Below are 99,505 nucleotides of genomic sequence, written 5' to 3' on the forward strand. Positions count from 1 at the left end.
TAGAGTAATGATTTTTTCGAAGTCGTACTCTTTCAACAGTTTGTGCATGTGATTTATAAAGGCTTTAGAACCGATATTCGTGGCATCAAGATAAAACAGTTTTTCTCGAATACCCGTGGCATAACCGATTCCCGCCATCTTTTGCAGTTCTGCGCGAATTGCGGGTGAGGGTAGGTCATCACGATCTAGTGACGGTGATGTCTCTAGGCAAGAGATCGTCGACCGTGTGCTGTCGTAGATCCACTCTAACTGCAATTCTTGGGCAATGGTTTCCAAGAGGCGCGCGAGCTTCATGGGCTTGACCAAATAGGTGAAGTCGGCCGGTGCAAATTCGGCTCGCGGTCGCTGCTCCCGAGCGTTGGCCGAGATCATAATGATGGGGGAGTTGATCGCGCGCGTACGAATGTTCTCCGCCAGCGCCCAACCGCTCATACCAGGCATCGATATGTCCAGTAAAAACAGGTCAGGAGGAATACACTGGCTTAGGATTTCAAGGCACGTCGGGCCGTCTTGTGCTTCAAACATCACAAACCCCAGGGGACTCAGCGTGTCGTTCACCAAACCCCGGTGCGCCGCGTCGTCATCGACGACCATAATCGCACGTCGGTCGCCGACATACCCTTGAATCTGCTGTTCTGCGACTGGCGGATTGGTGTCAGAGAGAAGATGCGAGAGCATCAGTGAGAGCTTCAAGCGACTGCCTTGTCCCGGGTGGCTGATGACTTGAATGTCTCCCCCAAGAATTTCCACTAACAGCCGGGTTATGGTTAATCCGAGGCCGGTACCGGGCGCATTGGGGAGCCCGGGTCGTCGGATGCGTTCGAATGGGCGGAAAATCCGTTCCAAGTCGTCTTCATCAATGCCCACCCCTGTATCGGACACGGCGATTTCCGCCACCTGTCCGCGATAGATCAGTTCCAGCGTCACCGTCCCTTGTTCGGTATATTTTATGGCATTCGACAGCAGATTGATCAGGACTTGTCGGAATCGCTGCTCGTCCGTTTTAACGAACTCCGGCAAGCGGTGCGGGCAGACATAGCGAAATTCGATCCCTTTTTCTTGCGCCTGCATTCGAAACATGTTGGCGATCTGGTCCATGACCGTGGGCAGGCGCATCTTGCCCATGTTGAGCTGTAAGCGACCCGCTTCAATCTTTGAGATGTCCAACAGCCCTTCAATCAGATCCGCTAAGTGTTCCCCGCTGCGACGAATCAGACGAATATTCTCGCGGCGATTTTCGGGGATTTGTGAGTCTCGTTCCAACAGTTGGGCGTAGCCGAGTACCGCGTTTAGGGGCGTGCGCAACTCATGGCTGATGCCTGTGACATAACGGCTCTTAGCAAGGTTAGCCGCCTCGGCGACTTCTTTAGCGCGTTGCGGTTCGCGATCGGTTTTTTCGTGAGCTTCAATTTCTTCCAACAGCAGTTGTGTCTGGTGGACAGATTCCTCGCGCGCGACTTGGCGGCTGTCTTTGACGAGGATAAACATCCACGCTAGAACACCGCATATTAACATCAGAATAAAAGAGATTTTCCCTAATGCCGTAAACACGGTGGTGTCATTGAAATTGGTTTCGACCTGCAATTGTAGGTATATGATCGCCAGTAGTATGGCAATCATTCCGGCCACGACCAGCAACAGACCCAGATAGCGAGCCAGCTGACTGTAGATTCCCGTCGCCCAGCTGGCGGGAAGAAAGCTGGCAGTGAGCTGGTGTAGCTGATCAGAAAGGCGCGAGTCTTTTTTGCAGACGTCCTCACAGCGGGCATCGAGCGTACAGCAGAGAGAACAGATGGGGCCGTTGTAGGCTGGGCAATTGGCCATGTCTTCCGATTCAAAGGCGAATTGACACACCACGCAGGTGACACGCTCATCCTCTTTTGGCATTGGTTCTGCGTCTCTGGCGAGGTAGTAACGCCCCTGAGTCCACCAGGCGAGAAAGGGAGAGATGACCAGAGTCGTCGCCAGAGCGAGGAATGACGCCAGCGCCTTTGCGGCCTCACCCCAAAGACCGGTATAGGCGCACAATCCGAGGATCGTCGCACACAGCATCGAACCGACACCCACCGGATTAACGTCGTAGAGATAGGCTCGTTTGAATTCAATGCCGGGTGGACGCAGCCCCAACGCTCTATTGATGACCAGATCAGCGACCAATGACCCGACCCAGGCTAAAGCAACAATACCGAATGCCGAAAGAATCCGTTCGAGGGCTTGGTAGATGCCGAGCTCCATCAACATCAGTGCAATTGCGACATTGAAGACCAGCCAGACCACTCTGCCCGGGTGGTTGTGAGTCAGGCGAGAAAAGAAATTAGACCAGGCGATAGATCCGGCATAGGCATTGGTCACATTAATTTTTATTTGGGACAAAACGACGAAAACTCCGGCGAGTAGCAGTGCAGCGTTCGATGACTCAGTGATATACCCAAAAGCGACCAAATACATCTGCGTGGGATCGGCGGCGTCTAGGATGGAGAGGCCGTGATGCAGTGCCAACAGCGCCAGAAATGAGCCGACGATAACCTTGAACATACCGATCACCGACCAGCCTGGCCCTGACGCCATCACGGAAAGCAGCCAGCGCCGCTTGCGCCCATTTGGCTCCGGCATAAAGCGGAGAAAGTCGACCTGCTCGCCAATCTGCGCGATTAAAGAAAAGAGCACCGAAGCTGCTGCGCCGAACAGCAGTAGATTAAACCTTGGAGCGCGATCAGACGTCGGTTCGTAGTGCATCCAGTTTTCGACTGCACCAAAGTCCGTCCAGACGATCACCGCCAGCGGCAAGAGCTGCAAAGTTAACCAAAGGGGTTGTGTCCACAATTGGAAGCGGCTGATCAGGGTGATTCCGTGAGTAACAAGGGGAATAACCACCAGCGCACTGATCACGTAACCGATTGACGGTGGAATGCCGAGGGTGAGCTGCAACGCCATCGCCATGATCGCTGCTTCGATGGCAAAAAAAATAAAGGTGAAGGACGCGTAAATCAGCGAAGTAATGGTCGAGCCGATATAGCCGAAACTGGCCCCACGGGTCAGGAGGTCGATGTCGATGCCGTAGCGGGCAGCATTAACGCTGATAGGAATGGCGGTCAGGAACAAAATTAACCCGACCACACAAACCGCGAGCATTGAATTGCTAAAGCCGTATTTGAGCGTAATGGAGGCGCCTATCGCTTCCAGCGCCAAGAAGGAAATCGCCCCTAGACAGGTATTCGTAACTCGGGCAGATGACCAGCGACGTGCTGATTTGGAAGTGAAGCGAAGGGCGTAATCCTCCAGCGTCTGATTGGCGACCCAGGTGTTGTAATTACGACGGACGCGAAAGACATTCTGGCGGGGAATCGAAGTCAACCTTTGTGGCATCGTAACAGCGAACAGCAGAGTTTCATGTGTGTTATTCCCTAAGATCTTATCACCGGATGGCGTCGCCTGCGTGGCTAAATCCGATGGGTTTCCGTGTTTATCTCCACATTACCTGTGGTAAAGATCATTATCTTATCGTTACTGCTCAAGGCACTCTGAGAATACGATGGTGCCGCAGGTGATTGAATAAGTAAAACCACGTAGGCTCTGCCGCGATTTCGCGAATTGTCGTCGCAGCGATCACTCACGATGATAAACCTCGACCTGCAGCCGTTTGTTCCGATTCGTTTGTCGGTGACAGGCGCAACGTCCCCTGCGATTGAATGGAATTCAATCGACTTGAGGTCGGCGGCATAAGCATCACCATGCCGCTTGGAAGCTGTGAGGAAACACCGGTATGAGTGAACGAGGAATCCACACCATGAAGTCCAGAGCCCCTGTAACGCAAGTCAGTAACAAACGCGGTCAGAGCCCGAGCGGGCCCAACCGCCGCACATTGTTAAAGACCCTAGCCGCCGTCCCGCTGGCGCTGATGTTTAATCATTCCCTTTTTGCACAGTCGACCAATGAGGTAAACACCACCGGACTGGCCGTGACTGACGATGCGGTTACCGTCGGTATTTTGCATTCCACGACCGGCACTATGGCGATCAGTGAAACCGGTTCTGTCCAGGCAGAAAAACTCGCCATTCAACAGATCAACGAGAGCGGTGGTGTGCTGGGACGGAAGATCAAGGTTGTTCAGGAAGATGGTGCCAGTGATTGGCCCACATTCGCCGAGAAGTCCCGTAAGTTGCTGGTGAATGATAAGGTCGCTGCGGTTTTTGGCTGCTGGACGTCTGCCTCGAGAAAAGCGGTGCTTCCGGTCTTTGAACAGCACAACGGGATGTTGTACTACCCGACGTTTTACGAAGGGTTAGAGCAGTCTCCCAACGTGATCTATACCGGTCAGGAGGCCACTCAGCAAATCATTGCCGGCATCGACTGGGTCGTCAAGGAGAAGGGCGCCAAGTCCTTTTTTCTCTTGGGGTCTGACTACATTTGGCCGCGCACGTCCAACAAAATTGCCCGCAAGCACATCGAGAAGCTTGGTCTTAAGGTTGTAGGCGAGGAGTACTACCCGTTGGGCCACACACAGTTCAATTCTGTGATCAATAAAATGAAGCTCAAGAGACCCGACGTTATCTACGCCATTGTTGTCGGCGGATCAAACGTCGCCTTCTACAAGCAGCTGAAAGCGGCGGGTATCGACATGACGAAAGAGAAACCGTTGCTGCTGACCATCTCGGTGACCGAGGATGAGATCTTGGGGATTGGCGGTGAAAATATCGAAGGTGCTTACGCTGCGATGAAATATTTTCAGAGCCTCGATAATCCGAATAGCGAAGCCTTCGTTGAGGCGTTTAAAGCACGCTGGGGTAGCGATATTGTCGTTGGCGATGTGACACAGGCTGCTTATTTGGGGCCTTGGTTGTGGAAAGCGGCCGTGGAGAAAGCCGGCTCTTTCGACATTGATAAGGTTAGGGATGCGTCTCCTTCCATCGAGTTGGACACAGCACCGGAAGGCTATGTCCGCATCCATGAAAACCATCACCTGTGGTCCAAGACTCGCGTAGGTCATGCCAAAGATGACGGCCAGTATGAAGTGGTCTACGAATCCGAGGAGCTGATCGAGCCAGATCCATTCCCTGAAGGGTATCAATAGTCCGTCCACTAGGAGTCAGTTGCAATTGGGTAACTGGCTCTGAGTTGCTCCGGATTATTTGAACGAAAACGGGAGAATCACAGATGTTCGCGGATTACAGTGCTTCAGAATTGACGGCGATTTTTGCGATGCAGGGATTTGCTGGATTGATACTCTTTTCGGTGCTGGTACTCATGGCACTGGGGCTGGCCATCATCTTCGGACAGATGGGCGTTATCAACATGGCTCATGGGGAATTTATGATCCTCGGAGCTTATATTACCTATTTCACCTCCAACTTTTTTTCTTCTCACTTGCCGGGTCTTTTTGGCATCTACTTTTTTGTGGCGATGATTCTGGCATTCATTGGTGCGTTCTTGATGGGGATATTGGTGGAATGGGGACTCATTCGCCATCTCTACAAGCGCCCACTCGACACCTTGCTGGCGACGCGGGGGCTTAGCCTGATACTCCAGCAGACCTATCGCTCCATTTTCGGCGCCCGGGAAGTGGGTGTCTCCATTCCCGATTGGATGATGGGGTCTTACGCTCTGACCGACATGATCGAGATTCCCATTAACGGCATTTTCGTCATGGTTCTCACCGTCATCATTGCTGCCTCGGTCTATTACTTGATGTTTCGTTCGCGTTGGGGACAACAGGTTCGCGCGGTGGTACAAAACCGCCCGATGGCCGGTGCGGTAGGAATCAATAAACAGAAAATTGATCGCTACACGTTCGGCATTGGTTGTGGGGTTGCAGGGATTGCTGGCAGTGCCTTTACGATGATTGGTTCCACAGGGCCCACCGCAGGACAGCTCTATATTGTTGATACCTTTTTAGTGGTGGTGTTTGGTGGTGCAGGCAGTTTGCTGGGAACAATTGCCTCCGCGTTTACGATCTCGCAAGCCCAATCGACCATGGAATTCTTCCTAAGCGGATCAATGGCTAAGGTTCTGACACTGCTCACGGTTGTCGTCATCCTGATGTTGCGACCTCAGGGTTTGTTCACTCTGAAGATGCGTAAATAGGGGAGACACGATGTTTGAACACACCAAAAATACGTTTATGAAGCGCGAGGACCTCATCAGTTTTGGTCTGCTAGCGCTGCTACTGCTGGTGATCTTCCCGCTCTTTCTGGACGGCTTTAGACTCAATTTGATGGGCAAATATCTGACCTACGCCTTTGTCGCTTTGGGCCTGGTTCTCTGCTGGGGGCTGGGTGGCATTCTCAGTCTTGGACAGGGGGGTTTCTTTGGCCTTGGCGGTTATTGTATGGCCATGTTCCTTAAGCTCGAAGCGTCGACTCCAGAAGCCACCAAGATCCAGTCGACGCCGGGGATACCTGACTTTATGGATTGGAACCAATTGACTGCCTTGCCTGGGTGGTGGGAACCCTTTCATAGCTTTGGCTTTACGCTGATTGCGGTCGTGGCGGTACCGGTGATCTTTGCATACATCATCAGTGCTGCCATGTTTAAGCGGCGCGTCGGCGGGGTTTACTTTGCGATCATCACCCAGGCGGTCGCATCGATTCTCACCATTTTGATCATTGGTCAACAAGGGTATACCGGAGGCGTTAACGGAATAACGGATCTGCGCACGTTAATGGGGTGGGACATTCGACCCGATAGGGCGAAGACTATCCTGTATATTGTTTGTTGCGTGCTGTTGATCGTTTGCTTGCTGATTTCCCAATACATACGTCGCAATAAAGTCGGACGCATACTCGTCGCGATGAGAGATAAAGAAGACCGTGTTCGGTTTTCAGGCTATGACGTCGCCAATTTTAAAATCTTTGTCTTTTGCCTGGCAGCGGCGTTCTCAGCGATTGGCGGTGCCATGTTCACCTTGCAAGTGGGATTTATGTCACCGTCTTTTGTCGGGATTGTACCGTCCATTGAAATGGTGATCTTTTGTGCAGTGGGAGGGCGTCTGTCCATCCTCGGCGCGGTTTACGGCACCCTCTTGGTCAACTGGGTGAAGACAACCGTCTCTGAGAGTTTTCCTGAACTCTGGCTGTTTGCGATGGGGACCTTGTTTATCGGTGTGGTTCTCGCGTTTCCCGATGGGTTGGCCGGCCTGTTTAAAAAATATGTCGAGCCACGTATGCCTCAGTGGTATCGCGGCACCCCGCCGCCGAATTCTCCACCGCCTGCAGAGAAACTCGATTCGGAGGTGGAACCGTCCGAGGGGCATCCATCGCCGACAGCACAAGGAGAAGCCGCATGAGTATCCATAACGATTTTGTGTTAGCGGTGGAAGGTCTTACCGTTTCCTTCGACGGCTTTAAAGCGGTAAACGACCTTTCGTTTTACGTCGAAGAAGGTGAGATCCGTGTGATCATTGGGCCCAATGGTGCGGGTAAGACCACTGTGCTCGATCTCATTTGCGGTCGTACCAAAGCCACGCAAGGATCGATTCGTTTTCGTGGTCGGGAGCTTACCAAAATGAAAGAACATCAAATCGTTCAGGCGGGCGTTGGACGCAAGTTCCAAAACCCCTCCATCTATGAAGATCTGACCGTTTTTGAAAATCTAGAGCTGTCTTTTCCCAGAGGGCATAGCGTATTTGGATCTCTCGCATTTAAACGCGATGCCGAAGTAGTAGAGGAAGTGGTTACAACGTCGGAAATGATTTTTTTAGATGATCAACTGGATCGGCAGGCGGGGCTACTCAGTCACGGCCAGAAACAATGGTTAGAGATCGGTATGCTCTTGATCCAGAAACCCGATCTGTTGATGCTCGATGAGCCTGTAGCGGGTATGTCGGTGGCCGAGCGTAAGAAAACCGCTGAGTTACTCAACCGTATTACGGACGGTCGGAGTGTGATTGTCATCGAACATGATATGCAGTTCGTTGAAGACATTGCTCATCGAGTGACCGTCATGCATCAAGGTAAGGTTCTTTCGGAAGGGTCCATGGAAAAAGTCCAGAAGGATCCAAAAGTCATTGAAGTCTATCTGGGTCATTAACAGGCTACTGTCAAAGGATCTCCGTTGTGTTAAATATTTCTGATTACCACGTTGCTTATGGCCAAAGTGAAGTGCTTCACGGGTTGGATTTTTCCTTGGCTGATAATGAAATTGTCGCCCTGATGGGATGCAATGGTATGGGTAAATCCACGCTGATGAAATCGCTTATCGGTATGCTGCCAACCCAGAGAGGCAGTGCAGCATTGAATGGTGTCGAACTCAGTAATTTACCCAGTCATGAACGGGTGGCCAGTGGTTTGGGGTTTGTTCCTCAGGGCCGCATGATATTTTCGACTATGACGGTGAAAGAGAACATCTCCACGGGCTTAACAAGCACAGGAGAAAAAGTCATACCTACCGACCTTTATGAACTCTTTCCTGTTCTTGAAGAAATGAAGAACCGACGCGGGGGCAACCTATCTGGTGGTCAGCAACAACAACTTGCCATTGCCAGGGCACTGGCATCTAAACCAAAAGTGTTGCTATTAGATGAGCCGACCGAAGGCATTCAGCCTTCGATCATTCGTGAGATGGCCCGCACACTTAAAAAAATTCGCGATACCAAAGGCATATCCATCCTCGTTTCAGAGCAGGTTCTGAGCTTCGCGCTGGAGGCCGCGGATCGCATTTTGGTGATTGAGAAAGGGCGGATAGTCGCTGAGGAAACGGGTAAAAGTGCAGTTCATGATCGCATCGCCACTTATCTGTCTGTATGACGTAGTGGTGCCACCTACCACCTCGAAGAGGTTAATAAATCCCAGGGTAGGACGGAATGTCCTACCGATGTTAATGCTTGCTATATCCAGCTTCATAAGTCATTACGACTTCCCAACAAGGAGATAACACCATGGCTGAAACCATTATCAAAGTAGACCTCTCTCAATCTGCCTATGAGAACGAGATGATTCACAACCGTTGGCACCCGGACATTCCGATGGCGGCTATGGTAAAACCCGGCGATGATTTTATCGTTGAGTGTGTTGACTGGACCGGTGGCCAAATTAAAAACGATGACTCTGCCGATGATGTGCGTGACGTGGACTTGACGAAAGTCCACTTTCTTTCAGGCCCGGTTGGCGTCGAGGGGGCAGAGCCAGGCGATCTACTGGTGGTAGACATACTCGATATCGGCGCCTTTGACGACAGTCAATGGGGCTTTAATGGCTTTTTCTCCAAGCAAAACGGAGGCGGCTTTTTAACCGAACATTTTCCAGAAGCACAGAAGTCTATTTGGGACTTCAACGGCATGTTTACCAAATCTCGCCATGTGCCAGGCGTCGAGTTTGCAGGAATGATTCATCCCGGCTTGATCGGTTGTCTGCCTTCAAAAGAGATGCTGGATGAATGGAACTCTCGGGAAAAAGCGCTCTTTGATACCGACCCAGAGCGAGTACCGGCGCTCGCAACCCTGCCGTACGCCGATACTGCGCACATGGGCAAGATGTCCCCAGACGAGGCAAAGATAGCGGCGGCGGAAGCTGCTCGTACCGTCCCACCACGGGAGCATGGCGGCAACTGTGATATTAAAGATCTCTCTCGAGGATCAAAGGTCTACTTTCCGGTCTATGTCAAAGGCGGAGGATTGAGTGTTGGCGATCTTCATTTCAGTCAGGGGGACGGTGAAATTACGTTCTGTGGCGCCATCGAGATGGCAGGATGGATCCATATGCGCGTCAGCCTGATCAAAGATGGGATGGCGAAGTATGCGATTAAAAATCCGATTTTTAAACCGAGCCCGATAACCCCAAAATATAACGACTACCTAATCTTTGAAGGTATCTCCGTCGATGAGCAAGGCAAGCAACACTACTTGGATGTGCACATTGCCTATCGTCAAGCGTGTCTTAATGCCATCGAGTATCTGGCGAAATTTGGGTATACCAGAGCCCAGTCATACGCGATTCTCGGTGTTGCACCTGTGCAGGGCCACATCAGTGGCGTCGTTGATATTCCTAATGCGTGTGCAACACTTTGGCTACCGACAGAGATCTTCGACTACGACATCAAACCGGGTGCGGATGGGCCTACAGAATATCTTGATGGCTCAATCGATGTTCCCCTGTCACCCGATCAATAAGGAGAGTTTGCGATGCCGGTCTACGACTACAAATGCCGTGAGCACGGGATTTTTCATGATCTTGGCGCTATGGCTCAGGCGGGTCAGCCGAAGCCTTGCCCACAATGTCGGCAGCTAAGTGCACAAGTGATTCTAATTCCACCCGCGCTGCTCGATATGGCACCGTCGGCCCGTAAGGCGATTGCGCGTAATGAAGAGGCGGCACACGTGCCAAAAATCTATACACCGGAATCGCACCAGGACGCTGACGAAAGGAAACCATCGCGCTGTGGTTGTTCTTCCGATCACAAACCGCTGAGTAAAACCGCGAGCCTGAGTCAGAAAGCTTTGCTAACGGCTGATGGCAATAAAATCTTTCCCTCTCAGCGACCGTGGATGATTAGCCACTGAATCTTTCGACCGAGATATTATTCGAAAGCAATGGTCAGGTATCTAGTGACGTTGAGATCATCTAATTTCCGTAGCAAGCCAGAAAATTTCAAGAAAAGAAGGGTAGTGGAGTAAAAAGTATATCGCTTTTCAGTGACTCCCTGAAACTGCACCGGTAAAACTGGATGCGTTTCGGGGCTACTAGCCTCGATGACATTTCTTGTTCAAATGACTTATTGGTCATAAGTGCGGGATCAAGCGCGGTATTCCCATCAAGAACTGCAGACGGTCATCAATATGCCAACAAGGCGACTCTCGACTGCTGTGAGAATGCTACGGAGATACCGACTATCCTGGTGATTTCTGTCCTCTCTGGTTTGAAACAACTTAGAATGAACGAGAGAGAGAGCGAAGCCACAGAACGTGGCGCCAAAATTTTTATTTTGTGATTTTGAGTAACAAGTACGAGCTCTAATAGTCTGATAAAACAATAGGTTATAAAAATTTTTCTGCCCATATTTACCTGTATCTTATCCAGCCTACTTCTTTGATTCGAAGGGTTTTCATCTAAATCTATATGTTATAACATAACGTTAGGTGGCGTGAGGATCTATCTCTCTAGGAGTTATTGATTCACCTAGCGCAGTACTCGTTTTATCCGTTTAAGTACATATTCGTAATAGTATGAGTCAATAAAGTATGCTGGGTAACTAAATCCTTTCCTGCATTGCGATTGACTGCAATTTGTCGCGTAGCGTTAACTCGTGGAGTTACAGCAATAGATCCAGATGCGCGAGTAAATTCAATGTAAGAAATGTTCAAGGAAGAGTTATTGGAAAGGCTTAACGATAAATATGTGGTCTCTTGAATTGGCGGCGTAGCAATTCATTCGTGGTATTACACTACAAATGAGAGAGTTAATTATCCTAAAAGTCAGAGAATTTGACGTAAAAATTAAATTGCTCGATTTTGATAAAACAGATGAATTCGAATGGCCACTTACAATTATAGGTTATGTGGTTTTCATGTCCGAATTCACGTAAATTTTGTATTGCCTCTTATTGCTGGTCAGTTTCGCTACGCTCTGGACTTGAATGAATCAAGCACCTCGCTCTTTCATAATATTTAGCCGCACACATTCAGCTATAGGTTGCCATGTACAGTTGCTGATTCTTGTGCTACGAGGTGACGAACTTCACAGGTTATTGTGTCGCTAGGTTGGTAAGCCGCAAGAGTTGAGTGTTCTCGGTCTGATGTGCGCAGGGCCCCGCGACTTCGGTAATGACGTTGTTGATATTGATTCTCATTTATGACAATATTCTCTTTAATTCGCTCTTTCGTGCTTTTGTGACGTATGTTAAAGAGAATTTGATTCCAGTCAGTAAGATTTGTAGTGTCATTTATGAAGCGGTATGCACTCTCGACAGATGAAATATTCTCGGCTTCAATGGAAAGCTTAAGCCGAAACGTGGGGGATTATCTTTTTGACAGTAATGCGTGGAAATTCACGACACCAAGTTGTCAAGGAAGCCTATTAAACCTGCGTTTAGCTGATGGGCTCGCGATCAAAATTACGGATTTGTTCACCGATAAACCGGTCTCCTTCACAAATGAACTGATTATGCCCCATGTTATTGAACTGGGGTTTGTTTCCTCAGGTGTGGTCCAGATGGATGTTCATGGCCGGCGGCGAGATTGTGATGCAATAGCCGGACAAAACTACCTGCAGGCGATGGAGGGGGATCTTAAAGTCAAAACAAATCTGCCCGCAGGACAGCATTTGCGATCAATCGACATACGTTTCACTCCAGAGGCGCTAGATCGCTGCTGCCAACAAATTGGCGCCTCATTGCCTTCCTGTCTGAAGAAGTCCTGCTCAGCTGCACACAAAGCGCCATTTAAGCGAGCTAGCGTCTTAACAGCCGAAGCAGATACCCTAGTAAAAGAAATATTTAACCATTGCAGAACAGAGATATTTTGTCCTCTTTTCTTGGAAAGCAAGACTTTCGATTTGGTTACGCGCTACTTGGCTACGGTAAATCAACAGTCCCCTATTACGACGACGACTCTTTCTCCGCGTGATATTGAATGTGTTCGAGAAGCTCGCAATATTTTAATCGAGCGCATGGCTGATCCACCCTCGTTAATGGAATTGGCGCGCTTAGTTAATCTCAATGATTTCAAATTAAAACTCGGTTTTCGGCAAGCCTTCGGAACGACCGCTTACCGTTATTTAAAAGAAATTCGTCTTCAGACAGCCAAAGCTCTATTACGAGAACAAAATATATCCGTTACTGAAACCGCTCTCTCTGTCGGTTACTGCAATATCGGTGACTTTGGTATCGCCTTTAAGCGCCGCTTTGGTGCTTCTCCAAAATCTATTCTCAAACGTTAATAATCCGTAATACGGTAGTTTTAACCCCTCAAAAAGCTAGTCTGTACGACATGGCTTCAGCTGCTAAGTCTGAGCTGGGGCTTAGAAACAGTGCGCTGAATTTGATCAGACTAAGTCTCTGTTTGTTAGATGATTTAAGTGCCAAACAAGATAGCTGCGTAAAATATTTAGCGAAGACAAATGGAATATTTGCTAAGAACATTGAGCAAGATCGGCTTTAGGGTGTCGTGGGGAAATAGATTGTAATCGCACTTAATTTTACCCGTTCTTATCTTTAATCGTGGACATAAAGGGGTGATTCTATGCTAGAGAAATTTTCTTGCATGGGGACAGAAATAAAATTCTGACGGTAAATCGAATAATCCGTTATTCGGTAGTTTTGTTATCTCTAGGTTAGGTAGGCTGCTCGGTGTTTGTTTTTCTACCGGTATTCGATTGATGGGGCGGGAATAGATCCGACTCTGTAAAGAATGCTACCGGAGAAAGCGCTACTCAAAGCGAGTTGAAGCTTTAGCTCGTCCAGATTCACTTACTACCTACAGACTTTAATTACATGAAGAAGGGAACTCTTAAATATCAACGTTTTATACGTATTCTGCCTGGCCTTGTGCCACTTATATGCACGTCGGTTCAGGCGGCAACATCCAGTTCAAACGAGCAAGACTATATTGAAACGGTTACGGTGACTGGAAACAAGATTGAACAAAATTTCATTGATATCCCCCAAAGTATGACAGTCATTGGTAGCGATAAGATCGACGAAAATGGGATGAAAAATGTGTCCGATTTACTCGATGCTGTTCCAGATCTAGAATTTTCACCGACTAGCCCAGCTCGCTCCACGGTCAACATTCGCGGTCTGAATTCATCTCTTTTTACCAACAATAATCCAGCGGTTATCTATGTAGACGGCGTCCCTTACAGCGACTCCTACGGTTTTGATGTATTTCTCGCGAATGTGGAGCGTGTCGAAGTTCTGCGTGGTCCGCAAGGCACGCTATACGGCAAAGATGCCATCGGTGGGGTGATCAACGTCGTCACTAAAGAGCCCTCAAACCGCTGGGGCGGAAAAGTTGAAGTTGAGTATGGGCGTTTCAACTACAGAGATATTCAGTTCAATACCGGAGGAGCTCTCAAGGATGACGTACTCTATCTCGATATCAGTGGGCAGTATCGCGCCGATGATGGCTGGGTCACGAACCATACGCCGGGAAATGAAAGCGATTCTAACAAGTCTGAAATGCAGCACTTGTCGGCTTCACTAATCTACCGACCAACCGATGATTTCAAGGTTAAGTTTGCTGTTTCTAATGACGATACTGACAGCTATGGCATTGGTGGCTATGGGCTTCTTTTCACTGATCAAGGTTCCACCAGCGAACCGCTTTCTTTTTCAGACGACTTTAGTCGTGATCTTGCAAAGGACATTGATACTGAATTTGAAACTCGAGAGCAGCTGGAAATCAGTTCTCAAGCATTACAACTGACTTACGAGCTGGATAAATTCACGATTAATTCAGTGACAACGCATCGGGATCAAAATTTGGATAGCCTTTACGATTACGATGAGAGCGACAATGCCTATTTGGCCGATGCAGTTTCGTTCGATAATCAAGATCGTGAAACCTGGACTCAGGAGTTAATTTTAAGAAGCAATAATGACGATGAAGGGGGGCGCTATGTTGCTGGCGTCTATTTCGATACAGAAGAGCGAGAGCAGGGCCCTTACGGGCAGCGTCTTTTTGGTACGACTTACAATGCAGAGTCGGCCACGGATTCTTCCACCGCGGCAATTTTTGGGCAGTTCATATATCCGCTGTCGGAGAAATTAGAACTCACTCTGGGAGGTCGCTACCAAAATATCAAAAAGGAAACCAATTTGGATTTCATTGTAGAGAACCTTCCATTAACGGCCGACTATACGTCATTTTTCAGCGGCGTTGCCTATACCATGGACGCTGACAAGGACTGGTCAGTATTTCTTCCTAGGGCAGCGGTGACCTATAAGCTCGGTGAAAATTTTAATATCTACGGCAGTGTTGCTGAAGGTTATATGCCAGGGGGATTCAATTACTTCGCGACAACTGGCACTGCGGATGACAATAGTTTCGATCCACAACGTTCTACGAACTTCGAAATTGGATTAAAGGCACAAACGGAGCGAATGGCTCTAGCCGCCGCGTTGTTCTATATGGATATAAAAGATATCCATGTGTGGAGACAGGATGATCTGGGAAATTTATATACCGGCAATGCCGATAAAGCGCATTCTCAAGGAATCGAAGTAGAGGTTTCCTTTAATGTAACCAGAGAATTCGAGCTGAGCGCCTCTGTTGGTCTAATTGATGCTAAATACGACGACTATTTTACAAGCGCTTACGATTATAGTGGCGAACGTATTGAGCAAACCCCCGAATATACCTTCAATTTTAGTGCTGCCTATTACCATCCCCAGGGGTTCTATGCTCGTGTGGACTTAAGTGCGGCTGGTAATACCGCGTTTTACGACAGTGGCAGACCCTCACCCCAAACCGCATTTCCTGAGCGGGATGCCTACGAAGTGGTTGACGCGCGCCTTGGCTATCTGTTCGGTGATTGGGAGCTTTTTGGATATGCAAATAATGTAACCGATGAAGCCTACGTGACGTCCTTAAGATCATCTGATCTCGGGGGAGCAATTTCTTCAATCGTTACCTACAACGATCCACGTTCATTCGGCGCCGGTGCGCGATATCGTTTTTAGACATAAGTTCTGGAGTTTTCGTGAGACTTGAAATTAGTAACCTATCCAAAACCTATAGTAATGGCGTGCACGCCTTGAAGGGTATAGATCTGTCAATTGGAAAAGGAATGTTTGGTCTGCTAGGGCAGAACGGTGCGGGTAAGTCGAGTCTTATGCGTACGATAGCTACACTCCAGGATGCTGATGCAGGCAGCATAGTCTTCGACGATATTGACGTTTTTAGAGAGCCGGGAGAGCTCCGAAAGGTATTGGGCTACTTGCCTCAGGAGTTTGGGCTTTATCCTGCGGCAACGGCTGAGGAAATGTTGTTGCACCTTGCTGATCTCAAGGGAATTAAGAGTAAAAAAGAACGTAATGATCAAGTTGATATTTTGCTACATAAGGTCAATCTCCATCAAAAGCGTCGCCACCGTTTAGGAACCTATTCTGGAGGAATGAAACAGCGTTTTGGCATTGCTCAGGCGATGTTAGGAGATCCAAAAATAATTATTGTAGACGAGCCCACAGCAGGGCTTGATCCGACAGAACGCAATCGTTTCTATAATTTGCTTTCCGAGATTGGCGCGAACACCACGGTTATTTTATCGACGCACATCGTTGAGGATGTGCACACACTTTGCCAAGACATGGCGATTATTGGTGACGGGGAGGTTTTGCTTTCTGGTGCTCCTCAACAAGTTGAGCTGAGCCTGAAAGGCAGGTGCTGGATTAAGGCCATAGAAAAAGAAGAGCTGGATCGTCATTGCAAGGAGTATGACGTTATTGCCAATCATTTTCATCTCGGCCAGATGAACATCACTATCATCAGGGATGAAGAGCCGGGCGATGGTTTTGAACCCAAGAATCCAACTTTGGAAGATGCCTACTTCTATACGTTAGCCCAGCGTAAATCACTAAAACACGGAAGTTAAACATGTTTTCGATGTTGCGACAGGTTATTCCATTCGAGCTAAGATATCGTTTTACGACTCCTATTGCTTATCTTATGTTGGCGATGCTCGCGTTTCAGGCGTGCTGGTTTTCTTTCGGACTACACGATTTTTACGGGAATGGATCAACGTTTTTGAATGCCGCCGGAATGGCCTATCTTTGTCTCTCTGCTGGAGGCATGATCCTTATCATTGTAATCGCAATGATAACTGCGAGCACGCTGTATCGGGATATCGAGCAGCGTAGCGCTGGTTTCATCTACGCGTATCCGATTCAGGAAAAATCATTTTTTATTGCCCACTTTATCAGCGCATGGCTGATCAATATCATTATGATTGCGGGATACGTTGTGGGTTTGGTGGCCCTGAAGTTCGTTGGATCAAAGGAGTTTGTCGGTCCGGTTCCTTGGGGGCCGATCACCCATGGGTTCGTTTTTTTTGCGATACCCAATATGCTCACCTATACAGCAGTAGCCTTCTTCGCACTCGTCATGACTCGGCGGATAACAGTAGTCTATGGGACAATAATAACCATTGTTCTTATCTTTGTAGTGGGTGAAAGCTCGAGTGACAATTCACCTCATGTAAATGCACTTAGCATTATTGATCCCTTTGGTTATATCTATGCAAAGTATCAACTCGATCTAATGAGTGTTGCGGATAAAAACACAGCTATGATGCCGCTAAATGCAATTTATTGGACTAACCGCATGCTTTGGGTTGGGATCAGTCTGACTTTGACCATGCTCGCTTATAAGCGCTTTACTTTTAAAAGATTTTTGGAAGCGCCGAGTAATAAAAACACTTTCGGCATCATAGATAATGATACACCGAAAGGGCGCGTCGAATATGATCTTAAAATTCCCAGTGTCCGTTTTGCTAATGATGCTTGGCATTCGTTTTTTAAAACGTTTCGTCTAACTTGGCTCGAGTTCAAAAATGTAACACGCCCCGCCGGCTTTAGGCTAATTCTTGGTATGCTCGTTGTGATTGTTCTTGCACAAAATCTTGTGTGGAACTCTACCTACTATGTTGGGCATCAATATCCTATTACGTCAGGGATGACTTCTGGTCGCCTGATCAACAGCTTTATGTTCATCATTTTTCTGATGATACTTTCCTGCGAACTATTTTTTAAAGAACGTAAGGCAAACCTTTGGCAAATTTCGGGTGCAACTTCAGCCAAGGTTTGGGAACTACAATTACCAAAACTCTTTGCGATGTTTGGCGTTGCCTTTCTGTTTAGCTCTACCATTTTTTTGGGGGGAGTTTTCTCACAGCTGGTCCAAGGTTTTACAGACATTGATTGGGGGCTTTACCTTCAGGATATCTACGGATATATGTGGGGCTGGGTGAATTACACCTTTTACATTTGTTTAGTCTTTGCCATAGCCAGCATAACGGGCCATAGATTCCTTACTCACTGCCTCGCTATTGGTTATTACTTTTTTGTCATTATCAGTTTTGACCTGGGATTAGTTGAAAACATTCGCGTTATCTACGGAGGCGTGCCTGGCTTAGATGACTATTCTGAAGTAAATGGGTACGGCATCTTTGCGGAAGCAGGGCGTTGGTTCTTCTTGCTTTGGTTTTCCATGGCGAGCTTCCTTGTCTTTATTGGTTTGCATTTTTGGCGTCGCGGAGTCTCTCAATCCTTTTTTCAACGTTTACTGGGTCGTGGAGGGGAAATCCCACGAATCGCTAAGCTGGCTGCTTTAGTTCCACTTGCTGGCTTCCTGGCGGTACAATGGGTTATTCAAAGCGAGGTTTATAACAAACGAAATTATATTCCAACCGCTCAGGCCGATGCTGAGTCTGCTGCTTATGAAAAGACGTATCGAACGCTTCTTTCAGGATACGATATACGAGCTGCTATCGATGCCCTCCAGGTCGATTTATATCCGTCTGAGCGTCGAGCAGTTACTACCGCGTCGCTCGAACTCAGCAACGCAGGAAAAACGTCTGTTGAGAACATTTACGTAAACTTGGATGCTTTTTCCAGAATTACCACCTTCGATATGGTTGGCCGTTCAGTTGAGTTGTTAGAGAGAAATACCCAACTCGGTATGGAGGTATACTCAGTCTCACCCGCCATAGCGCCAGCCGAAAAAGTAGACGTAGAGCTCGTAACGCAACGTCAATACACTGGTTTTAGCCAAAGTGGTGACTTTCCTCAAGGGGATCTCGCTTTCAACGGGTTGCTTTATAATAACGTCCTCCCTGTCTTCGGATATGATGAAGATAAAGCGCTTATTGCAGATAGAAAACGTCAAGTTTTTGGCTTGCCAACTCATTCTAAAGCTGAAACCAACGAACTAAGCAAAAATTTTCTTACAGATTATTCGCTCGGTAATAAATTTTTAAATTATGTTGTTACTACTGAAGCTGGACAAATTCCCGTTGGACCGGGCGAAATTATCAAACGCATTCAAGAAGAAGGGAGAGAGAAAGTTACTTTCCGTCGATCGAAAACGGAAGCACTACAAACCTTCGTTGGCTCAGGGCATTACGCTGAGCGCGAGGTAGAAATCGAAGGCATTCGTGTAACTTATCAATACCTACCCAGCCACGCTTTCAATCTAAAGAGTTTTGATAGATGTATCGCTCGTGCATTGAAATATATCCGAAGAAATCTCGGAGTCTATCCCTACGACAGTCTCCGAGTTATCGAAATTCCGTTCTATCAAGATATCTCTTACACGAGCGCTAACGTCATCGCTCTCTCTGAAAAAGAAGGTTGGTTTGCCGATTATTCAGTGGACGAGGTGCAAGCGTTTGTCCAATACACGTTTGGCCGGGAGATTATACGCCAGTGGCTCGACCACCAGGGACAAATTGCCGATGTTCCGGGTGCTGGTATTTTGTGGAGTTCGTTACCCTCTGCTCTAGCGATGCAAATCGTAGAAGAAAACAGCAACGCGAAATCGCTTCAAGCTCTTATTGATAAAATTCGTACGAAATACAACAAAGAGCGTTACAACGAAGAAAACACTGAGACCAGTCTTATCGATGCAGATGACCAAGAATTTCTTGAAGAAACAAAAGGGACTCTCGCACTCTATCGTCTTTCAAAATCAATTAGCTTTAACACGATGAACTCATCAATACGAGAATGGCTCGAAAGCCGACATAATGCGCCTCTGGTCTTTAGGGATCTCTATGGTGATCTTAAATCCCGTCATCTGATCGATGAATCATTCATAAAATTATTCGAGTCTGTTGAAGTAAGGCCCAATCTCTAGCCGAACAAACCAACTGCACTTTGAATCTTGGTGTCAAGTGTGACCCATTAAAAAGGATCATTTCATGGAGAAAGTGTTCGAAAACCTAATCCGGTACCGTTGGGTAAGTCTAATATTTGTAGTAATAATCACGGGACTAGCCGCGACTCAGTTGTCGAATCTAGAGGTAGATAACTCGAATGAGGCCTTTTTCGTAACGGGGGACTCTACCAAGAAGCAGTTAGATGATTTTAAGAGCACCTTCGGAAACGACGACTTCGTGTTTATTCTCGTCGATGTAGCTGACGCGTTTGATCCTAAGACACTCCACCGTATCGCAGAATTTGCAGATCGGTTAAAGGATGAAACACCTCATCTCCTTGATCTAACTTGGATTGGGAATGTTGAATGGATAGAAGGGGTTCCTGGTGGGATTCTGATTGATGATCTTATTCCGGACTTAAACCTTGACGCCCAAGCGCTCGAGCGCCTAAGAACCAAAGTCGTCAACGATCCTCTTTATCGTGATCGTCTTGTATCCGAAGATGCCCATAGTGTTGGGATTCTTATGGAGTTTGAAAACTATCCAGATATTGGTATAGATCCCCGTAAGGATGTTCCACCGGTAATACTCCGATTGGTCGATGAGTTTGGTGACCTTGAAACGCATGTCGTCGGTGGACCGGTGATGGACTACGCCATGGACGAAAAAACCGCAATAGAGGCTCCCAGATGGCTAGGTGCGGCGCTGCTCGGAATGGTTGTCATGCTGGTGGTTACAACTCGTAGTTTTATCGGAGTGTTAGTACCGGCTGCTACCGTTGTTCTAAGTGTGATTTGGGTAATGGGTGCAGTCGCTGTTCTGAATTATCGACTCAATCTGTTTGTGATTCTTGTACCGACATTGATGTTGTGTGTCGGTATTGGAGACACCATGCACGTCGTTGCAGAATTGAAACAAAATATGAAAACTGGCATGAATCGCCGAGTCGCGCTTTTACATACTCTCGATGTAGTTAGTAAACCCGTTTTACTCACCACTATAACAACTGCGATCGGCTTTCTATCTTTTACCATCGTTGACTTAGTGCCTTTGATAGAGCTGGGAATTCAAGCGGCAATCGGTGTAATCGTCGCCTTCATTCTAACGTTTTTGTTTGCAGTACCAGTATTGTCGTTTGGCAAAAACGTGATGAAAGTGAGCACAGAAAAGAAAACCGATATTTTCGACAAATTCTTAGAAACGTGTGCAAATAGCGTGGCTAATCACAAACTACCGTACGGTATTGCTTTTGCTGTTGTAACGACCATTGCATTAACCGGTGTCACGAAATTACAGATCGAAACGAACACCATACAAGATTTACCAAAAAACGATGAGTTGCGCCAATCCTTCGATTATGTCGATAACAATATGGGGGGGTCTATGTCGCTGGAATTTGTTATCGACACGGGGGTAGAAAATGGCATTAAAAATGAGGAATTGTTGAAATCTGTCGAAAAACTGCAAGCGTTTTTAGATGACCACCCACTGGTTACTCAGACCTCTAGTGTACTCGATCAGATAAAACAGATGAATCGAGCAGTACATGAAAACAATCCCGCGTACTACGTCTTACCTTCAGATACCAATCAGATTGCAGAATACTTGCTTTTGTATGAAAGTGGTGGCGGCGGCCAATTAGAAAAGTACGTGAGTTTCACCTATGACAAAATGCGAGTTCAGGCCAGAACGAGATCTTTAGCACTTGGAGACACTCGTATATTGAGTTCTGATGTAGAGAAATTCGTGAAAGCGGAGTTTGGTGATGATCTCAAAGTGTATGCGACAGGGACGTTAGCTACTTTGGATCGGATTGCTGAACTCGTTAAAGTGGGGCAAGGAAAGAGCTTTATGTTTTCTTTTATCGCGATCTCTCTCATTATGATATTTATCCTGCGTTCGGTGAAACTGGGCTTGATTGCAATGATACCGAATGTTCTACCAGTAATAATCGCTCTAGGTGCTATGGGCTGGGTTGGTGCACAACTCAACATAGTCTGTTTGGTGCTGGCTCCCATGATTATTGGCGTCGCTGTTGATGATACGGTGCACTTCTTTGTTAGATATCGACGTTACTTTAATGATGTTCGAAACTATGATGTTGCCCATAAAAAAACCATTCGAACGGTTGGACGTCCTCTGCTTTTTACTACCATCGTGCTGATGGTCGGTTTTGGCGGCTTCGCAATATCGGAGTTTGCTGGACCGAGAACTTTCTCGTGGGCGTCGATCACAGCATTTGCTTCAGCCATCTTAGCAGATATCCTACTGGTGCCGGTTTTGCTTGCGTGGCTCAAGCCTTTGGGGGAGGAAACATCACTCAACCAAAATAATATTCATCAAAAGAACACAATTGAAGGTGGTCAACATGCTTAAGTCTATCGTCGCTTTCTTTCCGCTCTCGATAGCCCTGTCTGTCAATGCTATGACTGGACACGAAATCGCGCAGCGAATGGATGACGTTGATAACTCTGTGGACGGGAGCCGTAAAGCAACGATGTTGATCGAGCGGGGCAGTCAAAAATTAGTGCGTAAGATGCAAATGTACGACAAAGCCTATGGTGAAAATGACCGATCGCTGATTAAGTTTATTGAACCTGCTGATGTACGAGACACGCAGTATTTGTCGTGGACCTATGAAGACCCATCCCGAGATGATGATATGTGGGTGTTCTTTCCGTCTGAAAACCTCATACGTCGTATCAGTGGTGGCGGTAAAAAAGGCTCGTTTATGCGTAGTGACTTTGCCAACGAAGATATGGAAGCACGCGCTATCGATGACGATGTGCACAAACTAATCGAGGAATCTCAACTCAACGGTGTCGAGGTATATGTTGTCGAGTCTACGCCAATAGCAAAAAAGGCTAAAGACTCAAATTACGCGAAAAGACGCCTTTGGGTTGATAAAAATAAATGGATTGCTCTGAAAATTGAATACTACGATGAACGCAACCGCTTGGTAAAACGACTTACACAAGGTGGTTTCAAAGAGATCGATGGAATATGGACTGCTACAAAATTAATAATGGAAACACCTCGAAAGAAGTCTCGTACTCTAATGCAGTATGACGATGTTGAATACAATGTTGGTATTGATGAAAGTACTTTTGAACAAAGTGCGCTCAAGCGCTAATTTACTTCTATGGACGCTAACAGCAGTTGTGTCTTCAACCCTAGCTCAAGATCCCTTTGATTTTGATCTGTCCGAGACATCCGCTCAACCGCCCTGGAATATCTCTGGCTATTTGGAATCCCGTAATCAGTATTTTGTCGTTGGCAACGATTGGGCTTCTAATAGAGCCGCAGGTTTTTTAGAACTTAAATGGTCAGGAGATCAAAACGAAGACAGTCAATGGCGTGCTTACGGTAGCACTTTGATTGAGTACGATGAGCAAACACATGATTACCGGGATCCCGAGAGAGCAGAGCTGAAAGAACTTTATTTTATTCGTGATAGTACCTCATTTGACTTTACAATTGGCAAGCAACGCGTTCCTTGGGGTACGGCAGATGGAGTAAGTACGATTGACCGAGTGAATGCTGTGGATTATAGGGATCCAATCGGAAATGCCAGAACCGCATCACGTCGCCCTTCTTGGGTAGTAAGAAACGAATTTAACCTTTCTGGCGGCTTGTTAGAGCTGGTTTGGTTGCCGCGCGGAAGAGACCGAAAATTACCAGAATTCGGTAGTCCTTGGGAGCCAGATTATTTGCATGAACTTCGTACGCAACGTAATTCTGGTTTAATCAATTTACGAATTGATGATCCACATAAGGACGAAGGCGGTCTCCGGTATCGCGTTTATGGAGAAGGTTTCGATTGGAGCCTGGCTTATTTTAATGGTTATACCGATGGACCTGTACGCCAAACCGTAATAGCAAACGATGTTCTACTTGAACATGTAAGGTATGAAACATTTAATATTTCTGGTGCTTTAGGTTTGTCAGAAAGTACTTGGCGCGCCGAATTTGCATATACACCAAACAATATCATGTCTGGGGTAGTTACAGATTTATGGCAAGTCGTTATTGGTTGGGAACGCACATTTATTACAGATTTTAAAACGAGTATACAAATATTCTACGACGAGGCTCCCGATGGTCCAACGAACTACGGTACGACTTTTTCCTTTTCAAACTCAGCATTCGATGATGCCGCAATCTACGGAGTACGAGGTCAATTGGGTTCCGATGAACAGCTATCAGCAGAAACCTATTTTGATTATGAGTTCGGAGACAATCTTACGTTAACTATGAAATACATGGTCTTTGATGGCGCTGAGGGATCAGATAATTACGACTACCGAGACAATGATTTTTTCGAAACAACACTTCGTTGGGATTTTTAAAATTGATAATTATCCTATCAGTTTACTTCCGGGTCATTATAAACATCTAGGAAAATAGTAGGCATGAATTTAAAAAGAAAAATAGAAATATCGGAGGAAAAAAGGCGATACTGGACTTTACAGAGAGCTAAATACAAATATCCAAGATGTATTAACGTATAATGTGAAACTTGAATTATGAATGATCGTCAACAACAACGCTTTATTTTGCACGAAAATTTGTGGAAGGTGATGTTTACGCTATCTTGGCCAGCTGTTGTTGGCATGGTGCTATATGGTCTAAACGTAATTGTTGACGCTATTATTGTTGGGCGATACGTTGGAGAATCTGCGTTCGCTGGTATATCTCTCGCGTTTCCATTAACTCAAATTCCTCTTGGTATAGGGCAGCTTATCGGTGGCGGTGCCGGCGCTGTTTTAAGTATCGCTATTGGTTCAAAGTGTCTAGAAACACAAAAAAAAATATTGGGTAATGTAAATATTCTTACCATCACACTCAGTCTAGTGTTTATGGTAGTCGGGCTAATTTTTAGTACTTTGCTTATAAAAATGATGGGCGGAGAAGGAAGAGAGTTGGAGTATGGTGACGCCTACTTTCGATCATGTCTTTACGGTTCAATTTTTTGGGTCGCCGGACTTGCAGGAAATTTAATCGTAAGAGCTGAAGGAAAAATGAAAACGGCAGCCGTAATGATGGGAATAGGGCTTATCGTTAACATTGTTGTCACCTATTTTCTTATAGTGATAGGTAATTGGGGGGTAGAAGGCGCTGCTTTTGGTACTAACGTTGGCATGGCTGTCTATAGCCTTACATTCATAATATATGTGTTAAGAAAAAAGACTTCATTTAATGCTGTACCATTTTCGTTTACTACGGATACATCCATCTTAAAGAGTATATTTTCGAATGGATTTCCGTTATTTATTATGTCAGTCATGATGGTAATACAGGGAATCGTCGTACTGAATGCACTTACTAACTATGGTACAACGGCAGATGTAACATTTTACGGCACGGTATTTAGAATTATGTCTTTTATGATGATGCCGATAATAGGACTGATGCGTTCATTTCAACCTGTAGTTGGAATTAATTATGGCGCCGGATATCACGAACGAGTCGTTCAAAGCCTAAAAATATGGGTAGCTACCGCAACATTATGTATTTTTCCCTTTTGGTTTGTATTAATGGCGTATCCGGAAGTAAGTCTAACGTTGATCATGCCTGATCGACAGTTTTCAAATACTGATATCAGTAATTATAGATACTTCATAGCACCGCTCATTGTTCTCCCGGTCGTATTCATGGGGATGACGTTTTTTCCAGCCATTAATAAAGGCAGGTCTGCCGCCATAATTGGATTGGCAAGACAAGTCATTTTCTTTGTTCCGATAATGTTATTTTTGCCAAAAATATTCGGTGTGGCGTGGGTATATATTGGATCTTGCGGTATAGATATAGTTATTACTCTATGGATGATACTTCTAATCAGTAAAGAAATTAAGAGGTTTAAAGAAACCTCAACTGATGAAGTCCTAGCATAGTAGCGCAGATAAGGAATAGGGTTATGAACTCAATTCACGAAAAGCTTGGGTGATTCACCTTTTTGTTATGCTGAAGAACGAATTTAAAATCTGCTTCTTCGAAGTCCAGGTTTGCGCCGCAATAAGATAATTTTGATGCCAATCTACCAGGGCAGGCCAACGCTAAGGATCTCTCTAAGGGGAACACCATCACTGCGCTAACAAATAAACCTTCTAATATTAATGATAATGATTTACATTGGCGCATATGCAACATGGACAGTTATGGAGAAGAACAGTTTTGAAATCAGCCCCTATTTTACTGCTTACCGCCTTGCCAGGACTCGTTGTGTTACCCGCATGGTCACAAGACGAGGAGCCAATTCAGCTGCCGCTTCTAAAAATTAAGGGAGAGATCCTCTCTAAAACGATTGAAGAAAGTGGCCAGAGTGTGGTTATTTTCGACGAAGAAGAACTTGAAAAGCATACGGAGATTAAATCGGTTAAAGATGCTTTGTCGAAAGCAAACAATGTCACCGATGTAACTGGTACAGGTAAAGCGCCAACCATTAGGGGCGTAGATGGCACCGGCCCTGCCGAAAATGCTAACGCGTTTCTAGCCGGCAGCCGACAACGGATCAATTGGGAGATTGACGGCCGCTCCGCCAATTACAACGAAGTGGTCTTCGGCGATTTTGGGGTTTGGGATTTGGAGAGAATTGAGGTTCTGAGAGGGCCTCAGAGCACGCTTTCAGGTCGTAATTCCATTGCTGGCACCGTCATTGTTGAAACTCGTGACCCAGAACCTGTACGCCAGGCATCGCTGCGCGTGGAAGGCGGCAATAACGAGCACCACCGAGTGTCCGCAATGGTTAACCAACCACTTTCCGATGCATTTTCGTTGCGTGTTACTGGCGATAAATTCGGGCGAGAATCTGAGGTGAGTTATGATGGCTACCCTGAGGCGAAGCATCCTGGCGACATAACGGGCCAGAACGTCCGCGGAAAATTATTGTACGCGCCTCTCTCCAGCAGCACACGTGCTCGCTTGATTGTGACTCGCCATGAATACGAAGGGCCAAACGGCGAGATTGTCGTGTATCCGTTCGATGAAAAGCGTTCAAACGTGCCGGAACAACCTGTTCATGCAACCACCACGCGTACCATCTCAGGGGATTTGACGACCGATCTGACACGGGATCTGGCGTTAGAAATAAACCTGTCGCAGACCGATTCGGAGTTTGAACGCACCCACACCAGTGATGGATCGCCAGCTGGCGTAGAAACCGATGAGAGCGTGTTTGAATCGCGGCTTCGATATCAAATGGCCGGGGGCGGTGAGTGGGTTGCTGGGGCCAGGCTGTACAATGCTGATCAGGACGAATGGATTAATTTCGTTATGAGAAGCACCTTTGAAGATCGGTCGGTAAGCCGAGCATTCTACACTGAGGGCTCAATTCCTATCGGTGACGATTTTGAACTTTCGATGGGAATAAGATACCAGCGAGAACGTCATAAACGCGATGGGGGCAATGACGATCGTTCGTTCATCAATATTACCTCGAAAGAAACCTATCAAACGTGGCTGCCGAAATTCGGTATCAATTATAAATTGGACGAATCACAAATTTATGGTTTTCAGGTCTCTCGAGGATTTAATGCTGGCGGGGCAGGACTGGTATCGGGCGTTCCTGTCGTCAACTACGAGTACGATTCTGAATATGTAACATCGTATGAATTGTACGGCAGACAACAATGGTTTGATGGTGACTTGAGCGTTAGCGAAAATATATTCTATTCTCGCTACAAAGATATGCAGTTGCCCTTTGACCTGACACCAGAGGATAACCGAGATGAAGCGTTTGTCGTTCGAAATGCTGAGGGCGTTGTCACGCAAGGTGTTGAAGTGGATTTGCGCTGGCAACTGAACAACTCTATTGCTCTCAACGGTGGTATCGGTCTGCTGGATACAGAAATTACAGACTATTCTGATTCCGGCCTGGAAGGTAACGAATTGTTTATGGCTCCGAAGGCAACAATGAGTCTCGGCACGGACATTACGTTTAACAAACTTGTGTTTAACGCCAATGCTCGCTATAGCGATGGTTGGTATACCAGCATTAATAATCGACCTGACGGTAAGACTGACGCCAGAGTGATCGTCGATACCAGCGCAACTTATCAAATTCGCCCTGAAATTAAAGTATATATTGGGGTAAGCAACTTATTTGACGACGATAATGAAGTCGCGATTTATCCTGGAGCCACCAGCTCGGTCGACGATGATACGGCGGTATTGACTCAGCCTCGCACAGTGCTTGGTGGTGTGACGCTCGAGTTCTAGTTCTATGGTCGTCTGGAACTTATATTTACCCAACGGCTTAATCGGTCGTATGAATCCAGCGGATGATTGGTTTGACGCTCTATCGTGTCGTTATTTTCGAAGTAAATCTACAGGGGGTTAAGCATGTCGGTCATCCATCACGAAGATTCTCTCTGGCCGATAGCGATGATTCTCGCATCGGGCGAGCCGACCTTGGAACACCACCTAAAGTCTCTTGAACACTGGGATGAGTGGTTTTCCCGGCCAACCCAATTTCATGTCATTCGATATTTTCACGACAGCGATTCTCTTCATAATCCTAAAAAAGTGGGAAAGATCACCCGGGAATGGATGGAAAAGGGGGCGGGGCAGGCGATCAAAGATAGAGTTCTCTCTATGCATATCATCGTGCCTGAGTCCGATTTTCCGAGAATGAAAAAAATGAGTGTGCAAGCGGCTTTCGGTATTCCTGGAGGGATCGTTTCTTCCATCGACGCCGCTTTACAGGCGCTGAGCCAGTGCGCCAATCAGCAGAGCAAGAAGCCGGTCAACAATGTGATGGCAGTACGCGATTTCTTGCAGGGCTTTCAGTAGTTCGGTCTGCTAGTTACGAGCATCGTTATGTCTTGGATGAACAACCAAGACATAACGATGATATTTAACGTTTGCTCATTTTCGTCTTGCAATGATTTCCGTGTTTCCTACTATCAACGCATCGCGCTCTACCAAGAGCTTCAAGCATTCATCAATCAACTGATCAACGTCGTTTCCAAGAATACGAGTTTGTGCCGCAAAGGCAGCGGAGCGGAGTGCGCGCTTTAATTTTTCAGGTGTTTCTCCTCCAGAAACCATCATATGCTCTTGTGCGGATAAAATTTCGTAACCACAGTTTTCAAGCAGAGCTCTAACATTCTCCACTGGATGCTGATGCATTGCCAGAGGTGCAGACTTTAGGCGCTCTGACCAGTGGGGACGGTCAAAAACTTCCTGAATCGTGTCTTTTAAACGAAAACCTGCAAGTTCGGGTTGGCCGCAACTCCATTGCAAAACCAGATGTCCTCCCGGTTTTACGGCATTTGCCATTTGAGTCAAGAGTGGCGCGGCATCGCTCAACCAGTGAATCATCCAAAAACTAGTAACTAAATCAAATGTCTCTAATGGCAATTGTAATGTCGCCGCATCTCCTGCATGGGCTTCGACCGTTAATCCTTTACAGCGATCACGAGTCGCCTCAATCATGGATTCTGAAACATCCTGGGCATAAACCTGCCAGCCCTGCAAAGCCATGGCTTCCGCCATTTTACCACTGCCGCAACCGATGTCGGCTGACCGTCCACCAGCAGGCGGCTGCCATAAATTCGCAGAAGTCAGCGCAGCGCTTGCCGCTGTAAACTGGCCATCGTTGCCTGCATCATATTCATCTGCCGACCAATGAGGAGGCGACTTGGTTTGTTCTTGGTTTACGTTCTCTCTGAAAGCTGAATTACTCATATACGCTATGCTCCTGCAAGTAAGTGATTGGAACGATGTTGTTGTATCTGCCGGATCAACTGTTGACGGGCTACCTTACCCACGGCCGTCAGGGGAATTTGGTCCACTATTTCAATGGTGTCTGGCAACATGAAGCGAGCCACTTCCAGCTCCATTAAAAATGTGCGCAGCTTCATTAAATCTGGAGGACACGTTCCTGGTGTTTTTTTGACGACAATTGCGGCGCACGTCTGCTCTCCTAACGATTCACTAGGGAGGCCAACTATGGCAACGTCGTCTACGTCTGGGTGCGTAATAATCAGAGATTCTAGCGTTTCGACTGGAACAGTTTCGGCGCCTCGTCGGATCACCTCTTTGACGCGCCCCTCTACGACTAAATGGCCGCTACGAAGTTGTCGTACTTGATCGCCGCTGCGATAAAATCCATCGTCACTGAAGGACTTTCTATTGGCGGCATCTTCTCTATAGTATCCGCGCAACGTATAGGGACCGCGTGTCCACAGTTCACCGCGTTGCCCTTGGGGAACGGGATGACCATCATCTCCGACAACCAGGATTTCATCCCTCTGGCATAGGGGGCGACCCTGAGAGCTATGCACGAGAAGTGTAGGGTCGTTAGCGCGAGTGAAATTCAGTAATCCTTCAGCCATCCCAAACACTTGTTGCAATTCACAGCCAAGCTCAGGTTTCACGCGCTTGGCGGAATGTGACGCAAGTTTAGCCCCTCCCGCTTGTAACAGTCGTAAACTGCTGGGCGGCGGAGTGACCAAATCTGCGTATTCCAGCCAGGCTGAGACAAGTGGCGGCACCAGGGCTGTAACCGTTGCGCCACTGCGTTCGATACACTGAAACGCCGTTTCAGGACTGGGAGAAGGGCACATAACGATTTTGGAACCGGCAGCGAGCGCCCCCAAAATACCTGGGCACGCGAGTGGAAAGTTATGGGCAGCCGGTAACGCCACGAGATAGCCGTCATTTTTGCTGAGTTCACAAACCTCTGCGCTCGATTTAGCATTAAATATGTAATCTCGATGGGTGCGCGGAATTAACTTGGGAATTCCTGTAGATCCTCCGGAACAAAGCAATAATGCAATGCCTGCCGGATCGATATCGCACCCAGGCATAGGAGATGACGAATCGAGTACACTTTGAGAAGCCAGTAAAGATTGTAAACTGAGGTGAGAGCGTGTTTGTGTTACATCAATGATTCTATGCGAAACTTCAGGCAGATGTTCTTGGAGATAATCTGCCATTGACACTATGTCTGTACCTCCGTCGGCGGAGCTAGCGAACCACGCTTTAGCCTTCGTTAATTTAGCAAATCGCGCGATCTCTCTACGACCGTGGGCCGGTAGCGCCATCACAGGAATGACACCAATCTGTATAAGCGCAAAAAATACCAGTAAAAACCCCAAGTCATTTCCCATCTGCATGATGGCTTTGTCTCCAGAGCAAAGCCCCAGCGACAGAAAGCTCATGGCAAGACGGCGACTTTGTGAATCTATCTCTAAGCCCGACAGTGTTAGCCAGTGTTGTCCGTTTATTCCCGGGCCTTCAAATAACTCGATATCATTGGTTTCTTGAAGTTGCGTTGCTATCCATTCTGCGAGATTTTGATCACCCCAGAGGCCCTCATCGACGTATTGTTTGGCGATCTCTTCTGGCCAGGGGGTAAGACCGTCAAAGTGAGGATGTGAGTCTTTCATGCTTGTGTTTCCTCTAAGCTGGCTAAAAGGGTCTCGTCATCCATGGATAAAATCTCACAGTAAATTTCCGCTGTTTGATTCAGCTCCACCGGATCGCCAGAGTCTTCAATCGACGCTGCCAGTCCGGCGATACTCGGCGCACTGAACAGATCTTTCATGTCTAAAGCATCAACCCCAAAGACCTCTCGCAATTGGGTGACCAGATTGCCAGCTAAGACGGAGTCACCGCCTGCCGCAAATATATTTCTGTTCACATTGTTTGAATGGTCACCTGTAACTTCCGCCCAGATTGACGCTACGACAGTTTCGATGGCACTGTTGGGGCTCCGAATCGTCTCGCAATCGGCGCGTTGGGTGGACATATCATGAAGCGGGACTTCTCGCGTCGAGAAAGTCCGATTTTCAGGCAATCGATCTGCGAGTGCCTGGTGCCATAGCTCGTCATCAGCTGCCAATTCTTGAACGGTGTTTTTAAAATAGAGGAACATTTCATCGAGTACGCCATCGATGAAGGCATCCTCTCGGCAATCCCAGTTCATGAGAATGCCACCATTGAGTTCTGTTACCTGGGTATCCAATAAAACCTGGGGGCCTTGAGAGATTATCCATATGGGATCGCCGAAAACTCTTCGAACACTGTCATGGAATAATTCGCCCAGATTTAACGCGCTGGTAAACACAATCGGAGCAATGACTTGACGACCTTTTAATCGACCGAGATCACGCAATACCTGTACGCCGTTGTAGTCAGCGTGGGCAGCACACTCGTGCAGTTCTGCTTGAATGATTTTTGCTCGGCGAACAAATGGAAGAGCGACAGTCATATCGACTGGCAGCATTACAGAACTGCTAAAGTCTCCCACAATATTGGATAAATTCTGAGATCCTTGTGGCCGCAAAAAGAGGGGAACGTTGATTAAAAATTCTGGTTGCTTGCTCCAACCCGCCAGTGTTTCTGCGAGGACTGTTGCCAGTACTGATGCTGGCGTGAGTCCATGTCGGCGGGCTTTGTCGTAGAGTGCATCTTTTAGCGAGTCTACAAACTGAAAGTGTCGACGCTGGGTTACGGGATGATCTCCGAAGGTGGATTTCAACGGCAGTTCAGGTCCCTCGGGAAGTGATTCCAAACGCTGTTGCCACCAAACACCAGAGGATTGCTCTACGGATTTCCAGCGTCGATCCATATGTATCCGGCAGTCGCGGTAGCTGATAGGCAGTTCAGGCAGGGGATATTCAGGGTCTTCGCAAAGCTGAGCGAGCTCCTTCAGGAGAGTGCGGTAGCTGACGGCATCTGCGGCCATCATATCAATATCCAAATGAAGTCGATGATGATCATTGGGCATCAGGCTGATGGCTATCGTCATCACGGTGCCGTTATCGACATCCAGAATTTGTGTCGACCAGTCCCTTCGCAATTCGGAAAGATTTTCCTGTAAAGCATCATCGCTAATTTTTCGCCAATCATTAACGATCAGCTTAGTCACTACGGGCGATTCTAGGTGCTGCTGTTTACCATCCGCATTAACGGTAAGCCGTAGTGACGCGTGACGTTGTAGAAGCTGAGATAACGCTTTGGATAGGCGTTCGGACTGCAGCGGTGTCGCTGTCGCTGAGGACGATTGAAATTCACAGTAGAGATGGGCTGAAACACCTCCTAAAGGTTGTCTGGCATCTCTTCCTAGCCAATAGGCATATTGCATGGGCGCTAATGGAAAAGGAGCAGATTGTTTTGCCAATGGGGCTGCAACAATCTCTTCCTTTGACCGAAGAGTCGACACAATTTTCGCATTACCATTGTTCAGTAGTGCGGCCCAATCATTCGCAGTAGGTGTTTTTGCTAAGCTGGAAAAATTAACCTCGTGTCCTAGGCTCTGCCAGTATGCGACCAAAGCCATTAGGGTAATGGAATCCAATCCGGCGGCGAATAAATCAGTATCTGCTTCAAGCTGATCACAGGGTGTGCCTGTTTTATTGCTTACCAACTCTAAGATGTGACTGATCAGAGAGGTTTTTGGGGTGGTGCGGTCCGTCATTCCAGATTCTCCTTATTAATTGGTGCGATCTGTGCAGGAAGTGAGCCTAGGTGCGGCAACCTTGCTCTTTTTGGCCTTTAAACGCGCTTTAAATAATTCGGTGCGTCTTTGATTCACATGACTGTTTAAACGTTCTTGCCATTGCCTTAGAAGAGTTGCTTGGTCTAATTTCCCATTTACCGTCAACGGAAGAGTGTCAATATACAGACTGTCTGAAGGCAAGCATTGAGGGGGAAGTTGTTGGGCTAAGAACAGTCTAAGTTCCGCAGTTGTAAGAAGGGGACTTGAACATGCCTGCTCAGCTATTAGAAACGCCAGTAATCCCGTTTTAATCATTCCAGGTTGTTCTGGAGTAGCAATCACAACGCATTGTGCTATCGAAGGATGACGGGAGATTGTCGCTTCGATTTCGCTTGGATCAATACGGAAGCCGCGTATTTTAAGTTGGCGGTCGGCTCTCCCCAGGTAAAACAAGTGACCATTTTTCCTGACAGCAAGGTCGCCAGAGCGGTACATGCGGCGGCCTTTATCAAAAGGATTGGCGACAAAACGACTGGCAGTCAAATCTGGTCGGTTTAAATAGCCCACCGCTAATTGTTCGCCAGATACATACATCTCACCAACGACACCATCATTTACTGGTTTCAAACTGTCGTTAAGGAGGTGTAGCTGGAGGCTTGTCAGCGGTTCACCAATTGGGCTACCTGCCAGATTCAAATAGTCCGGCGTCAATTCGAGCCAGGTGACATGAACGGTAGTTTCTGTAATACCGTACATATTGATGAGTCGAGGTGTGTTGAAGGGATAACACGACCTCCATCGCTTTATTTCTTCTAGATTGAGCGCTTCACCGCCAAAAATTACGGCCTTCACGGGAAGCTTTTCTGGAAAATTATTCTCCAGCTCCCAGTGACTCAGACGATAGAATGCTGATGGTGTTTGATTGAGAATGGTTACCCCTTCCTGGCGTAAAAGTCTTGCAAAGTGTTCGACAGACCAAGCGGTGTCTTTTGGAATCAAGCAAAGCTTTGCGCCGGTGGTAAGTGCCCCCCATAGCTCCCATACGGAAAAATCGAACGCGAGTGAATGGAATAAACTCCATACATCACTGTGATCTACTTGCAGTTGAGGAATGACCGCGTCCAGCAACTCACAAACCTGTCGATGACCGACCATGACACCTTTAGGCTTGCCGGTCGATCCTGAAGTAAAAATAATATACGCGCTGTTGGTGGCAGTCGCCGAGGGCAGACTCGCTGGTTTGGCTGTACCAGAGCTGCAAAGAGCTTCTCTGGTTACAGGATCATCCATTAATAGCACATTTGGTAATGGCGAAATTGCCGTTGCTGTATCAAATAGACTTTTATATTTTTCTCTATGGCTAATGAGAATTGCCGCTTGACTGGCTTCTAATAACCACAAAATACGTTCTCGAGGATAGTCCGTATCGATAGGTAGATAACATCCGCCGACTTTTGTAACGGCAATAATCTGTGCAACGACCTCGATGCCCCTAGGTAACAATAACGCAACGACCTGGCCGGATTTTACGCCTCTGCGCAAAAGCAATTGTGCATATTGGTTTGCCAGTTCGTCAAGTTGTAGGTATGTAAGCTGGCGACTTTCGTACGATATAGCAACGCGGTGTGGGTGCGCTTTTGCTTGTCGTTCAAAGCGTCCATGAAGTGAGCTCTGCTCAGATAAACAGTGTTTTAGAGCCATTACGACGCTTCCCCGTGAGGAACATCAACCATTTGTTCTGCATCCAACAGTGACGCTGGTCGCAGATCTAACCAGTTTTCCTGAAGCCATTCCATACATTTGTGTCGCGGCATCGCTTCGATTTTTACATCCCAACCCTGGGGAACGGCAAGCGCTTGCGGCCAGATAGAATATTGTCGATCTTCGTTCTGTAGAATGAGAAAGTAAGCGGACTCGTTATCGAACAGGTTGTTGCTCATGAAAAGCCTCCTCTGTCATTTTGGTTGGTTCGCGTGGATATAAGTTGTGTGGGTTGCTGGGTTCCGTCAAGATTGCAGTTACTTGGGACAAAATTTCCGTAAACTTTATAAGGTACTGTTCCGCCTGCGCTCGGGTGAAACACCCAGGGTCATAACAGAGCCGTAGAAAGGGATACTGGTCAGATTGATCCGGGTATACAAATAACCCAACAGACTGCGCTATGGAATCTTGCCAGTTTTTGCTAAGAATTTTAGGGGTTTTAGGTTCCGCATCCAGATCTCCAGCAAGCCCATTCTCGATAACCAGCAAGCTGTCTGATAGATCTCCAAATTCTCGCACCTTGTCCAGATTTTGCCATTGAACTGGCGGAAGTGATTGCCATTCAAGTTGAGCGTCTTGAAGCGTGCGAACTTGTCGAAGTAGTTGTACCCGGTTTTCTTGGGCCACGGATACGGGTGACAGCCGTATAGGAACCAACTGGGTAACCAGGCCAACGGCAGACTCTATTGCCGGTATCAGCAGGGACCTACCGGATTCAAACATACCAAAGACAACATCCTGCTGGTGACTGATGTCCCGAATGGTTGCCCCCCAAGCCCATTGATACAGTGCTGCCGGCATAATATTGTGTTTTTTTAACGTGTGTATTAACGCATCTATATCCTGTTTGGAAATGTCGCCCGTTAGATCGAGTGTTGGTGTGGGGACGGTTCTTTTAGGAGCCAGAATCGTGGGGCTTCTTAAACTTTCTAAAACGTTATTCCAGTAGGCTGCTATTGGTTTGCTGGGCTGATTTTGGAGCCACGTTAGATATTGAATCCACCCTGAGTGGGAGGCAGTCTCTATTTTCGGAACACCTTTCCCCGCGGGTAAGAGCCAGTCTTTCATGATAATTGGGACCGACCAGCCATCGAGGAGTAGGTGATGGCAGTTAATTAATAAACACCAGCGATGCGTTTGCAAACGAATGGCCATAAATCGCAACAGATTTGGTTTGCTAATATCGAAAGGCTGATTGAACCAACGCTGTTTAATCTCAGTTAGTTTTAAAGACTGTTCCGGCACAGTCAGGAAGGACAAGTCGGCGTCTTGCCAATCCGCGGTCACGTGATTTTGGTTTTTAGGCGACAAAAAATAGCTCAGATCGTATTCGGCCAAAAAGCCGCTTCTTAAGACTGGGTGTTTGCGGATGAGTGCATCAGCACTATGCTTTAAATAATCTGCGGTGAGCGGAGAATCTTCTGTTGATTCCACCCACATCTCAAGTTGACTGGTCCAGGGATCTGCCGAACCTTTATCTGGTTTACCACTGTGCTTGAGCATTTGGTGTTGCAGTGGCGTCACGCGCCGAATGAAACGCTCTTCACAAAAGCGCGTTATTTTTTCTAGTAAGGTCGCCAAGTTACTAAAAAGTATCTTGAGATGTTCCTCTGAGTCTTGACTTGCGGGTGAAATCGCTTCAAAAATCAGCTGCCGATTCTGTCCTGCCGATAGGATATAGGCGTTGATATTTATGTCATGTAACAGCGGCCAGTGTGTACTACAGGCGTGCGGTATCAAATCTAGGCGAGGAGTCATATGCCAGTCCGCCGTATTCGAGCCGTCGTGGATTTCCCCCAGAAAATTAAAATTAATGCTCCTAACCTGATCTTCAAATTGAAAATTTAGATCAGTACCTGCCTGCGCTATTTGCCCTTGGATATCATTATGAGCGCTGATCAGTTCATCGATCAGTGCTGGTAACACCTCGTCATCAAATTTTCCGTCAATAGCGCGATATATTTCTCTTGCGAACCAGCCAATGGTACGAGAGAGGTCCTGTTCATTTGCTTTAGCGTCACGTCCATGGTGTTCGATCGTTATCAATACCGGCGTTGATTTTTGACAAGGATCAGATTTACTAAGCGCGATACCAGCTAACACCGGTAATATTGTACCCATTGGAACTCCAATGGTTTCTTGAAGCTGTAGAGTCTGTCGGCTGAGTCCTTCTGCGATCGGGTACTGACAGAGAGTGATATTTGCCAATGTGCCTTTCACGGAATGATTAAACGATCTATCCAATGCATTCTCATTGATTTTTTGCGTTTCTCTAGCCCAGGTAGACCACGCGGTTGGAATAGGGGGCAGCGTTATCTGGCATTGGTTCTGCCACGCCTGCCAAGCCATTGCGAGATCCCCAACCAGTATGTGCCAGGAGCTGGCATCAATCGCCAAATGATGGATCGCAAGCCTAAGATTCCCTCCGCTAGTAGCTTTATCTTCAAAATTTGGCTTAATCCATGCCGCCGACAGCATAGATCCTTGCTCAGGAGAGAGTTTTTGACAAAGTGTTTTCGCTAAGCTTTGCGCCTCGATTAGATCATCTTTTTCGGGCGGCTCTACGCACAAGATATCGATGGATGAATTCAACTCCGTCGGAATCAGTTGGTATTGATCGGAATCGCCCTTCTGTAATCGACAGGTTAGAATTGAGTGACGTTCAATAACGGCATTAAGTATCGTCTCCAGTGCGGCTAGATCGATACCCGAGGGCAATTTGACGTCAGTTATTTGGGCAAAACGCTGCAAAGGTGTCTCTGCACAAAGATAATGGTTCATCATCTCTGTGACCGGCGCGCAGAGCCTATCACCGACGTCATGCATTTTTGAAGAGCGGGGCGATGTTGTCTGCGTTTCAAGTAACTCAGCAAGTCTCGATACGGTCCGATGATCAAATACTTGCCGAGCAGAGAGGACGATTTCTTCACGACGGGCACGGCTGACAAGTTTAACCACAGAAATACTGTCGCCACCGAGATCAAAGAATTCATCGTCTATGGTTATGGTTTCGACCCCAAGAACCTCGCTCATTAAGCGACAAAGGCGTTTCTGTAACGGGGTAGTTGGCTCTCTTCCTTTCCGTTTACTAAGCTCGTCCGGTACCTGGAGTGCCTGTCGATTAATTTTTCCGTTGGGTAGTCTGGGTAAGGTTTTTACAGGTATGAACGCTTGCGGTTGCATGTGTGCTGGCAAATTTGAGCGACAGACCTGCCTCCATGAATCTTGTTCGAGTTGATGTGACTCGACAAAACAGAATAATTGCGTTCCTGTTTCCATTGTCTGAGCGATGACCGCACAGGGAAGTCTGATTAATTTTTCGATGTTTGCCTCGACATCGAGGGGCTCAACTCTAAACCCACGAATTTTAACTTGATCGTCCATTCGGCCAAGATACTGCATCATTCCATTGGCAAGCCATTTAACTCTATCCCCAGTCCGGTATAGTCGTGTTCCTGGCTTACCATGGGGATTGGCAACAAATTGGCTAGCGGTAAGATCACCGCGCTTTAGGTAACCTCTGGCAAGACCTCTACCGGCGATTGCGAGTTCGCCGGCGACCCCGGGCGCGGCCATTTGTAAGCAATGGTCTAAAACCAGTGCTTGCGCTCCAGCGACAGGGCGTCCAATGTTTGCAGGATCCTCTGCGTGTGCTTTAGCGATCATGGCATCTACGGTGGCTTCAGTTGGTCCGTACAGATTAAAGCAAGCTGTTGATGGGAGCTCGGTGAGTTCCTTCCATAGCAACGGTTTGACGGACTCGCCGCCAAAACCCAAAAGCGCAGGAATGTGTGGTGGTAAAAATCTGCCTTGATCGTCGGTTAGTCCAGATTTCAGCCAAGGAAGAACTTCGTTGAGTAAACCAGGCGTTAATTCGATAAAGTCGAGACGGCGTTTTAAAATCTCTACGGCCAAGGCGATTGGATCTTGCATCACTTCCGTGCTAAAAAGATGAATTTGATGACCTTCAAACAACCAGAGTGTTGGCTGCCAGGCCGCATCAAACGCTAATGACCAAGCATGGCCAACATTAAACTGTCGATCCTCCGTGTTGTTGAGCACCTCTTGGTATAGGTCTTGGCGGTGACTCGCGAGAAGGTTTACCATTGCTTTGTGAGTAACGACGACACCTTTAGGTTGGCCACTGGAGCCAGAGGTAAAAACAATACAAATAGGGTGATAGGAACGCAAAAACGCGACTCTGTCCTTTTGTTGTAAATTTCTAGAGATCAGGCCTTTTTCTTGCGCAGAGATTTCAGCTTCTTGCAAAATTGTGAGCGGGATATCTCTACTGAGATTATCAAATATCCCAGAGGATGAACCATCGACGAAAAGCAGTTCTGGCTTTGCCAGATCAAGTACTCTTTGGATATAGTCAACGGGATAATCTGGATCAATTGGGATAAATGCGGCTCCGCACTTTAGTGTCGCTAGCATAGCTACGTACCAATCTGTAGTTCTTGGCAGAGCAATGGCGACTTTATTCTCAGGCCCTAAATGTTGTGAACACAGCCAATGGGCAAGACGGTTTGCACGTGAATTGAGTTGGTCAAAAGTGGGCGGCTTGTATGATTTAAAATCTGCCGTGCTATTTTCTGGCGCGTTTACAAGCGCTATTCGATCCGGATATCGAGAAACGGTGTCTTCAAACCAATCTGTCAGGTTATTCGCTGTTGCTGGCAGAGGGTCTCTAGTTCCCCACTGATGGAGTAAAGGCGTTTCTTCTGGTAAAAGCAGACTTAATTGCGCCAACGGACGATCCGGAAACTGCAGGCAGTCCGATAGGATCCGTTTTAAACGTCTAACATGAGCAGGAATGGTCTCTGGCCGGTAAAGAGACGTTCGCCAAGTCGCCTGGAGTTGAAGATGTCCGTCTTTCAACAGAGCATCAAAAGATAGGTCAGTTTGCGATGTACCGTTGAAGAACTTTTCCCAGGATACATCCAGGCCATCCATCGTTGGGGCATCCATTCCCTGGCTCAAAAACGTAACCATTGTATCCAGTAGTGGATTTTTATCCGCGCCTCGAGGAATCTGTAGATGCTCTAGCAAGTGCTCAAAAGGAACCTCGGCATTTGCTAGTGCTGATCGACAACGCTCTGCGCAATGGGTTAAAAGATGATTAAAACTCTGGCGATTATCGACGAAAATCCGCAAAGGGATAACATTTCCAAAGTTACCAATGAGTTGATTAAGTTCAGGGAGCATTCTGTGGGATGCCACCGTACCGATAGTCACTTCATCCGCGTGACTTAATCGGGTCATCAGTACTGCTATCGCCGCAATAACGACTTCGAAAACAGTGAGTTGATGTCTTTCTGCAAGAGTAATGAGGGAAGCCGTTGTTGCTTCATTCAATTGGTCGCTGTACCAACTACCGGACTCGCTAAGCGGTACTGGACGTTCGAAATCCGCAGGGAAATCTAAAGCTTCCGGTAGTGGGGTCAATACCTTTTCCCAAAAAGCCAGTTGCTCTTCGCGTTTTTCTGAGGGGGCATTCCAATATTTACGATGCCAATTAGCGAAATCCTGGTACTGGGTCGGTAGTGGAGCGCGTGTATCTCTCTCGCCCCGGACTTGTTGGTTGTAAACTTCCGCCAGCTCCTTGGCAAATATGCCGAACGAAGGACCGTCCCATACAATATGTTGTCCAACCATGATTAGGGCATGATGATCCTGTTGTAGCTTTACGAGCTGTAAACGTAGGGTGGTACAACGACTGAGATCGAACGCATCAGTACTGGCCTTAAGTGCTAGCTGTTCAAATCGATGTTTTTTCTCTGCATCGATATGGCTTGATAAGTCTGCTGTCGACCATTCTGGAGGAAGCTCTTCTGACAACTTTTGTCTGGCATGACCATGTTCGTTGATACTGTATAGGACATGGAAAATATGGTGTCTTTGGCAGAGCTTATGTGCGCTGAACTGTAACGCAGCCGCGTTGATAAATCCTTTTAAATGCCAGATAACACAGACATTGTAGGCTGATGCCGCTGGATCTAGCTGGTGTAAAAACCACATGCGTTCTTGAGCATAGGAAAGCGGAAAATCCTTTGAATGAGCGTCTACAGATTGCTCAAGTAGGATGGGCGCAGCATTCGTATGTGTAGACGTTTTGATTCCCCTACGAGAGGCAATCTGCGCCAACATCTTTCGCTTCATTTCTGCTGACATTCAAAAATCCCTTTTTTTCCAAATAAGAATAATTTACATTAGCATTATCAATATTATGTAACAAGCCTTAAAACCATTAGAACATTCGACGATCAAAATAATGGAGTACGAAACATGACGACTGAGACAGTAGAGCCGGAAGTTACTTATCCGACCCATTACCCAGCAGATCAACAGCTTGCTTACTATCGTGCAGCCGCGTTAGCTGAAAGCAAAATCTTCAACAGCTATATGGTTTACGAAAAAGAGGGAGAGTGTTGGTTTGGAGGCGGCACTATTCGCTCGCTGACAGTATTTAATGATCGCTTAGAGGTTTACGAAGGCGGCAACGTTACCGTAAAAGCACTGCATGGTCGTGATTTATGTTTGGCCATTGCGACGGAGCTTCAGTCTTGGAGCGGCCGCTGGCAGGTCTGTGGATGGGCATGTTTCGAATTTGCTCAAGCATTGCAATCGCCAGAGCTTCTCACTGAATCTGAAAAAGCAGGGCAGACTCCATTAATGTTTTTGAGCCAGCCAGAATTATCCGTTTCTTTGAATGCAGAGACCTTTATGATGGAAACGACCGATGTGGCTTTGCAAAAACAAGTATCGGACGTTTTATCGCAGGTGCCTGATTATTCGAATTTTTCATCTGCGGGCGTAACGATTTCTGGAAGTGAAGACTATAAGCATGCTGTTATTGAGTCGGTTAGTGCAATCAACTCTGGGGAATTGGACAAGGTTATATTGTCACGAAAATTGCCTTTAGATTTTACTCCCGATTTTGTTTCAACATGGCTATATGGACGCCAAAACAATGATCCTTCACGATCGTTTTTACTCAACTTAGGTGGATGGGAAACCGTTGGGTTTAGTCCGGAAATCGTACTTTCTGTCGATGAGAGAGGGCAGGTTACGACTGAACCTCTGGCAGGAACACGCCGTCGAGATGGACTTCCAGAAGAAGATCTGACCCGTTTTAATGAATTATATAGCGACGCGAAAGAAACCCATGAACACGCAATATCAGTGAGGTTATCCTTCAATGAAATGGCTGCGGTCTGTGAACCCTCGACGATTTCCGTGCGACAGTTTATGGAGCGTAAGGAACGTGGTTCAGTTCAACATCTAGCCTCTACCGTATGTGGTGAATTAAGACAGGATAAAACTCCGTGGGACGCATTTGCAGCCCTTTTTCCTTCTGTTACGGCGTCGGGTATTCCAAAGACTGCCGCCTTTACGGAAATTCGGAAACGCGAATTGAGCAGCCGAGGGATATATGCCGGTGCGATTCTACGATTAGATCATTCTGGTGCAATGGATGCTGCATTGGTTCTTAGGAGTATGTATGGCAAGGATGGTGCTTATTGGTTGCAAGCAGGTGCAGGCATAGTAGGGGAGTCGATAGCAGAGCGTGAACTGACCGAGACCGTAGAAAAGCTCAGCAGCATAGCACCTTGGGTCGTCAAAAAAAAATAACCGTCGGATAGCGAGTAGTGTGTTAATCCTCTTATATCGCTGCGTATATTCTTTTAACGTCGTAATGAATCCCCTTGTTACTTTAGGAGTCTCCCATGAAAGCAATGGTTGGTCAGAGAAGTTTTGACCTACTCGGAGTCGGCTGTGGTCCTTCGAATCTGGCGCTAGCCATAGCGCTTGAAGAGCAACAAAAAGAAAACGGAATACTACAGACTTGCTTTTTTGAAAAGCAGGCTAAATACCGGTGGCACGGCAATACGATTACGCCTCAAAGTGAGCTTCAGGTATCCTTTCTAAAAGATCTGGTAACCTTACGTAATCCGACCAGCCCGTACTCCTTTATTAATTTTTTGCACCAGCACAAGCGGCTATCGGATTTTATTAATCTCAGTACGTTTTATCCCAGCCGACAAGAATTCAATCAGTATCTCTCTTGGGTTGCCGAGTCATTTTCTCAACGGATTCGTTACGGCACAGAAGTTACAGATGTTGAACCTATAAAGGGGCCGGATGGCATCCGTACGTTGGCCGTTCATACGAAACACACCGACGGCACAAGCAGTATCACTGAAACTCGTTCTTTGGTTGTCGCAGCCGGCGGAACTCCTAACATTCCAGAGTTGTTCAAGCCATATCGACACGATCAAAGAATTTTTCATCACAGTCAATATCTTGAGTCTTTGGATCAGGTATCTGAGCATATAAAGGGAAATGCTCGCATTGCAATTGTCGGAGGAGGGCAGAGTGCTGCAGAAGCCTTTGTAGATCTAAATGATCGGTTCCCCGGATGCCACCTCGATTTGATCGTACGCAGTTTTGCAATCAAGCCAGCGGATTCTAGTGCGTTTGTTAATACGATATTTGATCCCCAGGTGATCGACGTAATGTTTGCAAAAACAGCTGGAGAGCGATCGGACCTACTTTCTGAATATCGCCATACCAACTATGCGGCAGTAGACGAAATACTGATTGAACAAATTAATAACATTCTCTATCAGCAAAAGGTATCGGGGATAGCGCGTCATCAGTATCGATCTTCTACGGAAATACAGGAGATTTCAGCCGGAGACGGCGGTATAGATCTACTGTTGCACAATTCGGCAACAGGGAGTGTAGATAAACAGACCTATGATCTTGTGATTCTTGCTACCGGTTATCAAAGAAACGCCCATCGAAAACTACTGAGCTCTTTGAATGGATATCTTGGGAAATATGAAGTCGATCGTCGCTACCGTGTAAAGGCTGACCCGGAGTTCCAGGTTCCCATTTACTTACAGGGATACTGTGAGGACAGCCATGGTTTGAGTGATACGCTACTGTCGATGCTGGCCATTCGGTCGGAAGAAATTGTCACGGACTTGCACAGGAGTCTGTCGCTATTGAAAGCAATTAATTAATGGCATTCGGCAATTCCACGACGGTTTTTTTCCGAGATAATTTTCAGGCGAGTAGCTCCGACTCATTGTGGCCAGAGACTCAATTATCGACAGTGCAATTTACTACGTCACTGGAAGAGGATTTGAATTTATCCGGATATGGCATTGATATACCTCCAATACTCGATACAGCCGTTGTAAAACGTCGAGCCGAATTCGTCGCCGGTCGGATTTGCGCTCGTCATGCGTTGTATCAATTACTGTCGATTGATACTGTGCCTGAAATCGGGGCATCTGGCCAACCAGTGTGGCCTTTAAATGTCACGGGATCCATCAGCCACTGCGCCGGAATTGCAGTCGCGGCGGTATCAAGTCTACGTGACTATCAATCTCTTGGAATAGACATAGAAAATGTTCTCGACGTGCAGAATGCTGACAATTTGATGGATCTTGTGATGACGCGGGGTGAGCAGCAAAGGTGGTTGCCCTCGAATGATTTCCATCCTGCTTTGGTAGCGTCTCTGATTTTTTCTTTGAAAGAAAGCGTTTTCAAGGCTTTATTTCCAATAACTGAAACTCATTTCTATTTTAATGATGCAGAGGTTATTCACTTGGATCCAAACGGACAAGCAACAATTTGCCTAACGGTTGATTTAAGTGGCAATTGGATTAAAGGCAGTCTACTAACAGGTCGATTCTCTTTTTTCAGGCATAGAATACTGACAATGGTTGCTGTTGAGGCTTAAAAAAAGTAATGGTACTCCTACATTTAGAATCTCACCGGACAACTGAATAGCGATGCGGTTTATCGAGCCTCGGGAGGCTCGATAAACTATAGATTTCGAGCATTGATAGCTTCATAGCGTCGGATTTAGCTTTTCAGTAAAGCAATCCTACTCATAAACATCGTTCCAACCATACCGTATTTCGCCTCTTGGATACGAATCGATATAGTCTAGCCGGTGGTCAGTACCTTTTCCGTTTCCTCCCAGCTCCGATGACCGGTCCATTGGCTTTTCAAGTAAGCCGTCTGTTCTGGATACAGTTTATGCCCTGAAAGGTAGAAGTACTCAAATCGATTCGGAACGAAGGGTACCGCAATCAGAGACATTCCAGCCTGCTCAGGAGTACGTCCACCTTTCACGTTGTTGCATCGCCGGCAGGCGGTAGCAACATTCATCCAGTGGTCTTCTCCACCTTGAACCTTTGGCACAATATGATCTCTGGTCAGGTGTGCCTTCATAAATACCTGTCCACAATACAGACACTGATTACCGTCTCGGCGGAATAGAGTCCGATTCGTCAAACAAGGTACGAATTGCTTTTCCCGACAGACGCCTCTCGTTGCAATAATCGCAGGTACATCTAGCAACGAGCGTTTTCCCGAACGAGAAACACCTCCGCGCAGGGTTGTAGCGACGTTGCCCAATGACCAGGAGACTTGTCCCTTAACGATCAGTGTGGCGGCTGCCGTGTAGCTGAGCCATGCTGATGGATTTCCTTGAGCGGATAATTGCAACACGGTCATTTTTTCACTCCTTAATTAGTGGGGATAGCGGATATCGAAGTTGCCGCTAATGGCGTTAAAATCCGTTGCTCTATCCAGTTGAGCGATATCCCCAAACGATCGATAAGCTTATTGAGGTCGTTTGATCTCTTTTTTCAAATTCACTGAGTCGGCAGCCGGATATACCCGCGCTGATCCAGTGTTTTAAAGCCGTGCTTAACCAACAAACGTCCCATCGCTCGCGATGCGAGAATATTGGTTTCCACAACGGTGATTCTGCTTGGTAGACGACCTCTCTTTAAAGCCCAATTCAGTACGTCCAAGCCATTGGATCGTCCCTCCAATTGAAAGGCGATCAGCAGCTCCGTGACACACTCTTCATTGAGAATCCGCTTTACTTGGCGGGCATTGCTGCACGTGATACTCCCTGGAGAATGTATGCCATTTTTTACGGCGAAAACACGCATGGTATTTGTCCTGTCGCGTCACTTGTATCAACGAAAATAACCAAAGAGCGATACTCCTTTGGAATCGTATTCAGTAAACGGTTGCAGTTATGAATGAAAGGGCGTCGAGTTTGGTCGGAGGCAGGGGAGTCGAACCCCTCTATGCCGGATTAAAAGTCCGGTGCTCAACCGCTAAGCCAGCCTCCGTAAAATTGTTCTGGTCTTTAAAAACTCTTGGTTTTTGGCAGGGGTGGAGGGATTCGAAACCTCGTCAACCGGGATCAAAGCCCGGTGCCCGACCACTTGGCTACACCCCAATTTAATATGGTTGAACGGCTGAGATTACACCGAACGGTATCGATACCTTTGTGGTTTTACCCTGAGCCTTGCGAGCTAGGTTGACCACGTATCCACACGACCTGCTGATGCACGATCGTGTCTATCGACATAGCTGCCTTTTTTGAGGTGAGGCGATACACCTGTCGTATGTCGCTATTCCGCCATTCCGTTACCGTCAGCCTTGCGAGCTATAAAGGGTTGCTACCCACCGTGCACTTTCTGACAAATAATCTTCAGGCTTGCGGCCTTCCGATCAGCACCTGTTCTGCCGAAGCAGCAGGGCATTAAGCTATTTTCACAACATACCGAGTACGTCTTTGCGTTTCCGTTGCGGACTGGATTCGAACCAGCGACCACTTGCTTGAAAGGCAAGGGCTCTACCATTGAGCTACCATGTATCTGCTGCGACGAGCGTACTCAGTGGTTTCACCAGCTTTTGGCCGGCAATATGCCACTCGCCACCTGTTCATCCCATGCTGGGGATAGAACGACTTTTCCAGTTTTGGTCATCATCGATACCCAACACTGTCAAGCTGCACAAGGCCGTTCCCTGCCGGGTCCAACTCAGGTGCTACCCTTTGCACTTCGAGAGTCAACACGTTGGTCACACGCTATCCAGCTCCACCTGTTGATTCGCGAGCCTGCATTCCCGGTAAACCGGTGCGTCAGCTCGCTCTGTCGTGTCATGTCGTTCTCACTATCCCTCGCTGCATATGCGAACGAAGGACGAGAGCGCTCGGCTTGCATGGAGTGACCAGTCATTCAGACGATGCTAAATACTGGCGGGGAGGTGCAGAATCTTCCCCTTTCGGCAACTCACGCTGCCTTATCGCGGCCATGCCCGCAATTCATTTTATTTGGTCATTTTCATCAGCCATGCCTTTCCTAATGATGTTCTTCATATCTACGACTGATAAGCAATTTGATGAGCTCTTTTCCAGAGGACAGCATCACCTTCCTTCAAGACAACCAGCAACAACTGCATTTCACGCAGAAAGATTTGCGCGAAGTGTTTGTCGTATTTCACAATCGAGTGACCGTTACTGATTAAATCCGCGAGCTTGATCGTTTTTGCCTTTGAACTCGCTCTGGCCAAATGTTGTCGATCAATTTCTTTGCGTGCCGCACGATTACCATCTATGGGCAGACTAACGTCTGTTAGCATATCCACGAGTCGCGCAACATCCCGGCCAAACGTTGCTAGAATTTCTTCTGAGTCTGTTTGAGTATCCTCAATAACATCGTGAAGATAGGCCGCACACAACATCGCTTTGGTGTGTGGAACCGTTGAAGCAATTTGTGCAACTTCGCGAGGATGAACGATATACGGTTCATTAGTGTAACGTCGGCGCTGATTAATGGCGCCATGCCGTTCTGCGGCGAACCGATAGGCCTTAGCAACGATATCCATAACTTCTCCTCGTAAAAAAGTCATAGGGCTTATTGGCGTTGCCTACACTGCAAACTTGGCATGCCAGGGAAGAGTCGAACTTCCATCTTTCGGTTTTGGAGACCGATGATCTACCGATTGATCTACTGGCATAGTAAAGTGGTGTTCCTGACGAGATTCGAACTCGTGTTACTGGCTTGAAAGGCCAGGGTCTTAACCGCTGGACCACAGGAACATGCTTTAAGGGACCACGGGCCTCTGCCTGAGCAACCGTGGTCGTTTTTCACTGCAACCATTTTGTAAAAAAACTGCACCGTGTTGGTGGGTGCGCACCTTTTTCCAGCCACAAAAAAACCCCAGCTGGATCTCCAACTGGGGTTTTGGAAAAACTAAATCCAGTCGGCCGCAGCCAACCGGTTTTCGGTTGGCTACATCAAATTTTTCTCATTGCTAAAGTCACAGATCTGCGAAGCGAGACAATACAGAGCAGGTGTCTCGACACGCATCTGTGCGCCAAGAAAGGACAAACTCTGTACAGAGATTTGCCATTTTTTTAGAACTAGTTGTTGTCTATCTAAGGGTTTCATAAGGTTTCCAACATTAACTGTTTGCAGGCTTGATGACCTGCGATTGGCGAAAATAATAACGTTTGAATATTTTTCGTCAAGCTTTGTAGGTCTCTGTAATTATTGATATTTACATCGTCATTCTGTTTTTTTAACGCGAAGAAATACCTTTCGCACGCAATCGGCAAAATAAAATCAAAAGGGCTCTGTCACGCAGAAATTGGAGATCCTTTCTGCATGGAACGGTTATTTGCAACAATATTTCTTATTCCAAAATGTTCTTCATTTTTGTCATTTCCTTTCTCAAAAAAACGTCTTCCTGTGCAATTAGTGACCCCGTGAGAGATTAGAATCTCTGACCAACCTTCAACAAGAAACACGTTCGAACCATTGAATAACGCGCTCCAAAATCGGGGCACAAAAAAACCCGGTTAGCGTTAGCCTTCCGGGTTCTTGAGCGTTGTATTCTCAGAGGAAGGCTTGCGCCTTCCTGAAGAGAGGCGCGTTAGCGAGTGCGGGTCTCAAATATCCAGACAATAGAAACCCATCCCGCACTTTGAGCTGGCTTTCTCTGCTGTAGGTCTGAACAAATGGACATCACGTGTCATCTCCGATAAATCAGTGGGCAGTGTATCGATTTTTCAGCGGTCTGGCCAAGATAAATTCAATCTGGTCGTCCGTAGTGAATAGCAATGCATTTACGATAGCGGGTACAGACCTCACATCAAATGTGTTCTCTGCGAAGGTCATTGACGCGGAAGTGGTAGGGCATTGTTGGTCAAGATACGAACTGCCTAATATTCAAATACCGTCAGAATAACCAGCCTTATTGTCTGGATTCTTCCGTGAAAACGTGAAAATGTCATAGAGTAGAGGCGCTAGCAGTAGCAAAATAGGGGTTGGCGTCGCGCTGAAGATGGAATATCCCCCATTTAGGGGAGGAAAGCCGAAATGGATTGTGGGACGCTGTTCGCAAAGAATAATCTTCATTGCAGCACGACAGAGTCAGGAAGACCAACGATTCATCTCGCCGGAGTCCAGTGGACGCCAGCTTGAGGAGGCATTGACCATGAAGCTATCGTCACCCATGACGTCTACAGTATCTCTATTTTTTGTCGGAGTGCTGGCCGCAGCCACTGTTCTGGATTACCAGGACAGTGAGGCGATCTCGGAACAGCTCACAGAATCGCAAAAGCTAATGGCATCCATGCAAGAGAGTGTTACTGCGTTTAATGAAACGATGGGGGAGTTTCAACAACTCGATCAAGCTGTTCATGTCCTGCAGCAGGAGCTTCAGGCAGTCAAAGCTGACCGAAATACCTCTCTGGGCAGGCAGCAGACGGCTGGGGCGACAGACATCAATGCGCCAGAAGACTCAATTTCTGTCCATGTTGATTCAACAGAGGAGGTCGCTCGCGACAATACCAATGAGCAAATCGCCGCCTGTCGCGCTGAGGCGTCGAACGACTTTTTGACCGATGAACGCGACGATCACTGGGCTGTAGAACACGAGAATCTGCTCAGCACTGATGGGTTTGAACTCGATAGCGCCGACAGTGAAGGTGTTGCGGTGCAGGACGTCGAGTGTCGCAGTCATACCTGTCGTGTGGTGATGTCATTAGAAAAGTCGGCGATGCCTGACCCTGAAAGGATCGTCTCCAGCCGGATTAGTGCATCTTTGCCAAACGCAGTATGGGATGCGCCGCGTGGTGATACGGTTACCGTGTATTTGAGTGCTGATAGAAGTTAGGGAACCTCTGATTCATTACCTGCGTTGCCATTATGTTCTGGTGGTTTTTTAACCGGCACCTTCTGCCCCAGTGCCCCAGTGCCCCTGTGTGATACAACCTGTCACTCATATCACGAAGAATTCAGATCAGACGCCAACTCCCCCCTAAATGATCGCTTTGATATAACACGGCCGATTTTGAACATCCGCCAATTTATAGCGACCGCAGCGATCATTCTCATTCAACCCAGATAGACGACGTCTGCTCACAGAAAATATCCGTAAAATCCGCGCAGTGCGGGTTGGGTGAATGACGGCTAAACATGGTGAATTCTCGAGGCGATGGTAGCATGTTAGGCTATATTTGCGATTACCCGCAGAGCGGCCCAATCTCTCTGCGACCAACACAATAGATCCAGCGACAGAATGCTGACCAACCCAAAGGATTTACAATGACGGATGCTTTACTCCCTTATGTCGAGGTGGATACTGGTGCCAACCCTCAAGCCTGTGTGGTTTGGCTGCATGGATTGGGAGACTCTGGTCATGGTTTTGCTCCCATTGTTCCCGAGCTGAAAGTGCAACCGACGCTGCCGATTAAGTTTCTCTTTCCCCATGCACCTGAACGGCCGGTGACGGTGAACGGCGGTATGCGGATGCGTGCCTGGTATGACATCAAAAGCTTTGATCTGGATAACCGTGCCGATGAGACAGGGGTTATTGAATCTGCAACGGCCGTAGAACAGCTACTCAACTACCAAATAGAAAAGGGGATTCCAGCTAATAAAATCGTTCTGGCAGGATTTTCTCAAGGTGGGGTCATTGCGTTGCATTTAGGCACGCGCATTGAAAAAGAGCTTGCGGGGATTATGGCGCTTTCAACCTATATGTGTGTTCCGCAAAAGTTGAGCAGCGAAGCCTCCGATACCAATAAAAAAACGCCCATTCTTATGGCACACGGTACTCACGATAACGTAGTACCCATTTCTCTCGGAAAAATGGCATGCGATGCTCTGATTGCCAACGGTTTTGCTGTGACCTGGTCAGATTATCCGATGGAGCATAACATCTGTATGGAAGAAATTGAGGCCATTCGCCAATGGCTGCAACAGGTGCTGGGATAGCTGCACGAGCAATTTCTACCATCGAAGTTAGCGACAGTTCGCTCTTATTTTCTTCTTCGATTTCACGCTGCGTAAATTCCTCTAAACGGGGGATGCGTAATATTGAATCATAAGTTAGTTTTCTCTACGAAAACGGAAAGATTGATAAACATAAGATCTATAACTTTATGGTTCTTCGAACGCGCATTCCTTGCTGGTATCGCGTTCATTAAACCTGTCTTACTTTTACACTTAAAAACCCGGAGGTTGGAGATGAGCGAAAGTAAGTATATTGTCTTGAAAGCAAATCAGCGGTTAGTTCCCACCATGGATAATCTCGGCGTGAGAAGAGGGCCGTTTATGTCTTCTTCCTCATCACCGATGGGGGAGGAATTTGAACTCGATGAAGTCGAGCTGACGCCAAAAGAGAGCCGGGATTTACGAAGAGATCCTCGGGTTCGCGCCATCGCACCACCGATGCCTCTCACCTTGATTGAACCGGTCGATTTTGAAGCCTCGGATGTCGATACTAGCGCAACAGCAACCTGGGGTATCAATGCCGTTAAAGCCAATGAAAGTAGTTTCGATGGCTCGGGTATTACTGTCGCGGTTTTAGACACAGGAATTGATCCGTCTCATCCTGCGTTTGCTGGCGTGTCGTTAATGCAGAGAAATTTTACGACTGAGGCAGATAACGATCTCCACGGGCATGGTACTCACTGTGCCGGTACGATTTTCGGTCGCGATGTGGAAGGCACGAGAATCGGCGTTGCGCGAGGTATTGAGCGCGCGCTGATCGGCAAAGTACTCGGTGAAGGTGGCGGTTCTTCCGCCACGATTGCGCAAGCGATTCAATGGGCGATTTCAGAAGGGGCCAACGTTATTTCCATGTCCCTAGGCATTGATTTCCCCGGCTATGTGAATTTTATGGTTGAGAATTATGGTTACGAGATTCAACCAGCCACATCCATCGCGCTAGAAGGCTATCGTCAAAACATTAATTTGTTTACAGAGCTGGCGAGTTATGTGGAGGCCCAAGGTGCCTTTGGTGAAGGCTGTATTCTGGTGGCGGCGGCTGGCAATGAAAGCAACCGCCCGGATTATGAAATCGCCGTCGCGCCACCCGCCGCAGGAACTGGCGTAATTTCGGTAGGTGCAGTGCGAGAGATTGGCGGAGGCTTCGAAGTCGCCTACTTCTCCAACAATCAGGTGGACATTTCTGCCCCCGGTGTCGGTATCGTTTCCGCGGCGGCAGGCGGTGGTCTGACTGCAATGTCGGGCACCAGTATGGCGACGCCGCATGTTGCTGGAGTGGCGGCCCTGTGGGCACAACGTCAGCGTCAGATGACGGGTAATATTGAGAGTCCTTCTCTGATATCACAGATTATTGCGAGTGGCCGCCTGGATGGCTTCCATTCAGAAACTGAAGAGGAGGACGTCGGTACGGGTATGGTTCAGTCGCCGATGATCTAAGGATACAGAAAGACTCGATGTGGTGTCTTGAGAACTGCTGTCCTGTGGTGGGAGGGTTGGACAGCAGTTCCCATTCATGAAGAATATGAACTGACGAAGAAAACTGAGTCAGTTAGGCGACGACGACCTCAATTGGGCCATGATCATCGCAGTGATCACCGTGGGGATGATGTAAATGGCCATTCACCAGGTAGTCGATATGGTCGCCGTGGGGGACTGCCTCATGGCCACAGCCTGGACCGTGTACGTGACCGTCTTCATGGCCACCGCATTGATGTGATGGCGTACAGGCATCGGGATTTTCAGTGCTGACGCTAATAACGTGCTCATCAATATGGTCGTCGTGTGGGTGGTGCAAGTGGCCATCGTGCAAATAGTCGATATGCCCCTCGTGTTTGATGGCGGTATGGCCACAGTTGGAGCCGTGTTCGTGTGGATGTTCCCCGTGATGTGTTGCTGTGCAATTGGTCATTTTTGAAACCTCTCTGTTCATTTGTCTATATATGTTCGTTGGCATGCTCAAGTGCATTGGCGATGAGCTGGAGCACGTGATCATCGGCGATTGAGTAAATCACTGATTGCCCCTGGCGCCGACGTGTTACTAAGCGCGCTTGCAACAATACTTTTAAACGTGCTGATACTGTGCCTGTGCGTTCGTCTAACCGTTCAGTTAAATCCCCCACGCTATTGGGGCCTTGTGCCAGTGTTACCAAGATTTTCAATCGAGGGGCATCGGCAAGCGCCTGGAAGATTGTGGCAGCTTCTGTCAGCTGTAAAGTGTCGTATTGGTAATCCATATTTACAAAGGCTGCTAGTCCCTCATCCAATTTTCTAACGAACTATAGAATATTAGATCTATGGAAGATCGTCGTCAAGAGGGAATTTATCTTTTGTCGATACTGAAGGGATATATTCTTATCGCTTTTAGGAAGCGCGCTTTCAGCCAACTGGGTTGGTTGGACAAAAAGAGTGACACCGGTTTTCTTAAGCGTTGGCGGGGATTCAGCCCGAGCACAAAGTACAGGAGGAGCTTGGTTTTCCCTATGAAATGCTGTGCCTCACCGAGAGCTAAGCTGCTGAGCCGCTTCCTTGGCAAAATACGTTAATATGCCGCTGGCACCGGCGCGCTTGATACAGTACAGCGATTCCAGGATCACGGCGTTGCTCACAATACCTTGGTCGATTGCCATTTTGTGCATACTGTATTCGCCGCTCACCTGATAGACAAAAGTCGGCACTCCAAAGTTATCCTTGACTCTACGGACAATATCCAGATAGGGCAGGCCGGGCTTGACCATGACCATATCGGCACCTTCCGACAAATCCAATGCAATTTCGTGTAACGCCTCGTCACTGTTTGCCGGGTCCATTTGATAATTCAGTTTATTGCTCTTGCCCAAGTTCGTAGCGGATCCAACCGCGTCTCGAAACGGGCCATAATAAGCAGAGGCGTATTTGGCAGAATAAGCCAGGATCTGGACATTGGAGAGATCAGCCTTGTCCAATTCTCTGCGAATGGTTCCTACGCGGCCATCCATCATGTCGGAGGGCGCAATGACGTCGGCACCCGCTTCGGCGTTGGCAAGCGCTTGTCGGCAGAGCGCTGTTACAGTTTCATCGTTCAACACATTACCGGTATCGTCGATGATGCCGTCTTGCCCATGTTTGGTATAGGGATCGAGTGCTCCGTCACATATGATCCCCATTTCGGGGAATCGCTCTTTGATCGCTTTGACGGAGCGGGGCACCAGCCCTGTAGGATTCCATGCCTCATCGCCGTTAGGTGTTTTTAATTGGTTTTCAACGTTAGGAAATAGAGCAATAGCAGGTACACCTAAGGTTAGCAGTTCTTCTACCTCTCTCAGCAGTAAGTCAATTGATAATCGATTGATGCCTGGCATGGTGGCAACCGAATGGCATTGATTTTTACCATCAACCACAAAGACCGGCAGTATGAGATCACCAGGTGTCAACTCGTTCTCACGAACCAGCCTTCGTGAAAAGTCACTGTAACGATTGCGCCGCATCCGAGTCGTTGGAAACTGCCGATTAACAAATACTGTTTGCATAGCGCTTATGTCCCTTCTGTTGTCACTGCATACTCACTGGCATGTAAGCTGCAATGGTAACACGGTGTATTCCTTTGTTTCAGCTGGATGGTTTGTAATGACTGCCGCTCAAACGATCGGAAGCTTCCGCCAAATAAAACCATTCTTGATTAACTTGCGCAGTAGGGTTGGGAAAGACAATCCAGCCATCTTTTTCTGCAGTTATCTCAGTGCCATCCCGGCGGTAGGCAATGATTTGGCCTCGCTGAACCTTTGCAAAGCTTTCCCAGTCGCCGTTAAAGCGATCTTCTTCATGCAACCGATCTATCACTCGATATAAGCGAATTACTTCGGCAAGTTCACTGGGTGGCGGTGGTGAAAGGGCAACCATTTTTAAATGCGCCAATGTCCGTTTGACGGCTGAGTATGCAACCTCGGAGGCTTGAGGTTCTTGGTGCTGGCCACATTCGAGAGTTATACCGATACCGCCGTAGCGGCGCATGGTTTCCGTGGTTCCTACACCATAGTCGACGCTGGCATCTGCGCCCCGTGCCTGGCGATCTTTAACGCCCTGCGCGTAGGTTTCCAACCAGCCTTCGACAAAGCGTTGCACACCCAAGCACATCGCCAATGCTTCTTCTGCTTCCGCTTTTGCAAAGGGCTCGATAACGTCAATATTGTTGCAGGGACCAAACAGGGCGAAGGGTTTTCCGGAGGTATGAAAAGAGTGTAAATCGAGCAATACATCGTGCTGTTCAAGCAACGGGCAGAGAACATTGGCAATCTTATCCTCGAAATCATGTGGAATCTCCGTCACGCGCATATTACGATTAAGATTACGATCGCCCTGGCGACGTTGCAGTTGATACGCCAGTGGATTGGTAATTGGAATGAGCGTCAGAGTGCCGCACATTAACGTGAGAGAGCCGGCTTCAAGTTCCTCTATGATCCGTCGTAGTGCGTGAGTGCCACAGGTTTCATTCCCGTGTACTGCCCCTAAAATGAGTAGTTTGGGACCGGGCGTTAAGCCAATAAATTGATGAATGTTCAAAGAACTGATGACATCAGTAGTAGGCATATCAACCTCAAAAAAATGGCTCGGTCATATTGCAAGAAATTTGCGATTGGTCTGTTCCAACAGCTGTTTTTCGAAACATTTGTATCACAATTAAAGTGTACGTGGTATTTGCGATGAATGGTGATGGACGATGGGTTTGGGACTACCCATATCCATAACATAGCTAAAACGGGCTTCGAAATTCAGCAATTCTCCGTCGACACCGAAGCGCCAATTGTAGATACCCGCCAAGCTAAAAATCTGTGGAGTGAGTTCTTGAATTATCACCGTCTTTTCATGCAGAGCGATACTCAACTCTGGACGACTTCCCAGCGTTTCAAAATAGTTGCGCAGTTTCTCAGGTGTATTCAGTATCCGGTTTGAAAAAGTGGGAATCAAGACAGCGTGAGAATCGTAAAGATCAAGTATTCTATCCGCATCAGCGTCATTTACAGCTGACATCCATTTGTCCAGAACTTCGCGAGGGTTATGTTGAGCCATTGGATTTGCCTTTATACGTCATTCGATGTTTTAAAAAGTACACTGACTGTCCACCAGAGCGCTGGCGTGAACGCATTATTAAGAGGAGCAGCTATAGTGTGATACGCCACCGGCAGTAAAGTACTTTTCCGGTTTTAGTCGATAATATTTTTCCTCGACATCTTCAGATTGTTCGTCGTAAGGACGACTGAGCACGTTTTGTAGCTCTTTGGTGAGGGTGTAGTCGCCGCACCTCGCTTGCTGATAGGCAGGGACAACTAACCATTCACGCCATGAGTATTTTGGGTTCGTTCGCTTCATTTTGTTGGAAACCGTCGATAGATCGTCGCTGGTCGTTGTTACAAGGTCACGCCATTGATTAAGCCAAGATCGCCACCGCTCATCCAGCTCCAGGGTTGTCATCACGTAAAAGCTCTTTTTTATTGCAGATATGTCATCGGGTATATGAGACAGCTCACGAAAAAATATCGTGTAATCAACCCCTGAGACAGTCATCAGCTCTTGCAATTGTTGGAATAATCTTGGCTCAAAGAATTCCAAGCCAAGTTTTGCAGCCCACATGGTTTCTGTTTGATTTTGCATCTCAGCTGCGAAATCGATACGTACTTGATCGAACTGCTCCAAGGCGCCAGTGTTGATATCTTTATCATTCAGCAGAAGTGGTCGCAGGGCGGTCCAAAACATATGAAAGTTTGCTTCTGCTGCGGTAGGTTGATTCAAAAAAGAAAAATGTTTACCGCCGCCTGTCCATGGTTGAAACTCAGTATCGAAGATTTCACAAAAACCGAAGGGCCCATAATCCAGTGTAAAACCTCCTGCTGCACAGTTATCACTGTTAAAGTTCCCTTGGCAATACCCTACACGAAGCCAATTGGCCACTAAAGAGATCAACCGTTGACGAAACAGAGTCGCCAAGGCAATCAGTTGGTCCGCAAAGGAAGTTTGTTGATCAATATCGTTTTTGTATTCCCTTTCAATCACATGCGCGACGATCATGCGTAGCTCGTTAAACGCTTGATCGTGAGTATTGTTGCGTACGCGGCGTGCAAATAATTCCAATTGCCCAACCCGCAAAAAAGAGGGCGCTACGCGGGTAGAGATCGCCACCGGATTGTCGATCATAATATCGGGATTAATAGAACAGGTGTCTTGGGAATACCAAGGGCGGCTTGCGGTTTCCGTTTTTGAGACAAATAACGTAAAAGACCGTGAGGTAGGTATCCCCAAGGCATGCATGTGCTCTTGGGCAAGAAACTCGCGCACACTGGAACGCAGCACAGCGCGTCCATCAGCTCCACGGCAATAAGGTGTTTGGCCGCCGCCTTTTAACTGTATCTCCCACCGCTGACCATTGACCACGACTTCAGCCACAGAAATTGCACGACCATCGCCATACCCGTTGCCCGTACCAAACGGGCACTGTAGAGTGTATTCAGTCCCATAAATTGAAAGGGCGTAACCCGTCGCCCATCCCACTGGTCGCATAGGAGATCGAGTATCCGTAAGATCACCACAAAAAATTCGACGAAAATTGTCGTCGCAGACCAGAGCATCATTCATCCCCAGTTCTTTAAAAAAAGTATGGCTATGCGTGATGTATTCTGGATCCGGCAACGCGGTGGGTCTTACTGGCACATAGTGGCCAGAATTTACTTGGCGGGGTAGGTGATCAACACCTTGGTCATTTGCGTCAGGATCAGCTTTTAAGTGATCCATAAGAGAATAGTCTGCCAAACCTACAAAATCATCAAAGGTATTGATGGACGCTTCGGGATTAGATGGAGATGGAAGAGTCATGGCTAAAACCTATTTCCCTTGGGCGCTCAATAGGGCTTCGATGTCATCCATCACGGCGTCCATGCGATCAATGACAGCATTGTAAGGGGCCGGGGTGGTCATATCGAGCCCGGCGTTTTTTAAAATGTCGACCGGGTAATCGGATCCACCGGCTTTAAGGAAATTAAGATAGTTTTCACGAGCGGCATCGCCCCCGGTTTTTATCTGATCGACAAAATAGGCAGCACCGGCGATGGAGGTCGCATATTGGTAGACGTAAAAATTGTAATAAAAATGTGGGATATAGGCCCATTCGATCATATCGCGCTCAGTAATGGTCATCACGCCTTGATCATGACCGTGATAGCGCTTAAGTATCTCACCATAGATTTCTGTCATGCGAGCACCGGTTAACGCTTTGCCTTGCTCCACTTCTTCATGGATGGCCAACTCAAATTCAGAAAACATGACTTGGCGAAAAAACGTTCCACGCATTTGCTCCAGGGTATAGCCGAGATAAAACAAGCGTTCATTGATATCGGTAGCTTGTTCCAACATATGTTCTTGCAAGAGCAGTTCATTCGCAATAGCGGCGATTTCGGTTGTGAAAATTGAGAAATCGGCAAGTTCAAATGGCTGGTTTCCATTGGTCAGAATCTGATGCATCCCATGGCCCCACTCGTGAGCATAGGTTGACGCATCATTGTAAGTATCCTGGTGATTTAGCAGAATAAGCGGGTGTACATCGTATGCAGATCCAGACATATAGGCGCCTGAACGCTTTCCCGGTTGGGGATAGACATGCATCCAACGCTCAAGCGTTGCTTTTGAAAAAATGTCTGAATATTCTTCCCCCAAAATTTGGGTTGCAGCTAATACATGCTGTCGAGTTTTGTCGATGGGAAAGGTGAGGTCTGTCTCGACCAAATGCGGGTAGATGTCGTGATAACCGAGATCCTCAATGCCCAGCATCCGTGCGCGTAACTTGAAATATCGGTGCAGTACATCAATTCGATCATTGGTCACTTGTACCAGGGTTCGATAGACTTTCTCGGGAATGTTATCCTCAGATAAGAAGTACTGCAGTGTATTATCGTAATGGCGAGCTGTTGCGGCAGCGACATTTGCCTGAACTTCACCGTTTAAGGTCGCTCCAAAGGTTCCCTCAAAATCTTTATATCTACCCCAAAAAGCATCAAAAACGGCAATCCTATCCTCACGGTTCGGGTCTGCGCGATGCAGAGCGTAACCCGCATTCGTGAGGTGAACCTCGCTTCCATCACTCAAGGTAATTCGAGGCCAGTCGATTTCCGCATTGGCTAAAAGGTCACGGGCTCCCTGCGATGCTGATAATGCCGACCCCATAAGGGAAAGAGCTTTTTCTGTTTCCGGCGAAAGAACATGATCGCCTTGTCGTAACGTATTCCTGAGATATAGAGCGTGTTTGGCAAGCCCCGGATCTTCATTAATGTATTTTTCGATGCGGCGCTCACCCAAGGCAACCAACTCAGGTGCCAAATAACTTTGCGCTGCACTTGCCTCTTGCGATAGCGCTTGAAGTCGCCCAACCATGGCTTGTCCTTCAGCATCACCCAAATTGGTATTGCGAATGTTAGATGCGTAAGTCCATGCCCGCATTAGATCTTTGGAAAACGCAGACTGGGAGTCCAGTGCCTTCAAGAGAGTTTCAGCATTGCGGCCAAGTTGACCTTCGTACTTTTTGAGGCTTTCAATATCGCCACGCAGGCGCTCAAGCTCTGCCTCCCAATCGGATTTTGTAGGGTAGAAGGGGGTCAAATCCCAAATGTATGCTTTATCAATGGTGGGTTCTGCCTCCTGTGCCAGAGCTGGCCCAACGAAAATAAGCATCGCCAGTAGGCTGCACCACAATAGATTTGTAGCGCTATAGGTAACATTGTCTTTTGTCATCATATTCTCTATGTAAAAGGGCAGGGTGCAAATCTATGCCATTGTGTTTTACGTCGCTGACGTTCGATCACTATTTGCAGGGTCTTTACTATAAAATTGTTGGGTTCGGTGAATCGCCATAAACGATCTTGGGATCGAAGGTTTTTTCAGTCTCCACATAACCAATTTCGCCTGTTTTTATCTCAATACTGCGGTAAAAGCAGCTGCGATAGCCCACATGGCAACTGGCTGGATCACTGTGAGTGCCAGCTGCCAATGCAACGCGCAGCCACACCGCGTCTTGGTCGTCATCGATGCGCATCTCGACCACCCGCTGAATCAAGCCGCTGGTTGCTCCTTTGTGCCACAGTACTTGGCGGCTGCGACTCCAATAGTGAGCTTCACCGGTCAGGATGGTTTTTGCCAAGGCGTCGCGGTTCATATAACCCAGCATCAACACGTCGCCGTTCGAAGCGTCGGTTGTAACACACGCTATTAGCCCATCTTGATCGAATTTGGGTGCTAAATCCTGCCCCTCTTCAACCTGTTCTATGGAAGTGCGCTGCGCGAAGGTAATTTTTTCCGTGATAGCGGACGTTGGTGTCTTAGCGCCGTTGTTCATCGAATGTCTCCGTATTGATCAATCCAGTGTGTTTTATATTCCATCTGGTTAATAAGTTAATGGCAGGGGGTTTCCAAAAAGTGAATCGCTTTACCTTGCGGCTGTCCTATCAAGACTTCATCCCGGACCACAGTTTGGCCCCGAACGACAGTGTGTATTGGCCAACCGGTAACGCTCATACCGTCGTAAGGGGTCCACCCACTGCGGCTTGCAATCCAATCATTGAGAATGATTCGCCTGGCAGAAAGATCGACGAGGGTGATGTCGGCGTCATACCCCAATGCAAGGCGTCCCTTGCCTTCAATTCCGAAAATGCGCGCTGGGCCAGAGCTGGTAAGATCGACTAAACGCTGCAAACTCAACCTGCCAGAGTGAATATGATTTAGCATAATCGGCAGCAACGTCTGCACGCCGGTCATGCCACTCGGAGACTTGGGATAGGGATTGGCTTTTTCTTCACGTGTGTGAGGCGCGTGGTCACTGCCGATAACATCTACAACACCCTCGCGAATCGCTTTCCATAGGGCTTCTTGATGGGGCAGTTCCCGGATTGGTGGATTCATTTGAGCAAAGCTGCCAAGCCGTTCATAACAGTCTGGAGCGTGTAGCGTTAAGTGATGAGGTGTAGTTTCTACGGTGACTCGTCGTTTGTGCAGAGCCAAAAACGCCATTTCTTCTGCAGATGTTACGTGCAAAACATGTATCCGTCGGCCAGCTTCTGCAGCCAAAGCAAGTATTCGGCGAGTGGCTTTAAAGGCGCTTTCAACGTCGCGCCAATGTGGGTGGTCGCAGACGTTTCCGCTTCTATCGACCAGTGCTTTGCGCCCTCTTAGACGAGCTTCGTCTTCAGCGTGTACTGCCAAGCGCCGATGACCATTGCGTAAGATGCGTCGTAAAACATCGTCTTCTTCAGCCAGTAAATCGCCAAAAGAGCTTCCCATAAAGACTTTAACACCGGCGCAACCAGGCAAGGTTTCTAGGGTTTGCAAGTGATCAACGTTGGCCTTGGAACCGCCAATATAAAACGCATAATCGCACCAGGCGCGCCCCTTGGCTGCATCCATTTTGGACTGCAAATCTGTTTCCCACAGCGTGAGTGGATTGGTGTTAGGCATCTCAAAGACAGTCGTGACGCCCCCCAATACGGCGCCTCTCGTTCCCGCTTCTATGTCTTCCTTGTGGGTTAAACCTGGCTCTCGAAAATGAACCTGACTATCAATCACCCCGGGTAATATATGTAAACCGCTAGCCCTAAGCGTGTGCGTTGCATGCCATGTATTGCGTAGATTGCCAAGCGCCGAGATGACTCCATCGGTACAGGCAATATCAATAACCTCTGTACCATTAGGCGTGACAACACTTCCACCGCAAATCAAAAGATCTGCGTGGCGATGCTCGTGGGCGGTTGGGGCTGAGTGACTCATCGGGTGTTACTGTGGAGGCGTTTCTGCAGTGCGGACTGGGCCTTGTGACGGGCGACTGCATCCGGCGTTTGCACACCGCCCAAGAGTTTTTCCACGACTTTCTCCAAAGGCAATGCACCCAAGTCCTCGCCCTCTCGGCTACGCAGGGTGACAGTCCCCTGGCTTTTTTCTCGAGATCCGACCACGAGTAAAAAGGGAACTTTCGACAAGGTATGCTCACGAATTTTGTAACCGATTTTTTCATTGCGAAGATCAGTCTCTACACGTATTCCAACGCCGCTAAGCAACCGTGCAACGTCCTGAGCGTAGATTGTCTGATCATCGGTAATGGTCAGTACGACAGCCTGTACCGGCGTCAACCAGGCGGGCAGTTTACCGGCATAATGCTCAATTAAAATGCCGGTAAATCGTTCGAGGGAACCAAACAGAGCACGATGCAGCAATACTGGGCGCTTGCGCTGCCCATCTTCGTCGATATACTCAATGCCAAAGCGTTCAGGCAAATTCATATCCACTTGCAACGTTCCACACTGCCAATCTCGGCCAATAGTGTCGCGCAGTACAAACTCCAGTTTCGGACCGTAAAACGCTCCTTCACCTGGATTGAGTTGGTATTCCAGCGTTAACTCTTCAAGAGATCGAGTCAGTGCGCTCTCCAGTAGATCCCAGGTCGCGTCATCGCCTATACGGTTTTCAGGGCGCGTCGAAAGCTTAATGTGGACGTCCTCAAATCCAAACTGTCGGTAGATGTCCAGGACAAGCGCAATCACCTCGCGGCATTCGCCGTTCATCTCTTGCGGGGTGCAATAGATGTGAGCATCATCCTGTGTAAAGTGTCGCACGCGCATCAATCCGTGCAACGCGCCGGAAGGTTCGTAGCGGTGTACTTTACCGAACTCCGCCATACGAATAGGCAGGTCGCGATAACTCTTCAGGCCGTGGCGGTATAACAGTACACTGCCGGGGCAGCTCATTGGTTTTAACGCCAGGTGACGATCATCTTCTGTTACCGTAGTAAACATATTGTCTCGATAATTTTGCCAGTGCCCTGATATTTCCCACAAACTACGATCCATGACATCGGGTGTATTAACTTCAATATAACCGGTCTCTTGTTGCCGTCGACGCATATAGCTGATGAGTTCCTGAAGCAGCGTCCAGCCCTTGGGGTGCCAGAATACAGCACCGGGTGCCTGGTCGTGGAAGTGAAAGAGGTCTAGCACGCGACCAATTTTACGATGATCTCTTTTTTCGGCTTCTTCAATTAGTTTCAGATAAGCCTTTAACCCCTTTTTGTCCGCCCAGGCCGTTCCATAGATACGCTGTAACTGTTCGTTACTGGCGTCACCACGCCAATAAGCGCCGGCAATTTTGGTTAGCGTAAAGTGTTTAAGAAATCGTGTATTCGGAACATGAGGGCCGCGACACATATCCACATATTCTTCGTGGAAGTAAACACCCAACTCCTGTTGTTCGGGCATATCATCGATCAGTCGTAATTTGTACTCTTCGTTACGACTTCGGAAAATGGCGATCACTTGGTCACGGGACATAACACGCTTGGTAACATCGTAGTGTTTGGCGATGAGTTCATGCATACGCTGTTCTATTGCCTTCATGTCGTCAAGCGTGAAGGGGCGTTCGTAGGCGATATCGTAGTAAAAGCCGTTTTCAATGACGGGACCAATAACCATTTTAGCGGCAGGGTAGAGCTGTTTAACCGCATGCCCCACCAAATGTGCACAAGAGTGTCGGATAATTTCCAAACCTTCCGGGCTTTTGGGCGTGATAACCTCGACAGTTGCATCCTGAGAAATGGGATCTACGGCATCCACCAACTTACCGTTCACATTTCCTGCCAGGGTATTTTTTGCTAAGCCTGGCCCGATTTGATTGGCAATTTCGTAAACGGATGTCGGACGTGAAAAATATCGACGCGACCCATCGGGAAGTGTCACAGTAATTTTGGAAGGATTTTGTGCTTTAGATGGCGTTGTCATATTCGTGATATTCGTTTGACGATTAGATATTTAAACAGAAAGGCATCTCTCAAAATTAACATTTTGAGATCTTCTCGCGTCATTGGTGAAATCATTCAGTTCCGCCTCGTCATGATCGGAAAATCACAATCTTTAGAGGTTTATCGTTGTCGATAAACGTCTTTTGACATTACACAGTCGATTTTGCTTGCTCAAACCAACGCAGCGTTTTTAATCTTTGTTGATCACCGTAGAGTTCAACAAATTTTCGCGTCATATAATCTCGTGAGTCGTTGAGTGCTGCGATACGAGCCTCAATGTAGTCCAGAGTTAATGGCTGCTCACACTGAACGGTAATGCAATGGTGCCATTGATCATAGGTTTCTGGTATGAACAACGTTTGCATCGTTTTAATATCCTTTTTTGTTGATTGTGATTCACCCTGTTCACTCATCCGGCAGGTATATCAGTTCGCGCGGAACAGGTCTTTAATGGGTTCTATAAGGTGTTTACCACCGTTGGCGTTAAGCGCATAAACCCCTCGGCATACTCAATATTTCGTGATGCAGTAATACCGATATTGCGCTTAGCTTGCACGCCGCGTTGCTGGGCGACGCGGGTGTAGTAATGCCACAAATGCTCCTGTCCTGCCATGCATTCAATGGCGCGACGTTTTGTTTCCCATACGTCTGTAATGTCAAGGAATGTGTTAGGTTCCCAACCACATTGCTCTGTTTGGTGCGGCTCAAACGCGTAAACGGGAGGTGCCCCTAGAATTTTTTGTCCCGGATTGTGGCCTTCTGCCTGCGCAATAATGCGAGCCTCTTGTGTTATATGCATCGCGAGAGGGTGGTCAAAGTTATATGGGTCTTTTAAAGAATGACTTAACACAAATTCCGGCTGCACAGCACGGTACAAATCCACCAGTCGCATCAATGTGTCGTCGTTTACGCGCATAGGATAGTCACCTATATCCCAGAACTCGACATCGGCTCCAAGGATATCGGCAGCACGCTGTGCTTCTTCACGACGGCCTGCTTTTACTTTTTCAAGAGTCATTCCGGATTGGCGCCAAAGTTTGGCTGACTCACCGCGTTCGCCGTAGGACAGACACACAATTTTTACGTGCCAGCCCATACTGGCATGGTGTGCGATTGCACCGCCGGCTCGCCAAACGAAGTCTGCAGAATGAGCACTGACGACGAGGGCGGATCGAGCTTGTGACATGAAAATCTCCTTGAAACTTATTAGGCTGTAAACACTATTGGTCTTTGTAAGAGGGGAACTGCTCAACCGGTTTGAACATCGGCACTTTTTGCCCGCTTGTACTGGCGACAAAGATTGCCTGCACGGCTTGGCCGATGTATACCGACTTTGTATCGCACATGGTTATATTACTGAGCACCGTGGGGCCTTCTTCTAGTGTGATGTAGGCAATGCAGTGTGTAACCGTTTGACGGGTCAAAATGCTGAACGAATACACAATTCCAGCACCGCTTGCTTCTATCCAATCTGTTTCCGAAAGTCCGGTGAACGGGCTATGGGTACGAGGAGGAAAAAAAGCTTTGCCCGTGCGTAAACAGCGCTTTAATAGCAACCGGTTTTCGTTGGCTGCGTCCCAAAAGGCTTTGGTTTCTGTGTTGACTTCTGGGGCAGTGATACGGTGTGGGTCAGTCATGTCATATTCTCTCCAGTATCATAGTGGCGCTTCCATGCCGAGCTCCGAGCTGGCCACCGGTACCGTGAACGAGCGCTAGCCCACAGTTGTGAATCTGCACCTCAGGGCGAGCTTCGCCACGGAGCTGCCGCACCGCTTCAATCATTTTGGTCATGCCGCCACGATTCCCAGGGTGGTTGCTGCAAAGGCCTCCGCCGTCAGTGTTAATTGGCAGGCGCCCATTACCGGCAATCAAATTTCCATCCGCAACAAACTTACCGCCCTGGCCGCGATCACAGAAGCCAAGGTTTTCCAATTGAATTAGAACGGTGATTGTGAAGCTGTCATAGAGAGAGGCGTATTGAATGTCCGCAGGTGTTACCCCTGCTTGTGTAAAGGCTTCTGCGCCAGATTTCATCGCACCGGATTCGAGGATATCGAAATAGCCACCGTTGAGATGTTTGACGGTGTATCCTGCGCCTGTGGGTGAGATTAGTGGACGCTTCAGTGACCGCGCTATCTCCGGATGCGCTACGATTAGTGCCCCGCCGCCGTCGCTGATCACACAGCAATCCAGGCGGTGTAGCGGAGTGGACACGATCGGTGAATCCAGAACATCCTGTACGCTAACCCGTTTGCGCAATACGGCATTCGGATTGTGCTGGGCATGGTGTGATGCCGCGACCTTTATCCAGGCAAGCTGTTCGGATGTGGTACCGTGTTCGTACATATGTCTCATCGCACACATGCCGTACATGTTGGTAACTACCGGACCATAGGGAAGTTCGAAAGGTGACTCTGGTGCCGTTTGAAGCTGATTGCGGTGGCTACTTTCGGGAGTTTGCTTCTCAGCCCGGGGGCGCCCGGCCTGAGTGATCAATGCAACCCGGCATTTTCCCGCCTCGATGGCCTGAACTGCATGACCGACTTGGTTTATGTAGGCCGAACCCCAGCTCTCGGTCGTGTCTAGGTGCCGTAAATTGAGGCCGAGGTATTCTATGATCGAGAAGGGACCGACCCCCGGTGCTTCCCAACCAGGGACGTCGCCCGCACAAAAATATCCGTCCACGTCAGAGAGTGATAGCCCTGAGTCTGCCAGTGCGCCTGCAGCAACATCTGCATGTAACTGGGCGAGAGGTATGTCGATAGCATGTCGAGTTGGGTGCTCATAGGCGCCAACGATAAAGGCTTTTCCTTTAAGACTATCCATTAAGCTTCCCCAATTTTATCTTTATATAATTGATATCAATGATTTAGTCTTTGCACTGCGTTAATAGATGGCAGCAAGCTGTCGTGATTATATTTAGAGCAAAGGATTACCTTTATCGGGCAGGCACTGCCCAGGCCACTGCATCGTGAGCATGGAGGCTTTCTAGGTGCCTAACGTGAACACACGAGTTGCTATAATCGCTTTCTAACGCAGCTTGTAGCCGACGCGTCGCATCTTCTACGAACATGAGATTTTGACCGTTCAGTGCCGCGAAAGCCTGCTCATCGGCGCGCTTAACGGCGGTTTGAACCGGTGTTCCAACGGCCTGCTCTATGCGTTCAATCAATGCCAGCATGCCTAAAGAGAGGGCATTGCTGTCGACATCAACAGCAATATCTGCCTCACTGCGTTGGCTGTGTGGCGTGGCCAAAGTAGCGTGTTGGCGTAACCAATCCGCGACCTCGTTAGCATCAATTTGCTCCTGACCCGCGAACGACTGCAAAAAGCCTTGTTCAACAAGTTGTCGAGTCAAAGCTGCGGAGCAAGGGCAGGTGGAAGAGTAGGGCACGGTGATTGTTAGTCGCAGGGAAAATGTTTCTTGAATCAATGCAGCATCTAGTCTCACGGAGTAAGATTTCCAACCGGCGAGGCTTTCACTCACAAGAGCAGGCCGTTGCGCGAGCAAGTCGAAGTACAATTTAATTCTGGCGTTGCGACTGTCACAATCTTGGTGGCTAGCGACCATAGCTTGAAGGGCGTGCTTCAGTCGCCTTGGAGACAGGGAATGTTCTTCGTCTATTTCATCTAACAGACGGTGAAGACGGGACATATGAATGCCTTTCACATTCGGTGCCGGTAGATCGACCTGGACATCGGCACGTGCATGCAACTGACGTTGATACCCCGGTTCTTGGATCTTTATTGGTAGGTCGATACCTTGCATTCCGACCCACTCCAGGGGGCTCGACGCCGGTACAACTTCGGTGGTGGAAACATCAGGTAAAACGGCATTCATGACGCAGAGAATCCTTAATTGTATTGGGGATTGGTGTATGTGGGCATGTCAGTGTCGACGCAAGTGTTTTTCGAACGTCTCCTGTCGCTCTTTCGCTTCGAAGCTGAGTGTGGCTGTCGGTCGTAAGAGCAATCGCGCCAGACCTATAGGCTCGCCGGTCTCCTCACACCAACCATATTCACCACGTATCAATAGATCGAGAGCATAATCAATTTTATCCAGCAGTCTTTTTTCGCGCTCCAAAAGACGCAAATGTGCCTGTCGCTGTTCTTCCGTACTACCAGCATCTGCAAGGTCACTGCTGCGTTCATATTTGCGAAGCTCGTCAAATTCCTCATCGATACGAGCTTGCAATTCAAGTCGTTGTCGCAAGAGGCGTTCGTGAAAGAACGCTCTCTGCTGATCGTTCATGTATGCATCTGTCGGCTGCTGAAGCAGTTCTTCCTCAGTCATAGGAGCGCACCTCTGGACGTTGACAAATGATCAGTTCCAACCAGGGAACGGGTTGTTCCAGACTGTCCATCCCTCTGGGCCCAACGCCATTTCGCTATCGGTCAGTAAACAGGCGTCAAACCGCGCACTCAGAGCATCTTCATCCATATCCATTCCGATCAGGACCAATTCTTGTCGAGCATCGCCGACATCATCATCCCATTTTGAAAGTATGTAAGTGACGGATTCCTGATCCTTTGGCCATCGGTGCGTTGGCACTGATGCCCACCAATAACCTCCCGGTCCATGCCGCGCGACCGCACCTGCCTGAGACCAGGAACCGGCCAGGGTAGGGTTGGTTGCGAGCCAGAAATACCCTTTGGATCGGACCACGCCGGGCCATTCGCTTTCAACCAAGTCGAAAAACCGCTGCGGATGAAACGGGCGGCGGGCCTTGTAGACAAAATTGCTGATACCGTATTCCTCGGTCTCAGGCGTGTGCGTTCCACGCAGCTCTTGCAACCAACCTGGGGCGCGTGACGCTTCGTCAAAATCAAACAAACCAGTCCCCATGACTCGATCAAAGGGCACCTTACCGAATTCGGCGATCTCAATACGCGCTCGGGGGTTGAGACTTTTGAGAATCGCCATGAGTCGATCCCGCTCTTCATCAGTAATCAAGTCTGTCTTATTAAGAACGATCACATCACAGAATTCGATTTGTTCAATCAGTAGATCAACGACAGTGCGCTGATCCTCTTCTCCTAACGATTCACCACGAGCCTGTAAACTGTCTCGTGAGCTGTAGTCGCGCAAAAAATTAAAGGAATCGACCACGGTAACCATCGTGTCGAGCTGCGCAATTTCATTCAGACTGCGGCCGTCTTCCCCCTCAAACGTAAAGGTCTCAGCAACCGGCAGTGGTTCCGAGATGCCCGTAGATTCGATGACGAGTTGATCAAATTTTCCATCCTGAGCGAGGCGGTTAACTTCGATCAGCAAGTCTTCACGTAACGTGCAACATATACAGCCATTACTCATTTCAACCAATTTTTCGTCGGTGCGCGACAACTCGGCACCACCTTCACGAACAAGATCGGCGTCGATGTTGATTTCTGACATATCGTTGACAATAACGGCGACTCGACGACCTTCCCGATTGTTGAGGATATGGTTGAGTAGTGTCGTCTTGCCCGCACCAAGAAAACCGGATAAGACGGTGACGGGTAAACTCTTGACCTGATGTTGATGTGTAACGGAAGCCTTGGTATTCATAGTCAAACTCTTGATATGTTTGAAGTTATTGTTTGTTCTCAGCGTCGGTTTGCTGAGTGCAGTTACAACACTGGCCATGGATCTCAATCACAGCACTTTCTACTACAAACGCATTTTGTTCAGCCCATCGCCTTAAGCCGAGGTCGTCGACCGGAAACTCATCGGTATGACCACAGGAGTCACATATGGCAAAAGCCGAGAAACCCGCTTTACAGTCACCGGGGTGTGAACACGTTACATAGGCGTTCAATGTCTCCACCCGATGCACTAGGCCTCGCTCCATCAATCTGTCTAAAGCACGATAAACCTGTGCGGGAGCGGAAAACCCCGGCTTACGCAACTTTTCCAGCAGTGCATAGGCACTGAGAGGACTATCCGCCTGTTGCATTGCCGCGAGAACGTATTGCTGGTTAACAGTCAATTCCATTGGAATACCTGTCGTTACTTTGGGCTAGACGACTTAATGTTATGTTATAATATAACATTAAAGGTTTACGCATCAACACTTCTTTATTCGACACGAGGCTACTGCGGAGACTGCAGACGTCTCCTAGAACTCGGAGACCTGATCCTCTGGTATATGTTTTTCGAAGTCAGCTCGAATAGGATAATGACGGTAGAGGATTAGACACCCAAGCGAACAGGAGTGGATATATCAGGATGCTACCCATGTATTTCGCAGTATGTTCGACTATCCGGACTATCGTCGCTGAGGCATTAATTTACATGGCAGCGTGAAGTAAGAGTTTTACCGCCTTAATATCAAGCGGTTCTATCGATCCCAAAACATGGGCGATGACTAAACGCGAGATATTCAAGTGAGGTGTCGCGAGACAATAAAAGAAAAGATCGTATCTCTAAATACGATGAATGCTCGACTTGAGTTTATTCAACCTTATCCGAGGATTTTATTGCACTCGAGTAGATCCTTGTTTCTCCAACGTCGAACGCGATAATGAAATCCGGTGGAAGATTCTTTTCTTTCAGCGCCTCATTAAGCTCAATCAAGGGTTACCCAAAACCAACCGATGAATTTTGAAAAGTCTCGAAATGCATAGCGATACTGAGTTTTGCACCTAAATCCTGGTGGGCAACAACGGCTTCCGCAGGGCTCATATGTATTGCTTTCATAAACCATCTGGGCAGGTAATCTCCAATGCCTAACCAGGCGACATCGGGTGAACCTAATCGATGTTGTATATCGCTATAGTGTGTAGAATAACCTGCATCACCACCGAAAAAGACTTTGTGCTCTCCGCTTTGGATGTAAAAGCTTCCCCAGAGACTTTTGTCCAGATCGAATAATCCGCGGCGAGATGAGTGCTGAGTAGGTGTAAAAGTAATCTGGGTATCGGGATTAATTGTAGAAATTCAGACCAGATCTGAGCTACTACATCCTAAAGACTCCCGATGCCAGTGGACAATCTCGTGATGAAAACAGAGGTGGATGGGTACTGCGCGGTTATATGGCAACTGTCCGTTGGAGTCTTTGCCATCGTAAAACGACGATCGCTAGCGCCATTGTTTTTCTAATGGGGTCCTTTGCGTTAGTGCCATTGATACCCACCGGGTTTATCCCCGCCGCCGACGGTAACGTTACAACGCTGAGTATCGAATTACCGCCTGCCAGCTCCCTGCAAGATACCTTGGATGCTACAGAGACCGCCAGGGACGCCATTGGCTACGTATCGGGCATCGATCATATTTTTGCTTCGGTCGGAGCCGGGCAACAAACCGGGGCGGGTAACAGTCAAGCTGGCGAAGTGCGCAAAGCGTCTCTCACGTTAGTGTTGGCTCCACGAGGTGAACGCAAGTCCCAGCAGGCGATTGAAAGCGAGATTCGCCGCCGTCTTCTGCACATCCCTGGCGTTCGCTTTTCCCTCGGCGGCGGCGGACCTAGCGAGAAATTACAGATTATTCTGGCCAGTGATAATTCTGCGGCGTTAAACGCCAGTGCACAGGCAGTGGAGCGCGATTTACGTCGTATAAAAGGCCTCTGGAATATCAACTCAACCGCCAGCCTTGAACGCCCGGAAATCACCATTCGACCAGATTTAGAACGGGCCGCCGAGCGAGGTGTGACTACGGCGGCGATCAGCGAGGTGATTCGTGTAGCAACCAGCGGTGATTTTGATGCTCAGGTGGCTCGCCTTAACCTCGATAATCGTCAGGTACACATCCGCACCCGTCTTCCGGATACCGCTCGCGAAGAGCTATCAACACTGGCCAGCTTGAGGGTACCCGGGCGCGAGGGCTCGGTGCCTCTATCCAGCATCGCAACCCTGTCTGTAGAAAGTGGTCCCGCCCAAATTGATCGATTTGACCGGCGCCGTAACGTGACGATATCCGCAGATCTTGCTGGCACCGCTCTGGGTACCGCTCAATCCGCCGCGGCTGAATTGCCAGCAATGACATCATTGCCGTCCAGCGTACAGGCCATAAAGGCTGGGGATTCGGAAGTGGCTGCCGAGCTTCTCTATGGATTTGCTCTGGCAATGTTGGCGGGCATACTCTGCGTTTATTGTGTGCTGGTCTTATTGTTCGGCGATTTTCTTCAGCCCATCACGATACTCTCTGCAATTCCTTTCTGCGTGGGTGGCGCTTTCCTGGGCTTACTTATGGGGCGTAGTGAGCTTGGTGCCCCGGCAATGATTGGCTTGGTCATGCTGATGGGAATCGTCACCAAGAATTCCATTTTGTTGGTTGATTACGCCATTATCGGGCGCAATAAAGAAGGGCTGTCTCTACACGAGGCATTACTTGATGCTTGCAGCAAAAGAGCTCGTTCCATTGTGATGACTACGGTCGCAATGGTCGCTGGCATGATGCCAATTGCTCTTGGTTTCGGCGCAGATGCAAGTTTCCGGCAGCCAATGGCATTTGCTGTAATTGGGGGCTTAATTACATCTACAGCACTTAGCCTACTGGTCGTGCCGGTGGTCTTTATCTATGTTGATAATGTAAAACGCTGCATGGAAAATACCCTGCGTCGTTTGACCCGGTTCACCGTTCATTCATCGTAGAGTGCTGCTGGGAATTGCGTAGAACGAAGCAAACCGAAATAAAGGGCATCAAAGCAATAAGCACCCAACTGCAACCCTCTGATCATCGCATCCCGGAATATTGGAGACGCGCTCCATTCTGACCGAACGACATTGAAGAGCTCGTCTGCATGTTGAATGTCCAGCTCTTTATGCAAACAGTAGTGAGTCAGTTCGCTCTCTGTCATCCATCCATTGTTTACAACGGCTTGTGCGATGGCAGAGGAAATGTTGGAGAACATTCGTTCAATCATACCTAACATACACACAGCGACACGATAGTCTTCATAAAGGCAGGTCCCCATTAACGTTGCGTTAAAAGTCGTTACCGGGGCCGCGGCCGATAAAGGTGCCGGACCGTCCGTCTGTTTCTGTGAGAGCTTTTCCAGAAACCGAATGAAGGTCGCGGTATGAAATGCCTCTGGCTTACCTTGGCCGTGCTCATCCCAAAGATTTTCAATAATCGATAGCCGTTCGCAATGCTTAGGAATGCGCGATGCTAAGATGGCTAAAACTCGCGGAAAATAATCTACCGCGTAATAAAATTGCTGCTGACTCTCAAGGAACTTTTCCCGAGTGAGAGCGCCATTAGCTAACGCAATAAAGTAAGGGTTTTTGCGGTAGTCGTAGTCTTCTAAAAGGATCGCAATGGTTTGTCTCATGCCTTTTTACCTGCTGAATTAAATTTCATTGGTGCCAATCCACAAAGGGAGATCGCCAAAATGTTTCGCCTGCCAAGACAGGGAATAGACACGCGCGCGGCCCGTTGGGTAGATATCAACAGCATTCAATGCGTTGTTAACTGATCGTATTCTGGTATCCACTGAAAAGCAGAGTTGGTCGTCATCGTTTAGCTTGCTAAAGCAGTTACCAAGTTGCCCCAAGGTATTCTTCATAAATTCACCGGAAACTGCGGCGTGTTTTATGGGGGAGGGGAGTCCGTCTATAATGATGTCCTTAATTCCGCCAAGGTCGATCACCTCGGTTTCTGACGTTTTTGGCAGCGTCAAACTGATGGTTTTCAGTGAGTCGAAATTATCGTTACCAAGCCTAATGAGGCGGTCGGCTTTCGCAAAAAATATATTTGACTCTGCGACGGCAGAGAAGGCATAGCGCAGAAATGGGATTTTGCTGTTGACAAGAAAATCACCTTGATCACCCTGCATTGCGACGAAGTAGCATATCGGCCATGACGACAGTGCGTAGGTTTTCAGAATCCACTGAAAAGCTTTCAAAAAAATCTTCTTGGAGACGTTTTTGCCTCGATAATCCCGCCTTATCTTTAAATCGCAAAAATAAAGAGCGGGTCTTAGCCCCCCGTCAAGCTCAACCTGCTTTTCGACAACCACCATCGAACCAATAACCGTCTTCTTTTCAATGGCGAGAAAAAATCTAGGACTACCGATCTTTTCAAAGAAAAATGGATAACGACGTCCATGGCTGATTTTGAAGGTATTATCGGTACCAGCAAGAGGATAGGTTTCGTGTTCTTCTAACGCCTGTAAATCTGATGTATAAGGCGCAAGCTCTGCGCTCCCTCGAACGATAATTTTTGTCATAGCGCAATCCTCACGGCCACATTGAATTTTGAGTAAAACAAACTACGATCTTGTTTCAGTAGGCTCTCAGAGAATTCCGAGTTAATTTCAAAGTAGGGACGAACGTTAGATGATAAATCTTTGTCGTTATTGAGCTGGCGAATCAAAACGACAGCTCCCGTCCTCAAGGTTGATAACGTGCTGACCGTAGATAGCACCTCTTCATCGGACATCCAATCAAAAACATTAGACAGAGATACCAGATCATAGGAAGATAAATCTGATATGTTTTCCAAACTACCAGTAACGAGCTCTAACTTAGGGAATTTGGGTGGGTTTTTAAGATAGAAAGGTAAGATGCCTGCTTCAATCAGGTAGCTCCCCAGTAGCAGGTGATGCAGAAAGTAATTCTGCGCTCGTCTCTCAGAGGAAAGTTCACGCTCAAGAATTCCTTGAAAGTAGCGGGAATAGGGTAGAGGCGAAGCATTCTGTATTGCGGCGGTTCCAAATATGGCCTCGAGATAGCGATCATGAAAGAACAGATCAAAAGCAACGGGCCAATATGTATTTTTAATTAGCGAATTGACGAGAGCGTCATCCCCCTGACATGCTGCCAACAGTTCTGGCTGTGGCAAGATATGGCTATATATAAACTGTCTAAAATGATGAAATAATCGCTCGAATTTTCCAGATTCATTCAGTGTGAGGACAGCGTTCAGGGGCGCCGCCTTTAAACATTCGCTATTTTCGATCAGTTTAAGCTTTTGTTGAATATGATGTATTTGAGCAGGATTTCGATCAAATGCGGTTATCTCTAAATCCGGCTTATAGCTAGCAAGAGAAAGTGCGGTACATCCACCGGAGCCAATAAGAAGTATTTTTTTAGGCCGATACTGTTTGATCACCTCTAATTCGATTAGCGGGTCTTCTCGCACGACGCCGAAATTTAAACCATTGTCTCTAGTCATAACTGAGACCCCATCCTTCCGCACACAGCATTTTCATCGAAATGTTTGTCGTCCATTGCCTGTTATTCTCCTCGCGTCGTTTGCAAAGAGAATATTCAACGGGACACGCGCTACAACGAGAGCAAGCGATGTCGCGACATACGAACCTCTTGGTATCGCTATGTGCTACCAGGATGATGAACGTGAACGAGTGGCAGTATTTGCTCGTGATCAATTTAAAAAAGGAGGGAGCAGAAGAGGGGGGTATGAATTTCGATATTTTTTCTTCAATTGCAAATCCAAACGCCAACCCTTGGTCCAAGGTAGTGTTTTATTATGCGTTTTTGTGATTCTTTTTTGCCCAATCAGATTGTTATTTGTTCTCTTCGTGTTTTATGTTCCTATAAATCCTATTGTGCGACCCACTGCCAACAGTGACTTGCTGTTAGATTCCACAAAGCTCACTGCAATCGCTCTATGACCCACAAACAAACTGCTCCATGGCTAAACGCTAAAAGCCCTTTAGACGCAGGATATTTTTTAAATAAACAGCCTGCTGCCTGCGACGCTCTTTGTCAGATGGTTTAAACAGTTGATTTCGAATGAATAAGGTCTAAGGACCTTCTAAATTAATTTCGCATGTGAACCAAAATGATAGAAATTGATTGGTTCTGCTTGAGTAAGCGGATTAAATTTACTAGCGTACGCACCATAATGAATTCATTCATCTTATGGAGATGAGGCTAGAGATGACACCCATAATAAAAAATGTTGTTGCTCAATCCAGAAAATCTGTAATCAGCACCTGCATCGCCAGTGCCTTATTTAGTAGTACTGCCTATACACAAGACGACAGCACTCCGGTGAATGAACGTCGAGGAGGCAATTCTCAGTCAGGTATTTTTCTCGAAAATCTTGATAGAGGATTGGTCGTTATTCCGACAGATGGGGGAAACGCCATTAGCTGGCGTATGCTGGGTACTGATTCGGACAGAGTATCCTTCGATGTCTACCGCAATGGTCGGAAAATTAATGGCCGAAGCATTCGTGATAAAACCTTTTTGTTCGATAGACGCGGAGGTCCCACTGACAAATATGAATTAAAAGTCACCGGACAATCCAATGGCCGCAGAAATGATGAGAAAACGTCAGCGGCGAGACCTTGGTCCGATGTCATGTTGCGAATCCCCTTAAATACTCCGAAAGATGGCTGGGTGAAAGGCGCAACGTATAGCTATTCGGCCAATGATGGCGCCGTGGCCGATTTAACCGGCGACGGTCGTTACGAGTTGATTGTTAAATGGTATCCATCGAACGCGAAAGATAATTCTCAATCCGGCTTTACCGGGCCAACCTATCTAGATGCCTACACACTCGAAGGCAAACAGCTTTGGCGAATCGACCTGGGCAACAATATCCGTTCAGGTGCCCACTATACTCAGTTTGTCGCCTATGACTTTGATCAGGATGGTCGCGCGGAAGTCGCCATGAAAACGGCTGATGGGAGTATGGATAGTGAAGGCAGCATCATTGGCGATGAATTTGCGGACTACCGAAATAGCCAGGGCTATGTATTGGATGGTCCAGAGTATCTCACGATGTTCGACGGCTTAAGTGGAAAGGCGCTGGACACCATCGATTACATTCCTCAGCGGGGCAACGTAGACAGCTGGGGGGATGGGTACGGCAATCGGGTTGATCGGTTCCTCGCCGGGGTCGGCTATTTCAATGGCGAAACCCCAAGTGTGTTTTTTGCCAGAGGTTACTACACCAGAGCCGTGGTGAGTGCTTTTGACTGGGTAAACAAGTCCTTCGTCGAGCGCTGGGTCTATGACAGCGACAACGGTGGTGAGGATGCTGGCGGTTTCGGGCAGGGGGCTCATAGTGTGAGCGTTGGCGATGCCGATAATGACGGCAAGGATGAAATCATCTATGGCTCTGCAACCATTGATGATGATGGTCATTTGCTCTATTCAACAGAGTTGGGGCACGGCGATGCACTGCATATGACCGATATTAATCCTTATCGACCCGGTCAAGAAATCTTCATGGTTCACGAAGACGCTGAAAATTATATTAAGGATGGCGTGGACTACGCGGTTGAATTACATGATGCTGCGACAGGTGAAATCCTCTGGTCTCGCCCCGGCAACGGTGATGACGTCGGTCGAGGCGTTAGTGGAGACATTGATCCCGGTTTCGCTGGTAATGAAAACTGGGGGACGCGGGGCGGACTGGTCGCCGCCGATGGCACGCTTATTTCCGATGTCCGACCCTCGCAGGTCAATTTTATGTCCTGGTGGGATGGCGACCTAACCCGTGAATTGCTCGACGATGTTCGTATTTTGAAGTGGCAACCGGCTACAGGATCGTCAGAGGTCATACTGGATGGCAGTCTTTGGGATGCGGTTTCAAACAACGGAACGAAAGCCACACCGGTGTTATCGGCAGATATTGTCGGTGATTGGCGCGAAGAGGTTATTTGGGCAAATTCAGACAGCAGCGAGCTGCTGTTATTTTCCACAACGGAAGACACCGAGTGGCGTATTCCCACGTTGATGCATGACACTCAGTATCGCACCGCCATTGCCTGGCAAAATGTGGGCTACAATCAACCGCCTCATCCGTCATTTTATCTTGGCAGTGACATGGCGCAGGTGCCGAATTATGCCATGCATACGGCTGCATCGGCACTTTGGATACAACCGGTTGCCAGAGGCAAAGCGGATAGCGTAGAGATCACGGTGCATGACAATGGCTATCCGTATCGATCTCTAGCCATGTATAAAAGCACCGAACCATCGCCTGAATCCAGCCAATTCATCACGACTTTGTCGAAAGGCAGGCCAACGTATATCGATTCTAACGTGGAACCGGATACGACTTACTATTATTGGGGCAGCGTTAACTCTCGGCGGGGTAATCCCATATATTTGCCGGTAACAAAAACTCAACTGACCACCAGTGAGATTCCCAATATTCGCACGTTTCACGAAAGCTCGAATGAACCGGTTCAGCTCTCTTGGTTCATTGAAAATGTTGAAGTGAGCAGCATTACCGTTTATCGAGCCGACGTTATTGAAGGGCAACCGCTACCCGAATCTTCCCAGAGTACGCCCGTGGCGGAATTAACCGGAGACTTAGTCGAATGGACGGATGAATCAACGCAGCCTGGCTCCAGCTATTACTACTGGCTGTCGATCGCAATCGTGGACGCCAATGAGCCTATTTTGACGAATTCCATTTCTGCAGAGCACCTATTAACGCCCAAAACACATCTAACCACGGCGCAAGTTGACGGTGGAATACAAGTAAGCTGGGAGTTGGAAGATTTTCCGCAAGCGATTCGCGGCATCGAGCTATACCGAAATACCAGAGAGGAATTAAATGGCCGGACACGCATCAATCCATCGGCGGCGGCCAGCGGCACTTTGACCGATACACTGGATCTGGTTGCAGGCACCACTTATTGGTATATGTTTAAGCTAGCGATGGAAGATGGAACGACATATAACACGGATCCGGAGGCGGCAATTACGTTTTCAGAATAATTAACTGGCAGTACGCGGTGCGCTGAACGAGAGCGGCGTGACCTTGTCCTAAAAGCCGCCTCGTTCAGCAGCCTTTGAAAGCGGCGCAAGCTTGCTGCCATAGTTTTGCCAATGGGCCACAGACGTTTTATAAATCGGCTGCCTGACTTGCCATCGACTTGGTGTCTGCACCGCCCGTTGATTCTGATAGAAACGTAATACCGTCTCATCCCAGGAGAGGTCGAGGAAGTTAAGTAATTTTCTAGCGCTTGCGTCTGGGTTAGCGACGGTATCTTCATAGTCCAGTTCAACAATACGCAATCCACAAACGTTAATCCAATGTTGCATTAACCGCCGATATCCCTGCCAATAATAAGCGATATCGTTCAAGTCAGTGGCCCACGTCTGTTGAGGATTGAAATTATGAGAGAAGATGGACAGACCGCAATCACGAATATCTCTACGGCAATGAATGATACGCGCATTGGGTAATGCCAGGGCGACGAGACCGAGGTGCCAGAAGTTCAGTGGTTGCTTGTCCACAATACGCAGGCAGTGCTGCGGCGCTCGCATCATTGAGCGCGCCAGGTATTCCTGACCCAATTGCTCAATGTGTTCGCGAGTTAAGTCGACGACGCAGTCTGGCCAAGCGGTGTGAGCTTGGTCGAGTCGGTCTGGCGTTCCTGTGGCAAGATCGGTCAAGGTACTTTGTTCACCCGCGCCGAAACAGTCGGGATGAGAGGCAACAATCTGCTCGGTTAGCGTTGTACCTGAACGCGGCAAGCCTACAATAAAAACGGCCTGTTCTGAGTCTTGGCCCCAATCACGACGCGCAACAAATAATTCCTTGGAAAATAACGCGATCATTTTCTGAATTCGCGCATCGAAAAGGTCGCGATGAAAGGGCTCTGTTTCCGATCGGCGGGATGAGTTGGCGGTCTCATACGCAGAAAATGCGGCTGCATACTGCTTCTCACGCTCAAGTGCCTTGCCAAGTCCGTAAGCAACCAAGGCCTTTTCTCGTTTTTGTAACCTCGGCAAAATATCCTGTGCCAGTTTTACTTCTACAGAGACATCCTCATGTTGGCTAAGCATGAGCAATCGGGCAAGAGCGTTGAAGTGCTGAGGCGCTACCGTTCGGGCGTGTCGATAGGCCTTGACCGCGCAATGGGGCTGCCCCATGTCTTCAAGCAATTGACCAAGACCAAAAAAGCCCTCTGGTGACATAGGATTCAGTGACACCACCTTATCGAATTCTTTTTTGGCATCGTCGATGTATCCCAACTGTCGGTGAGCATTGGCCAAATGCAACCGGGCAATATAAGACTTTGGTTCGGCGGCAGAAGCCCTGATCAAACACTCCCGCGCCTCTTCAAATTGGCTGTTCGCCTCTAAAAGCTGTGCGATTGCAATCCAAGGCGCTGCAACACCTGAGTTGAGTTTTAAGGATTGACGAAAGCAATGTAACGCATTGGAGGGTTCGCTCCGTTGTTGGTGCTGTCTTCCTTTTTCGAACCAGTCCCTCGCGGATGGACATCTATCGCCTAAATTCATGAGCACTTCAACATAGGCCGCTTAGAAACTCACTTGTAATGTCAGCACCGCCGTTCGTGGTGGTCCGAGTACAGAGCCGCCATTTAAGTTCTGTGCAAAACTGGCGGCATTTTCCAGATAAAACTCGTCCGTGACATTGAGCACATCCAGAGATAGCTCCATGTCTTCTTTAATGGGATAGGACATATTGATATCCGCGATGGTGTAGCTGTCATACTCAATGACGGCGCCTTCTCGCTCGCCAACATAACGCGCGCCGCCTCCGAGCGTCAGCCCCTGTAGCACGCCAGACGATAATTCGTAGGTCAAATAAGCGCTGCCGGTTACCTCCGGAAAGGTAGGAGTATCGACTTCATCAAATTCACCAGACTCAGTGACATCAATATCCATTAAGCCGAGGTTCAATGACAGGTTAAGTCCCGCGTCGATATTGAGATTTCCAGAAAACTCAAAGCCTTTGAGTTCAACCTCGCCGACGGTTACGACGAAAGCTTCTCCCGCCGCGCGGTCGTTGCTGGGGTCGGTAACGGCCACATCTTGTCGAGTGGTCAGAAACACTCCGGCTTCGAAGGCAAGTTTTCCGTCCAATACCAAGCCTTTAAAGCCCGCCTCAAAACCCTCGGAGGTCTCTGCAGCGACAGGTTCTCCACCGCGTTTTAGCCCAAATTGCGGTACAAACGCCTCTGCATAACTCAAGTACGCGTTGAGATCGGTCGAAACTTTCGTTGATGCGCCAAGCCGAAAGGTGAGTTCGTCGTCTTCAAAGGGCGATTCATAAGCGATACCGCGACGGTAATTGATGGAGAGTTGCTCCAAGTCATCGTATCGAAGACCGCCATTGATCGTTAGCCAATCGGTCGGGCGAATCGCCGCTTCGGCAAATACGGAGTTGAGTTCACTGTCCATACTGGTGAAAGGCGACAAAGGTCCGTAATCGCTGGGACCATAACGACGTTCATCGAGATCATCCAATGAAATGGGGCCAATTAAGGGATAGTCACTGAAGAGCCTGTCCAAGCTGTTCTTATCGTAAGTGGCACCAATGACAACATCCTGTTGCTGTCCCCAAGCCTGCTGATGATACGCCAATTGAGCGTCGAAATAGGTGTTTTCTGTCTCGATGATACCGCCACCCGAATAGGTATAGACGTAGGGGTCGTTCAATCCCATGCCGGGTCCACCATCGGCGTAATTATAATTGTAAAGGCCAGACGTGTTGTTGTAGTCAAAATCAGATTCTTGTCGACTACCACGCAAGGTCAGCTTCAGGTTGTCGAGAAATTCGTGATTTAACTCCGCATCGTACATCACATCTTCGGATTCTCCCTCGCCGTTCGCCAAACCGGTGAAGGTATCGGTATCGATTTGAGAGGGAATATCACCATTTGAATACAACGGGAAACCGGAATTCGGATTAACGGTGTGTTCGGTGTAGGCAATGCTCGCTCTGAGTGACGTTGCCTCACCCAGATTCGCGATCATTACCGGTCGTATCGCAAAGGTTTCACGCACGGTTTCATCGGCATCAAACTGAAAATCTCGATAGGCGCCGTTGATCCTGAGAGACAGGTGTTCACCGAGTTGCCCGATATTGGCATCCACTTCGCCACTGAGACTGCCAAATTGATCCGTACGCATTTTTAAGCCAACAAAAGGCTCTGCTTCCGGCACCTTCGTCACGGAATTAATCACACCACCTGCGCCCACGGGTCCCAGAGAAATCGACGCGGGCCCCTTTAGGACTTCATAGCGTTGCACAAAGGTATCGTCTCTGGCACCTGAACCACGAATGCCACCTTGTGGGCGGTTATCCACCAGTATCGGAGCTTCAAAACCTCTAGAGAGAAAAAACGCCGTCCCGGTTCCTTTGCGGTCTTCTGCTCGAGTGACGTTAGGTAGCGTAGTGAGCGCTTCAATGGGACGTGCAAAGTTGCGAGCATCCAGGAAATCACGATCAAGAATGTTCAGTGTGAAAGGTAGCTCCTGGAGAGAAATCGGAATTCGATTGACCAGTGATTGTTGAAACTGTCCGACCACTAAAATCTCTTCCAGCCGTTGATCGGCTTGTTGAGATTGTGGGGGTTGATTATCACTCTCCTGAGCGTTCGCTTGCATTGCGCCCCATACGGCAAGGGTCAAGGCCGATTTCTTGAACCCGGCAATACGCTGTCTTTCCATAACTCCGCAACCTCTTGAGGAAAATTCTCAACCGTTAATAAGAATTATCCTCATTTGATGCGTGCTGTCATGGACATTTACAATTGTTACACTCTCTGCGTCTCCGGGCCGGCTATTGAATGGGATATCAACGGCCGTAGGGTAGGGTGATCGTCATAAGCAAGCCCCCAGGTACCAGATTGCTTGCTACGACATTGCCGCCAATGGCAGACAGTTGTCGCTTTGCCAAGGCCAATCCAAGCCCGAATCCCTGATTGTCACTGCCCCGTGCAGCGTCGACGCGAAAGAATGGCAGAAATATCTTTTCCAAATAGCCGTCCGGTACGCCGGGCCCTTGATCGGTAATCGCGATACTATAACCCGTTGCAAGGGCAATTAAGGAGACTCTCACAGTTGCTCCTGGTGGCGAATGCCGCATCGCATTACGAATGATATTTTCCAATGCCTGACCGAGTGAACGATGGTTGCTGCGTGATAGCGGCGCTGAATTGGGCAAGTCTGCTGCGATTCGTCGATCGGGAAATTCAAAACGTGCGTCTTCCATCAAGACATCCAACAGGTCGACGAGATCCAGATCTTCTTCGGGTAGAGCAGGGCGCTCATTTTCCAACCACGCCAGGCTCAAGGTGTCCTCAACGAGCTTTCTCAGCTGGCCGGATTCACGTTCCACTCTTGCCACTTTCGCTTGGGAGATCTCGCTGCCGGATTCCTTCAAGGTTTCGACAGCGATATCCAATCGTGCGAGCGGGGTCCGTAGTTCATGGGACAAATCAGCGATAAGCTGTCGTTGACTGGCAATCAACTCACTGATTCTGGTTGCCATGGTATCGAAGGTGCTTGCGAGTTGTGCGAGCTCATCCTTTCGGTTCCCCATCATTTCACCGACACGGACGTCAAAACGCCCTTCACTGAAGTCGCGAGTGGCCTTCTGGAGCTGCCTGAGGGGAGAATTGATGTGTCGATACAGCAAAACTGAAATGGCCGTAAGAACAATCAATGGAAAAATAATTTGCATGGCCAGCTGAGCAACCCCCAGGTACTGAAATAAATTTGGCCGCATTCGCTCGGGAAGCTGAATCAAGAAGTGGGTTTGTCGATCGACAAAGTCGAGCTCCATCATCGGATCTTTCAACCAAGGATGCAGTATCAAGTCGACACCCCGACCGATACCGTAATAATAATCGAAATAGTCGCCCAACTGGCTTCCCGCAATCGGTTGTAGTTCCGCCTTCAAAATAACCGCCCAGGTGTTCTCCTTACGCTGGATAAATTCCATCCACCGATTTAAGCCCGCCATATCATCCGCGAGATAGAGTTGCTCTGCCTTTTTCGCATAGTCGAGCAGTTCTCGCTGATGTTCGTGAGTTAAATAACTTAATTGCTCCTCGGTATGCGTGGCAGCCCAACTGAAAATGTAAAACAGTAAGACCGTACCAACTCCAACGATCAGGCAGAGTTTCGCTAAGAGACTTTGCTTCATGCGAGAACGTAGCCTTTGCCATGGACGGTTTGCAGACGTCCGCCTTCCCAACCGGCTTCCGTGAGTTTGCGTCTGACACGGCTGAGGTGCATATCCAGACTGCGATCATAGTTGCTAAAGGATCGGTTAAGAACGGTCTGGTAGAGGTAGGCTTTCGTCAGCACGCTCCCTTTTTGCGTAGCGAGAACCCAGAGCAACTTAAATTGTATCGGCGTCAATTCAATGGAAAAGCCGTTCACCGAGACAGTTTGCCTAATTCGGTCGATCTCCAATCCGTTTAAATTCAGCTGTTGATGAGAATCTCCATTCGCATCCGCGTGGGTACGACGCAACACGGCTTCAATGCGCAACAGCAACTCAGTGCGGTTAAAAGGCTTAGTGATGTAATCGTCGGCACCCTGGCTTAACCCAACAATTCGATCCTCTTCGGCACCTTTGGCCGACACCAAAATCACCGGTGTACGCGGCAGTTTACGGGCGCGATTTAGCAGAGACAGACCATCTCGACCAGGCAGCATAATGTCCAACAGAATCAAGTGATAGCGTCGTTTTTCAATCCATTCAAACGCCGTATCTCCGTCAGCACACTGTTCGACGTAAAAGTTGGCCTGAGTCAACATATTACCGAGCTGTTCATTAAGTACGGGATCATCTTCTACAAGTAGAATCTTAAATAACGTCATTGTCTTTGCCCGTTCGGTTACGTCAATGTAACGGTCGTCTTTAACAGGTTTTATCTGGCAAACAACGATAAAAGAAAACTGATCAACAGTCGATGAAAGGGTGGTATACCCGTAGAGTTAGCTGCGGTTAGCGTGCGGATTGCCTGAAGAGAATTATGCAGAAAGTATATTGTGAGGATATTCCGGCGCAGGCGCCGGAATATCTCTTTCCTCTTTAACCAGGCCGTCGATTAACGGCTGCTCAACAAGCTCGATTTCCCACTGTATGCCGCTTCGGCATCCATCATCATCGCGCGCCCCCGTGTAACCATTTGTTCGCCTTGCTGGTTTTCAGTTCGACCTTTCGCTAATTTTTCCTGGCCTTCTTTTACCAGTTTTTGCCCGCGTAAGACGTCCTCTTCAGCATCGGACCAGTGACCGGCAATACCTTTTAAAGCGGTGACTTCGGTTTTTACTTGAGTGGCGTTAATCGCTAAGCCCATTTTGGCAGAGGCGTTGATGTAGGCTTGTTTTTGCAATGCCAAATGCTGGTTGCCCTCGTCGATCATCGCTTCGCCACGCAACACCAACTTTTGACCGTCACGGATGCGTTTTTCCGCGGCGCGAATTTTGTCTTCTCCATCGTTCACTAACTCCTGGCCTTCTTCCCAGTTTGCAGCAAGTTCAGCGGCACGAGCGCCTTCGGATTGCAGCTGTTCAGCGAAGCTTGGGCTTTTACCCATGCTGGCACAGCCGGAGGTTAGGGCAATCATAAAAGCAATAAGAGAAAAAGTTGGAAGATGCTTATTCATTGTTAAATCCTCAATGTCACAGGATTGAAGGCCGTCCTTCAATCTGGCGGGCATCCTAACCCTTGATTTAAAATCGATAAAGCGAATATTATTGCTACTTAATATCGAAATATGTGAATTAAATAGCCGTGGACGTCACTCAAGCCAAAACCTTTCTGGCCATCATTGATGGGGGTAGCTTTTCAACGGCCGCCGCCAGACTGCATGTCACCCAATCGACCGTCAGCGCACGCGTCAAAACCCTCGAAGACCAACTGGGGAAGCCATTATTTCGGCGCAGTCGGGGCGGGTGTGAGCTCACCCACGCTGGCAACCAATTCCAGCGCTTTGCCCGATCCATGGTGAGGGTCTGGGAAGACGCCAAGGTTCAAGTCGCTTTACCGGAAGGCTTTACAGAGGTTCTGGTTATTGGGGGCCAGTACAGCTTGTGGAAAGGTCTGCTGCTGAGCTGGGTAACGGCTTTCCGAAGCCAGTATCCGCACATTGCCCTACGCGGAGAGGTCGGTATGCCGGATGAACTGATGCGGGAAATGAGCGACGGCATTCTGGATATTGCCGTCTTGTACAATCCCAGAGTCAAAGCGGGCACATCCATCGAAAAATTGCTGGATGACCAATTGATTATGGTGACAGCGGCACCGAATACCGCTTTAGAAGCGAACTATGTTTTTATCGATTGGGGGGAGGGGTTTCGAGCCTTCCATGCCGAGCGTTTTCCTCACTTGCAAACCGGCGGAATGGTTTTGGACATAGGTTCGCTGGCAGCGGATCTCATCATTCGCCAGGGTGGATCGGCCTATCTACCGGAGCGTATTGCAAAACCTCATTTGGAAGCAGGGCAGTTGCACAAGGTCGCCAATGCACCCGCGTTCGAATATCCCGCCTATGTCACCTATGCTCAAGAAACGGCAGACTCTGAGGCCATGATTGACGCACTGGCAAGTCTGCGCCAGGCAGCGTCTAAAAGCCTTTAAGAATCGGATTCCAGCTTTTCGCGAATGGCGCCGATCTCGCCCAGAGGGTCGGTTTCACCCATCACTTCACAGAGGGTTAAAAAGAGATCTGCGCTCAGTGTTCCGTTGTTAATCTTGCTGCGTAAATTGACCTCACTGATTTCAATCTGGGCATCAGCTTGGAGTTTATCGGGCAGGTCACGAAATCTTAGCCCCTGGCGGGCCATCGCAGCACGAAAGAAGCGGGTGATCGCTTTACGCTGATTCTCCAGGCGCTTTTTGTTGAGAGCGGAGGCGGTAATGTTGAAATCAGACATAAAATAGCCGCGTTGAAGTTCAAAGCTCGATTATGACATATGTTTTAAATAGATTTCCAATGTAATAAATAAATTACATTTATGATTGACTACATTCAAAATTGGTCGTAACTTACGGCCATCGAAAGTGACTGAATCACCTTTTGACTCTAACTCAACCAAGGAGTGCTCGATGGCATTATCCATTAGCGACATCGGTGTGCTGATCAATAATCAGCCAGACTTAAACGCATCCGTCGAGGAGCGCTGTCTGGCGATCACCAACGATGAAGGTCTGGAAGCCTTTTTAACCATCGGTGAACAGCAAATACTGGTCGAAGCCTTGCTGTTCCCCAAGAGCGCCGTCAAAGACGACGGCGCTCTGAACGATAAAATTCTGCGAACCATGTTTTTGGTTCCCCTGTCTTCCGTCGCCATTAAGCAGATCGGCGGGGACGAGTACTATGTCGCCTTTGGCGCTCTGTCAGTCGACAGCAAAGAGAGCGTCATCGTCGAAGAGGTCACGACACTGTTCGCCAATGTTGATGACTTTATCGAACTCTATTCCGACAACCTTGTGGAGGTTAGCTAATGTCTTTGAGTAAATTATGGACGGCGTTAAAAGGCGGCGTAAACGAGGCGGCGGAAGCTGCGGCCGACTCCCAAGCGTTACGAATTCTGGATCAAGAGTTGCGAGAAGCGAAGAACGAATTGGTCGCCTGCGATCAAAATCTGACCAAAATCATGGCAAAGCGTAAACTGTCTGAAAACAAAGTGACGTCTTTGCAGAGCGATATTGAAACCTACTCCAACCATGCGGTTGCCGCCGCAGAAAAAGGTGATGAGGCGCTGGCCATTGAATGCGCTGAACGGGTTGCGGAGCTGGAAACCCAGGTCCAAAGTGAAGAGGCGATCCTGGCAGGTTTTAAACAATCTGAAGAGGCGTTGAAAGTGAATATCGCCAAAGCCAAGGTCAATGTGCGTCGAATGGAGCAGCAGATCGATCAGATCAAGGCAACGGAGAGCGTTCAGAAAGCGCAAATCGCCGTCAGTACGCGACACATGGGCGCCAACAGCAAGGTAAAAACCGCGCTGGACAGCATGGAGCGGATCAAGGCGCGCCAAGCTCAGCGGGGAGCGGAATTGGAAGCTGCAGAGGAGTTGGCCAGCACCGAATCTGGCTCCAGCCTGGATGAAAAACTGAAACGCGCGGGCATTAGCCCTGGCGGAACCGTAAGCGGAAACGATAAACTGGCGCAAATATTAGCAGCTAAAAAATCCCAGGATTAATCAGGAATGTTGTGGAAGTTGCGTCGGCTGATGTCGGCGCTTTTTTTTCGCGTCGGTCCGCTCGGCGCGTTGTTGGCCGTTCTTGGCTATGTCGTGATCAGTTATATCGGCCTGCGTTTGTGCGGAGAAACCGAATTAACGTCTCCGCCGGTGTTTGTCTACTGGTTGGTCGTCACCGCATCGACCGTAGGGTATGGCGATTATTCCCCGGTTACGGCGGCAGGGCGGTGGTTTGCGCTGCTGTGGGTTATCCCCATCGGGCTCAGTGTCTTTGCACTCACCATTGCCCGCATTGGTTTTTTTCTTTCCGAATTGGTGGTCAGAGGACGCAAAGGGTTGAGGAGCGTTATGCACACAGGTCACACCGTAATCATCGGCTGGAATGGTCAGCGCACGACGCGACTGATTCAGATTTTGAAACACAAAGATAATCGGGAAAATGCCTCGATTGTCTTGTGTGTGGCCGAGGACATGGAAAACCCCTTGCCAGGCGAAGTCGACTTTGTACGGGTAGAAAATTTTTCCGATGAGGCCACCATGGTTAGGGCCAATCTCGCGAAGGCGGCTCGCATCATTATTGACACGCCCCAAGATGACATTACCATGACCACCGCATTATTCTGCGACAGTCAAAGCCCTTCTGCTCACAAAACCGTGTACTTCAAAAATGAAGGCTTGGCGAAGATTCTTACCAGCCACTGTCCGACGGTTGAAGTTGTCCCGTCTGTTGATGTTGAAATGCTGGTGAAAAGTGCAATTGACCCGGGCAGTAGTGGCTTACACAAAGAGTTGCTGGATGGTGCCGATGGCATGACCCAGTACAGCATTACCCACACCGGTAAAACCATTTCTGTGAAAGAAGCCTTTTACGGATTACGCGAGCATTATGACGCAACCTTGCTCGCCCTAAAAAAATCCGAGGCTTCCCAACTGGTGGTAAACCCGTCTTTTGAATTGCAGATAGAAGAGGGCGATGTGATTCACTATGTCGCAGATGCCCGTATCGAATCCCGACTGCAATTTCCGCAACCGACTGTTTGAGGTGCGCCGTGTTCGATTTTTTTAAGAAAAAGACCGCCGCCAAGCCAATATCCCCCGGTCCCTCCATTCTCGGACTGCGCATTGGTTGCAGTTTTGAGGTAGACAGCCTGCTGTTAAGGTTGGTTGAGCAACACTATACCGTAGAAGGTGTCGCGCCCACGCAGATCATTCAGGCGGCCGGCCATGTCAATATGGGCTCCACCCAATTGTTCCGTTTTTATACGGACGATGAGGCGTTTTTGCAGGTGGTCACCGAGGGTGGTTCAGAAGATCATCATGTGGTCGACGTCAAACTCTTCCATTATTTCGACACGCTCGATGTGTCTTCCCAGGCAGACTGGGATTCGCTGCTGTCAGAGAAGATCGGGCAGGCCACCTATGCCTTGAATGAGGCGCGCTATGAGCGTGTGTGGACAGCTGAAGGCGCCTTCCATAAACCGGTATTTATGTGTGAGACCACCACCGATGCGGATGGCGACCAATCCACCACTGATCAATTCACCATGCTCTACGAACGCCCTGTGGGCCCGGATGGTGACATGGAATCCCTGTTTGTCAGCGCGGAAGAATCCGTTGACGAACAACAGCAAATGACTCGCTGTCTGGTGTTGAGCACCGGCATGACGCTGTCACCCAGCAATATCGTCATTCATGGTTAAAAGGACGTTGTATGTTTGAAACTCTGCTCGCCACTCTGGGTAACTTTGTTGCCTATTTCGTTTTGGCTTTGGTGTATCTGTCCATTTTTAAATTTGTGTACACCAAAATCACGCCTCACGATGAATGGGATCTGATAAAAGAAGGTAAAAATACCACCGCGGCCATTGCCTTTGGCGGGGCGATTCTCGGTTTTTCCATCGCCATTGCCGGTGTCATTAAACACTCGTTAAGCCTGGTCGATTTTGCAGTTTGGGCCCTTGTCGCGCTGATTGCGCAACTGCTTGCCTTCGGTTTGGTTCGATTTGTTTATATGCCAAAGATTGTCTCTCGCATCCAAGAGAATGAAATCAGTGCTGGCATCATGGTCGCGGTTATCTCAATTGCGATCGGGTTATTAAATGCAGCTTGCATGAGCTACTAAGGAGGGGGCATGGCTAAACGCGGAAAACTCGCAAACCCCCTTCATTTTCGGAAAGGGTGGGCTCGCAGCCCTCTGGCGATTGCCATTGCCGGACTGGCACTCACCGGGTGTGATGATGGCCGGGAGGAAGTCAAAGTCGTTAAAGACCCCCAGGACTGTGCGGCCAATACAGAAATGACCTTGGCTCAGTGTGAACTGGCGTATCAACAAGCCCAGGAAGAGGCCGAACAGACAGCGCCTCGCTATTCTCGCCTGGAAGATTGCATCGCCGAGTTTGGCGCCGACATGTGTCATCGCTCCAGCGATGGCAGTTTCTTTATGCCGTTTATGGCGGGATGGATGGTCAGCTCCGCGCTCAACAACATCGGCAATCGCAATTACTACAACCCGGTGTTTCGCTACAACGATCGGGATCGCGGTACAGGTTACTACACCGCTGGCGGCTCCCGGTTAATTTTTGACAATGGCAGTATGCGTGCACCCAAAGGTGCCGCTACGACAAAGCAGGCAACGCCAAAAGTCATGAAAACCGCCAGTCGTGGTGGTTGGGGATCCACCGCATCGGCAAAATCCAGTTGGGGCGGTGGCAAGAAATCTGGCAGCTGGGGAGGCTAACCGATGCTGCGTATGCCGATTCGCGAGCGCAGCCATTGGCAACGCAAGGCGATGGAATACGGGTTTAAATTCCACACGCTCTACGGAGAGCGCTACTGGGATGAGAGTGCCTACTATCGGTTTACGCTGCAACAAATTGAAGAGGGTATCGAAAACCCCACTCAAGACATCCACCAGATGTGCCTTAGCGTCGTTGATACCGTGGTCAATGATGATGACCTTATGCGACGCTTTGGAATCCCCGAGGCCTATTGGCCTTACGTACGCCGCTCCTGGGCTCACAAAGAGCCGTCTTTGTATTCACGCCTCGATTTCGTCTACGACGGGGTTGGACCGGCAAAGCTATTGGAAAACAACGCAGATACCCCAACCAGTCTTTACGAGACCGGATTTTGGCAGTGGTTATGGCTGGAAGATCAAGTCAACGCAGGCCACTTGCCCAGGTCAGCCGATCAGTTCAACAGCCTTCAGGAAAAACTGGTCAACCGTTTTATCGAATTAAAGGTGCTCAATGAGGGGCGCCGGCTGCATCTGGCGTGCTGCCAGGAATCCGAAGAAGATCGGGGAACGGTCGAGTATTTAATGGATTGTGCCAGAGCCGCAGAAATCGACTGCCAGTTCATTTATATGGAAGATATTGGCCTGTCAGACTGCGGCCAATTTACCGATCTTCAAGATGAGGCGATCGAGTGGCTGTTTAAACTCTATCCCTGGGAATTCATGTTTCAGGATGAATATGGTGCCGCTCTAGAAGGTTGTGCAACCACCTTTCTCGAGCCTGCTTGGAAATGCATCCTTAGCAATAAAGCGTTATTGCCGATGCTTTGGCGGCAATTTCCCAACCACCCAAATCTATTACCTGCTTTTTTTGAAGACGAATTAGAGCGGGCTGCCGATCATTATCCGCTCGTGAAAAAACCGCTGTTCTCCCGCGAGGGAGCCAATATTTCTCTCCTGTCTGGGCCGGATGAGCTGGCCTTAGCAAGCGATGGCCCCTATGGTCAGGAAGGCTATATTTACCAGGCTGCACAGGTTTTGCCACGCTTTGATCAAAACTACACGTTGATCGGCAGCTGGCTGATTGACAACCAGCCAGCTGGCATCTCCATCCGTGAAGATAGCTCAATCATCACTCAGGATATGAGCCGCTATCTGCCGCATATCATTTTGGATTAGCGTCGAAGGATTTAGAGGAATGCCCTTTGGGTCGCCATCAGCTATCCCGATGAAGTGTTATTTCACAATATAATTATTGCGAGTTGTTTGGCTGATTATGTGATTATCATCAAGATAATCACACACCCTAAAGTCAACGCGTTGAAACGCGCTACCGGAATTACTCGTCTAACAAAGGTCCTTCGGTGTCTGGAAAGGTGCCGGTATTCAATACCTGGATGCCGGCGTCATGCTCACCGTTAAACGGGGTTTGTACATCGGGACATCCCAATGAGGCGGCATCTTCAGGTGAACTAAACCACAGCCCAACGTGATAGGTGTGAACGGGGGCGGTCGCCGGGTTGTCTGAGGCGTCTGCCGCGTGGACTGTTGGCGCGACCGCCGTGCCAGGTGCTACGACAAAGGTTTCTTCATTGAATCGACTGACAAACGTCGCGTAGCCTTTACCGTATTTGTTAGTTTCAATATCGCCGACATACCAAGACATACCAAATGGGAATTCAGGTACTTGGGTCGTAAAGACCTCAACTTCTGAACGTTTCGGCATGCCTTGTACAAAGACTTCCATGCGCTCCGCCTCTCCAAGCGATGTAATCCGAACAAAGCCTTTGGCGTTAGGTGCGCAGGTATCCGGCACTCCGGCAGGACGAGTTAAACGGAACTCATTGCCATGCCCTTTAGGCTTTTTATACTTCTGATCTTTGTTTCCCGCCAACGCTGACACGGGGGCGAGCAGTACACTGGCGACCAAAGCTGTGGTCATGAATTTTGTTGTTGTAGACATCTTCATTGTTCTATCCCTGTTGTTAGTTGTTCGATAACGTTTGCTACAGGGGTAGATTAGGTCGGTGCCGTTGTTCCAAGCGTTGTAAAAACCGTTGTATTTTTACAGAGAAACGTTGAGATTCGAAAAATAACAATGTATGCGCCAGAAATCGGTTGAATATTAAGCTTCTAGAGCGTTTAACCGCGCCAAATCGACAGCAGTGAGGCGTTTAAAATGACAGCAGGGATTCGATAAAACCAATAAAAGGAGATAGCCCACCGTGCAGGCTGCTGGCATATTAGACGTGCTGACGGCGTTTTTCGCCCCCCCCGAACAGGGGATTTTACGATTCTGGTCAAGAGATACCTGCAGAAACGTGCAATTAAAGGCCTTATTGATTTCCTAGGGTGGAGTATCTTTGGCGTCTCCCGGCTGCAGATCGGTAAAAGACAAGCCGTATTTATCGAGGAGCTGGCGAATTCGGTGGGAATCGTTATTGGATTTTTTGTGTTTGCGACTCTGATCAAACAGCCTACGTCCAGCCTCAGCCATAGAGCTGGATTTTCGGCAAACGTGTATCAAGTTGACCAGATTCAACTGCTCATAAAAATCCAAGCTGTCTGTTTGAGCCTCACCCAAATACGGGATCAAAACATGTCGGGGTTCGCTGAGGCTGGCCTCAGAAGATCCCCATTTCATTTTTAACCGTTGTATTTCATCTGCCACCAGACTGCTGGTGATGCGGCCGCCATCAGCGAGAGTACCCATCCGCGTGATACTGGCGTTCAGGTCTCGAAAGTTTGCTGACCATAGAGCCTCTGTCGAGCGGCCGAATTCCAGATATCTTTGGCGCGCGCTTTTATTAAAGCTGACCAGATAGCCGGATCGACCCGAAAATTTGTCCAGCTCATAGTCAATGTTCGGCTCCAGATCTTCAATACGCTGCCGTAAAGAAGGCAGCCGGTAAGTCCACAAGTCAATTCTCGCCAATAGATCTTCACGGAATTGCCCTTTGAGCGATTGCGCACTGAGGTCTTTGTTGGTTCCAGCAATAAGCTGAAACTGACTGGATACCGTTTTGTCGGAGCCAAAGGGCATAAAGGTTTTGTCTTCAATGGCCCGCAGCAGCATGGCTTGCTCATCGAGCCCCAGCTCGCCAATTTCATCGAGAAACAACATGCCGTTGTTAGACTCTTTTAATAACCCTGGCCGATCCGTTGTCGCTCCGGTAAAGGCCCCCTTTTTATGACCAAATAGGGCAGACATTGCATTGTCACCGCGCAGAGTCGCGCAATTAACGGTAATTAGCTGTCCATCCAACTTACCCCGCTGCTTGCGCAAATCATAGACGCGCTGCGCCAACTGTGACTTTCCCGCCCCGGTGGGCCCTGTAATCAAAATAGGTTCTTGCGAGCGAATGGATACCTTCTCAAGCTGCGCGATCATTTCATTAAAACTGGCATTATTGGTTTCGATACCGCCCTTCAAATAGACGGTGCCTTCCTGGTGCTCCTTCTGAAAGCGAGAGGCGATCTGATCGTATTTTGATAAATCCAAATCAATAACTTGATATTGCCCAGGTGCGGAGCTGTTTCTGGGGGCAGGGGAGGTCTGCAACAGCTTGCCCGGCAGATACCCAGCTTCGGTCAAAAGATACAGGCAAATCTGTGCGACATGGGTTCCCGTGGTGATGTGAATCAAATATTGCTCTTTGCTGGTCCGAAATCGGTAGCTTCTGGCGAAGTCGAGTAGGGTGCTGTACACGCCCTCAAAATCCCAAGGATCGCGAAAGTTTACCGTATGGAACACGACCTCGGTCTCGGGTGAAACCCGAGCAATGTCATCACGGACTTGCTGGGCGAGCCCTGACGAATGGTTATCAAACAAGAGTTCGAGCCGATCGACCAAGAGGTCATCGTGCTGGCACATGGAAATGGTGGGGCGCCACTTATCCCAGCGCTTATCGGCCTTGCCACGCCGGTCCATGGTGGTCCCTAAAATACTGATAGCGATCGTTTTCATGCTATCAATTTTAATAGACACCTATCCTTTAAGATAGATATTCCTCGAATAATTGATAACAAAGATAACTGACAAACATCTCACAAGTAAAAATATCGTCATATAAAACAATAACTTATAAATTTTGCTGAAAAATTTTCGGCAATTGGCACCATCCTCGCTATTACTGGACTATCCGAAGAGGGCGGTCCCGATAGACCCCAGATTCAAGCCAGCTTCGACCAGTTTTTTATGAGGAAGTAAACGATGGAACAGAACACCTATGAAGTGATGCAGGACGGCGGGGTTCCGATCAAGTCATGGACCAAAGGCGTGCCTTTTGAAAATGCCGCCAGAGAGCAGCTTAAAAACATATCCAGAATGCCCTTCATCCATAAGTGGGTTGCGGCAATGCCGGATGTTCATTTGGGGAAAGGTGCGACGATCGGCAGCGTTGTCCCAACCTTCGGCGCGGTGATACCGGCTGCAGTGGGTGTGGATATTGGCTGCGGCATGATGGCGGTAAAAACCAGTCTGACGGCGGCGCAGCTACCCGATAGCCTGTTTGCTGTACGCAACGCGATCGAACAGGCGGTTCCCCATGGTCGCAGCTCAGGACGAGGGCGCGGTAGAGACAAAGGGGCGTGGTACAACATTCCCGAGGACGTTACTCAGGCTTGGACGCCACTGGCAGATCGGTTTGCACACCTGCAAGACAAGCATCGGGTATTGAAAAACACCAATAACATTGGGCACCTCGGAACCCTAGGTACCGGAAACCATTTTATTGAAATGTGTTTGGACGAACACGATAGCGTCTGGTTGATGCTTCACAGCGGATCTCGAGGTGTAGGAAACCGTATCGGTACCCATTTTATTGAAATGGCAAAAAAAGATATGGAGCGCTGGCACATTCGATTGCCCGACAGCGACCTGGCCTATTTGCCTGAAGGCACAGACCACTTCAACGACTATGTTGAAGCGGTTGAATGGGCGCAGCAGTTCGCCAGAATCAACCGAGAAGTCATGATGCAGCGAGTTATTACGGCAGTATCAAACACACTGGAGCTGGCCTTCGATGCGAGTATGGAAGCCGTTAACTGTCATCATAACTACGTCTCGCGAGAGAACCACTATGGTAAGAACGTATTGGTAACCCGTAAGGGGGCGGTTAGAGCGCGCAAAGATGAAATGGGCATTATTCCCGGCAGCATGGGAGCCAAATCATTCATCGTGCGCGGACTCGGAAATGAAGAAAGTTTCTGCAGCTGTAGCCATGGTGCCGGGCGTGTGATGTCGCGAACTCAAGCGAAAAAAGTGGTATCGCTACAGGAACATCAGGCGGCGACAGCGGATGTGGAGTGCCGAAAAGACGAAGGGGTGCTGGATGAAACCCCTTCAGCATACAAGCCCATAGACGCGGTAATGGCCGCTCAGCAAGACCTGGTGGAAATTGTCTACACCTTGAAACAGGTCGTGTGTGTAAAAGGATAAAGGGACAACAACTGAGCCAAGGGAAGGCATAAAACAGAGGACATTAAAATGATCGTCATTGACGGCTCTCAGGGAGAGGGCGGCGGACAGATTTTCAGAACATCATTGACTTTGGCCATGTGTTTGAAGCGTGAGGTTCAGATTATCAATATTCGCGCAGGACGAGAAAAGCCTGGGTTACTAAGGCAGCACCTCACATGCTTGCGAGCGGCACAAACAATTTGCAGCGCATATGTTGAAGGTGCTGAGCTGGGATCGACAACTGTCGTTTTTAAACCCGGCACTGTTAAAGCGGGTCGTTATCACTTTTCTGTGGGGTCGGCTGGGAGTTCGACATTGGTTTTTCAAACAGTGTTTGCGCCTTTGTCGATGGCGCCATCCGGTAGCCAGCTGCTATTGGAGGGTGGAACCCACAATGATGCTGCCCCCAGTGTTGATTTTATTCGGCAGAGTTTTTTACCGATTTTGAATCAGACGGGTTGGCAAATTGATGGAAAGCTACTCGGCTACGGCTTCTATCCGTCCGGCGGCGGTTCCTGGCGAGTAACGATTAACCCAGCGTCAGAGTGGAAACCTTTGCAATTGTGTTCGCGACCGGTTGTACGAGCACAAAATGCAACGGTCACTTCGGCGAAGATTAGCAAGCAGGTGGCTGAGCGAGAGCTCGCTTATGTACGGAAAAAATGTTGTTGGAATGCCTCTGAACTGGCACAGAACCTGGTGCAATCACCAGGACCGGGCAATGTGATTTCTCTGCGCCTGCAGTTGCCAACATTTACCAGTGTGTTTGAGGCATACGGCAAGCGTGGGATGTCATCCGAGAGAGTCGCGGGACGCGCGGTGAAAGCCATGCGCGACTATCTGGACAGCGATGCCACTGTTTGCGAACACCTGGCAGATCAGTTGATTTTGCCGATGGTACTCGGAGGTGGAGGGGAATACACAACCACGCGACCCAGTTCGCATTTGATGACCAATATTGCTGTTGTGAAACAGATGACGGGAACAGACATTGCGCTGGAACAAATGAACGAGACAACCTGGAAGGTTAAATTGTAGAAAACGAGAAAGGATTAGGCGGCATCTCACCAAGGAATAATCAGAGATGCCGACAACAGAACACTCGTTGCTAAGGTCGATTTAGACCTTAGCAACGGTAACCAAACTTTATACCGTTTACTGCTGTTAACGGTGCCGGTTCTGAATCCGGCCCGGCGCAAGCATCGCTGATGATTTTGTGTATCAACGGCAGCTGAATGTATAAAGCGCCCACTTTGTAGCTCAGTTGGGTAGAGCAGTCGATTTTTAATCGATGGTTCACAGGTTCAATTCCTGTCAAAGTACATGTCGTCTCCAAACGACCAAATGGTAATAGGCGTAAGCCTTGGGGTTCGACTCCCCGCAAGGTTAGGGTCCTTGTAATAACACGAGGCTCATTCGCTAAGCGGACTTGTCAGGCCGGTTGAATATTCAACCGCTGATGAGACCTTTAGCACCGTGAGCAATAGCGCTCTATTGAGCAGGTAGGATGCGATCGGCTGCGATGCCTTTAGCAGCGATGCGATTAAATTCCATCGATGGCGACCTCGAACACACAGCGAATCCGAGACAGGCTTTCTGGCTCGCTGAATGGCCGAGGCGATTTGACGGCATGAGATCAGCGATCCCAAGTACCTTAACAGTAGAGCCCTTTGCAACACGGGTGAGCCTCACCGATAGAAACCCTCGCCCTGAATACGATGGAGGCCGAGGTAGGAGAATGAAAATGATATTATGGAAAACAGTCGATATTGGCGACACTCAGCGAGCACTGCTTTTTCGTCGCAACCGGTTTGAAAAAATCTTGATGCCGGGTCGTCATAAAATAACGGGCTTTGGTGGCGATGCCACACTTGAGTATTTTGATGTTACGTCTCTGTATTTCGGACACCCCAACGCCAAGTTTATGATCGCCGGAAATCAGGCATATTGGGCGCAATTTGTGGATGCCCATGATATGTCAGATAAAGAGCTTGGCTTGGTATTTCGCGATGACCATATCATCGACGTTATTTCACCGGGATCTTTTGTGGCGATCTGGAAAACGGTGGCGAACATTCGCATCGAAAGAATCAGCATTGCTGAAACCTACGAAATACCTGAGTCGCTGCTGGACGTTCTTGGCCGGGGCAGCTTATCGCGGCGCAAGACGTTGCTGACAGACGCCGTTTTTTATGTCGAAGTACCCGATGAACATGTAGGACTTTTGACCGTAAATCGCCGTCTGCAGAAAATTCTGCCACCGGGAAGTTATGGCTACTGGAAATTCAATCGCTTAATCAACGTGAATTTGATGGATTTGCGCATGCAGTCCATTGACGTAAACGGCCAGGAAATCCTAACGAAAGATCGCGTGAGCCTGCGAATTAATTTGAGTGGCAGCTACCGCACTACTGATCCTCAGAAAGTAGCAGCAAAACTGAGCGATTACGCGGGCTTCGTCTACAGGGAACTGCAGCTGCGTTTACGACAAATCGTCGGCACCCGAACGCTGGATAACTTGTTGGAGGACAAAGAGTGCCTGAATAAAATGATTGTCGATGCCGCGCGCAGTAATCTTCAAGATTACGGTTTAGAAGTCGTTACCCTTGGCGTAAAAGATATTATTTTACCCGGGGAAATGAAGGCGATCCTGAACCGGGTAGTAGAAGCGCAGAAGGAGTCAGAGGCGAACCTGATTAAGCGAAGAGAAGAAACCCAAGCCATGCGGTCACTCCACAACACCGCTAAAATGATGGAAAACAATCCCATCTTGTTACGCTTGAAAGAGCTGGAATCATTGGAGCGAGTGACAACCCGAATCGACCGTATTTCAGTATACGGTGGTTTGGATGGGGTGCTGAAAGACTTGGTAACCCTGTCGCCAAAAAGTTAAGCGCCGACACAATAATAGATTCGTAATATGTCATTGAAGCCGCGACTCTCTCTGGAGTCGCGGTTTTTTTACACCTTTGAATTGATTCAATCTACAACACACTAAAGCCAAAATTGTAAGCCATTTCGACAGAATAAATCCTGTAAACGTCAAACTACCGACAGACAATGTCCGCATTAGACCGCTCCAAGCTAGACGTCAATATATTGACACATCAAACAAATATGTCAGAGAAACGAAGCTAGTTTAACTTGCCAAACATAGAGTTGATTTCTATAGGGAGACGTCAAAAAAATGGCTTAATGTAAAATATATCGACTCTTGACGATCAAAAGTCTTCTTATAGAATGTCGCCCAAATTAACTTGCACGCACATTTCATCAGCATTACATGTACGGCAAAAATTTAGGACAAAAGACAGGGTCGTCGAGAGGATCAGTTATGGATACAGGAATCCAGGCACTTGTGGCTATTGCCCGCTTTCATCAACTGCCAGCGGAAGCGGACCAGATTAAACACGAGTTTGCCGAACCCGGTCAGCCGATTTCAGAACAACAACTTGTATGTGCAGCTCGGGCATTGTCACTAAAAGCAAAACCCAAACACCTAAAGCTATCACAACTGTCTGAGCGAGGCTTACCAGCGCTGCTAGAAACAC

Annotated in this window: 78 protein-coding genes and 4 tRNA genes; 39 read left to right on the forward strand and 43 right to left on the reverse strand. The window is 48.3% G+C overall.

Annotated elements, in window-relative coordinates; translation table 11 throughout:
* Positions 1-3,354 (reverse strand): hybrid sensor histidine kinase/response regulator (locus ACXAFR_RS22180; RefSeq protein ID WP_475181091.1); only part of this gene is annotated, 3,354 nt, incomplete at its 3' end.
* Between the two features lie 544 nt (positions 3,355-3,898).
* On the opposite strand from ACXAFR_RS22180, the gene urtA reads away from it, so the two are divergent.
* The 17 genes from urtA to ACXAFR_RS22265 all read left to right on the forward strand — a co-directional run bounded on the left by urtA (position 3,899) and on the right by ACXAFR_RS22265 (position 28,592).
* Complete coding sequence (gene urtA, locus ACXAFR_RS22185) at positions 3,899-5,071, forward strand: urea ABC transporter substrate-binding protein (RefSeq protein ID WP_475181254.1); 1,173 nt, start codon at positions 3,899-3,901, stop codon at positions 5,069-5,071.
* A gap of 83 nt (positions 5,072-5,154) precedes the next feature.
* The gene (urtB, locus tag ACXAFR_RS22190) at positions 5,155-6,081 is read left to right on the forward strand and encodes an urea ABC transporter permease subunit UrtB (RefSeq protein WP_475181094.1); all 927 of its coding nucleotides are present in this window, start codon (positions 5,155-5,157) and stop codon (positions 6,079-6,081) included.
* 10 nt (positions 6,082-6,091) lie between these two features.
* Entirely contained in the window at positions 6,092-7,282 is a 1,191-nt protein-coding gene (urtC, locus tag ACXAFR_RS22195; RefSeq protein ID WP_475181095.1) for an urea ABC transporter permease subunit UrtC, read from the forward strand.
* Positions 7,279-8,025, forward strand: a complete 747-nt coding sequence (gene urtD, locus ACXAFR_RS22200) for an urea ABC transporter ATP-binding protein UrtD (protein WP_475181096.1) — start codon at positions 7,279-7,281, stop codon at positions 8,023-8,025. Before urtC ends, urtD begins: the two co-directional genes overlap by 4 nt.
* Before the next feature lie 26 nt (positions 8,026-8,051).
* A complete protein-coding gene (urtE, locus tag ACXAFR_RS22205) occupies positions 8,052-8,741 on the forward strand; it encodes an urea ABC transporter ATP-binding subunit UrtE (RefSeq protein ID WP_475181098.1) in 690 nt (229 codons plus the stop codon).
* Positions 8,742-8,872: 131 nt separating this feature from the next.
* Positions 8,873-10,102, forward strand: a complete 1,230-nt coding sequence (fmdA, locus tag ACXAFR_RS22210) for a formamidase (RefSeq protein ID WP_475181099.1) — start codon at positions 8,873-8,875, stop codon at positions 10,100-10,102.
* A 12-nt stretch (positions 10,103-10,114) separates the two neighbouring features.
* On the forward strand, positions 10,115-10,492 hold the full coding sequence (locus tag ACXAFR_RS22215) for an FmdB family zinc ribbon protein (RefSeq protein ID WP_475181101.1): 378 nt from the start codon (positions 10,115-10,117) through the stop codon (positions 10,490-10,492).
* A 1,381-nt stretch (positions 10,493-11,873) separates the two neighbouring features.
* A complete protein-coding gene (locus ACXAFR_RS22220) occupies positions 11,874-12,866 on the forward strand; it encodes a helix-turn-helix transcriptional regulator (RefSeq protein WP_475181102.1) in 993 nt (330 codons plus the stop codon).
* 553 nt (positions 12,867-13,419) lie between these two features.
* Entirely contained in the window at positions 13,420-15,609 is a 2,190-nt protein-coding gene (locus ACXAFR_RS22225; protein WP_475181105.1) for a TonB-dependent receptor, read from the forward strand.
* A gap of 20 nt (positions 15,610-15,629) precedes the next feature.
* On the forward strand, positions 15,630-16,520 hold the full coding sequence (locus ACXAFR_RS22230) for an ABC transporter ATP-binding protein (RefSeq protein WP_475181108.1): 891 nt from the start codon (positions 15,630-15,632) through the stop codon (positions 16,518-16,520).
* 2 nt (positions 16,521-16,522) lie between these two features.
* Entirely contained in the window at positions 16,523-19,780 is a 3,258-nt protein-coding gene (locus tag ACXAFR_RS22235; RefSeq protein WP_475181109.1) for a hypothetical protein, read from the forward strand.
* 259 nt (positions 19,781-20,039) lie between these two features.
* Positions 20,040-22,178 carry an efflux RND transporter permease subunit gene (locus tag ACXAFR_RS22240; RefSeq protein ID WP_475181112.1) on the forward strand — a complete coding sequence of 713 codons (2,139 nt, stop codon included), beginning with the start codon at positions 20,040-20,042 and terminating at the stop codon, positions 22,176-22,178.
* Complete coding sequence (locus ACXAFR_RS22245) at positions 22,171-22,935, forward strand: outer membrane lipoprotein-sorting protein (RefSeq protein WP_475181113.1); 765 nt, start codon at positions 22,171-22,173, stop codon at positions 22,933-22,935. The genes ACXAFR_RS22240 and ACXAFR_RS22245 overlap by 8 nt, the downstream gene beginning before the upstream one ends.
* The gene (locus ACXAFR_RS22250) at positions 22,898-24,151 is read left to right on the forward strand and encodes a hypothetical protein (protein ID WP_475181115.1); all 1,254 of its coding nucleotides are present in this window, start codon (positions 22,898-22,900) and stop codon (positions 24,149-24,151) included. The genes ACXAFR_RS22245 and ACXAFR_RS22250 overlap by 38 nt, the downstream gene beginning before the upstream one ends.
* A 177-nt stretch (positions 24,152-24,328) precedes the next feature.
* Complete coding sequence (locus ACXAFR_RS22255) at positions 24,329-25,696, forward strand: MATE family efflux transporter (protein ID WP_475181117.1); 1,368 nt, start codon at positions 24,329-24,331, stop codon at positions 25,694-25,696.
* Positions 25,697-25,976: 280 nt separating this feature from the next.
* Positions 25,977-28,019, forward strand: a complete 2,043-nt coding sequence (locus ACXAFR_RS22260) for a TonB-dependent receptor (RefSeq protein ID WP_475181119.1) — start codon at positions 25,977-25,979, stop codon at positions 28,017-28,019.
* Positions 28,020-28,142: 123 nt separating this feature from the next.
* Positions 28,143-28,592 carry a hypothetical protein gene (locus tag ACXAFR_RS22265; RefSeq protein WP_475181123.1) on the forward strand — a complete coding sequence of 150 codons (450 nt, stop codon included), beginning with the start codon at positions 28,143-28,145 and terminating at the stop codon, positions 28,590-28,592.
* A 75-nt stretch (positions 28,593-28,667) separates the two neighbouring features.
* Here ACXAFR_RS22265 and ACXAFR_RS22270 read toward each other — a convergent pair whose 3' ends face one another.
* From ACXAFR_RS22270 to ACXAFR_RS22295, 6 genes are read right to left on the reverse strand one after another with little or no spacing between them, the layout of a single operon-like run.
* The gene (locus tag ACXAFR_RS22270; protein ID WP_475181124.1) at positions 28,668-29,489 is read right to left on the reverse strand and encodes a class I SAM-dependent methyltransferase; all 822 of its coding nucleotides are present in this window, start codon (positions 29,487-29,489) and stop codon (positions 28,668-28,670) included.
* Between the two features lie 5 nt (positions 29,490-29,494).
* Positions 29,495-31,195: a (2,3-dihydroxybenzoyl)adenylate synthase gene (locus ACXAFR_RS22275; protein ID WP_475181127.1), complete on the reverse strand. Its 1,701-nt coding sequence runs from the start codon at positions 31,193-31,195 to the stop codon at positions 29,495-29,497.
* A complete protein-coding gene (locus ACXAFR_RS22280; RefSeq protein WP_475181128.1) occupies positions 31,192-33,228 on the reverse strand; it encodes a condensation domain-containing protein in 2,037 nt (678 codons plus the stop codon). Before ACXAFR_RS22280 ends, ACXAFR_RS22275 begins: the two co-directional genes overlap by 4 nt.
* Before the next feature lie 15 nt (positions 33,229-33,243).
* Entirely contained in the window at positions 33,244-34,950 is a 1,707-nt protein-coding gene (locus tag ACXAFR_RS22285) for a non-ribosomal peptide synthetase (RefSeq protein WP_475181130.1), read from the reverse strand.
* Entirely contained in the window at positions 34,950-35,189 is a 240-nt protein-coding gene (locus ACXAFR_RS22290; RefSeq protein WP_475181131.1) for an MbtH family protein, read from the reverse strand. Before ACXAFR_RS22290 ends, ACXAFR_RS22285 begins: the two co-directional genes overlap by 1 nt.
* Complete coding sequence (locus ACXAFR_RS22295) at positions 35,167-41,184, reverse strand: amino acid adenylation domain-containing protein (RefSeq protein ID WP_475181132.1); 6,018 nt, start codon at positions 41,182-41,184, stop codon at positions 35,167-35,169. The genes ACXAFR_RS22290 and ACXAFR_RS22295 overlap by 23 nt, the downstream gene beginning before the upstream one ends.
* 114 nt (positions 41,185-41,298) lie before the next feature.
* On the opposite strand from ACXAFR_RS22295, the gene ACXAFR_RS22300 reads away from it, so the two are divergent.
* From ACXAFR_RS22300 to ACXAFR_RS22310, 3 genes are all read left to right on the forward strand, one after another.
* Positions 41,299-42,645, forward strand: a complete 1,347-nt coding sequence (locus ACXAFR_RS22300; RefSeq protein ID WP_475181134.1) for a salicylate synthase — start codon at positions 41,299-41,301, stop codon at positions 42,643-42,645.
* Between the two features lie 95 nt (positions 42,646-42,740).
* Positions 42,741-44,042, forward strand: coding sequence for a lysine N(6)-hydroxylase/L-ornithine N(5)-oxygenase family protein (locus tag ACXAFR_RS22305; RefSeq protein WP_475181136.1), 1,302 nt, complete (start codon positions 42,741-42,743; stop codon positions 44,040-44,042).
* A 122-nt stretch (positions 44,043-44,164) separates the two neighbouring features.
* Positions 44,165-44,767 carry a 4'-phosphopantetheinyl transferase family protein gene (locus ACXAFR_RS22310; protein ID WP_475181138.1) on the forward strand — a complete coding sequence of 201 codons (603 nt, stop codon included), beginning with the start codon at positions 44,165-44,167 and terminating at the stop codon, positions 44,765-44,767.
* Between the two features lie 209 nt (positions 44,768-44,976).
* Here ACXAFR_RS22310 and ACXAFR_RS22315 read toward each other — a convergent pair whose 3' ends face one another.
* From ACXAFR_RS22315 to ACXAFR_RS22340, 6 genes are all read right to left on the reverse strand, one after another.
* A complete protein-coding gene (locus ACXAFR_RS22315; RefSeq protein ID WP_475181139.1) occupies positions 44,977-45,549 on the reverse strand; it encodes an HNH endonuclease in 573 nt (190 codons plus the stop codon).
* Positions 45,550-45,689: 140 nt separating this feature from the next.
* The gene (locus ACXAFR_RS22320) at positions 45,690-45,995 is read right to left on the reverse strand and encodes a hypothetical protein (RefSeq protein ID WP_475181140.1); all 306 of its coding nucleotides are present in this window, start codon (positions 45,993-45,995) and stop codon (positions 45,690-45,692) included.
* 111 nt (positions 45,996-46,106) lie between these two features.
* A tRNA-Lys gene (locus ACXAFR_RS22325) sits at positions 46,107-46,181 on the reverse strand.
* Positions 46,182-47,217: 1,036 nt separating this feature from the next.
* Positions 47,218-47,724: an HD domain-containing protein gene (locus ACXAFR_RS22330; protein WP_475181142.1), complete on the reverse strand. Its 507-nt coding sequence runs from the start codon at positions 47,722-47,724 to the stop codon at positions 47,218-47,220.
* Positions 47,725-47,780: 56 nt separating this feature from the next.
* Positions 47,781-47,856 (reverse strand) — tRNA-Trp (locus ACXAFR_RS22335).
* A 7-nt stretch (positions 47,857-47,863) separates the two neighbouring features.
* Positions 47,864-47,938: transfer RNA gene (locus tag ACXAFR_RS22340), tRNA-Glu, on the reverse strand.
* A gap of 1,400 nt (positions 47,939-49,338) precedes the next feature.
* On the opposite strand from ACXAFR_RS22340, the gene ACXAFR_RS22345 reads away from it, so the two are divergent.
* The 3 genes from ACXAFR_RS22345 (at position 49,339) to ACXAFR_RS22355 (ending at position 52,574) form a co-directional block, all read left to right on the forward strand.
* Positions 49,339-50,019, forward strand: a complete 681-nt coding sequence (locus ACXAFR_RS22345) for a hypothetical protein (protein ID WP_475181144.1) — start codon at positions 49,339-49,341, stop codon at positions 50,017-50,019.
* A gap of 431 nt (positions 50,020-50,450) precedes the next feature.
* On the forward strand, positions 50,451-51,122 hold the full coding sequence (locus ACXAFR_RS22350) for an alpha/beta hydrolase (protein ID WP_475181146.1): 672 nt from the start codon (positions 50,451-50,453) through the stop codon (positions 51,120-51,122).
* Positions 51,123-51,374: 252 nt separating this feature from the next.
* Positions 51,375-52,574, forward strand: coding sequence for a S8 family peptidase (locus ACXAFR_RS22355; RefSeq protein WP_475181148.1), 1,200 nt, complete (start codon positions 51,375-51,377; stop codon positions 52,572-52,574).
* 112 nt (positions 52,575-52,686) lie between these two features.
* Here ACXAFR_RS22355 and ACXAFR_RS22360 read toward each other — a convergent pair whose 3' ends face one another.
* From ACXAFR_RS22360 to ACXAFR_RS22450, 19 genes are all read right to left on the reverse strand, one after another.
* Entirely contained in the window at positions 52,687-53,046 is a 360-nt protein-coding gene (locus ACXAFR_RS22360) for a hypothetical protein (RefSeq protein ID WP_475181150.1), read from the reverse strand.
* Between the two features lie 25 nt (positions 53,047-53,071).
* Positions 53,072-53,371, reverse strand: coding sequence for an ArsR/SmtB family transcription factor (locus ACXAFR_RS22365; protein WP_475181151.1), 300 nt, complete (start codon positions 53,369-53,371; stop codon positions 53,072-53,074).
* A gap of 261 nt (positions 53,372-53,632) precedes the next feature.
* Positions 53,633-54,643: a porphobilinogen synthase gene (gene hemB / locus ACXAFR_RS22370; RefSeq protein ID WP_475181153.1), complete on the reverse strand. Its 1,011-nt coding sequence runs from the start codon at positions 54,641-54,643 to the stop codon at positions 53,633-53,635.
* 79 nt (positions 54,644-54,722) lie between these two features.
* Positions 54,723-55,700: a M14 family metallopeptidase gene (locus ACXAFR_RS22375; protein ID WP_475181155.1), complete on the reverse strand. Its 978-nt coding sequence runs from the start codon at positions 55,698-55,700 to the stop codon at positions 54,723-54,725.
* A gap of 90 nt (positions 55,701-55,790) precedes the next feature.
* Complete coding sequence (locus tag ACXAFR_RS22380; RefSeq protein ID WP_475181157.1) at positions 55,791-56,180, reverse strand: nuclear transport factor 2 family protein; 390 nt, start codon at positions 56,178-56,180, stop codon at positions 55,791-55,793.
* A gap of 78 nt (positions 56,181-56,258) precedes the next feature.
* Entirely contained in the window at positions 56,259-57,977 is a 1,719-nt protein-coding gene (locus ACXAFR_RS22385) for a protein adenylyltransferase SelO family protein (RefSeq protein ID WP_475181158.1), read from the reverse strand.
* A 9-nt stretch (positions 57,978-57,986) separates the two neighbouring features.
* Complete coding sequence (gene pepF / locus ACXAFR_RS22390; RefSeq protein ID WP_475181160.1) at positions 57,987-59,885, reverse strand: oligoendopeptidase F; 1,899 nt, start codon at positions 59,883-59,885, stop codon at positions 57,987-57,989.
* An 88-nt stretch (positions 59,886-59,973) separates the two neighbouring features.
* Positions 59,974-60,486: a phosphoribosyl-AMP cyclohydrolase gene (hisI, locus tag ACXAFR_RS22395; RefSeq protein ID WP_475181162.1), complete on the reverse strand. Its 513-nt coding sequence runs from the start codon at positions 60,484-60,486 to the stop codon at positions 59,974-59,976.
* Positions 60,487-60,542: 56 nt separating this feature from the next.
* Positions 60,543-61,910: a dihydroorotase gene (locus ACXAFR_RS22400; protein ID WP_475181165.1), complete on the reverse strand. Its 1,368-nt coding sequence runs from the start codon at positions 61,908-61,910 to the stop codon at positions 60,543-60,545.
* Positions 61,907-63,910, reverse strand: a complete 2,004-nt coding sequence (gene thrS, locus ACXAFR_RS22405) for a threonine--tRNA ligase (protein ID WP_475181167.1) — start codon at positions 63,908-63,910, stop codon at positions 61,907-61,909. The genes ACXAFR_RS22400 and thrS overlap by 4 nt, the downstream gene beginning before the upstream one ends.
* Positions 63,911-64,079: 169 nt before the next feature.
* The gene (locus tag ACXAFR_RS22410; RefSeq protein WP_475181169.1) at positions 64,080-64,295 is read right to left on the reverse strand and encodes a hypothetical protein; all 216 of its coding nucleotides are present in this window, start codon (positions 64,293-64,295) and stop codon (positions 64,080-64,082) included.
* A 92-nt stretch (positions 64,296-64,387) separates the two neighbouring features.
* Positions 64,388-65,116: a PIG-L deacetylase family protein gene (locus tag ACXAFR_RS22415; protein ID WP_475181174.1), complete on the reverse strand. Its 729-nt coding sequence runs from the start codon at positions 65,114-65,116 to the stop codon at positions 64,388-64,390.
* Positions 65,117-65,150: 34 nt separating this feature from the next.
* Positions 65,151-65,567, reverse strand: coding sequence for a Zn-ribbon domain-containing OB-fold protein (locus tag ACXAFR_RS22420; protein WP_475181177.1), 417 nt, complete (start codon positions 65,565-65,567; stop codon positions 65,151-65,153).
* Between the two features lies 1 nt (position 65,568).
* Positions 65,569-66,756 (reverse strand): thiolase domain-containing protein, encoded by a 1,188-nt coding sequence (locus tag ACXAFR_RS22425; RefSeq protein WP_475181180.1) that lies wholly within the window; start codon positions 66,754-66,756, stop codon positions 65,569-65,571.
* A gap of 112 nt (positions 66,757-66,868) precedes the next feature.
* A complete protein-coding gene (folE2, locus tag ACXAFR_RS22430; protein ID WP_475181182.1) occupies positions 66,869-67,771 on the reverse strand; it encodes a GTP cyclohydrolase FolE2 in 903 nt (300 codons plus the stop codon).
* A 48-nt stretch (positions 67,772-67,819) separates the two neighbouring features.
* Positions 67,820-68,224: a TraR/DksA C4-type zinc finger protein gene (locus ACXAFR_RS22435; RefSeq protein ID WP_475181184.1), complete on the reverse strand. Its 405-nt coding sequence runs from the start codon at positions 68,222-68,224 to the stop codon at positions 67,820-67,822.
* 30 nt (positions 68,225-68,254) lie between these two features.
* Complete coding sequence (gene zigA, locus ACXAFR_RS22440; protein ID WP_475181187.1) at positions 68,255-69,478, reverse strand: zinc metallochaperone GTPase ZigA; 1,224 nt, start codon at positions 69,476-69,478, stop codon at positions 68,255-68,257.
* Between the two features lie 25 nt (positions 69,479-69,503).
* Positions 69,504-69,905 (reverse strand): Fur family transcriptional regulator, encoded by a 402-nt coding sequence (locus tag ACXAFR_RS22445; RefSeq protein ID WP_475181190.1) that lies wholly within the window; start codon positions 69,903-69,905, stop codon positions 69,504-69,506.
* Between the two features lie 584 nt (positions 69,906-70,489).
* The gene (locus ACXAFR_RS22450; RefSeq protein WP_475181256.1) at positions 70,490-70,849 is read right to left on the reverse strand and encodes an MBL fold metallo-hydrolase; all 360 of its coding nucleotides are present in this window, start codon (positions 70,847-70,849) and stop codon (positions 70,490-70,492) included.
* An 83-nt stretch (positions 70,850-70,932) separates the two neighbouring features.
* Between ACXAFR_RS22450 and ACXAFR_RS22455 the strand changes: the two genes are divergently transcribed.
* Complete coding sequence (locus tag ACXAFR_RS22455) at positions 70,933-72,501, forward strand: efflux RND transporter permease subunit (protein WP_475181259.1); 1,569 nt, start codon at positions 70,933-70,935, stop codon at positions 72,499-72,501.
* Here the strand turns inward: ACXAFR_RS22455 and ACXAFR_RS22460 are convergent.
* Genes ACXAFR_RS22460 through ACXAFR_RS22470 form a run of 3 tightly spaced genes read right to left on the reverse strand, consistent with a single transcriptional unit; the run spans position 72,489 to position 75,025 of the window.
* Positions 72,489-73,181: a TenA family transcriptional regulator gene (locus ACXAFR_RS22460; RefSeq protein WP_475181193.1), complete on the reverse strand. Its 693-nt coding sequence runs from the start codon at positions 73,179-73,181 to the stop codon at positions 72,489-72,491. The genes ACXAFR_RS22455 and ACXAFR_RS22460 overlap by 13 nt on opposite strands.
* A gap of 18 nt (positions 73,182-73,199) precedes the next feature.
* Complete coding sequence (locus tag ACXAFR_RS22465) at positions 73,200-74,078, reverse strand: hypothetical protein (RefSeq protein WP_475181195.1); 879 nt, start codon at positions 74,076-74,078, stop codon at positions 73,200-73,202.
* On the reverse strand, positions 74,075-75,025 hold the full coding sequence (locus ACXAFR_RS22470; RefSeq protein WP_475181197.1) for a DUF3419 family protein: 951 nt from the start codon (positions 75,023-75,025) through the stop codon (positions 74,075-74,077). The genes ACXAFR_RS22465 and ACXAFR_RS22470 overlap by 4 nt, the downstream gene beginning before the upstream one ends.
* Before the next feature lie 182 nt (positions 75,026-75,207).
* On the opposite strand from ACXAFR_RS22470, the gene ACXAFR_RS22475 reads away from it, so the two are divergent.
* Together ACXAFR_RS22475 and ACXAFR_RS22480 are read left to right on the forward strand one after the other, a co-directional pair.
* Positions 75,208-75,354: a hypothetical protein gene (locus ACXAFR_RS22475; protein ID WP_475181200.1), complete on the forward strand. Its 147-nt coding sequence runs from the start codon at positions 75,208-75,210 to the stop codon at positions 75,352-75,354.
* 399 nt (positions 75,355-75,753) lie between these two features.
* Complete coding sequence (locus ACXAFR_RS22480) at positions 75,754-78,555, forward strand: rhamnogalacturonan lyase family protein (protein WP_475181203.1); 2,802 nt, start codon at positions 75,754-75,756, stop codon at positions 78,553-78,555.
* Between the two features lie 48 nt (positions 78,556-78,603).
* On the opposite strand, the gene ACXAFR_RS22485 is transcribed toward ACXAFR_RS22480, so the two are convergent.
* The 5 genes from ACXAFR_RS22485 to ACXAFR_RS22505 form a co-directional block, all read right to left on the reverse strand.
* A complete protein-coding gene (locus ACXAFR_RS22485; protein WP_475181206.1) occupies positions 78,604-80,088 on the reverse strand; it encodes a tetratricopeptide repeat-containing sulfotransferase family protein in 1,485 nt (494 codons plus the stop codon).
* Positions 80,089-80,109: 21 nt separating this feature from the next.
* Positions 80,110-82,266 (reverse strand): TonB-dependent siderophore receptor, encoded by a 2,157-nt coding sequence (locus tag ACXAFR_RS22490; protein WP_475181207.1) that lies wholly within the window; start codon positions 82,264-82,266, stop codon positions 80,110-80,112.
* A gap of 127 nt (positions 82,267-82,393) precedes the next feature.
* A complete protein-coding gene (locus ACXAFR_RS22495) occupies positions 82,394-83,746 on the reverse strand; it encodes a sensor histidine kinase (RefSeq protein WP_475181209.1) in 1,353 nt (450 codons plus the stop codon).
* Positions 83,743-84,429 (reverse strand): response regulator transcription factor, encoded by a 687-nt coding sequence (locus tag ACXAFR_RS22500; RefSeq protein ID WP_475181212.1) that lies wholly within the window; start codon positions 84,427-84,429, stop codon positions 83,743-83,745. The genes ACXAFR_RS22495 and ACXAFR_RS22500 overlap by 4 nt, the downstream gene beginning before the upstream one ends.
* A gap of 230 nt (positions 84,430-84,659) precedes the next feature.
* A complete protein-coding gene (locus ACXAFR_RS22505) occupies positions 84,660-85,220 on the reverse strand; it encodes a hypothetical protein (protein WP_475181214.1) in 561 nt (186 codons plus the stop codon).
* A gap of 128 nt (positions 85,221-85,348) precedes the next feature.
* On the opposite strand from ACXAFR_RS22505, the gene ACXAFR_RS22510 reads away from it, so the two are divergent.
* Positions 85,349-86,194: a LysR family transcriptional regulator gene (locus ACXAFR_RS22510; protein WP_475181217.1), complete on the forward strand. Its 846-nt coding sequence runs from the start codon at positions 85,349-85,351 to the stop codon at positions 86,192-86,194.
* Here ACXAFR_RS22510 and ACXAFR_RS22515 read toward each other — a convergent pair.
* Positions 86,191-86,490, reverse strand: a complete 300-nt coding sequence (locus ACXAFR_RS22515; protein ID WP_475181219.1) for a DUF6471 domain-containing protein — start codon at positions 86,488-86,490, stop codon at positions 86,191-86,193. The genes ACXAFR_RS22510 and ACXAFR_RS22515 overlap by 4 nt on opposite strands.
* A 172-nt stretch (positions 86,491-86,662) precedes the next feature.
* Here ACXAFR_RS22515 and ACXAFR_RS22520 point away from each other — a divergent pair, with 172 nt between their 5' ends.
* From ACXAFR_RS22520 to ACXAFR_RS22550, 7 genes are read left to right on the forward strand one after another with little or no spacing between them, the layout of a single operon-like run.
* The gene (locus tag ACXAFR_RS22520) at positions 86,663-87,061 is read left to right on the forward strand and encodes a DUF2170 family protein (RefSeq protein ID WP_475181220.1); all 399 of its coding nucleotides are present in this window, start codon (positions 86,663-86,665) and stop codon (positions 87,059-87,061) included.
* Entirely contained in the window at positions 87,061-87,759 is a 699-nt protein-coding gene (locus ACXAFR_RS22525) for a PspA/IM30 family protein (protein WP_475181222.1), read from the forward strand. The genes ACXAFR_RS22520 and ACXAFR_RS22525 overlap by 1 nt, the downstream gene beginning before the upstream one ends.
* Positions 87,760-87,765: 6 nt before the next feature.
* Complete coding sequence (locus tag ACXAFR_RS22530) at positions 87,766-88,800, forward strand: ion channel (protein WP_475181224.1); 1,035 nt, start codon at positions 87,766-87,768, stop codon at positions 88,798-88,800.
* An 8-nt stretch (positions 88,801-88,808) separates the two neighbouring features.
* Positions 88,809-89,459, forward strand: coding sequence for a YjfK family protein (locus tag ACXAFR_RS22535; RefSeq protein ID WP_475181226.1), 651 nt, complete (start codon positions 88,809-88,811; stop codon positions 89,457-89,459).
* Positions 89,460-89,470: 11 nt separating this feature from the next.
* On the forward strand, positions 89,471-89,881 hold the full coding sequence (locus ACXAFR_RS22540) for a DUF350 domain-containing protein (protein WP_475181228.1): 411 nt from the start codon (positions 89,471-89,473) through the stop codon (positions 89,879-89,881).
* Positions 89,882-89,890: 9 nt separating this feature from the next.
* Positions 89,891-90,496 (forward strand): DUF1190 domain-containing protein, encoded by a 606-nt coding sequence (locus tag ACXAFR_RS22545; RefSeq protein ID WP_475181232.1) that lies wholly within the window; start codon positions 89,891-89,893, stop codon positions 90,494-90,496.
* Positions 90,497-90,499: 3 nt separating this feature from the next.
* Positions 90,500-91,672: a glutathionylspermidine synthase family protein gene (locus tag ACXAFR_RS22550; protein WP_475181234.1), complete on the forward strand. Its 1,173-nt coding sequence runs from the start codon at positions 90,500-90,502 to the stop codon at positions 91,670-91,672.
* Positions 91,673-91,832: 160 nt separating this feature from the next.
* On the opposite strand, the gene ACXAFR_RS22555 is transcribed toward ACXAFR_RS22550, so the two are convergent.
* Both ACXAFR_RS22555 and rtcR read right to left on the reverse strand, forming a co-directional pair.
* Entirely contained in the window at positions 91,833-92,462 is a 630-nt protein-coding gene (locus ACXAFR_RS22555; protein WP_475181238.1) for a hypothetical protein, read from the reverse strand.
* 378 nt (positions 92,463-92,840) lie between these two features.
* The gene (gene rtcR, locus ACXAFR_RS22560) at positions 92,841-94,460 is read right to left on the reverse strand and encodes an RNA repair transcriptional activator RtcR (RefSeq protein ID WP_475181239.1); all 1,620 of its coding nucleotides are present in this window, start codon (positions 94,458-94,460) and stop codon (positions 92,841-92,843) included.
* A gap of 246 nt (positions 94,461-94,706) precedes the next feature.
* Between rtcR and ACXAFR_RS22565 the strand changes: the two genes are divergently transcribed.
* From ACXAFR_RS22565 to ACXAFR_RS22585, 5 genes are all read left to right on the forward strand, one after another.
* On the forward strand, positions 94,707-95,933 hold the full coding sequence (locus tag ACXAFR_RS22565; RefSeq protein ID WP_475181242.1) for an RtcB family protein: 1,227 nt from the start codon (positions 94,707-94,709) through the stop codon (positions 95,931-95,933).
* Positions 95,934-95,981: 48 nt separating this feature from the next.
* Positions 95,982-96,992, forward strand: a complete 1,011-nt coding sequence (gene rtcA / locus ACXAFR_RS22570; RefSeq protein ID WP_475181245.1) for an RNA 3'-terminal phosphate cyclase — start codon at positions 95,982-95,984, stop codon at positions 96,990-96,992.
* 211 nt (positions 96,993-97,203) lie between these two features.
* Positions 97,204-97,277 (forward strand) — tRNA-Lys (locus tag ACXAFR_RS22575).
* Between the two features lie 421 nt (positions 97,278-97,698).
* Positions 97,699-98,847, forward strand: coding sequence for a slipin family protein (locus tag ACXAFR_RS22580; RefSeq protein ID WP_475181249.1), 1,149 nt, complete (start codon positions 97,699-97,701; stop codon positions 98,845-98,847).
* 441 nt (positions 98,848-99,288) lie between these two features.
* Positions 99,289-99,505 (forward strand): cysteine peptidase family C39 domain-containing protein (locus ACXAFR_RS22585; RefSeq protein WP_475181252.1); only part of this gene is annotated, 217 nt, incomplete at its 3' end.

This window comes from Pseudomaricurvus sp. ABR4_320 (assembly GCF_056159445.1).

Bases quoted from the DNA above. Each gene is read 5' to 3' on its own strand.
- ACXAFR_RS22550 (WP_475181234.1), top strand. From the start codon at position 90,500: ATGCTGCGTATGCCGATTCGCGAGCGCAGCCATTGGCAACGCAAGGCG.
- ACXAFR_RS22480 (WP_475181203.1), top strand. From the start codon at position 75,754: ATGACACCCATAATAAAAAATGTTGTTGCTCAATCCAGAAAATCTGTA.
- ACXAFR_RS22250 (WP_475181115.1), top strand. From the start codon at position 22,898: ATGAAAGTACTTTTGAACAAAGTGCGCTCAAGCGCTAATTTACTTCTA.
- ACXAFR_RS22555 (WP_475181238.1), bottom strand. From the start codon at position 92,462: ATGAAGATGTCTACAACAACAAAATTCATGACCACAGCTTTGGTCGCC.
- zigA (WP_475181187.1), bottom strand. From the start codon at position 69,478: ATGAATACCAAGGCTTCCGTTACACATCAACATCAGGTCAAGAGTTTA.
- ACXAFR_RS22275 (WP_475181127.1), bottom strand. From the start codon at position 31,195: ATGAAAGACTCACATCCTCACTTTGACGGTCTTACCCCCTGGCCAGAA.
- hisI (WP_475181162.1), bottom strand. From the start codon at position 60,486: ATGAACAACGGCGCTAAGACACCAACGTCCGCTATCACGGAAAAAATT.
- urtC (WP_475181095.1), top strand. From the start codon at position 6,092: ATGTTTGAACACACCAAAAATACGTTTATGAAGCGCGAGGACCTCATC.
- hemB (WP_475181153.1), bottom strand. From the start codon at position 54,643: ATGCAAACAGTATTTGTTAATCGGCAGTTTCCAACGACTCGGATGCGG.
- ACXAFR_RS22295 (WP_475181132.1), bottom strand. From the start codon at position 41,184: ATGTCAGCAGAAATGAAGCGAAAGATGTTGGCGCAGATTGCCTCTCGT.
- ACXAFR_RS22235 (WP_475181109.1), top strand. From the start codon at position 16,523: ATGTTTTCGATGTTGCGACAGGTTATTCCATTCGAGCTAAGATATCGT.
- urtA (WP_475181254.1), top strand. From the start codon at position 3,899: ATGTTTAATCATTCCCTTTTTGCACAGTCGACCAATGAGGTAAACACC.
- rtcA (WP_475181245.1), top strand. From the start codon at position 95,982: ATGATCGTCATTGACGGCTCTCAGGGAGAGGGCGGCGGACAGATTTTC.
- ACXAFR_RS22410 (WP_475181169.1), bottom strand. From the start codon at position 64,295: ATGCAAACGTTGTTCATACCAGAAACCTATGATCAATGGCACCATTGC.
- ACXAFR_RS22225 (WP_475181105.1), top strand. From the start codon at position 13,420: ATGAAGAAGGGAACTCTTAAATATCAACGTTTTATACGTATTCTGCCT.
- ACXAFR_RS22365 (WP_475181151.1), bottom strand. From the start codon at position 53,371: ATGGATTACCAATACGACACTTTACAGCTGACAGAAGCTGCCACAATC.
- ACXAFR_RS22565 (WP_475181242.1), top strand. From the start codon at position 94,707: ATGGAACAGAACACCTATGAAGTGATGCAGGACGGCGGGGTTCCGATC.
- ACXAFR_RS22300 (WP_475181134.1), top strand. From the start codon at position 41,299: ATGACGACTGAGACAGTAGAGCCGGAAGTTACTTATCCGACCCATTAC.
- thrS (WP_475181167.1), bottom strand. From the start codon at position 63,910: ATGACAACGCCATCTAAAGCACAAAATCCTTCCAAAATTACTGTGACA.
- ACXAFR_RS22490 (WP_475181207.1), bottom strand. From the start codon at position 82,266: ATGGAAAGACAGCGTATTGCCGGGTTCAAGAAATCGGCCTTGACCCTT.
- ACXAFR_RS22220 (WP_475181102.1), top strand. From the start codon at position 11,874: ATGAAGCGGTATGCACTCTCGACAGATGAAATATTCTCGGCTTCAATG.
- ACXAFR_RS22505 (WP_475181214.1), bottom strand. From the start codon at position 85,220: ATGAATAAGCATCTTCCAACTTTTTCTCTTATTGCTTTTATGATTGCC.
- ACXAFR_RS22345 (WP_475181144.1), top strand. From the start codon at position 49,339: ATGAAGCTATCGTCACCCATGACGTCTACAGTATCTCTATTTTTTGTC.
- ACXAFR_RS22540 (WP_475181228.1), top strand. From the start codon at position 89,471: ATGTTTGAAACTCTGCTCGCCACTCTGGGTAACTTTGTTGCCTATTTC.
- ACXAFR_RS22280 (WP_475181128.1), bottom strand. From the start codon at position 33,228: ATGACGGACCGCACCACCCCAAAAACCTCTCTGATCAGTCACATCTTA.
- ACXAFR_RS22330 (WP_475181142.1), bottom strand. From the start codon at position 47,724: ATGGATATCGTTGCTAAGGCCTATCGGTTCGCCGCAGAACGGCATGGC.
- ACXAFR_RS22435 (WP_475181184.1), bottom strand. From the start codon at position 68,224: ATGACTGAGGAAGAACTGCTTCAGCAGCCGACAGATGCATACATGAAC.
- ACXAFR_RS22375 (WP_475181155.1), bottom strand. From the start codon at position 55,700: ATGCCTACTACTGATGTCATCAGTTCTTTGAACATTCATCAATTTATT.
- rtcR (WP_475181239.1), bottom strand. From the start codon at position 94,460: ATGAAAACGATCGCTATCAGTATTTTAGGGACCACCATGGACCGGCGT.
- ACXAFR_RS22520 (WP_475181220.1), top strand. From the start codon at position 86,663: ATGGCATTATCCATTAGCGACATCGGTGTGCTGATCAATAATCAGCCA.
- ACXAFR_RS22525 (WP_475181222.1), top strand. From the start codon at position 87,061: ATGTCTTTGAGTAAATTATGGACGGCGTTAAAAGGCGGCGTAAACGAG.
- urtB (WP_475181094.1), top strand. From the start codon at position 5,155: ATGTTCGCGGATTACAGTGCTTCAGAATTGACGGCGATTTTTGCGATG.
- ACXAFR_RS22515 (WP_475181219.1), bottom strand. From the start codon at position 86,490: ATGTCTGATTTCAACATTACCGCCTCCGCTCTCAACAAAAAGCGCCTG.
- ACXAFR_RS22360 (WP_475181150.1), bottom strand. From the start codon at position 53,046: ATGACCAATTGCACAGCAACACATCACGGGGAACATCCACACGAACAC.
- ACXAFR_RS22290 (WP_475181131.1), bottom strand. From the start codon at position 35,189: ATGAGCAACAACCTGTTCGATAACGAGTCCGCTTACTTTCTCATTCTA.
- ACXAFR_RS22355 (WP_475181148.1), top strand. From the start codon at position 51,375: ATGAGCGAAAGTAAGTATATTGTCTTGAAAGCAAATCAGCGGTTAGTT.
- ACXAFR_RS22380 (WP_475181157.1), bottom strand. From the start codon at position 56,180: ATGGCTCAACATAACCCTCGCGAAGTTCTGGACAAATGGATGTCAGCT.
- ACXAFR_RS22485 (WP_475181206.1), bottom strand. From the start codon at position 80,088: ATGAATTTAGGCGATAGATGTCCATCCGCGAGGGACTGGTTCGAAAAA.
- ACXAFR_RS22530 (WP_475181224.1), top strand. From the start codon at position 87,766: ATGTTGTGGAAGTTGCGTCGGCTGATGTCGGCGCTTTTTTTTCGCGTC.
- ACXAFR_RS22320 (WP_475181140.1), bottom strand. From the start codon at position 45,995: ATGCGTGTTTTCGCCGTAAAAAATGGCATACATTCTCCAGGGAGTATC.
- ACXAFR_RS22465 (WP_475181195.1), bottom strand. From the start codon at position 74,078: ATGACAAAAATTATCGTTCGAGGGAGCGCAGAGCTTGCGCCTTATACA.
- folE2 (WP_475181182.1), bottom strand. From the start codon at position 67,771: ATGAATGCCGTTTTACCTGATGTTTCCACCACCGAAGTTGTACCGGCG.
- fmdA (WP_475181099.1), top strand. From the start codon at position 8,873: ATGGCTGAAACCATTATCAAAGTAGACCTCTCTCAATCTGCCTATGAG.
- ACXAFR_RS22495 (WP_475181209.1), bottom strand. From the start codon at position 83,746: ATGAAGCAAAGTCTCTTAGCGAAACTCTGCCTGATCGTTGGAGTTGGT.
- ACXAFR_RS22270 (WP_475181124.1), bottom strand. From the start codon at position 29,489: ATGAGTAATTCAGCTTTCAGAGAGAACGTAAACCAAGAACAAACCAAG.
- ACXAFR_RS22245 (WP_475181113.1), top strand. From the start codon at position 22,171: ATGCTTAAGTCTATCGTCGCTTTCTTTCCGCTCTCGATAGCCCTGTCT.
- pepF (WP_475181160.1), bottom strand. From the start codon at position 59,885: ATGACAAAAGACAATGTTACCTATAGCGCTACAAATCTATTGTGGTGC.
- ACXAFR_RS22265 (WP_475181123.1), top strand. From the start codon at position 28,143: ATGTCGGTCATCCATCACGAAGATTCTCTCTGGCCGATAGCGATGATT.
- ACXAFR_RS22215 (WP_475181101.1), top strand. From the start codon at position 10,115: ATGCCGGTCTACGACTACAAATGCCGTGAGCACGGGATTTTTCATGAT.
- ACXAFR_RS22420 (WP_475181177.1), bottom strand. From the start codon at position 65,567: ATGACTGACCCACACCGTATCACTGCCCCAGAAGTCAACACAGAAACC.
- ACXAFR_RS22285 (WP_475181130.1), bottom strand. From the start codon at position 34,950: ATGGCTCTAAAACACTGTTTATCTGAGCAGAGCTCACTTCATGGACGC.
- ACXAFR_RS22445 (WP_475181190.1), bottom strand. From the start codon at position 69,905: ATGGAATTGACTGTTAACCAGCAATACGTTCTCGCGGCAATGCAACAG.
- ACXAFR_RS22425 (WP_475181180.1), bottom strand. From the start codon at position 66,756: ATGGATAGTCTTAAAGGAAAAGCCTTTATCGTTGGCGCCTATGAGCAC.
- ACXAFR_RS22500 (WP_475181212.1), bottom strand. From the start codon at position 84,429: ATGACGTTATTTAAGATTCTACTTGTAGAAGATGATCCCGTACTTAAT.
- ACXAFR_RS22460 (WP_475181193.1), bottom strand. From the start codon at position 73,181: ATGAGACAAACCATTGCGATCCTTTTAGAAGACTACGACTACCGCAAA.
- ACXAFR_RS22385 (WP_475181158.1), bottom strand. From the start codon at position 57,977: ATGACTCTTCCATCTCCATCTAATCCCGAAGCGTCCATCAATACCTTT.
- ACXAFR_RS22415 (WP_475181174.1), bottom strand. From the start codon at position 65,116: ATGTCACAAGCTCGATCCGCCCTCGTCGTCAGTGCTCATTCTGCAGAC.
- ACXAFR_RS22255 (WP_475181117.1), top strand. From the start codon at position 24,329: ATGAATGATCGTCAACAACAACGCTTTATTTTGCACGAAAATTTGTGG.
- ACXAFR_RS22305 (WP_475181136.1), top strand. From the start codon at position 42,741: ATGAAAGCAATGGTTGGTCAGAGAAGTTTTGACCTACTCGGAGTCGGC.
- ACXAFR_RS22350 (WP_475181146.1), top strand. From the start codon at position 50,451: ATGACGGATGCTTTACTCCCTTATGTCGAGGTGGATACTGGTGCCAAC.
- urtD (WP_475181096.1), top strand. From the start codon at position 7,279: ATGAGTATCCATAACGATTTTGTGTTAGCGGTGGAAGGTCTTACCGTT.
- ACXAFR_RS22470 (WP_475181197.1), bottom strand. From the start codon at position 75,025: ATGACTAGAGACAATGGTTTAAATTTCGGCGTCGTGCGAGAAGACCCG.
- ACXAFR_RS22545 (WP_475181232.1), top strand. From the start codon at position 89,891: ATGGCTAAACGCGGAAAACTCGCAAACCCCCTTCATTTTCGGAAAGGG.
- ACXAFR_RS22580 (WP_475181249.1), top strand. From the start codon at position 97,699: ATGATATTATGGAAAACAGTCGATATTGGCGACACTCAGCGAGCACTG.
- ACXAFR_RS22400 (WP_475181165.1), bottom strand. From the start codon at position 61,910: ATGAGTCACTCAGCCCCAACCGCCCACGAGCATCGCCACGCAGATCTT.
- ACXAFR_RS22315 (WP_475181139.1), bottom strand. From the start codon at position 45,549: ATGACCGTGTTGCAATTATCCGCTCAAGGAAATCCATCAGCATGGCTC.